Origin of the sequence: Azotobacter bryophylli, assembly GCF_042643485.1 — a bacterium.
GTDB lineage: Bacteria > Pseudomonadota > Gammaproteobacteria > Pseudomonadales > Pseudomonadaceae > Azotobacter > Azotobacter bryophylli.
On sequence record NZ_JBHRSJ010000016.1, the window covers coordinates 159,665 to 273,467 of the forward strand.

The following is a 113,803-nucleotide window of genomic DNA, read 5'->3' on the forward strand; positions in this document are numbered from 1 at the left end:
AGGGCACGTTCGATGGCTTGCGCATCGATAGGGCGAACCAGTCGTGCGACCTCCTTGCCCTGATCGAGAAACACCAAGGTGGGCCACAGGGTGACCCGGAAAGAGCGTCCGAGCGGTCGTCCCTTGCCATCCTCGATCTTGATGTGGCGTACATGCGCATATCCGGCGAGCGCTTTGCCGATCAGGGGCTGGGCTGCCTGGCAATGACCGCACCAGATCGCGCCGAACTCGAGGACGGTCGGTCCGGCCAATGCATCGATCTCGGCCCGGGTGGGCTCATGGTGAAGGTTTGCCTCGTTCATGTTGTGCTCGCGTGATCTGACTGCGCCTGTTCGTTAGAGGCTGGAAGGCGCTGGGTGTTCCATCCCGGAATGGCAACGTCAGTTCCAATTGATCCCAGGAATCTTTCCATATTCCTGGGTATTAAGAAATAAATTATCTGTAATCGGAAGTCCACTGGCTGGCAATTGTCACCGCCAACCATCGATGCCGATAAAGTAAACAAGGAGAGGCCCATTCTGACCGAAGAGGGCGCCGCGATAGGGGGCGTTTAGCGGAGATACGCCAGCCTGGATGAACCTGTCCCTCAGTCCTTCGGTACCGTGCCCGTCGATGGGCTTTCGAACCCGGTGCCTGGCGTTCCTCGGCCGGCTTGCCTATGTTATCCGCACCTCCCGACGGAGCCCGGAACAGGTGAATCAGCGCGCCGTGCCAGTGCACAAGGACAGCATCTCCATTCGTCTGGTCGAAGAAGCCCTCAGGGCCTTCGCGCTGCGGGGGGAGTCGACCGACGAGTTGCTGCGCGAGGTCGGTCTGGAGCCAGCCATCCTGGCAATGCCCGGAGCGCGGGTGGAGGTGAGGGTATACAGCCGCCTGTGGCTGCTGCTCGCGCGGCGTTTCGACGACGAGTTCTTCGGCATGGACCCGCGGCGCATGCGCGCGGGCAGCTTCGCCTTCCTCTGTCGCGTCTGCCGGACCCAGGCCACCCTGGAGGAGGCGCTGCGCATCGCGCTGGATTTCTTCGGTCTGACCTTCGAGAGCTTTCGCGGCAGCCTGAGCCGCAGCCAGAGTCTGGCCGAGGTGGTGCTGCATGAGCGCAGCGCCGAACCGGCGAGGTCCTTCGCCTATTTCACCTTCTGGCTGCTGCTGCACGGACTGGCCTGCTGGCTGGTCGGCCGGCGTTTCCCCCTGCTGGCGGTCGAGTCGCGCTGCGCCGTGCCGGATTACATCGACGACTACCGGGTGATGTTCTCCAACAACCTGCGTTTCGACCGGCCTCGCTCGCGAATCATTTTCGCCGCGGACGTGCTGGCTCTGCCGGTGCGGCGCAGCGAAGCCGAGCTGGCGGATTTCCTCGCCAGGGCGCCGTCCAACATCCTGGTCAAGTACCGCGATACCGGCAGCATGGCTCACCGCATCAAGGCCCATTTGCGCACCTTGCCGGCCGAGCGCTGGCCGACCGGGGAGGAACTGGCCCAAGCGCTGTGCGTTTCGCCTTCGACCCTGCGCCGGCGCCTGGCCGAGGTCGGTCAGTCCTACCAGGCGATCAAGGACGCGGTGCGCCAGGAAATGGCGACGGCCTGGCTGGCCGACCCCGAGGTGACTTTCGGCGAGATCGCCGCGCGCCTGGGCTTCGCCGAAGTCAGCGCTTTCTACAGGGCCTTCCGCAAGTGGACCGGGAGCAATCCCGGTCATTACCGCGCCCTGATTCTGCAGTCGCCGATTGGCCAAAACGGTCACGCAGATTGAAAGGAACGGCCATTGTCCAGCCGCCTGCGGATGACCAAGATGAAGCCACCCACGCTTGTCGTGATTTCCAATTAGAACAAGAAAGGAAACCGCCATGCCGTACTTCTCCCTTCTGCTGCATCCCCCGGCAGCCCCGTCCGATTAGCCGTCCGCACCCGGAAAATCCAGCCAGGCGTTACGTCGCCTGACTGCACCCGCACGTCTCACTTCGCCAGCCGGGCTGGCGTTCGTTCGAGAGAGATTCGCCATGCACATCCAGAACAAGGTTTTTCTCGTCACCGGCGCCGCCTCCGGGCTGGGCGAGGCCACCGCCCGGGCGCTGATTGCAGCCGGCGGCAAGGTACTGCTGGTCGATCTGGCCTCCACGGTGGAAGAGCGCGCCGCCGAACTGGGCGGCAACGCCCGCGGCCTGGTAGCCGACATCACCGACGAAGGCGCTGCCCGCCGCGCGGTGGCCGGCGCCGTCGAAACCTTCGGCGCCCTGCACGGGCTGGTCAACTGCGCCGGGGTGGTCGGCGGCGAGAAGCTGCTCGGCCGCAACGGCCCGCACGCACTGGAGAGCTTCGCGCGCATCGTCGCTGTCAACCTGATCGGCACCTTCAACATGCTGCGCCTGGCCGCCGAAGCGATGGTAGAGGGCGCGGCGGGCGAGGGCGGCGAGCGCGGGGTGATCGTCAACACCGCGTCCATCGCCGCCTTCGACGGGCAGATCGGCCAGGCCGCCTACGCCGCCTCCAAGGGCGGGGTGGCGTCGCTGACCCTGCCGGCGGCGCGCGAGCTGGCCCGTCACGGCATCCGGGTGATGACCGTCGCCCCCGGCGTGTTCGAGACGCCGATGATGGCCGGGATGAGCGCCGAGGTGCGCGAGGCGCTGGCCGCCGGCGTGCCGTTCCCGCCACGCCTGGGCAAGCCCGAGGAATTCGCCGCGCTGGTGCGGCACATCGTCGAGAACCCCATGCTCAACGGCGAGGTGATCCGTCTCGACGGTGCCCTGCGCATGGCCGCCAAGTGACAGGAGATGAATCCATGAACCAGCAAGATCCGATCGTCATCGTCGGCAGCGCGCGCACGCCGATGGGCGGCTTCCAAGGCGACCTCCAGGGGCTGACCACCCCCGAACTGGGCGCCGCTGCGATCCGCGCCGCGGTGACGCGCAGCGGCATCGCCCCCGAGGCGGTGCAGGAGGCGCTGATGGGCTGCGTGCTGCCCGCCGGCCTCGGTCAGGCGCCGGCGCGCCAGGCGGCGCTGAGCGCCGGGCTGAGCAAATCCACCGTATGCACCACCCTGAACAAGATGTGCGGCTCGGGCATGCAGGCGGTGATTCTCGGCCACGATCTGCTGCGCGCCGGCAGTGCCGAGGTGGTGGTGGCCGGCGGCATGGAGAGCATGTCCAACGCCCCCTACCTGCTCGACCGCGCGCGCGGCGGCTACCGCATGGGCCATGGGCGGGTGCTCGACCACATGTTCCTCGACGGCCTGGAGGACGCCTACGACAAGGGCCGCCTGATGGGCACCTTCGCCGAGGACTGCGCGCAGGCCTACGGCTTCGGCCGCGAGGCGCAGGACGCCTACGCGCTGGCCTCGCTGCAGCGCGCCCGCGAGGCGATGGCCGAGGGCCGCTTCGCCGAAGAGATCGTGCCCCTTGACGTGCCGCACGGCCGCGCGCAGCGGCGCGTCGAGCACGACGAGCAGCCGCCCAAGGCCAGCCCGGAGAAGATCCCGACCCTGCGCCCGGCGTTCCGCGAGGGCGGCACGGTGACTGCGGCCAACTCCAGCTCGATCTCCGACGGCGCCGCCGCGCTGCTTTTGATGCGCCGCTCCGAGGCCGAGCGCCGCGGCCTGCGCCCGCTGGCGGCGATCCGCGGCCACGCCGCCTTCGCCGATGCGCCCAACCTGTTCCCCACCGCGCCGATCGGCGCGATCCGCAACCTCATGCAGCGCACCGGCTGGCGGCTGGACGAGGTCGAGCTGTTCGAGATCAACGAGGCGTTCGCCGTAGTGGCCATGGTCGCCATGCGCGAGCTGGGCCTCGACCGCGCGCGGGTCAACGTGCACGGCGGCGCCTGCGCCCTCGGCCACCCGATCGGCGCTTCCGGCGCGCGCATCCTGGTCACCCTGCTGGCGGCGCTGCGCAGCCACGGCCTGCGCCGCGGCCTGGCGGCCATCTGCATCGGCGGCGGCGAGGCCACCGCCGTGGCCGTCGAGCGCCTGGACTGAGGAGGCCGCCATGCTGCCGAACGACGAACAACTCGGCATCGGCGAGATGGCGCGGCGCTTCGCCCAAGAGCGCCTGCGCCCGTTCGCCGCCGAATGGGACCGCGAGCACCGTTTCCCCGCCGAGGCGATCCGGGAAATGGCCGAACTCGGCTTCCTCGGCATGCTGGTGCCGGAGGAGTGGGACGGCTGCGCCACCGGCTACCTGGCCTACGCCATGGCGCTGGAGGAGATTGCCGCCGGCGACGGCGCCTGTTCGACCATCATGAGCGTGCACAACTCGGTGGGCTGCGTGCCGATCCTGCACTTCGGCGACGAGGCGCAGAAGCGCCGCTTCCTCGTCCCACTGGCGCGCGGCGAGCAGCTCGGCGCCTTCGCCTTCACCGAGCCGCAGGCCGGCTCGGACGCCAGCAACCTGCGCACCCGTGCGCGGCGCGACGGCGCCGACTACGTGCTCGACGGCAGCAAGCAGTTCATCACCTCCGGGCAGCACGCCGGCACGGTGATCGTCTTCGCCGTCACCGACCCGCAGGCCGGCAAGCGCGGCATCAGCGCTTTCCTGGTACCCACCGACAGCCCCGGCTACCGCGTGCTGCGCGTCGAGGACAAGCTCGGCCAGCACGCCTCCGACACCTGCCAGATCGCCTTCGAGGGCCTGCGCGTGCCGGCCAGCCAGCGCCTCGGCGAGGAAGGCGACGGCTACCGCATCGCCCTGGCCAACCTGGAGGGCGGGCGCATCGGCATCGCCGCCCAGGCGGTGGGCATGGCGCGCGCCGCCTTCGAGGTGGCCCGCGACTACGCCCGCGAGCGCAAGGCGTTCGGCAAGCCGCTGCTGGAGCACCAGGCGGTGGCCTTCCGCCTGGCCGACATGGCCACGCGCATCGCCGTGGCGCGGCAGATGGTCCACCACGCCGCCGCGCTGCGCGACGCCGGCCGCCCGGCGCTGGTGGAGGCCTCGATGGCCAAGCTGTTCGCCTCGGAGATGGCCGAACAGGTCTGCTCCGCGGCGATCCAGACCCTCGGCGGCTACGGCTACCTCGATGACTTCCCGGTGGCGCGCATCTACCGCGACGTGCGCGTCTGCCAGATCTACGAAGGCACCAGCGACATCCAGCGCCTGGTGATCGCCCGCCACCTGGGAGGATGAGCTTCTTCGAACAAGAGTTGGATTGATCGAGCATTCAACGGCAAACAGCCGGCATATCCGTCGAAAACAAGAATAAGAAGAGGGAATAGAAATGCTAGAAGGTCTGATGCAGAAAACTCCGCTGCTGATCAGCGGCATCCTCAAGCATGCCGCCAGTGCCCATAGCGATCGGGAGGTGGTGTCGCGATTGGTCGACGAGCCGCTCTGGCGTTACGACTACCTGGGCCTGGCGAGGCGCGCCGCCCAGGCTGCGGCGATGCTGCGGCGGCTCGGGGTCGGCCCGGGCGATCGGGTGTCCTCGCTGGCCTGGAACACCCACCGGCACTACGAGCTGTTCTTCGCCGTGCCGGGGATCGGCGCGGTGCTGCACACCGCCAATCCGCGCCTGTCCGACGAGCAGATCGCCTACACCCTCAACCACGCCGCCAGCGGCGTCCTGCTGTTCGACGTCAGTTTCGCGCCGCTCGTGGCGCGGCTACGTCCGATGCTGCGCAGCATCCGCTATTTCATCGTGCTCGCCGACCGGGATTGTTACGACGCGGGCGAGCAGCCGGTGCCCGACTACGAGCGGCTGATCGCCGCCGAGCAGCCGCTGGACTGGCCGACCTTCGACGAGAATGCCGGCGCCATTCTCTGCTACACCTCCGGTACCACCGGCGACCCCAAGGGCGTGCTCTACAGCCACCGTTCGGTGGTGCTGCACGCTCTGGCGGCGGGCTTGAGCGGGGCGTTCGACCTGTCGGCCTTCGACTGCGTGATGCCGTGCTCCTCGCTCTACCACGCCACGGCCTGGGGCCTGCCGTTCGCCGTGGCGGTCAACGGCTGCAAGTTCGTCCTGCCTTGCGACAGGATGGACGGCTGCAGCCTGCAGGAGCTGATCCGGAGCGAGGGCGTGACCCTCTCCGGCGGCGTGCCGACCATCTGGACTCTGTACCTCGACCATCTCGAACGCAGCGGCGAGGCCGCCGGCACCCTGGAGCGCCTGGTGATCGGCGGTTCCGCGGTGCCGCGGGCGATGGCGGAGAAGTTCCAGAACCGCTACGGGGTGACCATCCGCCAGTTGTGGGGCATGACCGAGATGAGCCCGCTGGGCGTGGTCGCGACGCCGACGCCCAGGCTGGCCGCGCGTGGCCAGGCGGCGACCGACGAGGTGATCTGGACGCGCCAGGGACGGCTGCAGTTCGGCGTCGAGCTGAAGATCGTCGACGAGGACGGCAAGGAGCTGCCGCGCGACGGCGAGAGCCCCGGCAGGCTGCTGGTGCGCGGACCCTGGACCATCGAGCGCTACTTCCGCAGCGAGCGCAGCGCCCTCGATGCCGAGGGCTGGTTCGATACCGGCGACATCGCCACCCTGGATGGCGACGGCTTCATGCGCATCACCGACCGCAGCAAGGACGTGATCAAGTCCGGCGGGGAGTGGGTCAGCTCCATCGACATCGAGAACGTCGCCGCGGCCTGCCCGGGGGTGAAGTTCGCGGCGGTGGTCGGCGTGTTCCATCCCAAGTGGGAGGAGCGGCCGGTGCTGGTGATCGAGCCGCACGAGGATGCCGAGGTCTGTCCGAAGCGGGTGCTGGCCCATATCGAGCCGCACATCGTCAAATGGTGGATGCCGGACGCGGTGATTTTCGACCAGGTGCCGCTGACCGCCACCGGCAAGGTCAACAAGAAGCTGCTGCGCGAGCGCTATCGCGACCATCTGGTGCGCACCGCCGAGGCGGAGGGGCTCTGAATGGCGACCAACGACGAGGCCCGTCAGGGGCCGCTGGTCGGGCTGCGCGTGCTGGAGTTCGCCGGCATCGGCCCCGGCCCGCACTGCGCCATGCTGCTCGCCGACATGGGCGCCGAGGTGCTGCGCATCGAGCGCGAAGGCGGCAACGGCTGGCCCAATCCGGTGGCCGACCGCGGACGCTCGGTGCTGGCGCTGGACATCCGCAGCGAGGCGGGGCGCCAGCGCTGCCTCGAGCTGGCCGACCGGGCGGACGTATTGATCGAGGGCTTTCGCCCCGGCGTGATGGAGCGCCTGGGTCTCGGGCCGGAGGTGCTGTGCGCGCGCAACCCGCGGCTGGTCTACGGGCGCATGACCGGCTGGGGCCAGACCGGCCCGCTGGCCCGCGCCGCCGGTCACGACATCAACTACATCGCCCTCACCGGCGCGCTCGCCGCCATCGGCGGCCGGGAAGGCACGGCGATCCCGCCGCTGAACCTGGTCGGTGACTTCGGCGGGGGCTCGATGTTTCTCGCCTTCGGCCTCCTGGCGGCGTTGTGGGAGCGCGAGCGCTCCGGCCTGGGCCAGGTAGTCGATGCGGCCATCGTCGACGGCGTGTCCTCGCTGATGAGCTTTTTCGCCGGCGGCAGCCTGTCGCTGGAGCGACAGCACAGCCTGCTCGGCGGCGCCGCGCCGTACTACCGCTGCTATACCTGCGCCGATGGCCGGGAGATTGCCGTCGGCCCCCTGGAACCGCAGTTCTACCGCGAGCTGCTGGAACGCATCGAGGCGCCGGAGAGCCTGCTCCAAGGCCGCGAGGAGCCGGCCAACTGGGAAGTCCACGGCCACTGCCTGGCCGAGCTGTTCGCCACCCGCACCAGGGAAGAATGGTGTGCGCTGCTGGAGGGCAGCGATGCCTGCTTCGCACCAGTGCTGTCGCTCTCCGAAGCGCCGGAGCATCCCCATATGCGGGCGCGCGGGGTCTATCGGGAGGTCGGGGGCACGCTGCAGGCAGCCCCCGCGCCGTGCCTGTCGCGTACCCCGGGCAAGGCCAGGCCTTCGGTCAGGCTCGACGGGGAGGCATGGGGTTGGGAGGAGGCGACGGCTAGACCTCCCGGCTAGAGGACGCCTCTTCGACCAGGGCAGCCAAGGCCAGGGCCCGGTCGTTGCCCTGGTTCTCGAGTCCGGCGACGACGCCAGCGCGATTCTGCTCCGGCTGGTTCTGACTGTTCTTGAACTTGCCGGTGAGTTTGTCGATCACCAGCTCGATGCCGACGATCGCCTCCAGGCGACGGTCGATGAAATCGGCGGGCGCATCGCCAACCTCCCATGGAGCGGCGAAGGTGGCCTCCTGCTGGGTGGTGAGGGCTTCTACCTGGGTGCGTAGCCAGGCCGGATCGTCGATTGCTCGGAGCGAGCCGTGGGCGTGCACCACGGCATAGTTCCAAGTCGGCACGACCCGGCCGTGCTCCCGCTTGGTCGGATACCAGGACGGCGAAATATAGCCATCCGGGCCATGGAAGATCGCCAGTGCCTTGGCGCCCTCGAGCAGATCGCGCCAGAGAGGGTTGGCGCGGGCGACATGGCCGCGCAGCGAGCCGAGACCGCCAGTCTCTTCGGAGAAGAACAGGGGGATGTGGTTGGCATCGATGTCCCCGGACGCCGACAGGATCACGAGGGTGGCGAGCGGGTGGGTACGCATCAGGGCGTGCAGGGCTTCGGGGCGGGTTTCTTCGAAGTGGCGGGGAAGGTACATGGATCACCTGCGGACCGAGACCGTTGTCGGCGTCCAGTCTACAGGGGCAGTCCCCCCGACCACAGTCCCCGAAGCACCCGTGCGGCATTTCCCGCTCGGGCATGGCCGAGGCGCAGGCGGTGGTTTTCCAGTCTATGCCGGCATCTCGTCGAGAATCAGGATCTGCTGCTCCGCCAGCAGGCCCTCGACGCCCGCGATCAGGGCCTGGAAGTGGGCGGTGGCCTGGTGCTCCTCCAGCGCTTTCCGGTCGGCCCAGCGCTCGATGAACACGAAGCGTCCTTCCTGGCCCTGTTCCGTGTGCAGGGTGTAGAAACGGCAACCCTGCTCGGCCCGAGAAGGTGCCAAGCAGGCCTGCAGCACTTCGCGGACCGCCTCGGCTTTGCCGGGCTTGGCCTGCAGGATGGCGACGACGCGGATTTCCTTGGTCATATCGGTTCACTCCTATCAGATGGTCAATGTGAAAGGCTCACTGCCGTGGTCGGATTTCATCACAGCATGGCCGCGAGAAGCCTGGCTTCGTGCTATGTTCCGCCGCCTTGTGACGTGCGCTGGAATCACCGATGAAATTCATTCACCAACGCGAGCAGCTGGACGAGGGCGACCTGGTCATCATCGAAAGCTCGCAACCCTGCAATATCCGCCTGATGAACGATGCGAACTTCCGCAGTTTCCGCAACGGTGGTCGCCACTCTTATCATGGTGGCGCCTTCGACCGCTTCCCGGCGAAGATTCGGGTGCCCGTCAGTGGCTTCTGGAACATTACCCTCGACACGGTTACCCGCCGCGCGATCAGCGTGACGCGCAAGCCGAAGCTGGAGTATTCCATCAGGATTCGGCGTGTTAAGAGCGAGCATTGATTAGTTAAGGGTTATTCGCCCGTAGCGATATGGCGACGAGGCTCAGCGCGCATTGATGCCGTTGGCCTTGGCCAACACCATGACGGCGGATTTCAGTCAGTGCGGCGATCAGGCTCGCTTCACCTCGCGCAACTTGGCTTGGTGGCATTGGCTAAAACGAGAGAGGCCCACTGCAGTGGGCCTTTCTCGTGTGATGCGTGGTGTCAGGACTCGTAGCCCAGATTCGGCGCCAGCCAGCGTTCGCTCACGCTCACGTCCTGGCCCTTGCGGGCCGAGTAGCTCTCGATCTGGTCCTTCTCCACCTTGCCCACGGCGAAGTATTTCGCCTCGGGGTGGGCGAAGTACCAGCCGCTGACGGCAGCGGTGGGGAACATGGCGTAATGCTCGGTGAGGGTCACGCCGCTGACCCCGTCGGCGTCCAGCAGCCGGAACAGGGTGCCTTTCTCGGTGTGGTCCGGGCAGGCCGGGTAGCCGGGAGCGGGGCGGATGCCCTTGTACTGCTCCTTGATCAGGGCTTCGTTGTCCAGCGCCTCGTCCTTGGCGTAGCCCCAGTATTCCTTGCGCACGCGCTCGTGCAGCCATTCGGCGCAGGCCTCGGCGAGGCGGTCGGCCAGTGCCTTGACCATGATCGAGTTGTAGTCGTCGCCCTTGTCCTGATAGGCCTTGGCCAGCTCCTCGGCGCCGATGCCGGCGGTGGTGATGAAGCCGCCCACATAGTCGGTCACGCCGGACTCCTTCGGCGCGACGAAGTCGGCCAGGGACAGGTTCGGCTTGGCGTCGGGCTTGGCGGCCTGCTGGCGCAGGTGGTGCAGGGTGGCCAGTTTCTCGCCCTGCTCGCCGTAGACTTCGATGTCGTCGTCCGCCACCTGGTTGGCCGGCCAGAAGCCGAACACGGCGCGGGCCTTGATCAGCTTTTCGTCGATCAACTTCTTCAGCATGGCCCGGGCGTCGTTGTACAGGTTGGTCGCCGCCTCGCCGACCACCTCGTCTTCCAGGATGCGCGGGAACTTGCCGGCCAGGTCCCAGGAGATGAAGAACGGCGTCCAGTCGATGTACTCGGCCAGGGTGGCGAGGTCGATGTCCTCCAGAATGTGGCGGCCGAGGACGCTCGGCTTGGAGGACTGGTAGTCCGCCCAGTCGAACTTCAGCTTGTTGGCCACGGCATCGGCATAGGACAGTACCTCCTTGCGCGAGCCGCGCTTGGCGGTGCGCTCGCGCACCTCGGCGTATTCCTCGCGCAGCTTGGCGACGTAGGCGGTCTTCAGCTCCTTGGACAGCAGGGTGGTGGCCACGCCCACGGCGCGCGAGGCGTCGGTGACGTAGACCACGGCGTCGTTGCTGTACTGCGGCTCGATCTTCACCGCGGTGTGCGCTTTGGAAGTAGTGGCGCCGCCGATCATCAGCGGCAGGGTGAAGCCCTGGCGCTGCATTTCCTTGGCGACATGGACCATCTCGTCCAGCGACGGGGTGATCAGGCCGGACAGGCCGATGATGTCGCACTTCTCTTCGCGGGCGACCTGCAGAATCTTCTCCGCCGGCACCATCACGCCCAGGTCCACCACGTCGTAGCCGTTGCAGCCGAGCACCACGCCGACGATGTTCTTGCCGATGTCGTGCACGTCGCCCTTCACCGTGGCCATCAAAATCTTGCCCTTGGCTTCCGGCTTGTCACCTTTTTCCGCTTCGATGAACGGGATCAGGTGGGCCACCGCCTGTTTCATCACGCGGGCGGACTTCACCACCTGGGGCAGGAACATCTTGCCGGCGCCGAACAGGTCGCCGACCACGTTCATGCCGGCCATCAGCGGGCCTTCGATGACCTCGATGGGCCGCGCGCACTGCTGGCGGGCTTCTTCGGTGTCCTCGACGATGAAGGTGGTGATGCCCTTGACCAGCGCGTGTTCGAGGCGCTTGTTGACGTCGTAGCTGCGCCACTCCTCGGTCTCGGCTTCCTTGACGCTGCCGTCGCCCTTGTACTGGTCGGCGATGGCCAGCAGCGCTTCGGTGGCGCCGGGATGGCGGTTGAGCACCACGTCCTCGACCTTGTCGCGCAGCTCCTTGGGAATCTCGTCGTAGATCTCCAGCTGGCCGGCGTTGACGATGCCCATGGTCAGGCCGTTCTTGATCGCGTGGTAGAGGAATACCGAGTGGATCGCCTCGCGTACCGGGTTGTTGCCGCGGAACGAGAAGGAGACGTTGGACACGCCGCCGCTCGACAGGGCGTAGGGCAGCTGGTCGCGGATGTAGGCGCAGGCCTCGATGAAGTCGACCGCGTAGTTGTTGTGCTCCTCGATACCGGTGGCCACGGCGAAGATGTTCGGGTCGAAGATGATGTCTTCCGGCTGGAAGCCCACTTCGTTGACCAGGATGTCGTAGGAGCGCTGGCAGATCTCGCGCTTGCGCGCGGCGGTGTCGGCCTGGCCGGCCTCGTCGAAAGCCATCACCACCACGGCGGCGCCGTAGCGCTTGCACAGGTGGGCGTGGTGCTTGAACGCCTCGACGCCTTCCTTCATGGAGATCGAGTTGACGATGCCCTTGCCCTGGATGCACTTGAGGCCGGCTTCGATCACCTCCCACTTGGAGGAGTCGATCATGATCGGCACGCGGGAGATGTCCGGCTCGGAGGCGATCAAGTTGAGGAAGGTGACCATCGCCGCCTTGGAGTCGAGCATGCCCTCGTCCATGTTGATGTCGATCACCTGGGCGCCGGCTTCCACCTGCTGGCGGGCCACGTCCAGCGCCTCGGCGTAGTTTTCCTCGCGGATCAGGCGGGCGAACTTGGCGCTGCCGGTGATGTTGGTGCGCTCGCCGACGTTCACGAAGAGGCTGTTGCGGTCGATGGTGAACGGCTCGAGGCCCGACAGGCGGCAGGCGCGCGGGATGTCGGGAATGGTGCGCGGCGGATACTTGGCCACCGCCTCGGCGATGGCCTGGATGTGCGGCGGGGTGGTGCCGCAGCAGCCGCCGATGATGTTGAGGAAGCCCGAAGCGGCGAATTCCTCGATCACCTTGGCCATCTGCGCCGGGGTCTCGTCGTACTCGCCGAAGGCGTTGGGCAGGCCGGCATTGGGGTGGGCGGACACATGGGTGTCGGCCTTGTTGGCCAGCTCTTCCAGGTACGGACGCAGGTCCTTGGCGCCGAGGGCGCAGTTGAGGCCCACGGAGATCGGCTGGGCGTGGCGCACCGAGTTCCAGAACGCCTCGGTGGTCTGCCCGGACAGGGTACGGCCGGAGGCGTCGGTGATGGTGCCGGAGATCATGATCGGCAACTCGACGCCGTCTTCCTCGAACACCTGCTGCACGGCGAAGATCGCCGCCTTGGCGTTGAGGGTGTCGAAGATGGTCTCGATGAGGATCAAGTCGGCGCCGCCCTCGATCAGGCCGCGGGTGGCTTCGGTGTAGTTTTCCACCAACTCGTCGAAGGTGACGTTGCGGTAGCCGGGGTTGTTGACGTCCGGGGAGATCGAGCAGGTGCGGCTGGTCGGGCCGATCACGCCGGCGACGAAGCGTGGCTTGGCCGGGTTCTCGGCAGTCTTGGCTTCGGCCACCTGGCGGGCCAGGCGTGCGCCGGCCACGTTCAGCTCGTAGGCCAGCTCTTCCATGCCGTAGTCGGCCTGGGAGACGCGGGTGGCGTTAAAGGTGTTGGTCTCGAGGATGTCGGCGCCGGCGTCCAGGTAGGCGCGCTCGATGGCCTGGATCACGTCCGGACGGGTGAGCAGCAGCAGGTCGTTGTTGCCTTTCACGTCCTGCGGCCAGTCGGCGAAGCGCTCGCCGCGGTAATCGGACTCCTCCAGCTTGTAGCTCTGGATCATGGTGCCCATGCCGCCGTCGAGGATCAGGATGCGTTCCTTGAGGGCTTGCTGGAGGGCCTGGAGGCGGGCGGCGCGGTCGGACATGAGGGCTACCTGATGAAGCGTGATCGAAAGTCGGGAATGATAACAAAGCTGCACGGCATTCGTGTCGAGAGGAGATTTGCATGAAATAGATTCATGTAGGGCCTCCTCCTTGCCACTGTGCCCATAGACCAGAAGCCAGTCGCCATCGTCCGAAGCGGAGCGTAAGATCGCGCCGCCTGCAAAGGATCCGTGACGACAATGCATTTCCGTGTCCTGCTCTTTCTGCTCCTGACTTGTGCGGCCTTCGCGCGAGCGGAAAGCATCTCCTATCAACGCGACATCCAGCCCATCTTCACGGCCAAGTGCGTGGCCTGCCACGCCTGCTACGATGCCCCCTGCCAGCTCAAGCTGGGCAGCGCTCCGGGAACCCAGCGCGGCGCCAGCAAGGCGCCGGTGTACAACGGCGCGCGTACCGAGCCCATCCAGCCCAGCCGCCTGTTCCTGGACGCCCAGGACGAGCAGGGCTGGCGCAGCAAGGGCTTCTATTCCGTGCTCGATGCCAGGGGCGGCCAGGCGGCATTGCTGGAGAGCATGCTGGAGCTCGGTCGCAGCCACCCGCTGGAGCCCAATGCGAAACTGCCCAAGGACGTGACCCTGGGCATCGAGCGCAGGAACGTCTGCCCCATGCCCGGCGAGTTCGCCGAGTACGCCAAGGACAATCCGCACGGCGGGATGCCCTACGCCGTCACCGGACTGAGCGACAAGGAATTCGCTTTCTTGCGGCAGTGGCTCGACCAGGGGGCGCCGGTGGACTGGCAGCCGGTGCGGCCTTCGTCGGTCGAGGCTGGGCAGATCGCGGACTGGGAGCGCCTGCTCAATGCCCCCGGGGCCCGCGAGAATCTGGTCGCGCGCTGGTTGTACGAGCACCTGTACTTGGCCCATCTGCATTTCGAGGGCGGCGAGCCGGGGCACTTCTTCGAGCTGGTGCGTTCGCGCACGCCCAGCGGCGAGCCGATCGAGCCGATCGCCACGCGCCGGCCCAACGACGATCCGGGCCTGCGCTTCTTCTATCGCCTGCGGCCGATCCAGGAAGTCATCGTGCGCAAGAGCCATACGGCCTATGCGCTCAGCGCGAAAAAAATGGCGCGGGTCCGTGAGTTGTTCTTCGCCGGCGACTGGCAGGTCACCGCCGTACCCAGCTATGGCGCTCTGGACAAGGCCAACCCGTTCAAGACCTTCCAGGCCATTCCGGTGCGGGCGCGCTACCAGTTCATGCTGGATAACGCCGAGTTCTTCGTGAAGACCTTCATCCGCGGGCCAGTCTGTCGTGGTCAGATCGCAACCGACGTGCTTCGCGACCGTTTCTGGACGCTCTTCCAGGCTCCGGACCGGGACCTCTACATCACCGATGTGGCCTACCGCGAGAAGGTGACCCCGCTGCTGGAGCTGCCCGGCCAGTTCGACAATCTCACCGATCTCTGGGAGCGCTGGGCGGCCCACCGGGACATGCGCAACCAGTACAGCCGCATCCGGACGGCGGCTTATGCCGGTCGTCCGGCGCAGTGGGCGGACATCTGGAGCGGCAACGACAACGCGCTGCTGACGGTCTTTCGCCAGCACGACAGCGCTTCGGTGCACAAGGGGCTGATCGGTACCACCCCGATCTCACTGTGGATGCTGGACTACCCGCTGCTCGAGAGCACCTACTACGAGCTGGTGGTGAACTTCGACGTGTTCGGCAACATTTCCCACCAGGCGCAGACGCGCCTGTATTTCGACCTGATCCGCAACGCCGCCGAGCGGAACTTCCTGCGCCTGCTGCCCTCCGCTTCGCGCCAGGCGATTCTCGACAACTGGTATCAGGATAGTGGCAAGCTGAAGCTGTGGCTCACCTATACCGATATCGACACCGTCACCCCGTCCGGGCTGGGCCTGCCGCGGCAGGAGGCCAAGGAACGCTTCGGCGAGCAGTTGCTGCGCCGTCACGCGGCGATCGACGCCGCGCCCGACCCGATCAATCGCTGTACCGATGCGCATTGCTACCGGCCGGGCGTCGCGCAGGAACTGAGGTATGCGGAACTGGCGTTTTCCCGTCTGAGCGGGCGCCCGGAAGCCGGCTTGCCGGCCATCCATTTCCTGCCCGAGGCTAGCCTGCTGCGCGTCGAGTATGGGAAAGGCAAGCGCGAGGTCTATAGCCTGATGCGCGATCGGGCTCTGAGCAACGTGGCCTTCATGCTCGGGGAGGAGATGCGCTATATCCCCGGGCTGGACAAGCTCACGCTCTATCCCGGTGTGCTGAGCAGCTACCCGAACTTCCTCTTCAACATCGAAGAGGGCGAGGTGCCCGCTTTCGTCGAGGCGATCGAGCGGGTGCATACGCAGAAGGACTTCGACCGTCTGGTCGAGCGCTGGGGAGTTCGCCGTACCCACCCGAAGTTCTGGCGCTATTTCAACGATGTTTCCGCCTATCTGTACGAGACCGAGCCGCTGGATGCCGGCGTGCTCGACCTGAACCGCTACGAGAATCTCTAGGCCGAGCGACCGTCGACGCCCTAGCAGTTTATTCCTACTATGCTGCTAGGGCTTTCCCCTCGAAAGTGCTTGGCGTAGACTGCCGGCAGATCTGAAAGGAGTTTCCATGAGCGCCATCACCATTACCGACGCCGCACACGATTACCTGGCCGAGCTGCTCGCCAAGCAGAACACCAAGGACATCGGGATCCGCATCTTCATCACCCAGCCCGGTACCCCCTACGCCGAGACCTGCATCTCCTACTGCAAGCCGGGCGAGCAGAAGCCGGACGACATCGCGCTGGCGCTGAAGAGCTTCACCGCCTGGATCGATGCGATCAGCGAGCCGTTCCTCGTCGATGCTGTTGTCGACTACGCCTCCGACCGCATGGGCGGTCAGCTGACCATCAAGGCGCCGAACGCCAAGGTGCCGATGATCGGCGAGGACAGCCCGCTGAACGAGCGGATCAACTACTACCTGCAGACCGAAGTGAATCCGGGCCTGGCCAGTCATGGTGGCCAGGTGACCCTGGTCGACATCGTCGAGGAAGGCATCGCCGTGCTGCAGTTCGGCGGTGGTTGCCAGGGCTGCGGCATGGTCGACGTGACCCTGAAGGAAGGCGTGGAAAAGACGCTGATGGAGCGTATCCCGGATCTCAAGGGCGTGCGCGACGTGACCGACCACAGCAACCGGGAAAATGCCTACTACTGACCGATCGTCCGGCGAAACAAAAGGCGGCCTAGGCCGCCTTTATTGTTTCAGCTGCAGTCTTCGCCTAACCAGACCGATGACTGGGGAAACATGAAGATGAGGGAATCAGGGGGCGGAGCTTCTTCCCTGTGACTCCGCCCCTCGGCTTCAATCCGGCATGCGCCAGGGAGCGAGATCGATGCCGACTTCGCTGAGCTCCTGGCGCGTCTGTTGGATGAAGGCAGCCAATTGCAGCGGATCCGAATAGGCGGCGGTGGAAATTCGTTTTCGACCGAGAGTGCGGGTGCTGGTGCGGTCGATGACCGTCAGGCTCAGCTCGCCATCGCCCTCATGAGCCCAGGCGATGCACTGGAGCGGATGGAAGGCGCGGTCTGTGATCAGAAGTGCTTCGTTGAAGCGGAGTGGTGCGTTCATGGGTGGTTCCCTCTCTATTACCATGAAAAGCCGCCTTTATGGTTTTGTGTTCGGGCGGCAGGCGAAACGCGACTGTCAGTCAAAGACGGATACTGGACCGGAAATTTGAGCTGACAATGGCAAGCGAGTTCCTTCGGCTTGCTGATCCTGGAATGATGCGGATCAAGGTATCTTCGGTTCTTCGTAACTCCTCAATAGGACAGGTCGTCCGCCTGTCTGTAAAGCATCAGCAGCTTGCGGGTGATGGTGTTCTGTATGTCTTCCCGCTCGAACGTCGACAGGTGCGACAGCTTGCTCACCTGCAGCCGGTGAAGGTGCAGGGAGGGCATCTGCTGGCCGAATTCGCGCAGATCCCCCTTGATGAGAATGGGCAGAAATACATCGCCGAGTTTTTTCTGGTTGCTGATGATCTGGGCGAGCGCCTTCTTGAAGGGCATTGTCTTCAGCGTCGACTGGTTCTTGTCCTCGACCCTTTTCGTCAGGAGCAGGCCGGGCTTCCCCAGGAGCTTGCCGGGCAGGATGTAGAGCCCGGTACGACGTACCGCGAGCGCGTCGATGTCGTGCAGCGTGTCGTGGAAGGCGTAGGGATTGGGCAGGATCACCATCTTGCGGCCGATATCGCTGGGGAAATGCAGGTTGTAGTTGGTGTACAACTGCCTCACCGACTCGGAGTAGACGCAAAGGCGGTTTTCGAAGACCTTGACGAAACGCTCGGCCAGTTCGCGTCGGGCGATGTGGTCGAGATCCCAGACGAGGTCGGGGTTCGCCTGTCGGCTCAGATCGATTTCCTGATGCTTCATATTGATCATGGGGCACTCGAGATCAATGGCTAATCGCAGCGAATCGCAAGCGAAGGTCTCGTACTGTCGGCGGTCGATCAGGCATCCGTGATGCCTGGGGAAGGGACACGCCTAATAGGCAGGCATCGGCAGGCCAAATCGAAGCATGGAAATTTTCTAATACGTCCGAACCATCCCGACAAGCTGTAGCAGCGCATATTCTTCCTTGTGTCTCATTCGAGCCCTATCCATGGGCTGGCGCGCATTCGCGTTCCAGCATTCGCTGCTGTCGGAATCTACGGCCAGGGAGATGCGCGATTATTGATAAGCGTTCGTCGTTGTGCAAGGGATTGACAAACAGCTTCCCGTATCTGCCTGCAGCACTGTCACATCGGGTCTGTTAGCATTCCCTCCTGTTAAAACGGTTGCACCTGACTCGTTGGTTTTCGATTTTTCTGCATATTCCGTTCCTGTATCCCCTGCCGTTCAAGGCGCCGGGGAGGGATGTCTATGCGTTTGATTTTTTGGGGGTTTGATGGATCTTTGGCTCGCTCTGCAGGCGCTGATTCTGGGTATCGTCGAGGGATTGACCGAATTTCTGCCGATATCCAGTACGGGGCATCAGATCATCATTGCCGATTTGCTCGGTTTCGTCGGTGATCGGGCCAAGGCGTTCAACATCATCATCCAGCTCGGGGCGATTCTCGCCGTGGTGTGGGAATTCCGTCAGCGGATCTTCGGCGTGGTGGTCGGGCTGCCCACGCAGCGCCAGGCGCAGCGCTTCACGATCAACCTGCTGATCGCCTTCCTGCCGGCTGTGGTGCTCGGTCTGACCTTCGCCGGGCTGATTGAGCACTGGCTGTTCAATCCGGTGACCGTCGCCAGCGCCCTGGTCGTGGGCGGCGTGGTGATGCTCTGGGCGGAGAAGCGCGAGCACCGCATCGAGGTCCGGACGGTGGACGAGATGAGCTGGAAGCACGCCCTCAAGGTCGGCTGCGCCCAATGCCTGGCGCTGATTCCCGGCACCTCGCGTTCGGCCTCCACCATCATTGGCGGTCTGCTGTTCGGCCTGTCGCGCAAGGCCGCCACCGAGTTCTCCTTCTTCCTCGCCATGCCGACCATGGTCGGCGCCGCCGCGTACTCCGGCTACAAGCACCGGGCGCTGTTCGCCAATGGCGGCGACCTGCCGATCTTCGCCCTCGGCTTCATGGCCTCGTTCGTCTTCGCCATGCTGTCGGTGCGGGCCTTGCTGCGCTTCATCGCCAGCCACAGTTACGCGGTTTTCGCCTGGTATCGCATCGGTTTCGGTCTGCTGATTCTCGCCACCTGGCGGCTGGGCGTGATCGATTGGAGTACGGCGCAGGGCTGAGGTGAGGAGAACATCGGCCATGGAACAGCGGGGCGTATTGAAAAACTGGAACGACGACAAGGGCTTCGGCTTCATCCAGCCCGAAAAGGGCGGTGAGCCCTTGTTCGTGCATATCTCGGCGATGCGTGGCGAGCGACGTCCCCAGACCGGCGAGACGGTGCTTTATCTGGCTGAGCGAGATCCGCAGGGGCGTATGCGGGCCAGACACATGCGCTTCGACGAGCTGAGCCTCGACCGCCCGGCTATTCGGCGCAAGCCGCGGCCAGCGGCCGCCCAGACCGAGAGTGCGCCGCACAAGGAGCGGCCAGGGCGAGGCGGAATTCAGAACCTGCCGTTCAAGCTGGTGTTGTTCCTTGGGCTCTGCACATTGCCGCTCGGTGGCGCGCTGCAGATGCTGTGGGTTTCGGGCTTCGTATGGCCGTTATATGCCTACGGACTGATCAGTCTGATCAGTTTCTTCCAGTACTGGAGCGACAAGAGCCGCGCCGAAAAGGGCCGCTGGCGTACACCGGAGAACAGCTTGCATGTCGCCGAACTGCTTGGCGGCTGGCCCGGTGCGTTGGTGGCACAGCAGCTCTTTCGCCACAAGACACGCAAGGTCTCGTATCAGTGGGTGTTCTGGGGGATCGTTGGGCTACACCAGCTCTTCTGGGGCGACTGGCTGTTGCTTGGCGGGAAGTTCAGCCGGCAAATTCTGCCGCAATGGGCGGGGCTCATGTAGGAGCGGACGCATCTGTGATCGGCAACTCGCAATGCATCCGCTCTCGCACACAAAAGCAGCCGGCCTGTGCAGGCCGGCTGGGTTCCTCAAATGACGACGCCCTGGCTGCGTAGGTAGTCGTCGTAGCTGCCGCTGAAGTCGGTGACGCCGTTCTCCGACAGCTCGATGATGCGGCTCGCCAGCGAGCTGACGAACTCGCGGTCGTGGCTGACGAAGATCAGCGTGCCCGGGTAGTTCTCCAGCGCCAGGTTGAGCGCCTCGATGGATTCCATGTCGAGGTGGTTGGTCGGTTCGTCCATCACCAGCACGTTGGGCTTGGCCAGGATCAGCTTGCCGAACAGCATGCGGCCCTGCTCGCCGCCGGAAATCACCTTCACCGATTTGCGGATGTCGTCGTTGGAGAACAGCATGCGCCCGAGGGTGCCGCGGATCAGCTGCTCGCCGCCCTGGGTCCACTGGCCCATCCAGTCGAACAGAGTCATGTCGTCGGCGAAGTCGTCGGCATGGTCCTGGGCGAAGTAGCCGACTTCGGCGCTTTCGGCCCATTTCACCTCGCCGCGCATGGGCGGCATTTCGCCGACCAGGGTGCGCAGCAGGGTGGTCTTGCCGATGCCGTTCGGGCCGATGATGGCGACTCGCTCGCCGGCCTCGATCTGCAGGGAGAGATCGCGGAACAGCGGCGTGCCGTCGAAGCCCTGGCTGACCTTCTCCAGCGTCACCGCCTGGCGGTGCAGCTTCTTGGTCTGCTCGAAGCGGATGAACGGGCTGACCCGGCTGGACGGCTTGACCTCTTCCAGCTGGATCTTGTCGATCTGTTTGGCGCGGCTAGTGGCCTGCTTGGCCTTGGAGGCGTTGGCCGAGAAGCGGCTGACGAAGGTCTGCAGTTCGGCGATCTGCGCTTTCTTCTTGGCGTTGTCGGCCAGCAGGCGTTCGCGGGCCTGGGTCGCCGCGGTCATGTACTCGTCGTAGTTGCCGGGGAACAGGCGCAGCTCGCCGTAGTCCAGGTCGGCCATGTGGGTGCAGACGCTGTTCAGGAAGTGGCGGTCGTGGGAGATGATGATCATGGTGGAGTTGCGCGCCGTGAGCACGCCTTCCAGCCAGCGGATGGTGTTGATGTCCAGGTGGTTGGTCGGTTCGTCCAGCAGCAGCACGTCCGGATCGGAGAACAGCGCCTGGGCCAGCAGCACGCGCAGCTTCCAGCCGGGCGCCACGGCGCTCATCGGGCCGAAGTGCTGCTCCAGCGGAATGCCCACGCCGAGCAGCAGCTCGCCGGCGCGGGATTCGGCAGTGTAGCCGTCGAACTCGGCGAACTGCACCTCCAGCTCGGCGACCTTCATGCCATCCTCTTCGCTCATCTCCGGCAGGGCGTAGATGCGGTCGCGCTCGGCCTTCACCGCCCAGAGCTCGGCATGGCCCATGATCACGGTGTCGATCACCGTGCAGTCCTCATAGGCGAACTGGTCCTGGCGCAGCTTGCCCAGCCGTACGTTGGGCTCCAGCATCACTTGGCCGGCCGACGGCTCCAGCTCGCCGCCGAGGATCTTCATGAACGTCGACTTGCCGCAGCCGTTGGCGCCGATGAGGCCGTAGCGGTTGCCGTTGCCGAACTTGACGGAAACGTTCTCGAACAGGGGCTTGGCCCCGAACTGCATGGTGATGTTGGCGGTAGAAATCACGATCTGGTCCCGGTAGCCACGTCTTGGCGCAAAAGGTGCCGATTGTAGCGAGTCGAGGGCGCCAAGGGCAGCGGAACCGACGAAGTCCGTCGGGTATCAGGGCTTGCCCTCGAGCGTGGCCAGCCCGGCAGCGGGACCGCTGCGTCGGTGCAGGGTCAGCGTCAGGGCCAGTGCGCCGAAGGCGGCGACGGTGCAGAGGAGGAAGACCGAACGGAAGCCCTGGTTCGCGATGATCAGCCCCATCAGCGGTCCGCAGATGCCCAGTGCCAGGTCCAGGAACAGCGAATAGGCACCGATGGTCGATCCGCGGCTGGCGGCCGGGGCCAGCTTCACCGCCTCGACGCCTAGGGCCGGGAAGACCAGGGAGAAGCCGAAGCCGGTCAGGGACGCCCCGGCCATGGTCGCCAGGCGGTCCGGCGCGGCCCAGAGCAAAGCCAGGCCGATAGCCTCCACCAGCAGGCTGACCATCGCCACCGGGGAGCCGCCGAAACGGTCGATCGCCCTGGCGAACAGCAGGCGGGCGGCGATGAAGCTGAAGCCGAAGGCGGTCAGGCAGTATTCCGCATGCGCCCAGCCATGGCTGCCGTAATAGAGCGTGATGAAGGCGGCGATGGTGCCATAGCCGAGCGTGCCCAGGGCAAGCGCCAGGCCATGGGGGGTGACCCGGCCGAGCACCTTCATGAACCCCAGGCGCTCGCCGATCTGTGGCGGCACCCCGGTCTTCGCTCCGGCGAGGGCGAGCCCGGCCAGGGCCGCCAGCAGCACGCTGAGGCCCATGCTGGAAAGGCCGTATCGACCGGTCAGCCAGGTCCCCAGGGGGGCGCCGAAGGCGATGCCGGCATAGCAGGCGATCCCGTTCCAGGAAATCACCCGGCCGGTACCGCTGCCGCCCAGTTGGCCGATTCCCCAGGTGATGGAGGCCGAGGCGATCAGACTGAGGGCGCCGCCCAGCGCCACCCGGCTGAGCAGCAACAGGCCCAGGCTGAGGGGCGGCCGGTCCAGCCACAGGGCGGCGAGCGCCATCAGCAGGCCGCTGCAGGCGCAGCCGGCCAGACCATGGATGATCGCCCGCTTCGGCCCGGCACTGTCGATCAGACGGCCGGCCAGGGGACGCACGCCCAACGTCACCAGATACTGCAGGCTGATGACCAGACCGGCGAGCAGCGCGCTGTAGCCCAGCCGCTCGTGGACCAGCCCCGGTATCACCGCGAGGGTGATACCGACGCCGAGATAGCCGATGAAGGAAAAGCAGACGATCGAGACGATCTGGAGCGTGGCGCTGCGGGAGGAGAGGGCACTGGTCATTATTGTTGTTCCAGTTCGGGTGGGCGTTCCGTGCACCACCCCATGATGCGCAGCCGGCCGTCCCGATGGAAGTCCCGCCATGCGGACGGGGCGCCCCTCTGTGCGCTGATCGCACAGGTCAGGCGTCGCTCAGTCGCGGTAGAATGTCTGTACCAGGTGATAGCCGAACTGGGTCTTGACCGGGCCGTGGATGTCGCGCAGGGGTTTGCGGAAGATCACCTGGTCGATCGCTCGCACCATCTGCCCGGGGCGGACCTCGCCCAGGTCGCCGCCGCGCTTGGCCGAAGGGCAGATCGAATGCTTGCGCGCCAGGCTGGCGAAGTCCTCGCCCTTGGCCAGGCGCTGCTTCAATTGCGCCGCCTCGGCTTCGGTTCTGACCAGAATGTGCCGCGCCATCGCTTTGGCCATGAAGGAGTCCTCATCTTGGAAATCTCCTCATTGTGCCAGAGGAGGGCCGCTCTTAGAGTCGCCAGGGTCCCGGCCCGCCATCCGGCGTGGCCTCATCACCCCCGCTTTCGCCCCGCAGACTGAGCACATGGATATCCAATCGATGCTGAAAATCCTGGCCACCCAGGATGGTTCGGACCTTTACCTCTCCACCGGCGCACCGCCCTGCGCCAAGTTCAACGGGGTGCTCAAGGCGCTCAGTCAGGAGCCGCTGAAGCCCGGCGAGGTCGCCACGATCGCCGAGGGACTGATGGACGCCGAGCAGCGTGCCGAGTTCGACCGCGAGCTGGAGATGAACCTGGCCATCTCCCTGCAGAACATCGGCCGCTTCCGCGTCAACATCTTCAAGCAGCGCAACGAGGTGTCCATCGTCGCCCGCAACATCAAGCTGGACATCCCCCGCTTCGAGGACCTCAAGCTGCCCAAGGTGCTGCTCGACGTGGTGATGGAGAAACGCGGGCTGGTGCTCTTCGTCGGCGGCACCGGCTCCGGCAAGTCCACCTCCCTGGCGGCGCTGATCGACTACCGCAACCGCAACAGCGGCGGACACATCATCACCATCGAGGATCCGGTGGAATACGTGCACCGGCACAAGAAGTCGATCATCAACCAGCGCGAGGTCGGCGTGGACACCCGCAGCTTCCACGCGGCGCTGAAGAACACCCTGCGCCAGGCGCCGGACGTGATCCTGATCGGCGAGATCCGCGACCGGGCGACCATGGAGCACGCCCTGGCCTTCGCCGACACCGGCCATCTGGCGATCTCCACGCTGCACGCCAACAACGCCAACCAGGCGCTGGACCGCATCATCAACTTCTTCCCGGAGGAGCGCCGCCCGCAGCTACTCAACGACCTGGGCAACAACCTCAAGGCCTTCATCTCCCAGCGGCTGGTCAAGACCCAGGACGGCAAGCGTCGGGCCGCGGTCGAGGTGCTGCTGGGCACGCCGACGGTGCGCGACCTGATCAAGCGCAGCGAGCTGGGCGAGATCAAGGAGATCATGGAGAAGTCGCGCAACCTCGGTATGCAGACCTTCGACCAGGCGTTGATTGAGCTGGTGAAGGAGGGCGCCATCGGCGAGGAGGAGGCGCTGCGCAATGCCGACTCGGCGAACAACGTACGGCTGCAACTGAAGCTGCACCGCGATGGCGGAGTGACGGGTAGCGCGCCGGCCCGGCCAGAGGCAGCGGACGGAGAGGGCGGCGCTTCCTGGCTGGACCTGAAACTGGAGGCCCTGGAAGAGCCGGAGGAAGCCGACAAGGCCTGACGCCCGTCGCCACACACCGAAAGAGAGGCCCGCAGCTCGCGGGCCTCTTCGTCTGCATCAGTAGACCCAGACCTCGACCCGGCGGTTCTTGTGCCGTCCTTCGTCTGCGCTGTTGGCCGCCACCGGCAGGGCATCGCCGAGACCGATGACCTCGCGGAAGGTCACGCCGGACTTGACCAATTCGCGGCGGACCGCCATCGCGCGCATCTTCGACAGCAGGACGCCGCGCTCTGCATCCTGCTTGTGATCGCCGAAGCCGACCAGCACCACCGAGTTCTCCAGCTTGCGGTTGTCGCGCAGATAGGCGACCAGCCGGTTCAGATCGCGCATGGCCTTGTTGTCCAGCGTGGAGCTGCCTTCCTGAAAGCGGAAATTCACCGATAGGCGCTGCGCCTCGCGCGCCAGTTGCTGATAGTTCTCCGGCATGTCGACGCGGGGCTTGACCGGTACCGCCTGCACCCGCTGCGCGATGAAGCCGTTTTCCGCGACGATGGCCTGGCCGCGCGGGCTGTGGGCGAACTCCACCAGCGCCTTGGTCCAGGAGCGGGTCAGTGCCGGCTGGTTGTAGAGGAACAGGCGGCGGGACAGCGGGTAGTCCTCGGTGGCGATCAGACCGGCGTCGGGCAGCATCGGCAGGGAATCGCCGGCGGAAACCGCCACCGGCTTGGCCTCGCGGACATAGGGCAGGCCGATGAAGCCGATCCCGGCCGGGTCCCCGCTGACCGCGGTGGACAGCTCGACGCTGGACTCGAAGCGCCTGGCACTGGCGGCCAGGCTCTTGCCGTGGGCCTTGAGCACCAGCTCCCTGAAGGTGTCGTAGGTGCCGGACTGCTCGTCGCGGGCATACAGGTGGATGGGCCCGCCACGCCCGCCGAGCTGTTCCCAGGTGGTCAGTTCGCCGGCGAACACCTGGGCCAGTTGCGCCAGGCTCAGGGATTGCAGCGGGTTGTCGGGATGGAGGATGACCGCCAGACCGTCGATGGCGATCACCTGTTCGGCATCCGGACTGCGCAGGTCGCCGAGCGCCGCAAGGCTGGCGATCTCCTCGTCCCTGATCGGCCGCGAGGAGGCAGCCAGGTCGGCCTGGCCCGCCAGCAGGGCGGTGAAGCCGGTGCTCGAACCGTGCGCGCCGATCTCCGCCACGACGGGACGCCCGGCGCTGTCGGTAGCCAGCACCCGCTGTTCGTTGGCACCGTCGCCGTTCTCGATGCGGATGTCGCGCATCCCCTGGGCTTCGAACAGTCCCTTGACCAGCGCCGGGGCCAGCGCGGCGCCGATGGTATTGGAACCCTGGATGCGCAGCGCGGCCGGCTCGGCCGTCGCCATCTGACCAGCGACGGATCCGGTCCAGGGCAGGGTTGCGCAGAGAAGTCCGATCAGGAGGGAACCGGCACGTTTCCTTGTTGCGTTGGCACTAGTGCGCGACATCGGTTGAAGCACCTTTTCTTGGTATTGGTTGGAAGGTGCCGGGAGAATAAGTCAGTCCGGTTACTGATATGTTTCAGTATAAGTACGGCCAGGACATGCCCGGCCGGAAGTGTGATTGCCGTCACCCGCCGCCGATCAGTCCAGCTCCAGCCAGACCGGGGCGTGATCGGACGGCTTGTCCATGCCGCGCAGATCGTAGTCGATGCCCGCCGCCTTGAGGCGTCCCTTGAGGGCCTCGGAAACCAGGATCAGGTCGATGCGCAGCCCGCGCTTGGGTTCGTCCTCGAAGCCGCGGCTGCGGTAGTCGAACCAGCTGAAGCGATCGTTCGCCTCTGGGTGCAGGGTGCGGAAGCTGTCCTGCAGGCCCCAACCCTTGAGCCGGGCCATCCATTCGCGCTCCTCCGGCAGGAAGCTGCACTTGCCGGTGCGCAGCCAGCGCTTGGCGTTGTCCGCGCCGATGCCGATATCGCAGTCCTCCGGGGAAATGTTGAAGTCGCCCATCAGCGCCAGCTCCTGGTCGGGGGCGAAGCGGGTCTCCAGCAGGGCCTGCAGGTCGGCGTAGAAGCGGGTCTTGGCCGGGAACTTCACCGGGTGGACGCGGCTCTCGCCCTGCGGGAAGTAGCCGTTCATCACGGTGATCTGCCGACCGTCCGCGTCGGCGAAGGTGCCCCAGATGAAGCGCTTCTGCGATTCCTCGCCATCGTCGGGAAAGCCTTTTTCCAAGGCCAGGGGCGGCTGGCGGGAGAGCAGGGCGACGCCGTAATGGCCTTTCTGCCCGTGGTAGTGCACGTGATAGCCGAGCGCCTCGATTTCCGCCCGGGGAAACTGCTCGTCGGCGACCTTGGTTTCCTGCAGGCCGATCACGTCCGGTCGATGCTTTTCGATCAGCGCCGCCAGTTGGTGCGGGCGGGCGCGCAGGCCGTTGATATTGAAGGAGACGATCTTCATGGGCAGCCGGTCCGAAGAAAAGCGGCCATGCTAGCCGATTGCCGGGAGGGGCGGCCAGTCAACTGGCTAGGGACCGGGGGCGGTGCTAAGTTCCTTAAGATGCGAACCGGGACGTTCAACGGCGCACGCGCTGCTTTCCGGCCATCTGGAATGGAAAATCGAGAGGTCACGACTATGCCTGCACCTGCTGAAATCCGGGTTCTCGACGACAGTTACATCCGCGAGGCACGCTCGCTGCTGTACCACGCCTATCGCAACGTGCCCACCTTCGCCTATCTGTTCGAAGCCGAGCGCCCCGGCTACGAGCAGCGCATCCGGGCGACCGTGCGCGAACTGCTCCAGCAGCATTTCGCCGACGAGCTGCCGGCGCTGGGCCTCATGCTGGGGGAGCGGCTGATCGGCCTGGCGCTGATCTCGCCGCCGCAACGCCGCCTGGAAATCACCGAAAGCTGGGGCTGGCGCATGCGCATGCTGCTGACCGCCGGCTTCCGCTGCACCCGCCGTTATCTCGACTACCACGAAGCGGTGATGGGCTGCCTGCCGCCGGGGGCCTACCACGTGCTGCCCCTGATCGGTGTGCACCCGGAGTTCCAGAGGCAGCGCTACGGCGATCAGCTGCTCGAGGCGCTGCACAACTGGTGTGCCGACGACCCCAATTCCAAGGGCGTGGTGGTGAATACCGGCAACCCCCAGTATCTGGATTTCTTCCGCCGTCACGGCTACGAGGACGTGGGGCAGATCCAGGTCGGTCCGGTGACCGAGCACGTGTTCTTCCATCCCCAACCCCTGCGGGCGGTCAAGAAGGCGAGCGCCTGAGCCGAGCGGAGCGGACCGCTTGGCTGTCCCCGCCGATCGTCCGATGCTAGGCTCTAGGGCCAGCAGGAACACGGCCAAGCACGCCTTTACATGAAGTTTTCGCCACGCCCCTGGCTGTTGTCGCTTCTTCTCCTGCCTGGCGCCGCCCTGGCCGAAGCCGGACTGGACGTACAGGTGGAACCGGGCAATGGCGCCCTGAAAAGCAACATCGAAAGCCACATCGGATCGCTGGAAGATCGCGACGAGCAAGCCCTGCGCCGCTTCCGTACGGCCGCCGAGGCCCAGGCGCGCAGCGCCGCCGAAGCCCTCGGTTATTACCAGGCCCAGATCGGCAGCGAAGTCCGGCGCGACCCGCTGCGCCTGATCCTCCGAGTGGTGCCCGGGGAGCCGGTGCGCCTGCGCCATGTGGTCATCCGCATCGAGGGGCCGGGGGCCGGGGACAAGGCCTTCCGCCTGCCGCAGAGCCCCGAGCTTAAGCCGGGCGTCAGGCTCGATCACGGCCACTACGAGGACGCCAAGAAGCTGATCGAGAGTCGGGCCTCGCGCTACGGCTTCTTCGCCGGGCGCTTCACCCGCCACAGCCTGCAGATCGACCCGGCGGCGGGGATCGCCGACATCGAGCTGGTCTACGACACCGGCCCGCGCTATCTCCTGGGGCCGGTGACCTTCAGCGGCGATACGACTCTGGAAGACAAACTGCTGCGGCGGATGGTGCCTTTCGGCCTGGACACCCCCTACGATTCCGATCTCATCGCCAAGCTGCAGAAGAACCTGCAGGAAAGCGGCTATTTCGAGAGCGTGCGCGTCGATTCCAGCCCGGGCAACGCGCGCGGCGAGCGGCTGCCGGTCAACGTCCGGCTGGCGATGCGCAAGCCGCGCAGCTTCGGCGTCGGAGTCGGCTTCTCCACCGACTACGGTCCGCGCGGGCGGGCCAACTGGACCCGGCACTGGTTCAACCCGAAGGGGCACAGCTACGGGGCCGAGGCGGAGGTTTCGGCGCCCCAGACCAACGCCGGCCTGTGGTACGACATCCCCCTCAACCCGCCGACCACTGACAAGCTGCGCATCGTCGGTGGCTACCAGTACCAGCAGTTGGCCAATACCGACAGCCTGAGCAACCTGGTCACGTTCGGGCCGGAGTGGCACAGCAAGCTGCCCAGCGGCTGGCAGCGGGTGGTCTCGCTGAAATGGCAGCGCGAGGAGTATCGCCTGGGCGACGACAGCGGCCTGAGCAGCTTCCTGCTGCCGGGGGTGACCTATTCCTACCTGCGCAGCGATCACCCGCTCGATCCGAGCCGGGGATACCGCCTGCAGTTCGAAGTGTCCGCGGCCAAGGGCGGCCTGCTCTCGGACGCCGACCTGGTGCACGGCTTCGCCCTGCTCAAGGGGCTCACCACCGTCGCCGACAAGCACCGCCTGCTCGGCCGGATGCAGTTCGGCGGCAACTTCACCGACCAGTACACCCAGGTGCCGCCCTCGCTGCGCTTCTTCGCCGGCGGCGACCAGAGCGTGCGCGGCTACGACTACCAGACGCTGTCGCCGACCAATTCCAGGGGCGACCACATCGGCGGGCGCTACATGGCGGCGGGCAGCCTGGAGTACCAGTACGCGGTGCGGGAGAAATGGCGCGTGGCCACCTTCGTCGACGAGGGCAACTCCTTCAACTCCCTGAGCTCTCCGACCTTCAAGACCGGCGTGGGCGTCGGCGTGCGCTGGATCTCGCCGGTCGGCCCGCTGCGCCTCGACCTGGCCCATGCGGTGCAGGACGGCGGCTTCCGCGTGCACTTCTCCATGGGGCCGGATCTATGACTTATCTGCGTCGTACCCTGGCCGTCCTGTTCGCGCTCCTGCTGGCGCTGTTTCTCGCCGTGGCGGGCCTGCTGGGCACCGAGGCCGGCAGCCGCTGGCTGCTGGGCCGGATTGCGGGGCTGCAGGTGGAAGGCTTCGCCGGCCGGCTCGGCGGTTCCTGGCAAGCCGAGCGGCTGCTCTGGGAGCAGGGCGAGCGGCGCGCCGAGCTGTCCGCCGTGCAGTTCGCCTGGCGGCCGTCGTGCCTGCTGGGGATGACCCTCTGCGTGGACCGGCTGGCCAGCGGCCAGATCGTTCTACAGTTCCCGCCGGGCGGACAGCCGGCGACCACCGGCCCGCTGCGCCTGCCGCAGCTGAAGCTGCCGCTGCGGTTGCGTCTGGGCGAGGTGCAGGTCGGGCGTCTGCTGCTCAACGGCACGGAACAGTTGCAGAGCCTGCAGGCGGCGGCGAACTGGACCGGCGAGGGTATCGCCATCGAATCCCTGGAGCTGCGCCGCCAGGGGCTGGCGCTGAGCCTTACGGGCAGCCTGCAACCGGCCGCCGACTGGCCGCTGGCGGCCCGCGGCGAGCTCGCCCTGGCGGCGCCGGGCGGTCAGCCGTGGCGGATCGCCCTGCAGGTCGACGGCGCCCTGCAGGGCACCCTGAACCTGCAGGCCGACAGCAGCGGCTTCTTCCCGGGACGGCTGGAGGGCAGCGTCGAGCCCCTGGCCGAGCGTCTGCCGGCGCGCTTTCGCCTGACCGCCGATGGCTTCAAGCCGATAGCCGGCCTGCCCGACACCCTGCGCCTAGACCGGCTGGAGCTGGTCGCCGCCGGCGATCTGCAGGACGGCTACGAGGTGCAGGGCACGGCCAGCCTGCCGGCCGAGGGCGGGGCCATGCCGCTGGCGCTGCTGGGCCGGCTGACCAAGCAGGACGCCGAGCTGTCCCGACTGGAGCTGGACGCCGGTAACGGCCAGCGCGTCGCCCTCGACGCCAAGCTCGACTGGCGCGAAGGACTGGCCGCCGAGGCCCGCCTCGACTGGCAGGACTTCCCCTGGCTGCGCCTGTATCCGGGCCTCGCCGAGCCGCCGGTGGCCCTGCGCCGGCTCGGCGCCGAGCTGTCCTACCGGGACGGCAATTACCTGGGCAACTTCGCCGCCGACCTGCACGGCCCGGCCGGGCCCTTCAGCCTGAGCAGCCCCCTGAGCGGCGATTTGCGCCAGGTGCATCTGCCGCAGCTGCAGCTGGTCGCCGGGCAGGGCAAGGCCGAAGGCCAGCTCAGCCTGAACTTCGCCGAGGGCCTCGCCTGGAACGCCAGCCTGCAGCTGAGCGACCTGAACCCCGCCTACTGGCGCTCCGAGCTGGTCGGCAACCTCGACGGCCCCTTGCGCAGCCGGGGAGAATTCCGCGCCGGCAGGCTCGAACTGGAGGCCACCGTCGAACTGGCCGGGCGGCTGCGCGGGCAACCGGCGCGCTTGCAGACCGAGGCAAAGGGAGCGGGGCAGGTCTGGGATCTTTCCCGGCTCGACCTGCGCCTGGGCGACAACCGCATCCAGGGCAGCGGCCGGCTGGATCGCGGACTCAAGGGCCAGCTGGTGCTCGCCATGCCGCGCCTGGGACAACTCTGGCCGGGTCTGCGCGGGCGGATCGACGGCGCCCTGGATCTGGCCGGTTCCCTGCAGGCCCCCGAGGGCGGCCTGGCGCTGGAGGCCCGCCAACTGGCCATGGGCGAGCGCAGCCTGGACGGCCTGACCCTCGCCGCCACGCTGGACGGCGCCCAGCGCGGTCGCCTGGAGCTGAACGGCAGCGGCATCCGCCTCGGCGCGACCCAGCTGGGCAACCTCAAGGCCGTGGGGCAGGGCGATCGCCGCGAGCAGCGCCTCGACCTCGGTCTGAGCGGCCCCGATCTGCAGTTGGCCCTCGGCCTCGACGGCCGGCTGGAGCAGGGAGCCAGCGGCTGGAGCTGGCGCGGGCGGCTCGGTAGCGGTTCGGTGCAGAGCGGCGGCCAGGACTGGCGCCTGCAGCAACCGGCGAGCCTGGAGCGGCTGGCCGACGGCAGCCTGAACCTCGGTGCGCACTGCTGGCGCTCCGCAGCCGCCAGCCTCTGCGCCGAGGATCGGCAGCGGCTGCTGCCGGAGCCGCACCTGAACATCCGTCTGCGCGACTTCCCGCTGGACAATCTGGCCGCCTTCTGGCCGCAGGACTTCGCCTGGCAGGGCCGGCTGAACGGCGATCTGCAGCTGGAACTGCCGAAGGCCGGCCCGCGCGGACGGATCTTCCTGGACGCCGGCAATGGCGTGCTGCGCATCCGCGACCAGGGCCAGTGGCGGGACTTTCCCTACCGCCAGCTGCACCTGGAAAGCCTGCTGCAACCGGAGCGGGTCGACAGCCGCCTGGCGTTCGCCGGCGAGCGCCTGGGCGAGCTGAACCTGCGCGCGCAGATCGACCCGCGCCCGCAGGACCCGCCGCTGAGCGGCGAGTTCTCCCTGCGCGGCTTCGACCTGGCGGTGATCCGACCCTTCGCCGGGCCGGTGGAGGAGCTGCAGGGCCAGGTGAACGGCAACGGCACGCTGCGCGGCAGCCTACGCAAGCCGCAGATTAACGGCCGGATCGAGCTGCGCGACGGGCTGATCGCCGGAACCCGCCTGCCCATGCGCTTCGAGGCCCTCCAGCTGCAGGCGCTGATCGCCGGAGAGAGTCTGCAGCTGGACGGCGACTGGCGCAGCGGTGAGAAGGGGCGCGGCGAGCTGGACGGCACCCTCGACTGGCGCCAGGCCCCGGACCTGAACCTGGGCATCCGCGGCAACCGTCTGCCGGTCAGCGTCGAGCCCTATGCCGCGCTGGAGGTCGATCCCGACCTGCGCCTGCGGCTGGTCGGCAAGCAACTGGCCCTGAGCGGCAAGCTGCAGGTGCCGCGCGGGCGGATCCGCATCCGCGAACTGCCGCCGTCTTCGGTGAAGGTCTCCGAGGATGCCGTGGTGGCGGGGCGCGAGCCGGAGGCCGCGCAGCCCCTGACCATGCTGATGGACGTCAACGTCGAGGTCGGCCGCGACAAGCTGAGCTTCGAGGGCTTCGGCCTGAACGCCGAGCTGGCCGGGCAGCTGCACGTCGGCAACAACATGGACACCCGCGGCGAGCTGGATCTGAAGAACGGGCGTTACCGCGCCTATGGCCAGCGCCTGGACATCCGCCGGGCGCGCCTGCTGTTCGTCGGCGCGATCGACCAGCCCTATCTGGACGTCGAGGCGATCCGCAAGGTCGAGGACGTGACCGCCGGGCTGCGGGTCGGCGGCAGCGCCCTGCAGCCCCAGGTGGAGATCTTCTCCGAACCGGCCATGAGCCAGGAGCAGGCGCTGTCCTACCTGATCCTGGGACGGGCGCCGGGGGCCAACAACGCCGACAGCAACACGCTCGCCCAGGCCGCCCTGAGCCTGGGCCTGGCCGGCAGCTCGCCGCTGACTGGCAGCCTGGCCGAGCGGCTCGGCATCAAGGAGTTCGAACTGGGCACCAAGGGCAGCGGCACCCAGACCAGCGTGGTGGCCAGCGGCAAGATCTCCGAGCGGCTGAGCCTGGTCTACGGGATGGGGGTGTTCGATTCGCTGAGCTCCGTCGCCCTGCGCTACCAGTTGAGCCGGCGGCTGTACATCGAAGCGGCCAGCGGCGTGGCCAGCTCGCTGGATGTCTTCTACAAGCGGGATTTCTGATCGGGGCGGCGTCCGGCGAAAGTCCCACTGCCCAAGTGGGACTTTTTGTGCCAGTCTTGGCGCCGCCAATTCCCAACCAGAAGGAAAATCCCATGGCTCAAGTGACTCTGCGCGGCAACCCGATCCGGATCGAGGGCGAACTGCCCGCGGTCGGCCAGCAGGCTCCGGCCTTCAGCCTGGTCAACGCCCAGCTGGCCGACGTCGACCTCGCCAGCTTCGCCGGCAAGCGCAAGGTGCTGAACATCTTCCCGAGCATCGACACCCCGACCTGCGCCACCTCCGTGCGCAAGTTCAACGCCGAGGCGAGCAAGCTGGCCAATACCGTGGTGTTGTGCATCTCCGCCGACCTGCCGTTCGCCCAGAAGCGTTTCTGCGGCGCCGAAGGCCTGGAGAACGTGGTCACCCTGTCGACCCTGCGCGGCCGCGAGTTTCTTAAGGACTACGGCGTGGCCATCGCCGAGGGTCCGATGACCGGCCTGGCCGCCCGCGCCGTGGTGGTGCTGGACGAGAACGACAAGGTGCTGCACGCCGAGCTGGTCTCCGAGATCGCCCAGGAGCCGGACTACGCCGCGGCCTTGGCGGTGCTCTGAGGCCATCTCTCCCCAGGGGCGGCTCGCTCGCCCCTGCGGTCCATCGATCTCCGGGCCCGGCCAGGGCCACGGCGCAAGCTCCTCCAGCGAAAGGTAAAAGACCGGTAAAGGGGCTTTGCTTCGCGGACGCGAGTACTTATCGTTCTGCCTCCCTTCATCGCGATTTGCCGTTATGTCCGAGCCGAGTCTGAATTTCTCCCCCCGCACAGCGCGCCGCTGGCTGTTCCTTGGGCTGGCGCTGGTCGCCGTGGCGCTCCTGGCCTGGTGGCTGTGGCCGGCAGCCGGCGCCAAGGCCCCGGGCGGCCCGCATGGCCCCGGCGGCCAGGGCGGAGGCGGTCCCCGCGGGCCCTTCGGCGACTTCGGCGGGCCGGTGCCCGTGCGCGTGGCCGAGGTGCGTCAGGGCGACTTTCCCGTCGAGCTGAAGGCCATCGGCACGGTCATCGCCTACAACACGGTCAACGTCAGGGCACGGGTCAGCGGTCAACTGGTCAAGGTGCTGTTCGACGAGGGCCAGCAGGTCAAGGCCGGCGACGTGCTGGCGGTGATCGATCCGCGCCCCTACGAGATCGCCCTGCAGCAGGCCGAGGGCACGCTGCTGCAGAACCGCGCCCAGCTGAAGAACGCCGAACTCGATCTGACGCGCTACGAGCGGCTGTTCGCCGAGGATTCCGTGGCCAAGCAGACCCTCGACACCCAGCGCGCCCTGGTGGCGCAGCTCGAGGGCACGGTCAAGTCCGACCAGGCGGCGGTCGGCGACGCCCGCCTGAACCTCGAATTCACCCAGGTCCGCGCGCCCATCGCCGGGCGTCTCGGCCTGCGCCAGGTGGACATCGGCAACCTGGTGACCAGCTCGGACACCACGCCGCTGGTGACCATCACCCAGACCCTGCCCATCGCGGTCAGCTTCACCCTGCCCGAGGGCGAACTGCCGCCGGTGCTGGAGCGCCTGCGCACCGGCCAGAGGCTCGCCGTCGAGGCCTGGGACCGCAGCGAGCGCGGCAAGCTGGCCGAGGGCATGCTGCAGAGCACCGACAACCAGATCGACCTGACCACCGGCACCCTGCGCCTCAAGGCGCGCTTCGAGAACGCCGCGCAGACGCTGTTCCCCAACCAGTTCGTCAACGTGCGCCTGCGCGTCGACACCCGCCAGCAGGCCACCCTGATTCCCTCGGCGGCGCTGCAGTACGGCGCCAGGGGCACCTTCGTCTACGTGGTCGGCAATGACAGCAAGGTGCAGCAGCGCACCGTGGTGGTCGGCCCCAGCGACGGCCCGACCACCCTGATCGAGGACGGTCTCGCCCTCGGCGAGCGCCTGGTGCTGGAGGGCATCGACCGCCTGCGCGAAGGCTCCCAGGTGGAAGTCATCGACGGCAAGGCGGCCAGCGCCGAACCGGTCAAGCCGGCCCAGGCCCCGGCGAAGCCCAACGCATGAACATCTCGCGCCCGTTCATTCTCCGCCCGGTCGCCACCACCCTGATCATGCTGGCGATCTTCCTCTGCGGGGTGATCGCCTATCGTCTGCTGCCGGTGTCCGCGCTGCCCGAGGTGGACTATCCGACCATCCGCGTGATGACCCTCTATCCGGGCGCCAGTCCGGAAGTGATGACCAGCGCCGTGACCGCGCCGCTGGAGCGCCAGTTCGGCCAGATGCCGGGCCTGCAGCAGATGTCCTCGACCAGTTCCGGCGGCGCCTCGGTGATCACCCTGCGTTTCACCCTGGACGTGAACCTGGACGTCGCCGAGCAGGAGGTGCAGGCGGCGATCAACGCGGCCACCAACCTGCTGCCCGACGACCTGCCGGCGCCGCCGGTGTACAACAAGGTCAACCCGGCCGACACGCCGGTGATGACCCTGGCGATCACCTCCGACACCCTGCCGTTGCCCGAGGTCCACGACCTGGTGGACACCCGCATGGCGCAGAAACTGGCGCAGATCAGCGGCGTCGGCCTGGTCAGCCTGGCCGGCGGCCAGCGCCCGGCGGTGCGCATCCAGGTCGATCCCGAGACGCTGGCGGCCAAGGGCCTCAACCTGTCCGACGTGCGCGCGCTGATCACCGCCTCCAACGTCAACCAGCCGAAGGGCAACTTCGACGGTCCGACCCGGGTGTCCCAGCTCGACGCCAACGATCAGCTGAAGTCCGCCGCCGAATACCGCGACCTGGTGCTCGCCTACCAGAACGGCGCGGCGCTGCGCCTGCGCGACGTGGCGACCGTCGCCGACGGCGCCGAGAACGAGCGGCTGGCCGCCTGGGCCAACCGCAACGCGGCGGTGCTGGTGAACATCCAGCGCCAGCCGGGCGCCAACGTGATCGAGGTGGTCGAGCGGGTGCAGAAGCTGCTGCCGCAGATCACCGCCGGCCTGCCGGCCAGCCTGCAGGTGACCCAGCTCACCGACCGCACCCAGACCATCCGCGCCGCGGTGCACGACGTGCAGTTCGAGCTGGCGCTGTCGGTCGGCCTGGTGGTGCTGGTCACCTTCCTGTTCCTGCGCAAGCTGTCGGCCACGGTGATCCCCTCGGTGACGGTGCCGCTGTCTTTGATCGGCACCTTCGCCGTCATGTACCTGGCCGGCTTCTCCGTCAACAACCTGACCCTGATGGCCCTGACCGTGGCCGCCGGTTTCGTGGTGGACGACGCCATCGTCATGCTGGAGAACATCGCCCGCCACCTGGAGGAGGGCGAGACGCCGCTCAACGCGGCGCTCAAGGGGGCGAAGCAGATCGGCTTCACCCTGGTCTCGCTGACTTTCTCGCTGATCGCCGTGCTGATTCCGCTGCTGTTCATGGCCGACGTGGTCGGCCGGCTGTTCCGCGAGTTCGCCATCACCCTGGCGGTGGCGATCCTGATCTCCCTGGTGGTGTCTCTGACCCTGACGCCGATGATGTGCGCGCTGTTCCTCCGGCACGAGCCGAAGGAGCGGGAGAGCCGCTTCTACCGCGCCAGCGGCGCCTGGATCGACGGCCTGATCGCCGGCTACGACCGCGCCCTGCAGTGGGTGCTGCGCCACCAGGCGCTGACCCTGCTGATCGCCGTGGCCACTCTCGGCCTCACCGTGGTGCTCTACCTGGCGGTGCCCAAGGGCTTCTTCCCGGTGCAGGACACCGGGGTGATCCAGGGCATTTCCGAGGCGCCGCAGAGCATCTCCTTCCGCGCCATGAGCGAGCGCCAGCAGGCGCTGGCCGAGGTGATCCTCGCCGACCCGGCGGTGACCAGCCTGTCGTCCTACATCGGCGTGGACGGCGACAACGTCACCCTCAACAGCGGCCGCATGCTGATCAACCTCAAGCCCCACGCCGAGCGCGACGTCACCGCCAGCGAGGTGATCGAGCGCCTGCGCCCGCGGCTGGCCGAGGTGCCGGGCATCGAGCTGTTCCTCCAGCCGGTGCAGGACCTGACCATCGAGGACCGGGTCAGCCGCACCCAGTTCCAGCTCAGTCTGGAGACGCCGGACGGCGCGCTGCTGGAGGAGTGGACGCCGAAGCTGGTCGAGGCCCTGCGCCGGCGGCCGGAGCTCACCGACGTCACCAGCGACCTGCAGAGCCGCGGCCTGCAGGTGTACCTGGAGATCGACCGCGACGCCGCCGCGCGCCTCGGGGTGACGGTGTCGGCCATCGACGACGCCCTCTACGACGCCCTCGGCCAACGGCAGATCTCCACCATCTACACCCAGGCCAGCCAGTACCGCGTGGTGCTGGAGAGCCAGGCCGCCGACCGCCTCGGGCCGGAGTCGCTGGGCCAGCTCTACGTGGCCAGCTCGGATGCCGCCGGCAACACCGGGCAGGTCCGCCTCTCGGCCCTGGCGCGCATCGACGAGCGCCCGGCTGCACTCCTGGTTAACCACATCGGTCAGTTCCCGGCGGCGACCCTGTCCTTCAACCTGCGACCGGGCGTGGCCCTGGGCGAGGCGGTGGCGGCCATCGAGCAGGTGCAGCAGGAGATCGGCCTGCCGCTGGCGATCCAGAGCGAATTCCAGGGCGCCGCCGAGGCCTTCCGCGCCTCCCTGGCCAGCACCCTGCTGCTGATCCTGGCGGCCGTGGTGACCATGTACATCGTGCTCGGCGTGCTCTACGAGAGCTACATCCACCCGGTCACCATCCTCTCCACCCTGCCGTCCGCCGCGGTCGGCGCGTTGCTGGCGCTGCTGCTGTCGGGCAACGATCTCGGGCTGATCGCCATCATCGGCATCATCCTGCTGATCGGCATCGTCAAGAAGAACGCGATCATGATGATCGACTTCGCCCTGGAGGCCGAGCGCCATCAGGGCATGGAGCCGCAGGCGGCGATCCACCGGGCGGCGCTGCTGCGCTTCCGGCCGATCCTGATGACCACCCTGGCGGCGCTGTTCGGCGCCATCCCGCTGATGCTGGCCTCCGGCTCGGGCGCCGAGCTGCGCCAGCCGCTGGGCCTGGTGCTGGTCGGCGGCCTGCTGGTCAGCCAGCTCCTGACCCTGTTCACCACGCCGGTGATCTACCTGGCCTTCGACCGCCTGAGCCGGCGCTTCGCGGGACGCAGTGCGGCGGGAGCGGCGGTATGAGCGCGCGCTTGCCCGGGGTGGGAGCGCATTCAGGGACGAGGGGGACGCTGCGGATCGCGGATGAATCCGCTCCTACTCCGGCGTACGGGGCGATTCGGCTTGTCGAAGCGATGGCGGCGGCGGAGGGCGGGCGGTGAACCTCTCGGCACCCTTCATCCACCGCCCTGTCGCCACTTTGCTGCTGAGTCTGGCGATCCTCCTGCTCGGCGGCCTGAGCTTCGGTCTGCTGCCGGTGTCGCCGCTGCCGAACATGGACTTTCCGGCGATCACCGTGCAGGCGACGCTGCCGGGCGCCAGCCCGCAGGTCATGGCCGCCACCGTGGCCACCCCGCTGGAGCGGGCGCTCGGCGGCATCGCCGGGATCAGCGAGATGACCAGCCGCAGCAGCCAGGGCAACACCCGGATCATCATCCTCTTCGACATCGACCGCGACATCGACGCCGCCGCCCGCGAGGTGCAGGCGGCGATCAACGAGGCGCGCAACCTGCTGCCCAGCGGCATGCGCAGCATGCCCACTTACCGCAAGGTCAATCCGTCCCAGGCGCCGATCATGGTCCTCTCGCTGACCTCGGACGTGCTTGAGAAGGGCCAGCTCTACGACGTCGCCTCGTCCATCGTCGCCCAGAAGCTGTCGCAGGTCCCCGGCGTCGGCGAGGTGCAGGTGGGCGGCAGCTCGCTGCCGGCGGTGCGGGTGGAGCTGCAGCCGCGTCTGCTCGACCAGTACGGCATCGCCCTCGACGAGGTGCGCCAGGCCATCGCCGCCGCCAACGTCAAGCGGCCCAAGGGCTCGGTGGCCGACGCGGACCGCCACTGGCAGGTGCAGGCCAACGACCAGCTGGAGCGCGCCGACGACTACCGGCCGCTGGTGATCCGCTACCGCAACAACGCGCCGGTGCGCCTGGGCGACGTGGCCGAGGTCCGCGACGGGGTGGAGGACCGCTACAACAGCGGCTTCTACAACGACAAGGACGCGGTGCTGCTGATCGTCAACCGCCAGGCCGGCGCCAACATCATCGAGACCATCGCCGATATCCGCGCCCAACTGCCGGCGCTGCGCGCGGCGATTCCGGCGACGGTCGATCTGGAGGTGGCGATGGACCGCTCGCCGGTGATCCGCGCCACCCTGCACGAGGCCGAGCGCACCCTGCTGATCGCCGTGGGCCTGGTGATCCTGGTGGTGCTGGCGTTCCTCGGCCACTGGCGGGCGGCGCTGATCCCGGCGCTGGCGGTGCCGGTGTCGCTGGTCGGCAGTTTCGCCGCCATGTACCTGATGGGCTTCTCGCTGAACAACCTGTCGCTGATGGCGCTGATCATCGCCACCGGCCTGGTGGTGGACGACGCCATCGTGGTGCTGGAGAACATCGCCCGGCACATCGAGAACGGCGAGAAACCCCTGGCCGCGGCGCTGAAGGGCTCGCGGGAGGTGGGCTTCACCCTGCTGTCGATGAACGTCTCGCTGGTGGTGGTGTTCCTCTCCATCCTGTTCATGGGCGGCATCGTCGAGCGGCTGTTCCGCGAATTCTCGGCGACCCTGGCGGTGGCCATCGTGATTTCCCTGCTGGTCTCGCTGACCCTGACGCCGATGCTCTGCGCCCGCTGGCTCCGCGCCCGCCGCGAGGAGCAGACCCCCGGCCGGCTGCAGCGCCTGGCCGGGCGCCTGCAGGAACGGGTGCTGGCCGGCTACGGGCGCAGTCTGGACTGGGCGCTGGCCCACGCCCGGCTGATGCTGTTCATCCTGCTCTCGACCATTGCCCTCAACGTCTACCTCTACGTGGCGGTGCCCAAGACCTTCCTGCCTCAGCAGGACACCGGCCAGCTGATGGGCTTCATCCGCGGCGACGACGGACTGTCCTTCCAGGTGATGCAGCCGAAGATGGCGGCCTTCCGCCGCGCGCTGCTGGCCGACCCGGCGGTGCAGAGCGTGGCCGGTTTCATCGGCGGTGCCGGCGGGATCAACAACGCCATGCTCATCGTCCGCCTGAAGCCCATCGCCGAGCGGCGGATCTCGGCGCAGCAGGTGATCAACCGGATTCGCAAGAACCTGCCCAAGCAGCCCGGCAGCCAGCTGTTCCTGATGCCCGACCAGGACCTGCAGTTCGGCGGCCGCCAGGGGCGCAGCTCGGAGAACGAGTACGTGCTGCTGTCCAGCGATCTGGAACTGCTGCGCACCTGGCTACCGCGGGTGCACGCCGCGCTGGCCAAGCTGCCGCAGCTCACCGATCTGGACAGCAAGCTGGGCGAGGGTGCCCAGCAGATCCGCCTGGTGATCGACCGCGATACCGCCAAGCGCCTGGGTCTGGACATGCAGCTGATCACCACGGTGCTGAATAACGCCTTCAGCCAGCGGCAGATCTCCACCATCTACGACAGCCTCAACCAGTACAAGGTGGTGCTGGAGATCGATCCGCGGTACGCCCAGTACCCGGAAACCCTGGAGCGCATCTACCTGATCGGCACCGACGGCCAGCGCGTGCCGCTGTCCGCCGTTGCCCGCTGGGAGCGCAGCCTGGAGGAGGACCGGGTGCAGCACCAGGGCCAGTTCGCCGCGGAGAACATCGGCTACTCCATCGCCCCCGGCCATTCGGCGGCGGAGGCCAACCAGGCGATCCAGCAGGCGGTGGCGCGGCTCGGCCTGCCCACCGAGGTGCAGGGCACGCTCGGCGGCACCGGCGGCGCCATGCTGCAGGCGCAGAAGGCCCAGCCGCTGATGATCCTCGGCGCGCTGGTGGTGGTGTACATCGTCCTCGGTGTGCTCTACGAGAGCTACATCCATCCGCTGACCATTCTCTCCACGCTGCCCTCGGCCGGCGTCGGCGCGCTGCTGGCCATCGAGCTGGTGGGCGACCAGTTCAGCCTGATCTCGCTGCTCGGCCTGTTCCTGCTGATCGGCGTGGTGAAGAAGAACGCCATCCTGATGATCGACCTGGCCCTGCAGCTGGAGCGCCAGGGCGGGCTCAGCCCGCGGGAATCGATCCGCCAAGCCTGCCTGCTGCGCTTCCGGCCGATCATCATGACCACCCTGGCGGCCATCCTCGGCGCGCTGCCGTTGCTCTTGGGGCTCGCCGAGGGCGGGGAGATGCGCCGGCCGCTGGGCATCGCCATCGTCGGCGGGCTGCTGCTCAGCCAACTGCTCACCCTCTACACCACCCCGGTGGTCTATCTGTTCCTCGACCGCCTGCGTCACCGTTTCAACCGCTGGCGCGGCGTGCGCAGCGATACCGCGATGGAAAACCCGCTATGACCGCATCTTCCTCTTTCGGGCCGGGCCGGCCGTACCGGCTCGCCCCGGCGCTCCTGCTCTGCCTGGCCGTTTCCGGCTGCGCCGTGGGGCCGGACTACCAGCGCCCGCACATCAACACGCCGCAGGCGTTCAAGCAGGCCGAGGGCTGGAAGGCCGCCGAGCCGTCCGACGTGCTGACCCGCGGCCCCTGGTGGCAGCTCTACGGCGACGCCACCCTGAACGATCTGCAGCGGCGCCTGGAAGACTCCAACCAGACCCTCGCCCAGGCCATGGCCCAGTATCGTCAGGCCCGGGCGACGGTGATCGGCGCGCGTGCCGCCTTCTTCCCGACGCTCGACGCCACCGCCAGCAAGACCCGCTCCGGGCAGGGCGGCTCCAGCAGCACCGTGCGCCTGCCGGACGGCTCCACCGTGTCCACCGGCGGCGGCGGGGGGATCTCCAAGAGCTACAACCTGACCATGCGCTCCAGCTGGGAGCTGGATCTGTGGGGCAAGCTGCGCCGCCAGCTGGAGTCGGACAAGGAGAGCCTGTGGGCCAGCGCCGCGGACTTCGCCGCCACGCGCCTGAGCCTGCAGTCGGAACTGGCGCAGGACTACCTGCAGCTGCGGGTCATCGACGCCCAGCGGCGCCTGCTCGACGCCACCGTGGCGGCCTACGCCCGCACCCTGCGGCTGACCGAGAACCAGTACCAGGCCGGCATCGTCACCAAGGCCGACGTGACCCAGGCGCGCACCCAGCTCAAGAGCACCCAGGCCCAGGCCATCGACCTCGAGTACCAGCGCGAGCAGCTGGAGAACGCCATCGCCGTGCTGATCGGCCTGCCGCCGGCGCAGTTCGATCTGGCCGAGGTGGACTTCGTGCCGCAACTGCCGCCGGTGCCGAACCTGGTGCCGTCGCAGCTGCTGGAGCGCCGCCCGGACGTGGCTTCCGCCGAACGCCAGGTGATGAGCGCCAACGCGCAGGTCGGCGTGGCGCGGGCGGCCTGGTTTCCCAGCCTGACCCTGAGCGCCTCGGGCGGCTACCGCAGCAGCAGCTGGAGCAACTGGCTGACGCTGCCCAACCGCTTCTGGTCCATCGGCCCGCAATTCAGTCTGCCGATCTTCGACGGCGGCCAGATATTCTCCCAGGTGCGCCAGGCCGAGGCCAGCTACGACCAGACCGTGGCCAATTACCGCCAGGTGGTGCTGGACAGCTTCCGCGAGGTGGAGGACTACCTGGTCCAGCTGCGCGTGCTGGAGCAGGAGAGCGGGGTGCAGCAGGAGGCGGTGGACGCCGCCCGCGAATCGGTGCGCCTGCTGGAGAACCAGTACAAGGCCGGCACCGTCGACTACAGCGCCGTGGTCACCGTGCAGACCGCCGCCCTCAACAACGAACGCACTAGCCTGAGCATCCTCGGCAACCGCCTCATCGCCAGTGTCCAGCTGATCGCTGCCCTCGGCGGCGGCTGGGACAGCGCGGAAATGAAGACGCTCTCTCCGGACTGACGCCAGCTGTCCCTGCGAAGGCCCGCAGTTCGCGCCGGCATCGGGCTTTGGCGCAGGCTGTGGGCCTTTGCGTTTTCAGCATTCCTGCCTGGGCGATAGTTGTCTGATTTGTCACTTTGCAGTCTATCGGCCAGCCAATGGATACTATCGATCCTGTAATCGGAAGTCATGGCAGGGGACCGCCGGTTCAAGCCACCCCCTGCACACCCAAGTCGATCAGGCGGAGAAGGGCGCCTGATGCTCGGCGTCGGCGATGAACCGCTGCATCCGCGAGCGCAGCCAGCGCTCGGCCGGATCGTTGTCCTGGGCGCCGCGCCAGGACATGCACAGCTCGAAGGGGGTGGTCATCGCGAAGGGCATGGGTTCGGCCCGCAGCCGGCCGCCGGCGGCGAGGACGTCGGCGGCATAGTCGGGCGCCACGGCGAGCAGGTCGGTGCCCTCGATCAGCGTGCCGAGGCCGTTGAACTGGGGGATGGCCAGCACCACCCGGCGCCTGAGCCCGATCCGCGCCAGTTCGGCGTCGACGAAGGTATTGAGATTGCCGGTGACGGAGACCATGGCGTGGGGGCGGGTGCAGAACTCTTCCAGATCGAGCGGGCCGGGGGCGTCGTCGGCACGCAGGAGCTTCAGCCGGCTGAGGCGCAGGGTCTTGCGCTTGGCGTTGGCCGGCAGCTCGTCGGTGTTGGTGATGCCGATGGATATCTCTCCCGAGGCCAGCAGCGCCGGCAGCATCAGGTAGTTGACCCTCCGCACCACCAGCACCACGCCCGGCGCTTCCTGGCGGATGTGCCGCAGCAGCCCCGGTAGCAGGGCGAACTCCACCTCGTCGGAGAGGCCGACGCGGAATACCGCGGTGCTGGTGGAGGGATCGAAATCGCTGGCCCGGCTGATGGCGGTGGAAATCGAATCCAGGGCCGGGGAGAGCAGTTCGAAGATTTCCTGGGCCCGGGCGGTCGGCTCCATGGTGCGTCCGGTGCGGACGAACAGCGGATCGTCGAACAGGGTGCGCAGGCGCGCCAGGGAGGCGCTGATGGCCGGCTGGCCGAGGAACAGCTTCTCCGCGGCGCGGGTGACGCTGCGCTCGTGCATCAGGGTTTCGAAAACGATCAGCAGGTTGAGGTCGACACGGCGTAGCTCGTTGCGATTCATGGCTAATGCACAAACTCCATATGGGCGCCAGGACGGCAAGGCTGCCGGCCGGCCGGCGCCGGGTCAAGGGGAGGGCGCACGGCCTGTCGCCCCCTCGGCCCGCGGGCGGACTTTACTTCCCCTGTTTCTGAACTAGCTTTTCCTACTGATTCCGCCCCGGGCGTTGCCCTGCATGCGGTGCCGTGCTCCACCGTCGCTCGGACCGGGCGACGGCGTTCCATACCATCCGAGCAATCCGCCAATCGATGGCCATCGGCCCGGGAGTCGTCCGGCCGGCACTGACTGACCATGAAAGAGAAAGAGCTCCGTCTCGCGCTGGTCTTCTTCGGCGGCGTTTCCCTGGCGGTCTACCAGCACGGCATCAATCGGGAAATCCTCAACTTGGTGCGGGCCTCCAAGATCTACCACGGCGCCCGGGCCGAGGAGGGCGGCGGCAGCCCCGGGCGCAGCTTCCACCAGCACTATCCGGACGAGCCGGAGCACTCCACCGGCGACCTCTACCATGAGTTTCTCCGGGTGCTGGGCAAGGACATGGCCCTGAAGGTGATCGTCGACATCATCGCCGGCTCGTCGGCGGGCGGCATCAACGGCATCACCCTGGCCACCGCCCTGGCCCACGACCGCAGCCTGATGCCGATCACCGACCTTTGGCTGGAACAGGCCGACATGATGAATCTGCTGGCCCCGGAGGCGAAGGCCAAGCTCTGGAGCAAGTGGTACTTCTGGCCGCTGATGCGGCCACTGCTGAGCCGGCTCGATCGCGAAGGGCTGCTCCCGGGCAAGGTCGATGCCGAGATCGCCAAGCGCATCTCGGTGTTCCTGCGCTCCCGCTGGTTCAAGCCGCCGCTGGACGGCCGCGAGCTGTGCCGCCTGATCCTCGACGGGCTGATGGCGATGGACCGGGCGGCCTCGGCCTGGGAGTCGCTGGTCCCCGAGGGCGAGAAGCTCGATCTGATGGTGACGGTCACGGACTTCCGCGGCCTCGAGCGGCCGATCTTCATCCACGATCCGGCGGTGGCCTACGAGCGTGAACACCGCCATCTGCTGCGCTTCCACCTGGAGCACCGCAAGACCGGCCACCTGTTCAGCGACTTCGAAGCCGACGACTTTCCCTCCCTGGCCTTCGCCGGACGGGCTTCGGCGTCCTATCCCGGGGCCTTCCCGCCGGCGCAGATCCGCGAGATCGACGATCTCCTGGCTGCGCGCCACCTGCCGTGGCCGGCGCGCTCGCGCTTTCTCGAGCGCAATTTCCGGCATTACCGGGAGCGCGGCGAGAATCCGGAAGAGGCGGTGCTGGTGGACGGCAGCATCCTCGACAACAAGCCGATCATGGCCTGCGTCGAGGCGATCCGCACCCATGGCGCCTTCCGCGAGGTGGATCGCCGCCTGGTCTACATCGACCCGCACCCGAAGAGCGGCAGGCCACTGCCCGGCATCGGCGTGCCGGGCTTCTTCGCTACCCTGCGCGGCGCGCTGTCCGACCTGCCGCGGCATGACCCGGTCTACAACGAACTGGCGGTGCTCAGCCGTTTCAACATCCAGGCGCGCCGGCTGAAGGCCGCGATCCTCAGCGCCCGGCCGCAGATCGCGGCGCTGATCGAAAAGGAAACCGAGGGACGGCTCAAGGGCGAGTTCGGCATCGACGACCTGCGGCACTGGCGCCTGCTGTCCATCAGCATCCTCTCCAGCACCTCCATCGTCTGGGATGCCTGGATGCGCTCGCTGGTGTTCGAGGCCCTGGATTTCATCGTGCATCTCGTCGCCGCGGCCTGCCAGTACACCGACGACTCGCCGCAGGCGCGTGGGGTCCAGGAGATCCTCGAGACCTGGGCGAGGGCGCAGGGGCTGATCGCCGAATCCTACTCGATGCCGGAACGGCTCTACCGCAACGCCGATCTGCCGGCCTTCGCCAGGCTGATCCTGGATTTCGGCCTGATCTACAAGCGACGCCGGCTGAACTTCGTGCTCCACGAAATCAACGATCTGTACGGCGGCGAGGCCGACGAGGTCTTCGCCGCCGAGTCGGACCAGCTCGACCTGCTGAAGATCAAGATCCACAAGTGCATCGACGAGCTGTCGCAGTACGACGGCAGCGACTTCCTCAGCCGGCAGGCGGTGTCGGCCTGCCGGGAAATCTTCCTGGAGCAGGGCGCGGATGCGGCCGCGGGCTTCGTGAAGATATCGAAGCTGGTCGAGCGCCTGGCCCAGGAATGCGACCTGGCCAGAACCGCCGACAACGTCGACGCGGTGCTGGCCTCGCCGCTGGTCCAGGGGCTTAGCGAGAAGAGCCGCAGCGCGATCCTCACCGGCTATCTGGGCTATTTCTTCTGGGACATCATCCTGCGGCCGACCGCCAGCGCGCTGTCCCTGGAGGCTGGCCCGATCGAGGAGATCCTGGTGGACCGGATCAGCCCGGAGGATGCGCACAGCATCGTCCTCGACGAATCCAAGCCGGTTCTCCTGGGTAGCACCCTGGCCAGTTTCGGCGGTTTCCTGGGCCGTTCTATTCGCGAGAACGACTACCTGTGGGGACGCCTGCACGCCGTCGACCGCCTGTTCGACATCCTGCTGAGCACCGTGCCGGCCAACCTGCGCACTGGGCTGGCGATCGACGTCCTGAAGAAGCGGGCCTTCGAGCGGGTGCTGGAGGAGGAGGGGCAGCGGCTGACCCTGGTTCCGGCGCTGATCGAAAGGATCGGTGAGGCCGTCGGTCGGCTCTAGTCGGGTTCGCTTGTGCCAGGAACTTTCCCTAGTCGAATGACCTTCGGAAATAGCGGCAATTATTTACAAAGTTTGCAACTGAACTGCATGTGTAATATCGAGCGCTTGTCCAGATTGAGGTCTCGCGAATTCCGGATATTTCAAATCAGAAATGTGTGTCGCGCGATAGCGCCGTTGCCCATTGGAACTTTGCCAACAGCACGAGCGGAACTGTGCGAGCAATTATTTCCGGGAATGGGAAGTTGCCGTTCCCGATGCGAAACGACGGGCAGCGAGAGTGCGAAGTCGGCTCGGCGAAAGGCGACTCGGTAGGAGCAGCTTGCGCTCTGGAATCGCCGCTAGGAGCCAGCGGCAGGATCGAAAGCCGCCGTTTCGACCGACCCACGGCGAAGCAGAGCTGCGCCCGGTGGGCTGCTTGTAAAAGCAGCGGATGCCCGGTTTTCGGGGCGCGCAAGGTGCTGGCGGGAGCCGGTCGATGCCATCGCAGAGGCAGAAGGCGGTGCTGGCCGAAGGGCATGCGGGACCATGCGCAGGCGTATGCGTAATTTAACATAATATACATTATGCGAAGAAACGATATCAGGCACCAGGACAGCCGCCAGGTTCCGTCAAGGGTACGCAAAACATTCTTACATTACTGTCACATTGACAAAATGCCGCACTTTTTTATTCTCGAAGCCCCAGAAAATCAGACGCTTGCATGTTGGTAACCAATTCGTGAACCACTTGAACGTAGTTTCTGAGTGAAGTCGTTCCCATGCCTCTCGCATGTATTCCCGCCTTCGTTGATCTGATTGTCCTTCGCGTAGCCGCGCAGCAATAACAGGAAAATCGCTGTGGAATCTGAGTCGAATCTTTTGCAGGCCAGTGTCGTCTGTCTTCTTACCATGGTGCTTCTCGTACCCCTGGCCAAACGCCTGCAGCTGGGGTCCGTCCTCGGCTATCTGATAGGCGGTGTGCTGATCGGCCCTGGAGTGCTCGGGCTGATCCACCAGCCGGCGAGCGTCATGCGGATTTCCGAATTCGGCGTGGTGATGCTGATGTTCATTATCGGCCTCGAGCTGTCTCCCAAGCGCCTGTGGCTGATGCGCCGGGCGGTGTTCGGCGTGGGGCTGGCCCAGGTGCTGGTCTGCGGTGCCGGCATAGGCGCCGTCGCGGTCATGCTGTTCCACCAGAAATGGAACAGCGCGGTGATCCTGGGGCTCGGCCTGTCGCTGTCGTCGACCGCCTTCGCCCTCCAGCTCCTCTCCGAACGCAACGAGGTACACACTCCCCATGGCCGGCTGGCGTTCTCCATCCTGCTGTTCCAGGACATCGCGGCTATCCCGCTGCTGGCCTTGGTCCCGCTGCTCAGCGGGGCCAGCCAGCCGGAAATCGGGCAGATGGACAGCCTTCTGGAGCTGCTCAAGGTCGTCGGTTGCCTCGCCGGCCTGGTGATCGGCGGACGCTACCTGCTGCGCTACGTGTTCCACTTCGTGGCCAAGTCCGGCCTGCAGGACATCTTCACCGCGACCGCACTGTTGGTGGTGATGGGCAGCGCCTATCTCATGGAATGGGTCGGCGTCTCCATGGCGCTGGGCGCTTTCCTCGCCGGCGTGCTGCTGGCCGATTCGGAATATCGCCACGCACTGGAGGCCAAGATCGAGCCGTTCAAGGGCATGCTCCTCGGCCTGTTCTTCCTCGGCGTCGGCATGAGCGTGAACATCGGCCTGCTGTTCAATTCCTTTTGGACGGTGCTGGGCCTCACCTTCCTGCTGATCCTGGTCAAGGTTCCGCTGGTCGCGCTGCTCGGCGTGATCCCGGGCGGACTCAAGCCTGCGGCGGCGCTGCGCATGGGGACCATCCTGGCCTCCGGCGGCGAATTCGCCTTCGTGATCTTCTCGCTGGCCCGTGCCAACAAGCTGTTCGATCGCCAGGTGCACGATCTGCTCGTGCTGACCATCACCCTGTCGATGGCGCTGACGCCGCTGGTCATCATGCTGATGTCCCGGCTGATCAAGCCGACCAAGCCGGCCCCCATCCCGGTGGAGGAAAAGCCGCAGGTCGCCGACGACGACCATCCGCGGGTGATCATCATGGGCATGGGCCGGGTCGGCCGGGTCGTCGCCCGTCTCCTGCATGCCCAACACGTGCCTTTCGTGGCGTTCGACACCTCGGTCGAGACGGTGGAACTGACCCGCAACATCAGCCACTTGCCGATCTATTACGGAAATCCGCTGCATCTTGATATCCTGCGCGCCGCACATGCCGAAGAGGCCCAGTTCTTCGTCATCGCCACGGACGATGGCCAGGCCAACGTCGAGACGGCGCGCCTGGTGCGCGCGCGCTATCCGCACATGAAGGTAATCACCCGGTCCCGCGACTGGGAGCAGCTGGACATCCTGCTCGATCTGGATGCCGGACCGGTGCGCGAAACCTTCCATTCCAGTCTGGAGATGGGACGTCAGGTATTGGTCGGCCTCGGTGTCTCCGAACAGGAAGCGGCGGCCCACATCCAGCGCTTCCGCCAGCACGACGAGAACATGCTGCGGGCGATGCACAAGGTTGCCAACGACAAGAGCGAGCGGCTGAAGACGGCCCACGCCTTCTACGACGATCTGGAAACGCTGTTCAGCAGCCCTCCCAAGGTCGAGCCCCCCATCACAGCGAAAGAAGTCTGAAACGAGGTTCCCGCGGATGAAATTGTTGCTGTTGAGCCGGTATGCGACGTTCGCCGGCTGCGTATTGCTCACCCTCATCACTCTGTGCCTGCTGCCGGAGCATCCGTGGCTCTGGCCGCTGACCCTGGTCGGCTTCCTGCTGACCCTGCTGGGCATCTACGACATGCGCCAGACCCGGCACGCCATCCGGCGCAACTACCCGGTGATCGGCAACCTGCGCTACCTGCTGGAATACATCCGGCCGGAGATCCGCCAGTACCTGCTGGAGTCGGAAGACGACCATCTGCCGTTCTCCCGCGCCCAGCGCACCCTGGTCTACCAGCGCGCCAAGAACCTGAGCGCGGAGAAGCCCTTCGGTACCCTGGAGGACGTCTACCGTCCCGGTTTCGAGTTCATCAGCCATTCGCTGCTGCCGGTCCGGCAGGTCGATCCCACCGACTTCCGCATCACCATCGGCGGCCCGCAATGCCAGCAGCCGTATTCGGCGTCTATCTTCAACATTTCTGCCATGAGCTTCGGTGCCCTCAGCGCCAACGCCATCCGCGCCCTGAACAAGGGCGCGAAGATCGGCGGCTTCGCCCATGACACCGGCGAAGGCAGCATCAGCCCCTATCACCGCGAGCACGGCGGCGACCTGATTTGGGAGCTGGGCAGCGGCTACTTCGGCTGCCGTACCGGCGACGGCCACTTCGACCCCGAGCGCTTCGCCGTCCAGGCGCAGAACTGGCAAGTTAAGATGGTCGAGATCAAGCTGAGCCAGGGCGCCAAACCCGGGCACGGTGGCATCCTGCCCAAGCACAAGGTCACCCCGGAAATCGCCGCCACCCGCGGCGTGTCGATGGATGAGGACTGCATCTCGCCGGCGCGCCACAGCGCCTTCTCCATGCCCATCGAACTGATGCAGTTCATCGCCCAACTGCGCGAGCTGTCCGGCGGCAAGCCGGTGGGCTTCAAGCTTTGCCTCGGCCACCCCTGGGAGTTCATGGCCATCGCCAAGGCCATGCTGGAAACCGGCATCCTGCCCGACTTCATCGTCGTGGACGGCAAGGAAGGCGGCACCGGTGCGGCCCCCGAGGAATTCACCGACCACATCGGCGTGCCGATGCGCGAGGGTTTGCTGTTCGTGCACAACACGTTGGTGGGGATCAACCTGCGCGACAAGATCAAGATCGGCGCCAGCGGCAAGATCATCAGCGCCTTCGACATCGCCAGCGTGCTGGCCATCGGCGCCGACTGGGTCAACTCGGCGCGCGGTTTCATGTTCGCCATCGGCTGCATCCAGTCCCAGTCCTGCCACACCAACAAGTGCCCGACCGGCGTGGCCACCCAAGACCCGGCCCGCCAGCGCGCCCTGGTGGTACCGGACAAGGCCGAGCGGGTCTACAACTTCCACCGCAACACCCTCAAGGCCCTGGCCGAGATGCTCGCCGCCGCCGGTCTGGAGCATCCGTCGCAGCTGGAAGCCAAGCACCTGGTACGTCGCCAGTCGAGCACCGAGATCAAGCTGTTCTCCCAGCTGCACGTGTTCCTCAAGCCGGGCGAGCTGCTGAGTGGCAAGATCTCCGGCGAGTTCTACGAGCGCATGTGGAAGATGGCCCGGGCCGACAGCTTCGCCCCTGCCGAGGTCTGAGAACGCCTCACTCCTTGAGCCGCCGCGACCTGCCGGAAGCGGCGCGCTCCTGTTCGATGTTGTTGTAGTAGATGTCCTGCGTGGTGCTGGCCTTGGCGTGACCGAGGTCGTCCTGCAGGTGCTTGAGCGGCCGGTGCGGCGCGTCGTAGGTGGCGCTGGTATGGCGCAGCCAGTGCGCGCTGGCGGCCCGCAGGCTGGAAATCTCGTCCTCGCTGCGGCCTTCGGCCTGCATCCGCTTGAGGGTGGTGTCGAAGCACTTCTGCACGATGTTGCGGATCTGCCGGTCGGTCAGGCCGCCGCGGCCGTCCAGCTTCAGCAGCAGCGGCGTGGACTCCCCGGGATGCGGCAATGGGCTCAGGTTGCGCGACATCCGGTAACGCTTCAGATAGCTCAGCATCTCGTCGCTGACCGAGACGCGCCGCTCCTTGTTGCCCTTGCCGACGGTCACGTACCACCAGGCGCCGCTGGGGTCCTTCTGGAAGGCCTGCATGGTCGGGTTCCAGCCGGGGCGGCCGGCCAGCTCCGAGATGCGCAGGTAGAGGGAGAACAGCGCGGCGATGACGAACAGGGTGCGTTCGTGCTTCTCCGGGTCCTGATGGGCCATCCATTCCGCCGTTTCCATCACGAACGCCCACTGCAGACGATCCAGCACCTTGCCGCCCAGCGCGGGGGCCTTCTTCTGGAAGAAGCGGCTTTTCTGCTTGATGGCGCGGAACGGGTTGCCGGCCAGGACGTCCTGGTCGTTGAGGAAGTCGTAGAAGGAGCTGCAGATGGCGAACACCTGTTTCAGCGAGCCCTGGGTGATCTCGTAGCGCTCGGGAGTCAGCCGCGGCAGGCCGGTCTCCTGGGCCAGCTTGCGCGAAGCCTTGTTGCCGAGGGTGTCGTAGGGGCGCCATTCGGGATTGGGGATGAGCTCGCCCTGGTCCTGGATGAAGCGGCGCTGGACCGTCTTGCCGACCCAGGCGGGGTCGGGAGCGAGGGCGAACTCAAGGAAGGCTTCGGCGTCCTGGCGTTTCAGGCTCAGGACCGAGCTCCCCTTTCGCAGCCAGCTCCAGAGGAGGAGGCGTTCCACCTGGATGCGATAGGCCTTGAAGGTGGTTTCCCAGCCGGAATAGGAACGCAGGAAATCCCGTGCCTGTCGGTAGTCCTCTCGAGCGGGAACGGTCGGCTCCAGCTTGTTCAAAAAACGCACAACGAAGCGGTTTTCCGAAACCAGGTTGTTCGCTGATAAACCGAGGAAGCGCGAGTAGGTATCGAAGAGCGGTTGCGGGAGGAGATCGGTCATGGGAAGGAGGGGCTTGGGATGGACTTCGTTTCATAATAGCTTATTTCCGATTATGGACGTAATCGGATTTCATGATCATATTTATAGGATAACCTACTGATTATCCGTGGTTTTCAATTTTTCTCCGACGCTTGTCGACTCAATATGCGTTCGTCGGATTCTCTGCACGATCGATCGTCGATTCGGTGTTCATACGGACAACGATTGATCTTCGGGAGTGTCGAGCGGCAGTCCCAGCTGTACCCGGCGGCGCAACCAGGGGCTGGTCCGGTAGCGTGGCTCCTGATACTGGCGGTAAAGCCCCTGCAGAATCCGGGCGATCCGAGCCGCACCGTAGCGCTCGCCGAACTCCAGCGGTCCGTGGGGATAACCGAGGGCCAGCTGCACCGCACGATCGAGCACGGCCGGACTGGCGATACGCCGCTGGGCGATCTCGCAGCCCAGATTGACGACGCAGGCCAGCACACGCTGGGCGACGAAGCCGACGGAGTCGTTGATCACTTCGACCGGCACTCCGTCGGCTGCGAGAGCTTGTCTGGCCTGGGCCAGTGCCTCCGGGGCCAGCCCCGGATGGCGCATGAGCACCCGGCGCCGGTCGAGCCCGGTCAGGGTTTCCAGCGCCAGGCTGCGCGCGACCGGCAGTCTCCGGCGGGCGATGAGGCTGCTGGCGTCCTCGCCCAGCGGCGTGACCAGGCAGATGGCCGACTCCGAGGGTTCGGCGCCCTCCTCCAGTTCGGCCCCGGCTACGGCCAGCACGGCCGCCACCTGCCGGCGGATGCCCGGTTCCCGGCTGTCGAGCCAGAATGGCCGCACGATGGGCACCGGCACAGCGCTCGGCTCCGGGTCCGGCTGCAGGTCGCCGTTCGCATAGCGGTAGAAGCCCTCGCCGCTCTTGCGCCCTAGCAGCCCCGCGGCCAGGCGCGGCGCCAGCAGATGGGACGGCGTGTAGCGCGGGTCCTGGTAGAACTGCTGGTAGACCGACTCCATCACCGTCTGGGTGACGTCCAGGCCGATCAGGTCGAACAGCTCGAACGGCCCCATGCGAAAGCCCAGGCCGTCGCGCAGGATGCGGTCGATCTGTGCCGGCGCCGCGACGCCCTCGGCGAGGATGCGCAACGCCTCGGTGCCGTAGGCCCGCCCGGCATGGTTGACCAGGAAGCCGGGGCTGTCCGGAGTGCGCGCCGGGAAATGCCCGGTCCGTTCGGCCAGCGCCGCCAGACGCTCGATCAACTGCGGATCCGTGCGTTCGCCACGGATCACCTCGACGATCTTCATCAGCGGCACCGGGTTGAAGAAGTGGAATCCGGCGACCCGCTCGGGATGCCGGCAAGCGCTGGCAATGCGCGTCACCGACAGCGACGAGGTATTGGTCGCCAGCACTGCATCCACGGCCACTACCGCTTCCAGTTCGCGAAACAGCGCCTGCTTGGCCTCGAGGTTTTCCACGATGGCCTCGATCAGCAGATCGCAGTCGGCCAGCTCCGGCAGACGGCGGGCCGCGGACATGCACGCCAGGCTTCTACTCGCCTCCTCCGCCGTCATCCGTCCCCTGGCCGCAGCCCGCTCCAGGGTTTCGCGGATGTGGGCAAGCGCCTGCTCGACCGCTTCCGGCCGGCTGTCGTACAGCCGCACCGCAATCCCTGCCGTCGCGAACAGCTGGGCGATTCCCCGCCCCATCGCCCCGCTGCCGATCACGCCTATGCGTTCGAACATGCTTGCCTCCTTTCGCTCAGCCCTATCCGCTCCTACAGCTCGCCGCTCAGGCGCAGCGCAGAAGCCCGGCATAGACCCGCAGATGGTGATCGTCGTCGCCCAGCTGGTGGCCGAGCATTACCAGGCGCTTGGCGTGGTGGGCCAGGACGTATTCCCAGGTCATGCCGATCCCGCCATGCAGCTGGATCGCCTGCTCGGCGATGAAACGCCCGGCGCGCACGACGATGAACTTGGCGGCCGCCAGACGACGGCTGCGCTCCTCGCCGTCGGGCTCGTCGGCCACGCAGGCGGCGAGAATGGCCATGGAAGTGGCCAGCTCCAGCTCGGTGCGCATGTCCACCATGCGGTGCTGCAGAGCCTGGAACTTGCCGATAGGCGTGCCGAATTGCCTGCGCGTCTTCAGGTAGTCGAGGGTCAGTCGGCAGGCCTCCTCCATGCTGCCCACGGCTTCCGCGCACTGGGCGGCGATGGCCCGGCCCTGCTGGTAGCGCAGCGCCGCCAGCGCCTGGCCCGGTTCGCCGAGCAGATCGCACTCGGGCACGAAGGTGCGCTCGAGGTACAGCTCGCAGCCTTTCGGGCCGTCGACGGTCGGATAGGCCCGACGGCGCAGACCGTCTGCCTGCGCGTCGACCAGGAACAGCGAGACGCCATCCTCGTCCCCGGCCTCGCCGCCGGTTCGCGCGGAAACCAGCAGCATCCCGGCGCTGTGCCCGCCGATCACCACCGCCTTGCGCCCACTGAGCACCCAGCCGCCCTCGGCCGGGACGGCGCGGGTGCGCACCTCGTGCAGGCGGTAGCGGCTCTGCGGCTCCTCGAAGGCCGTCGCCAGCTGCAGTTCTCCGCCGATCAGCGGCGGCAGCAGACGCTCGTGCTGCTCGGCGCTACCCAACTGCTGCAGCAGTCCGCCGGCGAAGATCTGTGACGACAGATAGGGCTCCAGACAGAGGCCACGGCCCAGTTCGGTCATCACCAGCAGGTTGTCCACGCCGCTGCCGCCGAAGCCGCCATGGACTTCGGCGAAAGGCACGCCGAGCAGCCCCAGTTCGCCCATCCGTCGCCAGAATTCGCCGCTGAAGCCCGACTCGCTGCGGTAGTGGCGTTGGCGTTGCTCGAAGCCGTAGTGATCGCGCACCAGGCGAGCCACGGTGTCCTGCAGCATCTGCTGTTCTTCGCTGTGATTGAAGTCCATGGGGCTCTCCTACAGATCGAGAATCTGCTTCGCGACGATGTTCTTCTGGATTTCGTTGGAGCCGCCGTAGATCGACAGCTTGCGCAGGTTGAAGTACTGGCAGGCGGGCGCCGCGCTGTAGTCGGCGTGCAGCGGCTCGCCGGAGAAGTCCGGGCTCAGCTCGTCCTCCAGATACGGCAGCGCGTAGGGGCCGATCACCTTGCGCAGCAGGTGGCTGATGGCCTGGCGGATCTCCGAGCCCTTGATCTTGAGGATCGAGCTTTCCGCACCTGGCACGCCGCCGGCCCGCGCCGCGGCGAGGATGCGCAGGGTGCTCATCTCGATGGCCATCAGCTGCATCTCCAGCTCGGCGATCTGCGCGCGCAGCAGCGGGTCGTCGAGCACGCCCTCGCGAGTCGCGACCCGCTTGAGATGGGCCAGCGCCGCCTTGGACTGGCCGATGCCGGCCTGGCCGGTGCGCTCGTGGGTAAGCAGGTACTTGGCGCAGGTCCAGCCCTGGTTCTCCGCGCCGATCCGGTTGGCCACCGGTACCCGCACGTTGTCGAAGAACACCTCGTTGACTTCGTGCTCGCCGTCGAGGGTCACGATCGGCCGCACGTCGATGCCGGGCGTGGCCATGTCGATCAGCAGGAAGGAGATGCCCTGTTGCTGGCGGGCTTCCGGATCGGTGCGCACCAGGCAGAAGATCATGTTGGCGTGCTGGCCGAGGGTGGTCCAGGTCTTCTGGCCGTTGACGATGTAGTGATCGCCGTCGCGCTCCGCGCGGGTCTTCAGCGAAGCCAGGTCGGAGCCGGCGCCCGGCTCGGAGTAGCCCTGGCACCACCAGTCGCGGCCGTCGAGGATGCGCGGCAGGTAACGGGCCTTCTGCTCCGGCGTGCCGAACTCGATGATCACCGGCGCGACCATGTTGACGCCGAAGGAGATCGGCCGTGGCGCGCCGTAGGCAGCGCACTCCTCCTCGAAGATGTGCTTCTGCACCAGACTCCAGCCGGTGCCGCCGTGCTCCACCGGCCAGTTGGCGGCGTACCAGCCGCGGCCGTTGAGGATGCGCTGCCAGCGCTGGTGGTCCTCCTTGCCCAGGCGCTTGCCGAGCCGGACCTTGGCAGCGATGTCCGCCGGCAGTTCGGTGCGCAGGAAGGCGCGCACCTGGTCGCGGAAATCCAGCTCTTCCCTGCTGTAATCGATGTCCATGAAGCCTCCTCGGGTCGTTTCGCCGGAGCCGGCCCCGGCGGTGGGCGTTAGCGCTGATCGGCCTGGCGGGCCTTGCGCACGGCGAAGAAGGCGGCGACCAGAGCGGCTCGCTGCGGGGATTGCAGGCACTCCAGGAAGAGTTCGCGCTCGCGCCGCAGTCCCTCGGCCAGGGGTAGGTCGACCGCTGCTTGGAGCGCCGCGATGGCCCGCAACGGGGCGAACAGCTCGGGCCCGCCCTGCTTCGCTTCGCGCCGGCGGGTGGCGAAGAGCCCGACAAAATCGCCGAACATCCGGTCGTTGCGCTCGCCGGTGCGGCGCGGCCCGTGGCCTTCGGCCAGCAGGCGCTCGGTGAAGGCCAGCCCGGCGGTCTCCGGTTCGGCTTCGAACAGCGCATCGACCAGGCCGCTGTGCGCCGCCTCCTCCGCTGCGATGGGATGTGCACCGAGGATCATCTCCAGCGCCAGGGCGACGCCGACCAGGCGCGGCAGACGCTGGGTACCGCCGGCGCCGGGAATCAGCCCCAGCCTGACCTCGGGCAGGCCCAGCGAGGCGTCGTGCCGGGCGATGCGGTAATGGCAGGCCAGGGCGATTTCCAGCCCGCCGCCCAGGGCCGAGCCGTGGATCGCGGCGACGCTGGGCTTGCTGCAGCGCTCGATGGTCTCGACCACCTCGGGAAGGATCGGCGCCTTCGGCGGCAGGCCGAACTCCCTGATGTCGGCGCCGGCCATGAAGGTCCTGCCGGCGCAGTACAAAACCACGGCCTGTACGTCCCGGTCGGCCTCCGCCGCCCGGAAGGCGTCCTGCAGTGCAACGCGTAGCCCGTGGCCGAGAGCGTTGACGGGCGGGTTGTCGACCCGGATCAGGGCGATGGCGCCCTGCCGGGCCAGATGCACGAGGGATGACATCGGTCGAGCTCCTGCAGGCGTCGCTCGCCTGCTTTCTTGTTCTTGTCGAGTCGGCAACCTGGCGGCTAGCCAGCCGACGATACCGTGGCGTTCCTTGCAACCTGTTGTCGAGCATAGAGTCAGCGATCATTAAAGACAACATGTTGACATAAAATTATCGTAAACCTATCTTCACCCCCATCAGGGAAGTCGATGCAGTACCCGCTATAACAATAAAACCCGCAAGGGAGGGTAGGCATGAAAACAACAACGAACCTGTATCGGGTGCGGCGTGCGGCAATGTATGCCTGCGGCGCCTGGAATGACAGGATCATTACGGATTACCTGGACGAGGCCGTCGCCAGAGCGCCGGCGCGCAACGCCCTAGTTGGCTACCGGGTCCAGGCCGGCGACCGCACCGCACTGAGCTATGCCGAGCTGGATCGGCGCGTCGCCCGCATCGCCGCAGGGCTCGCGGCGCTGGGGGTAGAGCCCGGGGACGTGGTCTCCTGCCAGCTGCCCAACTGGTGGCAGATGAGCGCCCTGTTCCTCGCCTGTGTCCGCATCGGCGCCGTGACCAACCCGCTGATGCCGATCTTCCGCGAGCACGAGCTGCGCTTCATGCTCGCCCATGCCCGTAGCCGGGTGCTGGTCATCCCGCAGACCTTCCGTCATTTCGACCACCAGGCGATGATCCGCGGACTACGCGGTGAGCTGCCGGACCTGGCGCGGGTGCTGGTGATCGGCGGCGAGGGAGAGGAATCCTTCGAGCAGGCGCTGCTGGAGCCGGGCTGGGAGCGTGAAGTCGACAGCGCCCGCCTGTTCGCCGAACGCCGCCCCTCGGCCGACGACGTGATCCAGGTGATCTACACCTCGGGCACCACCGGCAAGCCCAAGGGCGTCATGCACACCTGCAACACCTTGCTCAGCCATATCCGCCCGTTCTGCGAGCGGCACCGCCTGAGCGAGGCACACACCGTCCTGATGCCCTCCCCGCTGGCCCATCAGCTCGGCTTCCTCTACGGTCTGATGGCGCCGATCTACCTGGGCGCCACCAGCGTCCTGCAGGACATCTGGGATCCGCTGTTCTCGGTCCGCGTCATCGCCGAGGAACGCCCCTCCCTCACCCTGGGCTCCACCCCCTTCCTCTCCGATCTGCTGGACATCGCCGACCGGCACCGCGAGCAACTGGCCTCGCTACGAACCTTCATCTCCGCCGGCGCGCCGATTCCCGGCGCCCTGGTGGAAAGGACCGCCGGCCTGCTGGACACCCGGATCGTCTCGGCCTGGGGCATGACCGAGAACGGTGCCGTCACCACCACCCGGCCGGACGATCCCCCGCACATGGCCGCCATCAGCGACGGCCTCGCCCTGCCGCACATGGAGGTCCGGGTGATCGGCGAGGACGGCACGCCGCTGCCGCCGAACCAGGAAGGCGATCTCTTCGTCCGCGGAGCCAGCATGTTCGTCGGCTATCTCCACCAGCCGGAGCTGTACGGCGTGGACGACGACGGATGGTTCCCTACCGGCGACATCGCCCGTATGGACGAGAACGGCTACATCCGCATCACCGGGCGCAGCAAGGACGTGGTCATCCGTGGCGGCGAGAACATCCCGGTAGTCGATATCGAGAACACCCTCTACAAGCACCCGGCGATCCAGAGCGTCGCCCTGGTCGGCGCTCCCGACCCGCGTCTGGGCGAGCGCCTGTGCGCCTACGTCACCCAGAAGGACGGCCGGGAGCGGCCGCTCACCTTGCAGGAGGTGGTCGATTACCTGCTGGAGCAGCAGTTCACCCGCCAGTACCTGCCGGAATACCTCGAAGTGCTGGACGAGCTGCCGCGCACGGCCTCCGGAAAGATCCAGAAATTCAAGCTGCGCGAGCGGGCCCGACACCTGTTCGGCGATCGCCAGATACCCGCCTGAGCCAGGCATTCACCAGTCCCAGGACAAGTTCGACAAGAAGGGAGCGAGACATGAAAGGTCTGATAGGAAAAATCGTGATAGTCACCGGCGGCGGCGGCGGCATCGGCCGTGCGGTCTGCCAGCGGTTCGCCGAGGAAGGCAGCCTGGTGGCGGTGCTCGACCGCGACGCCGGAGCCGCGCAAGCCACCGTGGAGCTGATCCGCGAGGCAGGCGGCAAGGCCCGCGCCTACGCGGCGGACATCAGCGATTACGCGGCCATCGTCGACACCGTGACGGCCATCGAGCGGGATCTGGGCGTGCCCACGGTGCTGGTCAACAACGCCGGCTTCGACGTCTTCATGCCATTCCTCAAGACCGAGCCGGCGCTCTGGCAGCAACTGATCGCCATCAACCTCACCGGCGCCCTCAACATGCACCACGTGGTCCTGCCGAAGATGGTCGAGGCCGGCGGCGGCAAGGTCATCAACATCGCCTCCGACGCCGCCCGCGTCGGCTCCTCAGGCGAGGCCGTGTACGCCGCCTGCAAGGCCGGCCTGGTCGGCCTGTCGAAGACCCTGGCACGCGAGCTGGCGGCCAGGAACGTCACCCTCAACGTGGTCTGCCCCGGCCCGACCGACACCGCCCTGCTGAAGAGCGTGACGGACAGCGCGAGCAACCCGGAAAAGCTGCTGGAAGCCTTCCGCAACGCCGTGCCCATGCGCCGCATCGGCCAGCCGCAGGATTACCCGGGAATCATCGCCCTGCTCGCCAGCGACGATGCCGACTTCATCACCGGCCAGGTCATCAGCGTGTCCGGCGGCCTGACCATGGCCGGCTGACCAGGAGATCGAATCCATGAACTACGAAGACATCCTTTACGCAGAGACTGACGGCGTCGCCACCATCACCATCAACCGTCCCGAGCGCTACAACGCCTTCCGCGGCCAGACCTGCCTGGAGCTGATCGACGCCTTCAACCGCGCCGGCTGGAACAAGGCGATCGGCGTGATCGTCCTCACCGGTGCCGGCGACAAGGCCTTCTGCACCGGCGGCGACCAGGGCGCCCACGAGGGGCAGTACGACGGCCGCGGCCTGATCGGCCTGCCAGTCGAGGAACTGCAGGGACTGATCCGCGAGGTGCCCAAGCCGGTGATCGCCCGGGTCAACGGCTTCGCCATCGGCGGCGGCCATGTGCTGCATGTGCTCTGCGACCTGTCCATCGCCTCGGAAAAAGCCGTTTTCGGCCAGGTCGGGCCGAAGGTCGGCTCGGTCGACCCGGGCTTCGGCACCGCCTACCTGGCCCGGGTGATCGGCGAGAAGCGCGCCCGCGAGATCTGGTACCTGTGCCGCAAGTACAACGCCCAGCAAGCGCTGGAATGGGGGCTGGTCAACGCCATGGTGCCCCACGAGCAGCTGGATGCGGAAGTGCAGAAGTGGTGCGAGGAAATCCTCGAGAAGAGTCCGACCGCCCTGTCCATCGCCAAGCGCTCGTTCAACGCCGACAGCGAGAACATCGCCGGCATTGGCGGCCTCGGCATGCAGGCCCTGAGCCTGTACTACGACACCGAGGAGTCCCGGGAAGGCGTCGCCGCCTTCAAGGAAAAGCGCAGGCCGGACTTCCGCAAGTTCTACAAGTGATCCCCTGGTCGGTAGGAGCGGACTCATCCGCGATCGGAGGTGGCGCCTCCCTCCTGCCGGCAGGTTCGAGATTTCTCCACCGGAGGCAACCATGAATTTCGCATTCACCGAACAACAACAGGCGATCCGGGAAAGCGTGGCGCGCCTGGCCGCCGACGTCCTGGCCCCCCGCTATCGCCAGCGCGAGCAGGAAGGCCGCATCGAGCGCTCCGTGATCCGGCAATTGGGCGACATGGGCTGCCTGGGCGGCGAGCTGCCGGAAAAACTCGGCGGCAGCGGGCTGGGCTGCGTCACCAGCGGCGTGATCATCGAGGAAATCGCCAAGGGCGACTTCAACGTCGGCTACCTGCCGCTGCTGGCCTCGCTGAACGGGCAGATCATCGCCAACTACGCCGAGCCGGAGCTGGCGCGGAAATGGCTGAGCGAGATCACCGCCGGGCGCAAGACCGTCTGCATCGCCCTGACCGAACCCCATGGTGGCTCGGATGCCGCCAACCTGCGCCTGAAGGCCGAGCGTCGGGGCGATCACTACCTGCTCAACGGCGAGAAGACCTCGATCTCCATGGCCGACCAGGCCGACGTCGCCGTGGTCTTCGCCCGCACCGGCACCGTCGAGCAGCGCGCCGGCGGGATCAGCGCCTTCCTCGTACCGATGGATCTGCCGGGCATCGCCACCACCCGCTTCGAGGACTCCGGCCAGCGCGCCATCGGCCGCGGCTCGATCTTCTTCGACAACGTCGCGGTGCCGCTGAGCCACCGCCTCGGCGAGGAAGGCAAGGGCTTCCGGCAGGTGATGCAGGGCTTCGACTACAGCCGCGCGCTGATCGGCCTGCAGTGTCTGGCCGTGGCCCAGCAGTCGCTGGACGAGACCTGGCACTGGCTGACCGAGCGCCAGGCCTTCGGTCAACCGCTGTCGGCCTTCCAGGGGCTCACCCATCCCCTCGCCGAGTACCAGACCTACGTCTCCGCCGCCCGCCTGCAGTGCTACTACTCGTTGTGGCTCAAGGACAGCGGGCTGCCGCACAACGCCGAGGCCGCCATGAACAAGTGGTGGGCGCCGAAGCTCGCCTTCGACGTGGTAAAACAGTGCTTGTTGGCTCACGGCCATACCGGCTACGGCGAGGACCTGCCCCTGGCCCAGCGCCTGCGCGACGTGCTCGGCCTGCAAATCGGTGACGGCACGGCGCAGATCATGAAAAATATCATCGCACGCGAGACCGTCCCGAAATGACCGCTTGTCTGTCCCGGCAGCAAGGAGGCTTGACGGCCGTCGAGCCTTCCACCGGGAAAACAGGAGTCCAAATGAGCGAAAGCCCGTCCAGAGGCGTAGCCAACCGGTTGTTCTTCCGACTGTTCCAGACCGGGAACATCCTCCAGCGGCAGATCCAGCACGAGATGGGCGTCAGCACCGTGCAGTGGGCGGTGCTGGGCGCCCTTTCCCGCGAAGGCTACGAGCAGGGAATCTCGTTCAATCAGCTGACCGAGTATCTGTTCGTCAGTCGGCAGAGCCTGGATGGCGTACTCAAGCGCATGGAGCGGGACAAGCACATCGTGCGCATTCCGCACCCGGAGGACGGACGTGCCCGTCTGGTGCAGATGACCGGGCAAGGACGGGAGTTCTGGGACAGCCTGCAACCGAAGATCACCGAATTCTACCGGCAGGCACTGGGCAGTTTCGGTTTCGACGACAGCATCAGCTTGCTGCATTATCTCAACAACTTGCAGGGCGATTTGACCAAAGTCGAATTGTCCACTCTGAAAAGCTTGACGAAAGATTCAAGATAAGCAGGAATAGCAACGGAAGCTGACCCGCTATGCGGCTCTGCCGCACTGTTTCATCCCACGCTCTCGCGTGGTGCCGTTTGAATAAAAACAAAAACACTTGGCAGGAATAACCGATGAGCAACAAGACCCTCGTAATGCGAGGGTCGGCCAGGGAGTTCAATGGCTTCAGCGCCGTTGACGTGGTCGATCTTCATGCTGGATGCGATACCCGTTCCACCCCCGTCTTTTCTCTCAGCCATAAAGCTCGCTTGCTTTCGCTCTGCGGTTGCCTCCTTCCGCTTTCGGCCCAGGCCGGATTCTTCCAGGATAGTCATCTCACCATGGAGGCGCGAAATTTCTACCTGAATCGCGACTTCCGGGACTCGGACAAGAGCGACGTGCCCCGCTTCAAGGGCCAGCCCAAGAACAAGCTCGAAGACTGGGGGCAGGGATTCATCATGCGCTACGAATCCGGCTTCACGCCGGGGCCGATCGGTTTCGGCGTGGATGGCATGGGCCTGCTGGGCATCAAGCTGGATTCCGGCGCCGGAACCAGCGGTAGCGGCGCCCTGCCGCGCAACCCCATCACCGGCGAGGTGCCGGACGAGTTCAGTTTCTTCGGCTGGACCGGCAAGGCGAAGGTTTCCCAGAGCACGCTGACGGTGGGCACCCACCTCCCGACGCTGCCGGTGGTGTACTACAACGACACGCGGATGTTGCCGCAGACCTTCTTCGGCGCCCAGTTGCTGTCCAAGGACATCAGGAACATGACCGTGCTGGGCGGCCAGTTCCGCAAGACCCGCCTGCGCGACTCGACGAACTACGAGGACATGACCATGTTCTCCGATCGCTCCACCGGCGGTATGCCCAGCGATCACTTCAACTACGGCGGACTCACCTACACCTGGTCGCCCAAGCTGAGCGCGAGCTACTTCTACGGCGAACTGGAGAACAACTACAAGCAGCATTACATCGGTCTGCTCAGCACCCTGCCCCTGACCGAGAGCCTGAAATTCAAGTCGGACCTGCGCTATTTCATCAGCGACGACGACGGCCGCAGCACGGTGGACAACCGGACCGCGCAGGCGATGCTCACCCTGCTCTATCGGGGGCATGCCCTCGGCGGGGGCTACGTCTGGCAGACGGGGGACACCGGCATGCCCTTCATCGCCGGCGGAACCAACGCCTATACCATCAACCTCGCCACCTACCACCACTTCCTGCGCGCCCACGAGGACTCCTGGCAGGTTCGCTACGACTACGACTTCGCTCCCCTCGGCCTGCCCGGCCTGACCTTCATGGCCCGTTACATGCGGGGCAGCGATTTCCAGATCGGCAACCAGAATGCCAACGAATGGGAGCGTGACGTCGATATCAGCTATGTCGTGCAGAGCGGGCTGCTGAAGGATCTCAACCTGCGCTGGCGCAACCTCTCCTATCGCAGCAGCAACACCACCGATCTGGACGAGAATCGGCTGATTGTCAGTTACACCTTCAAGTTCTGGTGAAAACCCTGAACGGCGTTTGCCTGCGGGCAAACGCCTCCTTTCTTCGAGGAGTCAGACATGCACGTCGACGAGGCCATGCAGTCCCGCCGCTCGATGCGCCGCTTCCTGCCCACTGCGGTTCCGCAGTCGGTGGTGCGGCATATCCTGCAGGTGGCGGCGCGCTCTCCGAGCGGCAACAACATCCAGCCCTGGCGGGTCCACGTGGTGGCTGGCACAGCCCGCGACAAGCTCTGTCGGGACCTGCTGCAGGCGGCGACCGACAGCCCCGAGCGCTATCGGGCCGAGTACGACTACTACCCCACCCAGTGGTTCGAGCCCTACTTGGAGCGCCGGCGCCGGTGCGGTTTCGCCCTCTACGAAACCCTCGGCATCGGCCGGGGCGACCGGGAACGGCGGGAGGAGCAGATGCTGCGCAACTACCTGTTCTTCGACGCCCCGGTCGGTCTGCTCGTGACCCTCGACCGGCGGCTGAGCGCCGGCAGCTACATGGACATCGGCATGTTCATCCAGAGCATCCTGCTCGCCGCCCGTGGCCAGGGACTGCACACCTGCCCGCAGGCCGCCTTCGCCATCTTCCACGAAGTCGTGCGCAAGCACCTCCCCTTGACCGACGAGGAGCTGCTGGTATGCGGCATCGCGCTCGGACATGCGGATCCCGACGCGCCGGAGAATGGCCTGGTGACCGAGCGCGAGCCGGTGGAGTCGTTTGCCAGCTTCCACGGTTTCGCCGAGAAACCGTAATCCCGTCCCGACCAACCGATACTCAGGACGCATCCTCGAGGGCCGGCTCCCTGTTCTGCTCCGCCGTGAATGTAGCCTGGCGCAGCAGATTCAGCTCCGTGTTCGCCGCACTGAGGCTGACCTGAAGATCCTGCGTCTGTTGCCGTTCCTTCGCCAGAGCGGCCTTCAGCTCGCTCATCTCCCCCTGCAGCATGCTGAAGCGTTCGAGCAGAACATCCCGCGCTGTGTGCGACTGGGCCAGTTGAGTGCCCAGGGTCACCAGCTCCCCGGCCTGCCGGGTGAGCCGGTCGCGCTGCTCGCCCTGCTCCCTGGCCATGTGCCCGATCTCGGTGGAAAGGCGCTCGTTGGCGCGGTTCAGCTGGGTGAGCTCGTCCTGCTTGACGATCAGCGTCTGCTGCAACTGGCGGATTTCCATCTGCAACTGCTGGACCTGGCTCTCATGGCGGCGCTGCTCCTGCTCGCGCTGTTCCTTGCTCGCCTGCCGGTAATGCTCCAGCGCATCGCGGCTGTGCCGGTGCTTCTCTTCCAGCGACAGGATCTGCTGGTCGCGATCCTCCAGGCGCGCCGCCTGATCCTGATTGGCCTGCGCCAGTCGTGCCTGCTCCAGCTGCGACTCCTGCAGCCGCTGCCGGGTCTGCAGATGCCCGTCCGACTCGCTCTGCAGTTGCCCCGCCAGAGTTTCAACCTGCACCTGTAGCTGCTGGATCTGCTGCTGCGCCTGGGCCAGACGCCCTTCCAGCTCGCCGCGCTCCTGGTCGAAGCGCCGGCGCATGCTTTCCACGGTCTGTTCGGCCTCCTCCTGCAGGCGTTCTGCCAGACGGGCCACCAGCGCGGTGAGCTCGTCGCTGAGGCTGGCGGTGCCGCCTTGGCGCCCGGCCTCACTCTCTTCGATCTCTTTCAGATAGCGATGAATGGTGGTTTTCGAACCGGTATTGCCCAGTTCGATACGTACCGCATCGATGCTCGGGTGTTCGCCCCGGGCCAGCAGCGCCTGCCGGGCCTTGTTCACCAGTGCTTTGTTAATGCCTCCGCGAGCCATGCTTTACCTACTATTTCGTACTGTTTTACGTACCATGTATTTACATACTATAAATGCGAAAAGTAAAGCTTGATTACAGGTCATTGCCAGCATTAAATAATCGAGCATTAACCGATATCAGTGGCACGAACACCCGCTAACGGGTGTTCTTTCGGTACGGAATCCGGGGTATTCAGTGACGAGCAAGGTCGACCGCTATCTGCAGGCGGGAACGCGGGAGAACACGCGGCGGAGCTATCGAGCCGCTATCGAACATTTCGAGGTGTCCTGGGGAGGGCTGCTGCCGGCGACCAGCGACAGCGTCGTCCGCTATCTGGTCGACCATGCCGACAGCCTGTCGCTCAACACGCTCAGGCTGCGTCTCGCCGGGCTGGCCCAATGGCATGTCAGCCAGGGCTTCCCCGATCCGACCAAGACGCCCATGGTCCGCCAGGTGCTCAAGGGCATCCGCGCCCTGCACCCGGCACGGGAAAAACAGGCCGCGCCGCTACAGTTGCAGCATTTGCAACGGGCTGTCGACTGGCTCGAACGGGAAGCGACGCAGGCCGCGCAACGGGGAGATCCACGCACCCAGCTGCGTTGTCGCCGCGATGTCGCACTGCTGCTGATCGGTTTCTGGCGGGGCTTTCGCAGTGACGAGCTGTGCCGCCTACAGGTCGAGCAGATCCAGGCGGTGCCCGGCGTGGGCATGGAACTCTACCTGCCGCACAGCAAGGCCGATCGCGACAATCTCGGTACTACCTACCGGGCACCGGCGCTGAAACAGCTGTGTCCGGTGCGGGCCTACCTGGACTGGATCACCGTCGCCGGCCTGGCGCGCGGGCCGGTGTTCCGACGCATCGACCGCTGGGGCAATCTGGCCGAGGACGGACTGAACCCCGGCAGCCTGATCGCCCTGCTGCGGCAGATCCTGCAACGCGCCGGCGTTCCGGCCGAGTCCTACACCAGTCACTCGCTGCGTCGGGGCTTCGCCACCTGGGCCAGCGCCAACGGCTGGGATCTGAAGGCGCTGATGAGCTACGTGGGCTGGAAGGACATGAAATCGGCGATGCGCTACATCGATCCGGCGATCTCCTTCGGCGGGCTGGCAGCAAGCCCGGCCACTCCGCTGTCGGATGCCCTGCGCCCGCGGCTGACCGACAGCTCCGAATAGCACTAGTACATCGGCTTTGACTGTCGAACAGGCAGCCCTCCCGAAGAACACGCCTCAATTTCCCATTCCCGCTCGAGTGACCTGCGCCGTCCCCGGCATTTCCCCAATTTGGCTGATTGCCAGGGTTTGCAGCGAGGTTTCGGAAACCTGTTACCAGTCAGTCGACTTCCGATTACAGAAAATAAATCACCAAGTAGCTCACAAAAGCGCAGTAATGATGTTTTCAAGGAAACAATTAGCCGTATATGGCTCCGGACAGGAGCCGGTACGGCTGTGATTTCAGGAATCAGACGAGTCTGTATCCGGGACTTTCGATACGCCGCAAAGCGGCATCCAGACCGACTCCAGGAAGCCTGGAGTCGGCCTGATCGCTGAGGCCCTCGACTGAGCCCGGCCCTTGCCAGGCCATTCGGCCAGCAGGATCAGGGCTTGACTGCGGAGCCCTGGTGGGCGAGATGCAGGCGGAACCAGTCCCCCGCCAGACGGGCTACCTCGTCCATCTTGCCGGACTCCTCGAACAAGTGGGTGGCGCCCGGGACCACGAACAGCTCATGGGGGCACTTCAGGTGGACGATGGTCTGGCGGTTCAGCTCCAGCACCTCGAGATCCGCCCCGCCGACGATGAACAGCGCCGGCGCCTTCACCCGCTCCAGCGAATCGCCGGCCAGATCGACGCGCCCGCCGCGGGAGACCACGGCGCCGATGTCGGCCGGCCGCGAAGCCGCGGTAATCAGGGCGGCAGCGGCACCGGTGCTGGCTCCGAACAGACCGAGGCGGAAGCCGCGCAGGCTCGGATCGCCGCGAAGCTGATCGACCACACCGTTCAACCGCTCGCTGAGCAAGGGAATATCGAAGCGGAATTGCCGGGTGGCCTCATCCACGGGCTGCTCTTCCTCGGTGAGCAGATCGAACAGCAGCGTGGCGAGTCCGAGCCCGTTGAAAAAACGCGCCACGCTCATGTTGCGCGGACTGTGCCGGCTGCTGCCGCTGCCATGGACGAACACCACCATGCCATCGGCGTTGTCCGGAACGGTCAGGTCGCCATGCAACCTGGCCTTGCCCAGGGTGAAGCGCATCGGACGTGCCGACGAATTACTCATGCTCCTTTCCTCCGTGTGTCCATGAATCTCGCAGTAGATCCTGTACTTCCTGATCGGAAGTCTGATCGAAGTTCAGATACCAATTGCCGATGGCATAGAGATGCAAGGGCGTGTGCAGGCAGACGACCCTGTCTGCCATCTTCTCCAGTTGCATGACGGTTTCCGGCGCCGCGACGGGAGCCGCGACGGTGATGCTACCGGCCCCCTGCATGCGTACGGCCTTGACTGCGGCGCGCATGGTCGCCCCCGTCGCCAGGCCATCGTCGATGAGAATGACCGGCCGCCCCTGCACCGCGGGCCGAGGTCGCTGCCCGCGATAGGCTAGCTCGCGACGCTGCAGCTCCTGGGTTTCGCGCGCGATGGCCGCCTCTATCGCAGTCGGCGAGACGTGGGCGTAGTTGACGATGTCCTCGTTCATCACCCGTATGCCGCCGCTGGCGATGGCACCCATGGCCAGCTCGTGATTGCCCGGCGTGCCCAGCTTGCGCACCACCAGAATGTCCAGCTCCAGCCCCAGCCGGGTGGACACCTGATAGGCGACTGGGACTCCGCCCCGCGGCAATGCCAGCACCAGAGCGCCGTTCCAGTCGCCCTCGGCGGCCAGCCGCTCGGCGAGGGCTCGACCGGCTTCGACCCGATCGGGAAAGGGAATGCTCACGATCATGTCGACCTCCGCTGCCAGTAACCACTCTTTTCAGTCTGGCCCAGAAATCGGCATCCGCCGGGACAGGCGGCGAGTGGTTGCTTCCGGCCATCCCCCGAGGGATGAACTAATCTTCTTTGGCAGCACGGAGATAGCCGATTTCATCCAAGCGAGGTCCTGTCATGGACAAGAACCGTCAGAGTCTGAGCGACAAGCTGATCCAGCCCGAATTTCACGACCCCTACCTGAAGCCCTGGCACGAGCGTGGCGACACCTTCTGCCCGCAGTGCGGGGTCACCTATCAGGCGGGGCGCTGGACCTGGCAGCATCTGGCGCACAAGGACAAGGCCGAAGAGGAGACCTGCCCGGCCTGCCGGCGCATCGCCGAGCGGGTTCCGGCCGGCCAGGTGACCATGAGCGGCAGCTTCGTCAAACCGCACAGCGAGGAAATCTGCCACATCGTTCGCCATGCGGAGGAACTGGAAAAGCCGGAGCATCCGCTGGAGCGGCTGATGTCCATCAGCGACACCGCCGACGGCCTGCTGGTGACCACCACCGGCATGCACCTGGCCAAACGCCTGGCCCATGCCCTGGACGAGGCCTTCAAGGGCGGGGAGCTGCACACCCACTACAAGGAGGAGGACTGCTTCGTCGACATCCACTGGAAGCGCGACTGACGAAGCAGCGAGCCATAACCCTCAGGCGATCTGGGCGGCGATGGCCGGAGCCGGCTTGGCAATCTTTGCTGCAGATCGAGACGCAGCCTGGGGCTTTTCGGCGAGACGGAAGATCGAGATCGCCCGCTGGACCTCGCTGACCTGAGTCTCCAGCCGGTGCGTGACCTGGGCCAGGCTCACCACCAGCTGGGTGTTGCGGTGGGTCGCCTGATCCAGCTGGGAAACCGCCTGACTGACGTGGCCGACAGCGCGGCCCTGCTCGTCGGATGCGCAGACGACGCTCTGCATGATGCCGTCGACCTGGGTCACCGAAGCGATCACGCCCCCGGTCGCCTCTTCGGCTTGCCGTACCAGCCGCGCGCCCTCCTCGATCTGCGCCTTGGAGCTCTCGATCAGCTGGCCGATCTCCTTCGCCGCCTCGGCCGAGCGGCCGGCCAGCGTGCGTACCTCGCTCGCCACCACGGCGAAGCCGCGCCCCTGCTCGCCGGCCCTGGCCGCCTCGACCGAAGCGTTCAGAGCCAGGATATTGGTCTGGAAGGCGATGGAGTCGATGGTCTTGATGATGCTGGTCATCTGCTCCGAACCGGCCAGTATCGCCTCCATGGTGGCCACCACCTGGCTCATCACCACGCCACTGCGCTGGACGCCATGGGCGGCATCGTCGGTCAGCCGATTGGCCTCGCGGGCATGATTGGCGTTCTGGCTCAGGGTGGAGGCCAGCTCCTCCATGCTGGCGGCCATTTCCTGCTGGGATGCGGCCTGTTGCTCGGTGCGCACGGCCAGATCGTCGCTGCCGTTGGCGACTTCGGTGGCCGAACGGGCGAAAGCGTCGAGACTGCCCCGGACATCCGTGTTGATGCTGATCAGACTCTTGCGCAGGGTATCCAGACGGCATCCCAGCCGGCCAAGCTCGTTGTCGCCCGCATGCGGCATCTGCACGCCGAGGTTGCCTGCCGCCAGCTGAGCGGCGAACGCCTGGGCATTGCGCAGCGACTTGAGGATCACCCCCATGGTCCGCCCGCCCAGCAGCACCAGGGCGGGGACGGCGACACCGGCCAGGGCGATCTGCACCAACAGAGACCCCTTGCCGGCTTCCGAAGCCGCCTGCAGGGCGTAGAGGTCGAGTCCGCCGTTGACCGTGAGGAGCCCGGCCGCGGCGAAAGTGAGCAACGACAGGCGGGTACGCAGCGAGTTGCGCGCCAGCAGCCCGGGCAGGCCGCGCAGCCCGCGATGGACCAGCCGCCCGCGATCCAGGGTCATCCCGATGCTCCCGCCCTCGCGCAACACCCGGTAGACGCGCTCGGCCTCCTCGATATCCCGGCGCCGGGCCTTGGTCCGCACCGACGCGTAGCCGACCAGGCGCTCGTCCTCGTAATAGGGCGCGACAGTGGCACGCACCCAGTAATAGTCGCCCGTCTTGCGCCGGTTCTTCACCACGCCCTCCCAGGTCTCGCCACTCTGGATGGTCTGCCAGAGATTGGCGAAAGCCTCGGGCGGCATATCCGGATGGCGCACGAGGTTATGGTGGGCCCCCATCAACTCCTCGTGGGCGAAACCGCTCACTTCGATGAAGGCAGGATTGGCATAGGTGATTCGTCCCTGGAGGTCGGTCCTGGAAATCAGGAAATTATCGTCGTTGAGTTCATATTCCCGATTGGTAACCGGCTGGTTGATACGCATTGGCTGTCCCTAGTTGGGCCTAATTAGAAAGCACTTTTTTATTGTGGATATATATGCTCGAGGCAGTCATTGAAGTTCGTCCGCACATTTAAAAACTTTAATAATTGTTTAGCTTATTTGAAGTGCGTCTTAAATACGAAAAGTTCTGTACTCCTTATGGAGTATTTCCAAAAGTTCGTTATCGGGCGGTCCGAGGCATCCTGACAAATCGCGCACTCGCGCCGTCCAGGCCTCCCAACCGGCGCCGAAACAACCGGAGAGACGGCAGCCGGCAGTTCGTCGCCGCAGGCTGCGCCGAGGCGGCACGCCGTACTGCTTGTGCTTCACTGTGAGGCGACCCACATCACTTTCCGTAACCGGTCGGGAGGGGCCTGTCATGGCACAGCCAGAACAACAGCAGCAATCGGTAGAAACGCAGCAGCCATCCGCCGAGCAGCAGTCGCAGCAGAACGTGCCGATCGGCCGCGAACAGCAGAACCGCCCGGCGCGCACCAGCGCCAACGATCCCTGGCGACCGCTGACCAACCTGCGCAGACAGATCGATCACCTGTTCGAAGACTTCGACCGCATGACCCCGTTCTGGCCCTTCGGTCGCAGCGCCTTCGAGATAGCGCCATTCGGGCGAGCCATCTCGACCGCGGCCAGCACGCCGGCGGTGGACATCGTCGAGCAGGATCAGGCCATCGTCATCACCGCCGAGCTGCCGGGCATGGACGAGAACAACATCGAGCTGAAGCTGGCCAACGGCGCCCTGCTGCTCAAGGGCGAGAAGCAGGACGAGCGCGAGGAGCAGAACCAGGGTTACTACGTCTCGGAACGTACCTACGGCTCCTTCCAGCGCAGCTTCGGTCTGCCGGAGAACATCGATGTCGACAACATCGAGGCACACTTCGACAAGGGCGTCCTGACCATCACGCTGCCCAAGCGCCCCGAAGCGCTGCCGCAGGAGAAGGTCATCGGCATCAAGAGCAAGCGCGGGGAACAGCAGGCCCAGAGAGGGAAGATGGAACAGGGCGAGCAGGCGGAGCAGCAACAGCCGGAGGAATGACTGCCCACCGCCCTGCTCCACCCATCCACATCCGGCATGCCTGACCGCCTCGGCCAGGCATGCGCCCCATGAACGACCGGAATCGCTCGCGATCGCTCTGCCCATGGCCAACCAAACGCTCGGTCTGTTTCTCGCCGGCGACCTGATGAGCGCGCGAGGGGTCGACCAGATCCTGCCCCACCCCGGCGATCCGCGGCTCTACGAGGGCTTCGTGAAGGACGCCCGCGACTACGTGCTGCTCGCCGAAGAGCAGAACGGCCCCATTCCCCATCCGGTGGACTTCGACTACCCCTGGGGCGTGGCCATGGAGGAATTCGCCCAGCGCCAGCCGGATCTGCGGCTGGTCAATCTGGAAACCGCGGTCACCATCCGTGGCCGGCCGGAACCCAAAGGCATCAACTACCGGATGCCGCCCACCAACCTGCAACTGCTGACCGTGGCCGGCATCGATGCCTGCTCGCTGGCCAACAACCATGTGCTGGACTGGGGCGAGGACGGCCTGATCGACACCCTAGACTCCCTCTCCGCCCAGGCCATCGCCTGCGCTGGCGCTGGGCGGGATCGCGAGGCGGCCGAAGCCCCGGCGGCATTGCCCCTGGCCGACGGCGGACGGCTGCTGATGTTCGCCGTCGGCCTGCCGGACAGCGGCATTCCTTCGTACTGGGCGGCGGGGCCGACGAATCCGGGCGTGGCCTTCCTCCCCGACCTCAGCCGCGCCAGCCTCAAGGCCATGGCCCAGCGCATCCATGCCGCCAGCCGGCCCGGCGACCGCGTGCTGGTCTCGATTCACTGGGGCGGCAACTGGGGGTTCGAGATCCCGCCCGAGCAGGTCGCCTTCGCCCACGGACTGATCGACGCCGGCGTGGATGTGGTGCACGGGCACTCCTCGCATCACATCAAGGGACTGGAGATCTACCGCGAGCGCCTGATCCTTTACGGCTGCGGCGACCTGCTGAACGACTACGAGGGCATCGGCGGCCACCGCCACTACCGCAGCGAACTGGGCCTGCTGTATTTCCCCACCCTGGACGGCGAAGGCCGGCTGCTGGACCTGGACCTGGTGCCGACCCGGATGCGCAAGCTGCGCCTGGAGTACGCCGAGGACGAGGATGCGCGGCACTGGCTGCTGGGCACCCTGAACCGCGAATGCCGGGGGAACGCCTGCCGGTTCCGGACCGGTGCGGAACGGGCCTTCCACCTCGACCGCTGAGGCGGAACTGGCCCGTCCCGCTGGCGCCCCGACTCACTCCGGCAGGGACGGCATGTTCGACTCCGGGCTCTGCTTCTCGGGCAGCTCGGTCATGGTCGCCTCGGTCAGCAGCAGGATGCTGGCCACCGACACCGCATTCTCCAGCGCCACCCGCACCACCTTGGTCGGATCGATGATGCCGGCCTCGAACATGTCGACGTAGCGGTTCTGCGCCGCATCGAACCCGATATTGCCCTTCTCGGCCAGCAACCGGGCGACCACCACGCCGTCGTCCACCGCGGAGTTGTCGGCGATGGTCCGCACCGGGGTCTCCAGGGCGCGACGGAGGATCTGCAGGCCGGTGCGTTCGTCGCCCTCCGCCTTCGCCTCCTCGGCCTGGATCGCCGGAACCGCGCGCAGCAGCGCCAGTCCGCCGCCGGGCACCATGCCCTCGGCGATTGCCGCCTTGGTCGCGGCAATCGCATCGTCCAGGGCGTCCTTGCGCGCCTTCATCTCGGCCTCGGTCGGTGCCCCGGCGCGGATCACCGCCACGCCGCCGGAGAGCTTGGCCAGGCGCTCCTGCAGCTTCTCGCGATCGTAGTCGCCGGTGGCCTGGTCGATCTGCGCGCGGATCTGCCTGATCCGCGCCTCCACGGCGGCCGGGTCGCCATTGCCGCCGATCAGGGTCGTGCTTTCCTTGTCGATCACCACCCGGCGGGCACGGCCGAGCTGGGCCAGGGTGGTGTCCGCCAGGCTGCGGCCGAGGTCGCGGCTGATGACCTCGGCGCCGGTCAGCACGGCGATGTCCTGGAGCATGTCCTTGCGCCGTTCGCCGAAGCCCGGCGCCTTGACCGCCACCGCGTGGAGCACTCCGCGGATATGGTTGAGGATCAGCGTGGCGAGCGCCTCGCCCTCGATGTCCTCGACGATGAACAGTAGCGGCCGGCCGGCCTTGGCCACTTCCTCCAGCAGCGGGATGAGGTCCTGCAGCAGGCTGACCTTCTGGTCGCAGAGCAGGACGAAGGCCTCCTCCAGCACCGCCTGCATCTTGTCGCTGTCGGTGACGAAGTACGGCGAGACGAAGCCGCGGTCGAACTGCATGCCTTCGACCACCTCGAGCACGGTCTCGGTGGTCTTGGATTCCTCCACCGTGATCACCCCGTCGCCGCCGACCTTCTCCATGGCCTCGGCCACCAGCTCGCCGATCTGCTCGTCGTTGTGCGCGGAGATGCTGGCCACCTGGGCCTTCTCCTTGCGCGCCCGGACCGGCCGCGACTGCGCCCGTAGCGAGGCGACGGCGACCTGCAGGCCGCGGTCGAGGCCGCGCTTGAGGTCGATGCCGCTGGCCCCGGCCACCACGTTGCGCACCCCGTCGGCGAAGATCGCCTGGGCCAGCACGGTGGAAGTGCTGGTACCGTCGCCGACGCTATCGCCGGTGCGCTCGGCGGCCTGTCTCAGCATGGCGGCGCCTAGGTTCTCCTCGGCGTCCTCCAGATCCACCTGCTTGGCGATGGTCACGCCGTCGTTGCATACCGTGGGCGTGCCCCACTGGCGCTGGATCAGCACCGACTTGGACTTGGGCCCGAGGGTCACGCGCACGGCATCGGCCAGTTGCGTCGCCCCGCGCAGGATCTTTTCCCGGGCCGCGTTACGAAACAGGATCTTGGTCTTGGCCATGCTTCATTTCTCCTTCGACACGATCCCCTCGGGGTGGATCACCAGCGCACTGCACGGCAGCCGGTAGAGCAGCGACTCGCAGGTGCTGCCCATCATCTCCCGCTGCAGGCCCCGATGCAGGGTGGTGCCCATGACCACCACGTCCGCCTCGCTGCGGGTGGCGTAGTCGGCGATGGTCGGCACCACCGGCCCGAGCAGGAAGTGGCGCTGCTTCTCGGCGATGCCATGGCGCTCGGCCAGTATCCGGAACGCGTCCTGGCTGGCCGTCTTCATCTTCTTCTGCAGATCGCCGAACCACGGCAGATTGAGGGTGGCGGTGGGGAACGGCTGGTCGGCCATGGCGTTGCAGGCATATAGCAAGTGCAGCTCGGCCGCGCATTGCCTGGCCAACTCCGTGGCGGTGCGGATGATCTGGTCGTTGAAGTCGGTCGCCTCCTTGGCGTCCACCAGCGGATCGACCGCCGCCACCACCTTCTGCGGCAAGGCGTGATGGGAGTCGGCCACCAGATGCACCGGCACCGGGCAACGGCGCAGCAGCTGCCAGTCCAGCGGCGTGATGAAGGCCCGCTTGATCGCCGTTTCGGGATTGATGTCCTTGATCAGCAGATCGGCCGGCAGCGTCTGCACATGGGTGAGGATCTCCTCCAGCGGATGCTTGCACCAGACCACCTCAGCGCTCGCCTGCAGGCCCTGGCTGCGCAGGATCACCACCTCTTCCTGGAGCCACTCGTGCTGCACGGCCACATAGGCGCTGCGCGCCTGCTCCATCCCTTCTCGGTCGATCCGGCTCATCGCCGCGATGGTTTCGGTGTAGACGAACAGGGCGATGTGCAGGTTGGCGCCGCTGGTCTTGGCCAGGGCGACGGCACGCTCGAAGGCGGGACTGCGGCTCGTGTCGGGCTTGGCGATCAGGAGCAGGCGTTGAAACTGACTCATGGGTCGATCTCCGAGAGAATCCGAATCAGTTTTCATATTAGTCGGCCGCGGCGCAGCGAGCCGGCGCGCATGGAAGGCCCCGGAGAGGGGGCTACAGATCGATGCTCAGGCCGTCCCGGGCGACGGAAACGCCGGCCGGTAACTCGGGATGGTCCAGCCAGTACTCGTCCAGATCGTGGTCGACGTGGGTGAGCAGGCAGAGCGGCGCGGCGATGGCTGCCGCGAGATACAGCGCCTGATTCAGGTCGTTGTGGTTGCGCGGCGCTTCCGCAGAGGGCGGCTTGCTGCAGTCCAGCACCACCAGGTCCGGACGCTGGCGCTGCAGGTAATCCAGGGTGTCGACGGGCAGGCCGACGGTGTCGGTAAGATAAGCCAGACTGCGATGGGCCGCAGCGATCAGATAGCCGTGGCTGAGCCTGGAGTGGATCAGCGGCAGCGACGTGACGGTGAAGGGACCGAGAGTCAGACTGACGAAGGGTTGCAGCGGGCGGAAGTCGAGAATGCCCGGATGCTTGTAGAGGTCGTCGCACCCCTGGGGATCGGCCGGTGCGTAGACCGGGATGCTCTGCCCCTCGCCCCAGCGCAGGTGAAACAGCCCCATCACATGATCCATGTGGAAGTGGGTGAGCAGGATGGCGCCCAGGCTGCCCGGCGCGAAGCGTTCGCACAGATCGGTGCGCCCGGCATCCAGCAGTAGCCGCCAGCCCTTGCAACTGAGCAGCGCGCTGCAGGCCTGACGCCCCCGCTCGGGCTGCTCCCGGGCGAGCCGACAGGCCCGGCAGAAGCAACCGTAGACGGGAACGCGCCGGGCGTCGCCGGTGCCGAGAAAATCGAGCCGCAGTGTCAGGAAACCACCTCCTCACGGTGCAGGATGGCGCTCAGCAGTTGTCCGAGAGCCTGTTCCAGTTCCTGATTATTGTCGATCACCTGCGCGTCCGCCGGGGAATCGGCGGCCAGTCGCCGCGCGCGCTCGACCCGCGCCGCGATCTGCGCGGCGCTTTCGCGCCCGCGGGCGAGCAGGCGCTGGCGCAGCGTCTCCGGCTTCACCTGCAGCAGCAGCGGCACCAGACGCTCGCCATACCGCGCCCGGGCCTGCTGCAGATGACCGCGGGAGCCGTTGACCAGGACGTCCAGGCCCATGGCCAGCCACTGGTCGATCTCCACGCCGATTCCGTAGCGATGCCCGTTGGCGCTCCAGTACAAGGCGAAGGTGCCCAGCCTGACGCGCTGGTCGAATTCTGCCTCGCTCAGGCACAGGTGGTTCTCGCCGAGCAGGTCGGGCTCGCGGGTGATGTAGCGAGGGGCGATCAGGCAGGGTTCGTCGATCAGCCGCTCGCGGCAGCGACGCAGCAAGGTGTCCTTGCCCGAGCCGGAAGGCCCCATCAGATAGAACAGTCGACCACTCATTTCGAAACACCCACCCACGCCACTCGGCCTCAATCGAATCGGATTTTGCCATTTTCCTGGATACTACCGCGCCGGTGCCGGCAGCAGCCAGCAGGCCGCCCGCGTGGAGACAAGTGTCGTCCGCCGCCGCACGACGCTCATGCTGCCGACCACAGATTCCCGCACATGGACCAATGACGCCGTGCCCGGCCTCGGCGCAACGCCCCATCCCTGAGCCCTTTTCCCGGGTTCGCGGATGTTCCCGTCCATTCGTCGGAACTGTTGCCACATGGCGGCGTTTTCGCCTCATTGCCTGTCATGACGATCCGGTCAGGACTGCCTAAATCGCCAGTTGTGCTCAGCGAAGCGGTTGAATAGCATGCTGTGACCAAGAGATGCCGGTGCCTCGTCGGACCGGATCCCGCGCATGGAGGCGTGAAAGGTGAAAGAGCAGAAACGAACCCGGAGCCGGGCCGATCTAACCGGTACACTGTCCGCACTATTGCTCATGGCGGCAGGCGCCCAGGCGTCTGGCAAGGAGATCAGCGGAAAGGTGGTCGACATCGTCGACGGCGATACCCTGACGCTGCTGACCACGGACAACTGGCTCATCCAGGTGCAGCTCGCCAATATCGAAGCCCCCGAGGATTCGAACCCCTACGGCGCCCAGGCGCGACAGGCCCTCAGCGACCTGACTCTCGGCAAGACCGCTACCCTGCAGGTGTATGGACGCGACCCCATCGGCCGCAGCGTGGCCGAAGTGTACGTCGGCAAGCGCAACATCAACCTCGAAATGGTCCGCCAGGGAGCGGCCCGGCTCGATCAGCAGGACCCGGAACCGGCCCCGCTGCATACCCAGGCGGGGGCGAAGCGCGCTCTTCACGGCGTCGGCGCGCCCGGCAATGGCTTCATCCGTCTGGAACACCGGTTCTGAGAATGTTGCGGGCTCTCGTCCGCACCGTGGCGCTGCGAGTGATTCGATTTCAGGAAACTATCGGCCGTGCCTGCCGCTTCGCTTCGCATGCACTAGCCTTTGTTCCATCAGCCCCCAAGGAAAGTGGCTGAATTCCTATAGGACAACAGGGAAGAGCTCTACGGTGCAGACCATCCTCCGCCATAGCGGCGAATCACTCCGAATCAACGACGACGTGCTCATCACCGTCGTCGGCATATCCGGCTCCCAGGTCAAGCTGGGGCTCGAGGCCCCGGCGCACGTTGCACTCTACCGTCAGGAGGTCTATCCGTTCAGAGACTCCAGGAGAAAACCGGGCAGCGGGCCGCGCCGGCCCATCGGCTCGGCCAAGGCTCATTAGGTTGGTGATGCCCCGCCGGATGGCCATGCAACCGCGTTAGCGCGACTACCCCTAGATTCGCAGATCGAATTCCCCAGGATCAAAGCGCGCGGTTGTTCGAGTAATCCGGAAGCCATGGGTGGTCTTCATGCCTGGCCATCCACCATTGCTGGTTCCGGCGCCAGTGGCGAAAAAGCCGGTCGATTTCTCCCTCGACCGAGTACGTACCGTGCGATCGGCACGCCCTGTTTCGGCCCGATGGAAACGGCCGAAGGAAGCACCTGTCAGAAAAGGAGTCCCCCATGCAGCAGCGAGTCTCTCAGTTTTCCCCGGAACACGAGGTGTCCAGCATATCCGGTCGCGCCCGCCTCGCCCTGGCGACCCTGGAGCGTTCCGGCCCGCACTACCGTTTCCGGGTCGAGCCCGTCAGCAAGGGGCTGTTCAGAATCGTCGACAGTCGTACGGAGACGGTGAAGGGCTGGCGGCTCAGCCATATGGAAGCCTGCATGCTGGCCGACCAGCTGGAGCTGAGCAGCCGATGCGGCTGACGGGGCGGCTGGCGACTATCCGGCAACTGTCCTCATGTCCGGGGGCCGGACAGCGCCTCGGGACTGTCGATGTCCCAGAGGATGGCCGGATCATCCACCGCCAGTTCGAGTAGCCGCCCGTCGCGAAACAGCCGCTTCGCCCCCGCATCGCCGCTCAGTCCCGCCAGCCCCTCGCCATAGGCGCGACCGAAGCCGACCGGGTGTCCCCGACGCCCCTGCCAGGTCGGCACCACGATCAGTTCCTCCCGCAGGGCTGCGGCGACCCGAGCGACGGTCGCGGGCCGAATGAACGGCATGTCGCCCAGAGCGATCAGCCAGCCCGCGTAGTCCGGCACCCGAGCCACCGCTGCGGCGATGCTGTCGCCCATCCCGGCGGACGCGAGCGTCACCAGCTCGCAGCCGTGAGCCAGGCCGAGGGCGATCGCCCCGCGGTTCTCCGGACGGGTCACCAGCAGGACCCGCTCCACCTGCCCATGCAGGGCCAGCAGCGCATGCTCCAGCACTGCCCGCTCGCGACCGTCGTGTCCAGAACAGCAGGCCAGGAGCTTGTCACTATCGCTTCCGGCGACCTGACGAAAGCGCGTCCCCAGGCCGGCGGCGAGCAGGATGGCGCAGACTCCGCCGCTCAAGCCGTCTGCACCTGCTGCGGGGACCGCGAGGGCGCGACCTGACCGTTCTTCAGCGCGACGATCTGGGCCATCAGCGATAGGGCGATTTCCGGCGGGGTGTGGCTGCCGATGGGCAGGCCGATCGGGCCGTGCAGACGGTCGATGGCCTCCTGGGGCAGCCCCAGCTCGGCCAGCCGCTCGCGGCGCTTGGCGCTGTTGACCCGCGATCCCAGGGCGCCGACGTAGAAGGCACGGGACTCCAGGGCGGTGAGCAGCGCCATGTCGTCCAGCCGCGGGTCGTGGGTCAGCGCGACGATGGCCGTGCGCTCGTCCGGCTCGATGGCCAACACGGCGTCGTCCGGCATGCCGGGCACGAAGCGGGCGTTGCGGTCCTCCCAGCCGAAGGCGAACTCCTCCCGCGGGTCGCAGATCAGCACCTCGAAGTCCAGCATTCGCGCCATCTCGCCGACGTAGCGGGACAGCTGCCCGGCACCGATCAGCAGCAGCCGCCAGCGCGGCCCGTAGACCGCCCGTAGGTGCCCTTCGTCGAAGCTCAGCGTATCCTCGCGGCTGGCCGGGGCGAGGCTCACCGCCCCGCTGGCCAGATCCAGCTCGCGGGCGACCAGCTCGTGATGCTCGCAGCGCCGCAGCAGCTCGCGCACCCAGTCCGCCTCGCCGACCTCCTCCTCGGTCAGACGCAGGGTGCCGCCGCAGGGCAGACCGAAGCGCGCCGCCTCCTCGCGGGTCACGCCGTAGGTCACCAGGGCCACGACCGGGCGCGGGGAGTCGAGCCGGCCGTCGCGCAGGCGGGCGACCAGATCGTCCTCGATGCAACCGCCGGAGACCGAGCCGATCAGCATGCCGTCGCCGCGCAGCGCGAGCATGGCGCCCGGCGGCCGAGGGGCGCTGCCCCAGGTCTGCACCACGGTGTAGAGCAGGACGCGCTGGCCGGCTTCGCGCCAGGCCAGCACGCTGCGCAGGACGTTCAGATCCGCGCTGTCCATCAGGCCTGGTTCCACCCCTTCAGCTGATCGCGGACCGGCAGATCGCGGATGCGCTTGCCGGTCGCGGCGAAGATGGCGTTGCACAGCGCCGGGGCGATCGGCGGCACGCCGGGTTCGCCGACGCCGCCCAGCGGCACCTCGCCCTCGGGCCGGACCAAGTGCACGACGATCTCCCTGGGCGCCAGGGGCATCCGTGCCACTTCGTAGTCGTGCAGGTTGCTCTGCTGGACGCGGCCGTTGGCGAAGCTGATTTCGCTCAGCGCGGCGTTGCTCAGGCCCATGATGCAGGAGCCCTCCATCTGCGAGCGAATGCGGTCGGGGTTGATCTGCGGACCGCAGTCGACCGCCATGGTGGCCTTGTGCAGCAGCAGCGAGCCGTCGTCCTTCACTTCCACGTCGAGCACCACCGCCACGTAGGTAACGAAGCTGTAATGCACGGCGAGGCCGAGTCCGCGGCCTTTCGGCAGCTTCCTGCCCCAGCCGGCCTGGTGGGTGGCCACCTCGACCACCGAGCGCAGACGGCCGGTGTCGATCGGGTACAGCGCCGGCGATTCGCCGTGGTTCCACTCGTCGCCCAGCTTGCGCGGGTCGATCTTGCGCGCCGGGCCGATCAGTTCGAGCAGGAAGTCGCGATGATCGCGGCCGGCGGCGGCGGCCAGCTCGCCGATGAAGCTCTGCACGGCGAAGGCATGGGGAATGTTGGACACCGAGCGATACCAGCCGACCCGGGTATGGGCGGCCGCCTCGGGGTTCTCCAGCCGCACGTTCGGCAGGGTGTACGGCAGGTTGATGAAGCCCAGGCCGAGCTCCAGCGGCATCTCGTGCTTGGGATCGGGGCCGAACAGCGCGGCGATGCTCGGCGCCGTGCTGCGGTGCAGCCAGGCGCTGACCTTGCCGCTCGGGGTGAGCGCGCCGCGCAGGTATTCCACCGACACGGTATGGAAATAGGAGAAGCGCAGGTCGTCGTCCCGGGTCCACTGCACGCGCAGGGGACGGCCGGGAAATTCCTTGGCCAGCAGCGCGGCCTCCACCGCGAAGTCCGGCTTGGACTTGCGGCCGAAACCACCGCCGAGCAGGGTCACGTTGACCGTGACCTTGTCGACGGGAATGCCCAGGCGCTCGGCGACGCTCTCGCGGGTCGCCTGCGGCGCCTGCACCGGCGCCCAGACCTCACAGGCGCCGTCGGCGAAGCGCGCGGTGGCCACCATCGGCTCCATCGGCGCCTGGGCCAGGTGCGGGATGTAGTACTCGGCCTCGAGCAGGCGCTCGGCCTTGGCGAACACGGCCTGCACGTCGCCGGCATCGCGCACCAGCTGGCCGGGCGCGCGGGCGGCCTGACTGAGTTCGGCGCGGTAGGCCTTGGAGTCGTAGCCGGCGTTGGGGCCGTCGTCCCATTCGAGCTTGAGGGCTTCGCGGCCCTTGATCGCCGCCCAGGTGTTGCCGGCGATCACCGCCAGGCCGCCCAGCGGCTGGAAGCCGGAAGGCAGCGGCGAGCCGGCGATTTCCACCACCTTGACCACGCCGGGGACCTTCAGGGTCTCGGCGGCGTCCTGGTTCTTCAGCTTGCCGCCGTATACCGGCGGACGGGCCACCACGGCGTAGAGCATGTCGTCGAAGCGCACGTCCGCCCCGTAGACGGCACGGCCGCCGACGATATCGGCGCCGTCGATGGCGCGGGTCGAATCCTTGCCGATGTAGCGGAACTGCCCGGCCGGCTTCAGGCGCAGGCTTTCCCGCGGCGGGACCTCCAGGGCCGCGGCGGCTTCCGCCAGTTGGCCGTAGCCGAGACTGCGACCGCTGGGCTGGTGCACCACCTTGTGGCCCTGCGCCCGGCACTCGGCGACCGGCACCTGCCACTGCTGGGCAGCGGCCTGCTCCAGCATGCTGCGCGCGGCAGCGGCGCAGCGGCGGATGGGGTCGAACCAGTGGCGCATACTGCGCGAGCCATCGGTGTCCTGGTTACCGTAGCGCTCCTCGTCGCCCTGGGCCTGGACCACCCGCATCATCTCCCAGTCGGCTTCCAGCTCGTCGGCGACCACCATGGCCAGGCTGGTGCGGATGCCCTGCCCCATCTCCTGGCGGTTGCAGACGAAAGTGACCAGCCCGTCGCTGCCGATGCTGAGGAACACCTTGGGATTGTCCACCCAGCCGTGGGGCATGCCGGCGGCGCCGTACTGCTGCTCTTCGGCGAAGGCATCGCGCCAGCCCCAGTTGGCGGCCACCACCAGCACGCCGCTGGCGGCCAGGCCCTTGAGGAAGCCGCGCCGGCTCAGGTTGGCGACGACCAGTTCGTCCTTGCGCTGACTCATGCCTTGGCCTCCTGCAGCTTGGCGGCGGCGTTGCGGATGGCCGTCCTGATCCGGGTGTAGGTGCCGCAACGGCAGATGTTGCCGGCCATCGCCGCCTCGATCTGCGCGTCGTCGGGATTGCGGTTGTCCTTCAGCAGCGCGGTGGCGGACATGATCTGCCCGCCCTGGCAGTAGCCGCACTGGGCGACGCCGGCCTCCAGCCAGGCCTGCTGCACCACCTGCCCGACCGGATCGGCCTGCAGCGCCTCGACGGTGGTCACCCGCTTGCCGACCGCCTGCTCGACGGTGGTGAGGCAGGCCCGCACCGGCAGCCCGTCGACATGGATGGTGCAGGCGCCGCACAGGCCCAGGCCGCAGCCGAACTTGGTGCCGGTGTAGCCGGCCACGTCGCGGATGGCCCAGAGCAGGGGCATCTCCGGGGGAACGTCGAGTTGCTGGTCTTTGCCGTTCAGATTCAGGGTAATCATGGTGTTGGGGTCCGTATCCTCTTCCTGGAGGGGCGATTCCGCGCTGGCGGAATACCCGAGCGATTTCCTCATTCTAAGCGCTATCGCCGGACGGCGGAAACGAAACGGCCGCGCTAGAGCGCGGCCGTACCAACCCGTGGGACTTACCCTGCCTTCAGGCTTCCTGCAGGGCGCGGGGACGCCTGCTGCGCTGCTCCGCCTCCGGAGTCGGGGCCGCCTGCAGCCGGAAGTCGAAGTCCACCTCGGCGAAGCGACCCTCGACGCCGCGGGCCGCTGCCGCGGCGGCATCCTCGACGAAGCGGATTTCGCCGACCAGTCCGTCGCGGGTGGCGTAGGCGTAGTCGTCCCACAGGTACGGGTCGTGGGACAGGTTGATCTGGGTGGTGAGATGGCTATGCCCCGGCGCCGAGAGGAAGAAGTGCACGTGGGCCGGACGGTGGCCATGGCGCCCCAGCAGATTCAGCGCTTCCTGGGTCGGACCGTCGACCGAGCAGGCGTAGCCGGACGGCACGATGGTGCGGGCGCTGTAGCGGCCTTCGGCGTCGGTGACGATGCGCCGGCGCAGGTGGTACTCGGACTGGCTCTTGTCGAAGAAGGAGTAGTTGCCCTTGGTGTTGGCGTGCCAGAGATCGACGGTAGCGCCGGCCAGCGGCTTGCCGTCGGCGCCGAACACGCGCCCCTTGAGGAACATCACGGTGCCGTTCTCGCTGCCGTCGTCCATGCGCGCCTCGCCCTGGCAGATCGGTGCGCCCGCCACGTACAGCGGCCCCTCGATGGTGCGCGGGGTGCCGCCGCCGAGGCCGGCCCTGGCCTCCTTGGCATCCTCCAGCAGGTCGAGGAAATGTTCGAGCCCCAGCCCGGCCACCAGCAATCCGGCCTCGTAGCTCTTGCCCAAGCGGTTGAGGTAGTCGACGGCGAACCAGAACTCGTCCTGGGTCACCTCGAGATCCTCGATGATCTTCGCCGCGTCGTTGACGATGCGCTTCATCAGCGCCTTGACCCGCGGGCTGCCCTGGTCGGCGCTCAGGCCGCAGGCGTCGTCGAACAGCTTCTGGACTTCCGGGGTGTGGGAGATCTTAACGGTCATGATGCATACCTCATTATTTATATTTATTGGGGGTAACGCAGATCGGCTGGTCAGCGATCGTCCTGGCGGATCGACGAGGGATGGCGGCAGATTGCCTTGACCTCGATGTCCATGTAGGGGAACAGCGGCAGCTGGGTCAGGGTGTCGTGCAGCTCCTGCACGCTGCCCACGTCGAACACGCTGAAGTTGGCGTACTCGCCGGCGATGCGCCAAAGGTGGCGCCACTTGCCCTCCTCCATCAGGCGCTGGGCGAGGGCCTTCTCGTCGGCCTTGAGCTTGTCGGCCCGGGCCGGGTCCATGTCCGGCGGCAGCCTCACGATCATCTTGACGTGGAACAGCATCGGTACGTCTCCTCTGTCGAACGGTTCATTGGCGGGCGAAGAAGGCCAGGCGGTCTTCGTCGAGGGTCAGTCCCAGCCCCGGCTTGCGCGGCACCTCCAGCTGGAAGTCGCGATAGACCGGCGCCTCGGTGACGATCTCCTCGGTCAGCAGCAGCGGCCCGAACAGCTCGGTGGACCAGCTCAGTCGGTCGAGGGTGAGGAAGGCGTGCGCCGCCGCCAGGGTGCCGACGCTGCCCTCGAGCATGGTGCCGCCGTACAGGCCGATCCCGGCCGCTTCGGCGATGTGGGCGGTGCGCAGCACGGCGCGCGGGCCGCCGTTCTTGGCGATCTTCAGGGCGAACACCGGCGCGGCGCCCTCGGCGGCCAGGGCGAAGGCGTCCTCGACGCTCTCGATCGCCTCGTCGGCCATGATCGCCGCCGGACTGATCCGCGACAGACGGGCGAGACCGGCGCGGTTGAAGCGGGCGATGGGCTGCTCGATCAGGTCGATGCCGGCGTCGGCCAGCTGCCGGCAGCCGCGGATGGCCACGCCCTCGTCCCAGGCCTGGTTGACGTCGACCCGCACGCTGGCGCGCTCGCCGAGGGCCCGCTTGATGGCGGCGGCGTGGGCGATGTCCCGGGCCGGCTCGCCGGCGCCGATCTTCAGCTTGAAGATGCGGTGCCGGCGCAGGTCCAGCATCCGCTCGGCCTCCTCGATGTCCCGGGCGGTATCGCCGCTGGCCAGGGTCCAGGCCACTTCCAGGGCATCGCGCACGCGGCCGCCGAGCAGTTCGCTCACCGGCAGGCCAAGACGCTTGCCCTGGGCATCCAGCAGGGCGCTTTCCAGGCCGGACTTGGCGAAGGTGTTGGCCTTCACCGCCCGCTCGATGCGCTGCATGGCGGCGTTGACGTTGCTCGCGTCCTGGCCGACCAGCAGCGGTGCCATGTGGCTGTCGATGTTGCGCTTGATGCTCTCCGGGCTCTCCCCGGCATAGGAAAGGCCACCGATGGTGGTGGACTCGCCGACGCCCTCGATGCCGTCGGCGCAACGCACGCGGACGATCACCAGGGTCTGCTGCTGCAGGGTGTGCATCGCCAGCTTGTGCGGGCGGATGGTCGGCAGGTCGACGATGACCGTCTCGACCCGTTCGATCAGGGAGTGGCTCATTTCCATATCCGTAAGGTTCTGTTCTTGTGGAACAGGATCTTGATATGGCGATTATTCCGGGTCCAATATGGTTTTGGTTTGCATCCATACCCGGAAGGTATTCATGGAACTACGTCATCTGCGCTATTTCCAGGCCGTCGCGGAAACCCTGAACTTCACCCGCGCGGCCGAGCGGCTGCACATCGCCCAGCCGCCCCTGAGCCGGCAGATCCAGCAGTTGGAAGACATGCTCGGCGTGCGCCTGCTGGAACGCGGCCGGCCGATGCAGCTGACCGAGGCCGGGCGCTTCTTCTACGAGCAGTCGGGCAAGCTGCTGGAGCAGCTGCAGCAGACCTGCGAGAACACCCGGCGCATCGCCCGCGGCGAGAAGCAGTGGCTGGGCATCGGCTTCGCCCCCTCGACCCTCTACGGCGCCTTTCCCGAGCTGATCCGCCGCCTGCGCGCCAACGGCGACCTGGAGCTGGGGCTCTCGGAAATGATCACCCTGCAGCAGGTGGAGGCCCTGAAGAGCGGCCGCATCGACATCGGCTTCGGCCGAATCCGCATCGAGGACCCGGCCATCGAGCAGCGCGTGCTGTTCGAGGACCCGCTGGTGGCCGCCCTGCCCGCCGGCCATCCGTTGCTCGGCGCGCCGGTCGGCCTGGAGGCGCTGGCCGCCGAACCCTTCATCCTCTATCCGGGCAATCCGCGCCCGAGCTACGCGGACCAGGTGCTGGCGCTGTTCGCCGGCCACGGGCTGAACATCCGGGTGGTGCAGCTGGCCAACGAGCTGCAGACGGCGATCGGCCTGGTCGCCGCCGGGATCGGCGTGACCCTGGTGCCGGCCTCGGTGCAGCGCCTGCACCGGGACGACATCGGCTATACGCCGCTGACGGACGAGAAGGCGACCTCGCCGATCATCGCCAGTTGGCGGGCGGGAGACGAATCCCTTCTGCTCCGGCACTGCCGCGCGCTGCTGCAGGAGATTTCCGCGCAGCGCCCGGCCCTGCTCGGGCTAGCCGCGCAGCGGAGTCCGGCCTGAGACCGAAGCGGGCCCGAGTTGCCGCGGCAGCCCCAGGGAAATCAGCGCGGCCAGGGCGACGAACAGGCTGGAGAGCCACAGGCAGGTCTCCAGCCCCCAGCGCTGGTACACCCAGCCCGACAGCAGGGTGCCGAGCAGCCGGCCGAGGGCGTTGGACATGTAGTAGAAGCCCACGTCCAGCGACACCCCGTCCGCCTTGGCGTGGGAGACGATCAGGTAGCTGTGCAGCGAGGAGTTGACCGCGAACAGCGCGCCGAACAGCAGCAGGCCGCCGATCAGCACCCATTGCGCCGGCAGCCCGCCGCCCAGGCCCGCGGCGATGGCCGCCGGCAGTCCGGCCAGGCTCAGGGCCCAGCCGAAGGCGGCGCGGCCGTCCGGCACCCGCCCGCGCCGCTTGCCGGTGAGCAGCGGCGCGAAGGACTGGACGCAGCCGTAGCCGATCACCCAGGCGGCGAGGAAGCCGCCGACCTGCCAGAAGTCCCAGCCGAAGGCATCGGCCAGGTACACCGGCAGGGCCACCACGAACCACACGTCCCGCGCACCGAAGAGGAACAGCCGGGCGGCCGAGAGAATGTTGATCGCCCGGCTCTTGGACAGCAGGTCGCGGAATTTCGGCTTGGCCTTCGCCTTGCCCAGGTCCCGCCGCAGCGTCGCCAGGCTGGCCAGCCAGATCAGCGCGAGCACCGCGGCCATCGCCAGCACCGCGCCGCGGAAGCCGACCAGCGCCAGCAGCGCGCCGCCGAGGAAGAAGCCGACGCCCTTGAGCGCGTTCTTCGAACCGGTCAGCAGCGCCACCCACTTGTACAGCGTGCCCTGCTCGCCCTCCGCCACCAGCAGCTTGATCGAGCTCTTGGCGCTCATTTTGTTGAGGTCCTTGGCGATGCCGGACAGCGCCTGCGCTGCCATCACCCAGGGCACCGCGAGCATGGCCGACGGCACGGCGAGCATCAGCAACGCGCCGACCTGCAGGCCGAGCCCCAGGTTCATGGTGCGGTTCAGGCCCAGGTGCGCGCCGAGCCAGCCGCCGATCAGGTTGGTGACCACGCCGAAGAGTTCGTAGAACAGGAACAGCGCGGCGATCTGCAGCGGGCTGTAGCCGAGCCCGTGGAAGTGCAGCACCACCAGCATGCGCAAGGCGCCGTCGGTCAGGGTGAAGGCCCAGTAGTTGCCGGTGACCAGCAGGTACTGGCGGATCTCGGGAGACAGGCGGGAAAGCGCGGGCATGGTGGTCGGTTGCGGGCTCGAGGATCGGTGAGGAGGAAAGCCGGCGGCCAGAGGGGCACGACCGCCGGCGAAGGGGAACGGGCGGCCGGAGCCGCCCTGCGGATCAGCCGACCAGCCGCGCCAGTTCCACGGTGCGGTTGGCGTAGCCCCACTCGTTGTCGTACCAGGCGTAGATCTTCACCTGGGTGCCGTCGACCACCATGGTCGACAGGGCATCGACGATGGAGGAGCGCGGGTCGGTGCGGTAGTCGATGGACACCAGCGGTCGCTCTTCGTAGCCGAGAATGCCCTTGAGCTCGCCCTCGGCGGCGCCCTTGAGCAGCCGGTTGACCTCTTCCACCGTGGTCGCCCGCTCCACCTCGAACACGCAGTCGGTGAGCGAGGCGTTGGTCAGCGGCACGCGGATGGCGTGACCGTTCAGCCGGCCGCGCAGCTCGGGGAAGATCTCGGCGATGGCGGTGGCCGAGCCGGTGGTGGTGGGGATCAGGCTCGAACCGCAGGAACGGGCGCGGCGCAGGTCCTTCTGCGGCTGGTCGAGGATGCTCTGGCTGTTGGTCAGGCTGTGGATGGTGGTGATCGCGCCGTGGCGGATGCCGAGATGCTCGTGGATCACCTTGACCACCGGGGCCAGGCAGTTGGTGGTGCAGGAGGCGGCGGTGACGATCTTGTGATTGACCAGATCGAACTGCCCGTCGTTGACCCCCATCACCACGTTGAGCACGCCCGGCTCCTTAACCGGCGCGCTGACCACCACGCGCTTCACGCCCTGCTCCAGGTAGCCCTGCAGCGCCGCCACGGTCTTGATCTTGCCGCTGGACTCGATCACCAGGTCGCAGCCGGACCAGTCGGTGTCGGCGGTGGCCTTGTTGGCGGTGACGCGGATGCGCTTGCCGTCGATGACGAGGCAATCGCCGTCGGCGCTCGCCTCGTGCTGCCAGCGGCCGTGCACCGAGTCGAAGTTGAGCAGGTGCGCGTGGGTCGCCGGATCGCCGGCCGGATCGTTGATCTGCACGAACTCGAGTTTCGGGCCGCCCCAGGCGGCGCGCAGCACGAGACGTCCGATGCGGCCGAAGCCGTTGATGCCTACTTTGATGGTCATGGGGGCTTACCTCCGCAAATCGAATGAAATCACTGGCTTCTCGGGGCGAACACGATGATCGCCATGCCGGTCAGCGCGACCAGACAGCCGACCAGGTCCCAGGCGCTCGGGCGAATGCCGTCGACCCACCACAGCCAGAGGATGGCGACACCGATATAGACCCCGCCATAGGCCGCATATACCCGCCCGGCCGCCGCCGGGTGCAGCGACAGCAGCCAGGCGAACAGCGCCAGCGATGCGGCCGCCGGCACCAGCAGCCAGGGGCTCCGGCCCTGCTTGAGCCAGAGATAGGGAAGATAGCAACCGACGATTTCGGCCACCGCGGTGATCGCGTACAGGATCAGGGTCTTGAACATCGGAATCTCAGATGGAGCCTTGGTTGACGCGCCGGGACAGCTCTTCGGCCGATTCCTTGCGCTCGGAATAGCGGTCGACCAGATAGGCGCTCCGCCCGCGCAGCAGCAGGGTGAACTTCATCAGCTCCTCCATGACGTCCACCAGCCGGTCATAGAAGGACGAGGGCTTCATCCGCCCGGCTTCGTCGAACTCGAGGAAGGCCTTGGGCACCGACGACTGGTTGGGGATGGTGAACATGCGCATCCAGCGACCGAGCACGCGCATCTGGTTGACCGCATTGAACGACTGCGAGCCGCCACAGACCTGCAGCAGCGCCAGGGTCTTGCCCTGGGTCGGGCGGATCGCCCCGAGACTCAGCGGAATCCAGCCGATCTGCGCCTTGAACACCGCCGACATAGCACCGTGCCGCTCGGGCGAGCACCATACCTGACCTTCCGACCAGAGCACCAGCTCGCGCAGCTCACGCACCTTCGGGTGATCCTCCGGCGCGTCGTCCGGCAACGGCAGACCGGACGGGTCGAAGATCCGCGTCTCGGCGCCGAAGTGGTCGAGCAGGCGCGCTGCCTCCCGTGTCAGCAAACGGCTGTAGGAACGCTCGCGGTTGGAGCCGTAGAGCAGCAGGATGCGCGGCTTGTGCTCGGGTTGCGCCGACGGCTCCAGCCTATCGGGGCTGGGCAGGTCCAGCAGGTCGTGGTCGATGTTGGGCAGATCGGCTTCCATGGGATTTCTCGCGGGGGACGGTGACGACGGCGGCGCGTCGGCTCAGGCGCAGGCGCCGGCCCGCTCCGGGCGCGCGCGCATGCCTTGCAGACGTTCGGAGTCCGCCGCCAGCCAGTCGCGGTTGGCGGCGAGGACGGTGCGCAGCATGTCGTGCACCCAGTCCGGCAGTTGCGGATGCAGGCGGTAATAGACCCACTGGCCCTGCCGGCGGTCCGCCAGCAGCCCGCTGCTGCGCAGCTGGGCCAGGTGGCGGGAGATCTTCGGCTGGCTCTGTTCCAGGGCCGCGGTCAGCTCGCAGACGCACAGCTCGCCCTCGGCGGCGACCAGCAGGGTCATGCGCGCCCGGGTCTCGTCGGCGAGACACTTGAAAACCTCGAGGGGAGTCAGTTTGGGGTCCATGGGTATTCTCGCTGTCGTCGTTCGTGCCGCTGCGGGAGCACGCCTGTCCTCTGGTTAAATATACGGAATAGCGAATATATTTATTGCCGCATATCAAGTAAAGCGGATCGACCGGCGGCTAACCTGAATGAACGGATGGCAAACCGCCCACCGGCCGACGATCCAGTCCATACCCCGACACGAGGATGCGATCCCCCCATGTCCAGTCAATGCGAAGTCATCGGCAAACAGGCCGCCGGCGCCCCGCTCGGGTTCTTCGAGCGCTACCTGACGCTCTGGGTGTTCCTCTGCATCGTCGCCGGCACCCTGCTCGGCCTCTACGCCCCGGCGGTCGCCCAGGGCATCGGCGCGCTGGAAGTCGCCCAGGTCAATCTCCCGGTCGGGCTGCTGATCTGGGTGATGATCATCCCGATGCTGATGAAGATCGACTTCGGCGCCCTGCACGAGGTCTACCAGCAGAAGGCCGGCATGGGCATCACCCTGTTCATCAACTGGGCGGTCAAGCCGTTCTCCATGGCGCTGATCGGCTGGGTCTTCCTCAAGCACCTGTTCGCCGCCTGGCTGCCGGCCGGCGAGATCGACAGCTACATGGCCGGGCTGATCCTGCTCGGCGCCGCGCCGTGCACGGCGATGGTGTTCGTCTGGAGCAACCTGTGCAACGGCAACGCCAACTTCACCCTGACCCAGGTGGCGCTCAACGATCTGGTGATGGTGTTCGCCTTCGCGCCCATCGTCGCCCTGCTGCTCGGCGTGTCGTCGATCCCGGTGCCCTGGGACACCCTGCTGCTGTCGGTGGTGATGTACATCGTCATTCCGCTGGCCATCGCCCAGTTCGTCCGCGCCCGTCTGCTCCGGCGCGGCGAGGCGGCGTTCCGGGCGGCGCTGGCGCGGATCTCGCCGTTCTCCATCCTCGCCCTGCTGGCGACGTTGGTCCTGCTGTTCTCCTTCCAGGGCCAGGCCATCGTCGAGCAGCCGCTGGTGATCGCCCTGCTCGCCGTGCCGCTGCTGCTGCAGACCCTGTTCATCGCCGCTCTCGGCTACTGGCTGAATCGCTCCTTCAGGGTGCGCCACGACGTCGCCGGTCCCTCGACCATGATCGGCGCGTCCAACTTCTTCGAACTGGCGGTAGCGGTGGCTATCGTCCTTTACGGTTTCGACTCCGGCGCCGCGCTGGCCACCGTGGTCGGCGTGCTGATCGAGGTGCCGGTGATGCTCGTCCTGGTACGCACGGTCAACGCCAGCCGCGCCTGGTACGAGCGCGGCCTGCCGCACAACTGAGGGAATACGCAGATGGAATTTCTCAAGCAACCGCCCCGCTTCCTGTTCTTCACCGGCAAGGGCGGCGTGGGCAAGACCTCGATCGCCTGCGCCACCGCCATCCGCCTGGCCGACAGCGGCAAGCGGGTGCTGCTGGTGAGCACCGACCCGGCGTCCAACGTCGGCCAGGTGCTCGGCATCACCATCGGCAACCATATCGTCCCGGTGCCGGCGGTGCCCAACCTCGCGGCCCTGGAGATCGACCCGCAGGCCGCCGCCCAGCTCTACCGCGAGCGCATCGTCGGCCCGGCCCGCGGCGTGCTGCCGGAGGACGAGGTCCGCGGCATGGAGGAACAGCTCTCCGGCGCCTGCACCACCGAGATCGCCGCCTTCGACGAGTTCACCGCCCTGCTGGTGGATTCCGAACTGACCGCCGGCTACGACCATATCGTCTTCGACACCGCGCCGACCGGCCACACCATCCGCCTGCTGCAACTGCCGGGCGCCTGGAGCGGCTTTCTCGAAGCCGGCAAGGGCGACGCCTCCTGCCTCGGCCCGCTGGCCGGGCTGGACAAGCAGCGCAGCCAGTACCGCGAGGCGGTGGAAGCGCTGTCCGACCCACGGCGCACCCGCCTGGTGCTGGTGGCCCGCGCCCAGCAGAGCACGCTGAAGGAGGTGGCGCGCACCCACGAGGAACTGGCCGCCATCGGCCTGACCCAGCAGTACCTGGTGATCAACGGCGTGCTGCCGGCCGCGGAAGCCGAACAGGACAGCCTGGCCGGCGCCGTCCATGCCCGCGAGGAGGCGGCGCTGGCGGCGGTCCCCGAAACGCTCGCCCGGCTGCCCTGCGACCGCATCCCCCTCAAGCCGTTCGACCTGGTCGGCCTCGACGCCCTGCGCCAGTTGCTCGACGGGGTAGCCGTTCCCGCCGCGCCCGGCACGGCGCCCGAGCCGGCGCTGGAAGCACCCGATCTGGCCCGACTGGTCGACGAGATCGCCGCCGAAGGCCACGGCCTGGTGATGCTGATGGGCAAGGGCGGGGTCGGCAAGACCACCCTAGCCGCCGCCGTCGCCGTGGAGCTGGCCCACCGCGGACTGCCGGTGCACCTCACCACTTCCGACCCGGCCGGGCACCTGGCCGACACCCTCAACGGCTCGCTGGAGAACCTCAGCGTGAGCCGCATCGATCCGCGCACGGTCACCGAGCAGTACCGCGAGCGCGTGATGCAGAGCAAGGGCGCCAACCTGGATGCGGAGGGCCGCGCCCTGCTGGCCGAGGACCTGCGCTCGCCCTGCACCGAGGAGATCGCCGTGTTCCAGGCCTTCTCCCGGGTCATCCGCGAGGCCGGTAGGAAGTTCGTGGTCATGGACACCGCCCCCACCGGCCACACCCTGCTGCTGCTCGACGCCACCGGCGCCTACCACCGGGAAATCGCCCGGCAGATGGGCGACAAGCACTTCACCACGCCGATGATGCAGCTACAGGACCCGAAGCAGACCAAGGTGCTGATCGTCACCCTGGCGGAAACCACCCCGGTGCTGGAAGCCGCCAACCTGCAGGCCGACCTGCGCCGCGCCGGCATCGAGCCCTGGGCCTGGGTGATCAACAACAGCGTGGCCGCGGCCCGGCCCCGCTCGCCCCTGCTACGCCAGCGGGCGAACAACGAGCTGGCGGAAATCCAGGCGGTGGCGACCCGGCACGCCAGCCGCTATGCGGTGGTACCGCTGCTGGAACAGGAGCCGGTGGGCGTCGAGCGGCTCCTCGCGCTGAGCCGTCCAGCGCACCGCTGAGCCCCGCTGGGCGCAGCCGACCGCGCTGCGCCCGCCTCCGGCATGGCAGGCCGGAGTGTCCGCACCACGAGCGGGCACCCCGGCAAATGCCTCAGCCCTAAATGATGCAGCGGCTCCGCCCGTTTCCTCCCGATTCGCCAGCCGGCTTTCGCCAACCCGCTCGCAAAATCTGACTCTACCGACAACCCGCGGCAGGCTCTGGCACGGGCTTCGCATTGGCCGGCCGTGCAGGAGCACCCGCCCGTGCGGGATAGCAGCGTAAGAAGAAATGGATGACCAGGGTTCCACTGGCCGACCTCCGGACGAGGTTGCCGATGGGACGAAAGCCCGGGAGATCACGCCAAAACAAGCTGCGCGCTCCTGAGCTGTCCCTTTGACCAACTGGAGGAATCCCATGCGCAAGCACCTGCTCGCGATCCTGACTGCCGCCCTCGCCTTCGCCCTCAGCTCCGGCCTGGCGGCCGCCCCCAAACAGCACTTCAGCGTCTGCTGGAGCATCTACGCCGGCTGGATGCCCTGGGAATACGGCGCCAGCCGCGGCATCGTCGACAAGTGGGCGAAGAAGTACGGGATCGATATCGACGTGGTGCAGGTGCACGACTACGTCGAGTCGATCAACCAGTACACCGCCGGCCAGTTTGACGGCTGCAGCATGACCAACATGGATGCCCTGACCATCCCGGCGGCAGGCGGCGTCGACTCCACCGCGCTGATCGTCGGCGACTTCTCCAACGGCAACGACGGCATCGTCATCAAGGGCGACAACCTGTTCCTCAACGACATCAAGGGCCAGCCGGTGAACCTGGTCAAGCAGTCGGTCTCCCACTACCTGCTGGCCCGCGGCCTGCAACGGGTCGGCCTGAGCGAGCGGGACGTGCAGCTGGTGAACGCCTCCGACGCCACCCTGGTCGCCGACTTCGCCGCCCCCGACGTCCGCGCCGCGACCACCTGGAATCCGCTGCTGGCCGAACTGGTGGCCAAGCCCGGGGTGACCAAGGTGTTCGACTCCCGGCAGATTCCCGGCGAGATCATCGACCTGATGGTGGTCAACAGCCAGACCCTCGCGGACAACCCCAACTTCGGCAAGGCGCTGACCGGCGCCTGGTACGAGATCATGGCCACCATGAGCGCCGACAGCCACGAAGGCAAGGCCGCCCGCGCGCACATGGCCAAGGCCTCGGGCACCGACCTGCGCGGCTACGAGGCGCAGCTGGAAACCACCCGCATGTTCTATTCGGCCAGGGAGGCCGCCGACTTCACCCGCAGCCCGAAACTGCCGGTGACCATGCTCAAGGTGGCGAAATTCTCCTTCGAACAGGGCCTGCTCGGCCGGCAGGCGACCGACGCCGACGCCATCGGCATGAGCTTCGCCAACGGCGACGTCACCGGCGACCGCAGCAACGTCAAGCTGCGCTTCGACGCCAGCTACATGCAGCTGGCCGCGGACGGCAAGCTGTAACGCGAGGGTCGCGCACCAACATGAGGCGTGCTAGTCTCGGCCTCGCACATTTCAGGTGCACCAGACCGGCACTCCTCGAGTACCGCCGTCCGGGAGGGCGAGCCAGCCTGCCCGGACAGGATTACCGATAGGTTGGCACGCCTCTTGAATCGGCAATGCCGCACAGGAAACCCGAGCATCGGGTCGCAGGTCTGACAATTTGCTAATAGCCGTCTAGGGTTCCGGCTCGCGCAGCGAGCGCCTGGTCCGAGAGTCGGCGACCTCAGCGAGGAACGGCACCGCCGCTCCGGGGGTTACACGGCGGGACAAAAGCCCGGGAGAACGCGCCCAGCGATGGGTCGCTGCGACTCCCGATGCCTTCTCAGCCCGGAGACAACCCCATGCGCAAACCCCGTCTACACACCGTTCTCGCCGCCGGCCTGGCCGCTCTCTTCAGCTTCGACGCAGCGGCCGAGCGCAAGGACCACTTCGACGTCTGCTGGACCATCTACGCCGGCTGGATGCCCTGGGAATACGGCGCCAGCCGCGGCATCGTCGACAAGTGGGCGAAGAAGTACGGCATCGAGATCAACGTCGTCCAGCTCAACGACTACGTCGAGTCGATCAACCAGTACACCGCCGGCCAGTTCGACGGCTGCAGCATGACCAACATGGACGCCCTGACCATCCCGGCGGCTGGCGGGGTCGATTCCACCGCGCTGATCGTCGGCGACTTCTCCAACGGCAACGACGGCATCGTCATCAAGGGCAAGGACAAGACCCTCGCCGACCTCAAGGGCCTGCCGGTCAACCTGGTCGAGCTGTCGGTCTCCCACTACCTGCTGGCCCGTGGCCTGGAGACGGTCGGCCTGTCCGAGAAGGACGTCAAGGTGGTCAACACCTCCGACGCCGACCTGGTGGGCGCCTTCGCCAGCCAGGACGTGAAGGCGGTGACCACCTGGAACCCGCTGCTGGCCGAAGTGGCCGCCACGCCCGGGGTCTCCAAGGTGTTCGACTCCAGCCAGATTCCCGGCGAGATCATCGACCTGATGGTGGTCAACAGCCAGACCCTCAAGGACAACCCCGACTTCGGCAAGGCCCTGACCGGCGCCTGGTACGAGATCATGACCACCATGAGCGCCGACACCGCCGAGGGCAAGGCCGCCCGCGAGCACATGGCCAAGGCCTCCGGCACCGACCTGAAGAGCTTCGAGGCGCAACTGGCCGCCACCCGCATGTTCTACACCGCCAAGGACGCCGTCGCCTTCGCCATCGGCGCCCAGTTGCCGGAAACCATGGCCAAGGTGGCGAAGTTCTCCTTCGATCACGGCCTGCTCGGCGAGGGCGCGCCCAGCACCGATGCCGTCGGTATGAGCTTCGCCAACGGGGTGACCCAGGGCGACAAGAGCAACCTCAAGCTGCGCTTCGAGCCGAAGTACATGCAGATGGCTGCGGACGGCCAGCTCTGAGAGCTGAGCCCATGCACCGACGCCCTACTTCCGACGAGAATCGCCCATGCGCCTGATCAATCGACACCCCGACCGCGCCGGTCGCCTGATGCTGGTGCTGCTGCCCTTCGCCCTGCTGCTGTTCGCCTACTTCAGCGGCTCGGCGCAGCGCCTGGCGGAAAACCCCAACGACAAGCTGCTGCCGAGCGCACAGCAGATGGTCGAGGCGGTGGACCGGCTGGCCTTCACCCCGGACAAGCGCAGCGGCGAATACCTGTTCTGGCAGGACACCGGCTCCAGCCTCCGGCGTCTCGGCCTCGGCATCGGCATCGCCGCGGCCGCCGGCCTGTGCCTGGGCATCGCCGCCGGCACCCTGCCGCTGTTCGGCGCCCCGCTGTCGCCTTTGCTGACGGTGCTGTCCATGGTGCCGCCGCTGGCGATACTGCCGATCCTGTTCATCGTCTTCGGCCTCGGCGAGCTGTCCAAGGTGATGCTGATCGTCATCGGCATCACCCCGGTGCTGGCCCGCGACCTGGAGCAGCGAGCCCGGGAAATTCCCCAGGAGCTGCTGATCAAGGCGCAGACCCTCGGCGCCAGCACCTGGACGCTGATCCTGCGCGTGGTGCTGCCGCAGCTGCTGCCGCGCCTGCTGATCAGCCTGCGCCTGGTGATCGGCTCCGCCTGGCTGTTCCTGATCGCCGCCGAGGCCATCGCCTCCACCGACGGTCTCGGCTACCGCATCTTCCTGGTCCGCCGCTACATGGCGATGGACGTGATCCTGCCCTACGTGGTCTGGATCACCCTGCTCGCCTGGGCGATGGATCTCGGCCTGCGCCGGCTCACCCGGCTGGCCTTCCCCTGGTATGAAGGAGCCAAGGCATGAGTTTCATCCAGGTCAAGAACCTCTGGCAGGAGTACGGCGACCAGGTGGTGCTGGAACGCCTCAACCTCAGGGTCGAGGAAGGCGAGTTCTGCACCCTCGTCGGCGCCTCCGGCTGCGGCAAGTCCACCTTCCTGCGCATGCTGCTCGGCCAGGAACGCCCCAGCCGCGGCCAGATCCTGCTCGACGGCGCGCCGCTGCCCGGCGAGCCGGACGCCAGCCGCGGCGTGGTGTTCCAGCGCTACTCGGTGTTCCCGCACCTGTCCGTGCGCGACAACGTCGCCCTCGGCCTGGAGCTGCCGCGCTCGCCCCTGCTCGGCCGGCTGTTCGGCGGCGCCAAGCGCGAGGCCCGCGAGCGGGCCGCGGAGATCCTCGCCAAAGTCGGCCTCGGCCACGCCCTGGACAAGTACCCGGCGCAGCTCTCCGGCGGCATGCAGCAACGCCTGGCGATCGCCCAGGCGCTGATCATGAAGCCGCGCGTGCTGCTGCTCGACGAGCCGTTCGGCGCCCTCGACCCGGGCATCCGCAAGGACATGCACGCGCTGCTGCTGGAGCTGTGGCGGGAAACCCGGCTGACCGTGTTCATGGTCACCCACGACCTTTCCGAAGGCTTCACCCTCGGCACCCGCCTGCTGGTGTTCGATAAGGTGCGCCACGACCCGCAGTCGCCCAACACCTACGGCGCCCGCGTCACCTACGACATTCCCCTGAACGACGACCGCCGCGCCGCGCGCGCCGCCGTCGCCGCCCTGCCGCCGGCCGTGACCGGCGGCCTGCAATCCGATTCCCTTGGAGCCAGAGCATGAGCACCTCACTGACCCTGCGTCCGACCCTCTACGAAGAAACCGTTCCCGGCGGCGGACACGCCTCCTTCGTCCTCAAGCGCGGCCAGTTGCTGCGCCTCACCGATGTCGAAGGCGGCGCCAACGTCAGCCTGCTGCTGCTCTCTGCCTCCGAGAAGAGCGAGCGCCTGAACCTGCCGGACACCCTGAAGTGCCAGCACACCGCCAAGCTCACCGCTGGCCACTGCCTGTATTCGGACATGGGCCGGGTACTGGCGGCCATCACCGCCGACACCTGCGGCTGGCACGACAGCTTCGGCGGCGTGCTGAACGCACAGGAGACCCGCGAGAAGTATGGCGAGGGCCGCTACCAGGAGCTGCGCAACGGCTTCTTCCGCAACGGCATGGACAACCTGCTGGTGGAAATGGGCAAGTGGAACCTGAACCTGCAGGACCTCTTGATGATCCTCAACCTGTTCAGCAAGGTCACGGTGGACGCGGACGGCTGCTTCCGCTTCGAGCCCGGCAACTCCCGACCCGGCGACTACGTCGAGCTGTACGCGCCAATGGATACGCTGGTGGTGCTCACCGCCCTGCAGCACCCGATGGACCCGAACCCGCAGTACGCGCCCAAGCCGGTCAAGCTGAGCTGGCACAAGGTCGAGAGCGACGGCATCAGCGTGCTCTGCCGCACCTCGCGTCCGGAGAACGGCCGCGGCTTCCACAACACCGAACGTCTGTATGTCTGAGGGCCCGGCCATGACCCTGATCGAAAGCACCCTGCAACCCGAAGCCGCCGTGTTCCGCCACGTCATTCCGGCCGGCGAGCCCTACCTGTTCGAGGTCAAGGCCGGGCAGACCGTCCGCCTGCTCGACCTGGAGGGCAACCAGGCGGTCGACACCCTGTTCTACAGCGCGCAGAACCCGCGCGAGCGCTTCGATCCGCAGCGCACCCTGCGCCGGCAGAACAAGGTCTACCTGACCACCGGCACGGTGCTCTACTCCAACCTGGGCAATCCGCTCCTGACCATCGTCGCCGACACCTGTGGCCGCCACGACACCCTCGGCGGCGCCTGCGCCCAGGAGAGTAACACCGTGCGCTACGCCCTGGACAAGCGCTACATGCACAGTTGCCGCGACAACTTCCTGCGCGCCAGCCTGCACGACGGCCGCCTGGAGAAGCGCGACATAGGCGCCAACATCAACTTCTTCATGAACGTGCCGGTCACCCCCGAGGGCGGCCTGACCTTCGAGGACGGCATCTCCGCGCCGGGCAAGTACGTGGAGCTGAAGGCGCACATGGACGTGATCGTGCTGATCTCCAACTGCCCGCAGCTGAACAACCCGTGCAACGGCTGGAACCCCACTCCGGCGGAAGTGCTGATCTGGGACTGATGGTGGTGGATGACGCTGCGCGGTCATCCACCCTACGCCGCACCCGGCAGCCGTAGGGCGGGAAACGGAGCAGCCTTTCCCACTGAAGGATTTCGACCACGGACGACCGTGGTGCTGACCGAATGACGGCGGGACGACCCGCCACCCTTCGAGGACTCCTCGAATGTTCGCCAAACTGTTGATCGCCAACCGCGGCGCCATCGCCTGCCGCATCCTGCGTACCCTACGCGCCCTGAACGTGGCGGGCGTGGCCGTCTACTCCGAGGCCGACGCCGCCAGCCTGCACATCCAGCAGGCCGACGAAGCCTTCAGCCTCGGCGAAGGTCCCGCCGCCAATACCTACCTGGTGGTGGACAAGATTCTCGACATCGCCCGGCAGAGCGGCGCCCAGGCCATCCACCCGGGCTACGGCTTCCTCTCCGAGAACGCCGCCTTCGCCGAAGCCTGCGAGGCCGCCGGCATCGCCTTCGTCGGCCCGACGCCCGAGCAGCTGCGGGTCTTCGGCCTCAAGCACACCGCCCGCGCCCTGGCCAAGCGGCACGGCGTGCCGATGCTGGAAGGCACCGAACTGCTGGAAAGCCTCGACGCGGCACTGACCGCCGGCGAAGCGGTCGGCTACCCGGTGATGCTGAAGAGCACCGCCGGCGGCGGCGGCATAGGCATGCGCGTGTGCCGCTCGGCCGCCGAGCTTGCCGAGGCCTTCGAGGCGGTCAAGCGCCTCGGGCAGAACAACTTCAGCGACTCGGGCGTGTTCATCGAGAAGTACATCCAGCGTGCCCGCCACCTGGAAGTGCAGGTGTTCGGCGACGGCAAGGGCGAGGTGATCGCCCTCGGCGTGCGCGACTGCTCGGTGCAGCGGCGCAACCAGAAGGTGCTGGAGGAAACCCCGGCGCCGAACCTGCCGGAAGGCATGGCCGAAGAGCTCTGCGCGGCGGCGATCAAGCTGGCCAAGGCGGTGAACTACCGCAGCGCCGGCACCGTCGAGTTCGTCTACGACAGCGAGGCCCGGCGCTTCTACTTCCTCGAAGTGAACACCCGCCTGCAGGTCGAGCACGGCGTCACCGAACAGGTGTGGGGTGTCGACCTGGTGCGCTGGATGATCGAACTGGCCGCCGGCACGCTGGCCCCGCTTGCCGAGCTGGCCAAGACCCTCCAGCCCAGCGGCCACTCGATCCAGGCGCGCCTGTACGCCGAGGACCCGGGCCGCGACTTCCAGCCCAGCCCCGGCCTGCTCACCGCTGTCGACTTCCCCGAGGCCGACGGCAAGCGCCTGCGCATCGACACCTGGGTCGAGGCCGGCTGTGAGATCCCACCCTACTTCGACCCGATGATCGCCAAGCTCATCGCCTGGGCGCCAAGCCGCGACGAGGCCCGCGCCGCGCTGGACAGCGCGCTGGCCGGGACGCTGCTCTACGGCGTGGAATCCAACCGCGACTACCTGCGGCAGATCCTCGCGGATACGCCCTTCGCCTCCGGCAATCCCTGGACCCGCTGCCTGGAGGGCCTCGCCTACCGGGCCGAGACCTTCGAGGTACTCTCCGCCGGCACCCAGACCACGGTGCAGGACTACCCCGGCCGCCTCGGCTACTGGGCGGTCGGCGTGCCGCCGTCGGGGCCGATGGACGACCGCGCCCTGCGGCTGGGCAACCGCCTGCTCGGCAACCCGGAAGGCGCCGCCGGCCTGGAAATCACCATGAGCGGGCCGATCCTGCGCTTCAACGCCGATGCCGTGGTGGCGGTGACCGGCGCCGACATCCCGGTCGCCCTGGACGGCGCCGCGCAGCCGATGAACACCGCGCTGTTCGTCCCGGCCGGCGCCACCCTCAGCCTCGGCACCATCGCCGGAGCCGGTGCACGCAGCTATCTCGCCGTGCGCGGCGGCCTGCTGGTGCCGGACTATCTGGGCAGCAAGAGCACCTTCACCCTAGGCCAGTTCGGCGGCCACGGCGGCCGCGCCCTGCGCGCCGGCGACGTGCTGCACCTCGCCTCGCTGGCCGACGCCTCCGCCGGCGCCGCGCTGGACGCCGAACTGTGCGCGCCGCTGCCGGCCGTGCGCACCCTGCGGGTGATCTACGGCCCGCACGGCGCGCCGGAGTATTTCACCCCGGCCTACATCGACCGCTTCCTCGCCACCGACTGGGAAGTGCACTTCAACTCCAGCCGCACCGGCGTGCGTCTCATAGGACCGAAACCGGAGTGGGTGCGCGACAGCGGCGGCGAGGCCGGCCTGCACCCGTCGAACATCCACGACAACCCCTACGCCATCGGCGCGGTGGACTTCACCGGCGACATGCCGGTGATCCTCGGCCCGGACGGCCCGAGCCTGGGCGGCTTCGTCTGCCCGGTGACGGTGATCGAGGCCGACCTCTGGCAGCTCGGCCAGCTCAAGGCCGGCGACAAGGTGCGCTTCGTGCCGGTCGACGTCGACACCGCCCGCACCCTGGCCAAGGCCCGCCAGGCGGAAAGCGCGACCCTCACCCCGGTCGCCGTCGACTGGCGGCCGATCCCGCTGGAGCCGCCGGTGGTGCTGGACATCGGCAGCCAGGACAAGCGCCTGGTGGCCCGCCTCTCCGGCGACACCCACCTGCTGCTGGAGATCGGCCAGCCCGAGCTGGACCTGGTGCTGCGCTTCCGCGGCCACGCGCTGATGCAGGCGCTGGAAGCGAAGCAGCTGAACGGCGTGATCGACCTCACCCCCGGCATCCGCTCGCTGCAGGTGCATTACCAGCCGGGAACCCTGTCGCTGGCGCGCCTGCTGGCCGAGGTGATCGGCGAGTGGGACGCGGTGTGCAACGCCACCGACCTCGCCGTGCCGTCGCGCATCGTTTACCTGCCGCTGTCCTGGGACGACCCGGCCTGCCGTCTGGCCATCGAGAAGTACATGACCACGGTGCGCAAGGACGCCCCCTGGTGCCCGAGCAACCTGGAGTTCATCCGCCGGATCAACGACCTGGAAAACCTCGACGAGGTCTACCGCACGGTGTTCGAGGCCAGCTACCTGGTGATGGGCCTGGGCGACGTCTACCTCGGCGCGCCGGTGGCCACCCCGCTCGACCCGCGTCACCGCCTGGTCACCACCAAGTACAACCCGGCACGCACCTGGACCGCGGAGAACTCGGTGGGCATCGGCGGCGCCTACATGTGCGTGTACGGCATGGAAGGCCCCGGCGGCTACCAGTTCGTCGGTCGCACCCTGCAGATGTGGAACCGCTACCGCGAGGTGGAAGCCTTCCAAGGCAAGCCCTGGCTGCTGCGCTTCTTCGACCAGGTCCGCTTCTACCCGGTGTCCGCCGAGGAACTGCTGCGCATCCGCCGCGACTTCCCGCTCGGCCGCTATGAGCTGCGCATCGAGGAGAGCACGCTGGCCCTGGCCGACTACCAGGCCTTCCTCGCCGAGGAAGCCGAGGGCATCGCCACCTTCCGCAGTCAGCAGCGCGCCGCCTTCGATGCCGAGCGCCAGCGCTGGATCGAGTCCGGCCAGGCGCACTTCGAGAGCGAGGAGGTCGGCCCGGACCTGGGCGAGGACGCCCCGCTCGGCGCCGGCGAGCATGGCATCGAGAGCCACATCGCCGGCAACCTCTGGCAGGTGCAGGTGGAGCCGGGCGCGCGGGTCAAGGCCGGCGACGTGCTGGTGATCCTCGAGTCGATGAAGATGGAAATCCCGCTCACCGCCCCGCGCGACGGGGTGGTCAGGGAAGTCCGGGTGCAACCCGGCTCGCCGGTGCGCGCCGGCCAGCGGGTCGTCGTCCTGGAAGAAGCATGACGCTCTCGTAGGGTGGACCGCGCTTCAGCGGTCCACCAACCGGCCGTCAGGCCGGCCCCATTCGCGATGCCTGCGGTATCGGTGGTGGGTTACGCCGCGTAGCGGCCGACCCACCTGACGCCCTGGCCAAGTAAGGAAACCGACCATGCCCCACGAATTCGATCTGCGTCTCGACACCCTGCGCGCCGCCTACACCGAAGGCCGCACCAGCCCGCGCCGGCTGATCGCCGAACTGCGCGAGAAGGCGGCCGCGCTGAACCCGGAATTCAAGCTGTTCATCCACCTGCTCAGCGCCGAGGAACTGGAGCCCTACCTGGCCGCCCTCGACGACAAGACTCCAGCGGAGCTGCCGCTCTACGGCATTCCCTTCGCCATCAAGGACAACATCGACCTCGCCGGCGTGCCCACCACGGCCGCCTGCCCGGCCTTCGCCTACGTGCCGCAGCGCAGCGCGACCATCGTCGAGCAGTTGATCGCCCTCGGCGCCGTGCCGCTGGGCAAGACCAATCTCGACCAGTTCGCCACCGGCCTCAACGGCACCCGCTCGCCCTACGGCGCATGCCGCAACAGCGTGCACCCGGACTACCCCTCCGGCGGCTCCAGCTCCGGCTCGTCCCTGGCGGTGGCCCTCGGCGTGGCGAGCTTCGCCCTGGGCACCGACACCGCGGGCAGCGGCCGGGTGCCGGCGGCGCTGAACAACCTGATCGGCCTCAAGGCCAGCAAGGGGCTGATCTCCACCGCCGGGGTGGTGCCGGCCTGCCGCACCCTGGACTGCGTGACCTTCTTCACCGCCAGCGCCGTCGAGGCCAGCCAGCTGCTGGCCCTGACCGCGAAACCGGACCCGCGCGACGAATACAGCCGCGCCAATCCGCTGTGGAACGACGCCTCGGCCTTCGGCGCGCCGCGCCCGTTCCGCTTCGGCGTGCCGAAGCAGCTGGAATTCCTCGGCTGCCCGGAAAGCCCGGCGCTGTTCGCCGCCACCGTCGAACAGCTGAAGGCCATCGGCGGCACGCCGGTGGAGATCGACTTCGCGCCCTTCCTCGAAGCCGCCCGCCTGCTCTACGAAGGCCCCTGGGTCGCCGAGCGCTACAGCGTCGCCGGCGAGCTGATCGAGCGCGAGCCGGAGGCCGTGCTGCCGGTGATCCGCGCCGTGCTGGAGAAGGCGCCGGGCGCCGGCGCGGTGGATGCCTTCCGCGCCCAGTACCGCCTGCAGCAGCTCAAGGCGATCTGCGACCGCACCCTGGCCGACCTGGACTGCGTGCTGACCCCGGCCTATCCGCGTCCGGTGACCCTCGCCGAGCTGCACGCCGAGCCGGTGGCGCGCAATTCCGACCTGGGCTGGTACACCAACTTCATGAACATGCTCGACTACAGCGCCATCGCGGTGCCGGCCGGCTTCATGGGTAACGGGCTGCCCTGGGGCGTGACCCTGTTCGGCCGCGTCTTCACCGACCAGTACCTGCTGAGCCTGGCCGCCGCCCTGCAACGCAGCACCGGCCTGCCCCTGGTCGGCGGCAGCGTGCCGGCCGCCGCAGCGCCGCAGAACCCGGCGCGCAACGACCGCACCCGGCTGGTGGTGTGCGGCGCGCACCTGGAGGGCCTGCCGCTGAACTGGCAGCTGCTCCAGCGCGGCGGCGCGCTGCTGGAGAAGACCCGTAGCGCGCCGGCCTACAAGCTCTACGCCCTGGCCGGCGGACCGCCGCTGCGCCCGGGCATGTTGCGGGTCAGCGAGGGCGGCGCGGCCATCGAAGTGGAGGTCTGGGAGCTGCCGAGCGCCGAGCTGGGCTCCTTCCTCACCGGCATTCCCGCGCCGCTCGGCCTGGGCAAGGTGGAGCTGGAAGGCGGCCGCTGGGAGACCGGCTTCATCTGCGACGCCTACGGCCTGGAGGGCGCCGAGGACATCACCGCCCACGGCGGCTGGCGCGCCTGGCTACGTAGCCGCAACTGATCCGCGGGTCCTCCCGACGCGGCCGGCCCCAGCGCCGGCCGCGTCGTTTGCGGAAGCACCAAAACGGACCGGCTGCGCCCCTTCGCGCACCGCCTTCGCGCCGAGCTGCCGCCAACGGCCTCAATGGCAATGCAACACCTTGATTCTTGGTGCTTTTCTGGAACCGCGTTACTGGCACGCATCCTGCTAATTCCCTGATGAACGGGATGGGTCGCCTCGGCACTCATACGTGGCACACAGGAGCAACACCAAGGCGAACTAGGGTTCCGGCTCATCCGATGAGCGCTGGTCCGAGAGTTTTCCGGTCCCACGGACGGGACTACACGGCGGGATAAAAGCCCGGGAGATGCGACGTCATCCCGTGCCCGAAATTCCAACGTGAAGGACCCAACGCCATGTCGACGCTGTTCCGTTCGCTGCACAAGACCCTGCTGGGCGCCACCCTGGCCGCCGCCTCGATCTTCGCTCCCCTGACCGGCCACGCGGCCGAGAAGATGAAAATCGGCACCGTCGTCTGGGCCGGCTACGGCCCCTTCTACGTGGCCGACAAGCTCGATCTGTTCAAGCCCCACGGCCTCGACGTGGACCTGCAGTTCTTCAGCGACCCCTCGCTGATCACCACCGCCATCGCCGGCCGCGCCCTGGACGGCGGCATGCTCACCTACGACCAGGTGGTCAGCTCGGTGGCCAAGGGCCTCAAGCAGCGCGTGGTGATGCCCATCGATTTCTCCAACGGCGGCGACGCCATCGTCGCCGAGTCCTCCATCGGCTCGGTGAAGGACTTCAAGGGCCGCAAGGTCGGCTACAACCCGCTGTCGCCCTCCGACTTCCTGCTGTCCTACGCCCTCAAGCAGAACGGCATGAGCGAGAAGGACATCGAGCCGGTCAACATGACCCCCGAGGGCGTTCCCGGCGCCATGGCCTCCGGCGCCCTGCCCATCGGCGTGACCTACGAGCCGAACGTCTCCCAGGTCCTCGGCATGGGCGGCGGCAACAAGTACAAGGTGGTGTTCTCCTCCAAGGACGCCCCCGGCCTGATCACCGACGTGCTGGCCTTCGACGAGTCGATGATCGCCAAGCGCCCCGAGGCGATCAAGGCGCTGATCCAGGGCTACCTGGACGGCATGGCCTACATGCAGGCCCACCCCGAGGAGTCGGCCAAGATCGTCGGCGAGGTGCTGGGCGTCAGCGCCGAAGAGGCCAAGGCGCAGATGAGCGGCGCCTACAACCCCACGCTGGCGGAAATGGGCCAGAGCTTCGCCCCCTCCGACGACACCCATTCTTTCCACGGCAGCGGCGCCATCATCGCCCAATTGCTGAAGAACAACGGGCAGATCGCGGCGATCCCGGATTTCAGCCAGACCTACGACGCCCGGTTCGTCGAAGCCCTAGCCAAGTAAGACGAAGAAACGAAGGTGGCGGGTCGCCGACCCGCCCCGCAGGAGACCAGCATGGCCACCCCAGCCAAGAAGAAACCCCTGTTCCGCTACGCCGACGGCCTGCTGCCCAACAGCCTGGCCATGGCCTATACCCTGCTCGGCTATCTCGGCGGGCTGGCGCTGCTGTTCGCCGCCAGCCCCTGGCTCAACGCCCTGGGCACCCTGCTGCTGGCCCACGCGATGATCGTCGCCGCCTACTTCATCCACGAGTTCGCCCACGGCAGCATCTTCAGCGTGCCGAAGCACAACGAGTGGGCCGGCAACCTGTGCAGCTGGATGGCCGGCAGCTGCTACGCCGACTTCAAGGACCTGCGCCGCAAGCACATGCGCCACCACGTGGACCGCGCCGACGTGATCACCTTCGACACCAAGGTCTTCCTCCACGGCCTGCCGGCCTGGGCGCGCCGCCTGGTGGTGGCCCTGGAGTGGGCCTACGTGCCGGCGGTGGAGCTGATCATGCACTTCTACGTGATCGTCCTGCCGTTCATCACCGACAACGAAAAGCACCGCAGCCGGCGCGGCCAGGTCGCCCTGGTGCTGGCGCTGCGCGCAGTGGCCTTCGCCGTGCTCGGCTGGCTGTCGCTCAAGGCGCTGCTGCTGTACGTCCTGGCCTGGCTGGTCATGGTCACGGTGCTGCGCTTCGCCGACGCCTACCAGCACACCTACGACGCCTACGCCCTGCTCGAGGACGCCAAGGTGCCGGAGGACAAGCTGCGCGACCGCGCCTACGAGCAGCTCAACACCTACAGCAACCTGGTCTCGCTGCGCTGGCCGGCGCTGAACCTGCTGCTGCTGAACTTCGCCTACCACAACGCCCATCACGAGAAGCCCGCCGAGCCCTGGTACCGCCTGCCCCGGCTGCACCGCGAGCTGTACGGCGACGCCTACGCCCAGGTGATCCCGATGCGCGCGCTGCTCGCCGGCTTCCACCGCCACCGGCTGCGCCGGGTGCTGGACGACGACTACGGCGTGGTCACCGAGGGCCCGCACAAGGCGGACGACTTCTACGGCGCCGTGGGCGTCTCCTTCCTGACGGCGGTGTGAACATGAGCCCGGTCACGGATAGACGTCGCGAGGTGCGTCCATGAATCTCCTGCCGCAACTGTTGCTGGTGGCCGGCTCGGCCCTCTGGGGCCTGGGCTGGATTCCCCTGCAGCTGCTCGCCGAGCGCGGGCTGATCGGCATGCCCCTGGTGCTGCTGACCTACAGCCTGCTCGGTGTGCTGGCCCTGCCGGTGATCTGGGCGCAGCGCCGCCAGTGGGCACCGCAGTCCCGGCAGCTGCTGGCGATCGCCCTGTTCGGCGGCTGGGCCACCGCCGCGCTGGTCAGCGCCCTGGCCGGCGGCCAGGTGGTGCGGGTGATGCTGCTGTTCTACCTGGCGCCGGTGTGGAGCATGCTCGGCAGCTGGCTGCTGCTGGGCGAGCGGCTGACCGCACTGCGCCTGGCCGCCCTGGCCCTGGCCGTCGTCGGCATCGCCCTGACCCTGGGCCTCACCGACGAGGTGCTGCGACCGCTGGAAGCCGACGACTGGATGGCCCTCAGCGCCGGCCTCGCCTTCAGCCTGAACAACCTCGCCACCCGCGCCGCCGAGCGCGTGCCGCTGGCCTCCAAGTCGCTGGCCGCCTTCGTCGGCAGCGCCCTGGTCGGAGCGGTGCTCTGCGTGCTGCTGGAGCAGGCACCGCCGCCGGTCGACTTCGCCCTCGGCTGGCGCATCGCCCTGCTCGCGGTCGGCTGGTTCGCCAGCATGGCCCTGGTGCAGTACGGCCTGACCCATATCGAGGCCGGCCGCGCCGCGCTGCTGGTGATCGTGGAGCTGGTGGTCGCCGTGCTCTCGTCGGCCTGGCTCGGCGAGCGCGAGATCCTGCCCCGGGAGTGGCTGGGCGCCGCGCTGGTCACATCCGCCGCGCTGATCGCCGCCTGGCCGCAGCGCAGCGCCCCGGTCCGGGTCCAGGTATGGAGCAGCGCGAAATGAGCGCCGCCCCGTCCCCGCGTCCGCCGCTTTCCCTCGATCCGGCCCGTTGCGCCCTGCTGGTGATCGACATGCAGCGCGACTTCTGCGCCCCCGGCGGCTATGCCGCCAGCGCCGGGCTGGACGTCGAGCGCCTGCGCGCGCCCATCGGCCCGATCCGCGCCCTGCTCGAACGGGCCCGGGCGCTGGGCATGCTCGTGGCGCACACCCGCGAGGGCCACCGCCCGGACCTGTCCGACCTGCCCGAAACCAAGCGCCGGCGCGCCGAGGCCGCCGGAGCACCGATCGGCAGCCGCGGTCCGCTCGGCCGCCTGCTGGTGCGCGGCGAGCACGGCCACGGGCTGATCGACGAACTGCAGCCCCTGCCCGGCGAGCCGGTGATCGACAAGCCGGGCTACAGCGCCTTCGCCCATACCGATCTGGAGACGATCCTGCGCACCCGCGGGATCGCCCAGCTGATCCTCACCGGGGTGACCACCGAGGTCTGCGTCTCCTCGACCCTGCGCCACGCGGTGGACCTGGGCTTCGCCTGCGTCACCGTGAGCGACGCCTGCGCCTCGCCCGACCCGACGCTGCACGCGGCGGCGCTGGCGATGATCGGCGTCGAGGGCGGCATCTTCGGCACGGTCTGCGACAGCCGGGCGCTGATCGACCATCTAGCGAATCACGAGAAGTCCGCATGACCCAAGTACTCAAACTCTGGCCACTGCTCACCGCCACCCACCGTTACGACAAGTCCCTGTCCACCCGCGGCCGCGGCCAGGGCACCCAGATCGATGCGCCGATCCTCGCCTACCTGATCGAGACCCGGCAGGGCCGGGTGCTGTTCGACGTCGGCTGCGACTACCGCAAGATCGTCGACCCGCTCGCCCGCGAGCGCTGGTACGGCAGCGGCGACAGCGGTTTCCCGCCGCCGAGGATGACCGAGGAACAGCGCCTGCCGGCGCACTTCGCCCGGCTGGGCCTGACGCCGGCCGACATCGACCTGGTGTTCCTCAGCCACCTGCACTTCGACCATGCCGGCGGGCTCTGCGAGGTCTGCGGCGCCGAGGTGCACGTCCACGCCGACGAGATGGCCGCAGCCCGCGAGCCGGCCGACGACGTCTATTTCGCCGACGACTTCGCCGGCGACTATCGCTGGAAGCTGCAGCGCGAGGACTACGACCTGCTGCCGGGGCTGCGGGCGATCAACACCCCCGGCCACACCGCCGGGCACATGTCGCTGCTGATCGAGCTGCCCCAGGGCGCGCCGGTGATCCTCGCCGGCGACGCCGCCGACCTGCGCGAGAACCTCGACGACGAGGTCGCCCCGGGCCTGTGCTGGCGCGACCGCGAGGATCTGGCGCTGGACAGCATCCGCCGGCTCAAGGCGCTGGCCGGCGAAACCGGCGCCGAGCTCTGGCCGAACCACGACATCGCCTTCTGGCGGACCCTCAAGCGTTTCCCGGAGTACCACGCATGACCGCTGTTCCCGACCGCTACCTGGGCGTCTGGCGCCGCAGCCTGCTCGCCACCCGCGACGGGCTGCGCGACGAGAGCAGCGCGGTGTACTGGCTGCAGACCCCGCACCTGCATGCCGACCTGCGCCTGCCCCTGCCACGTCCGGTGCCGGAGACCGTGCTGGAGCACTGCTCGGTCGAGCAGGCCCGTGCCCTCGCCAGCCAGCAGGGCTTCGCCGGGCTGACCCGGGTGGACGGCGACATCTGCCAGTGGCACCGGGTGATCGACTACCAGCCCCCGAGCGAGCGCCCGGACATCGGCCGCATGCGCTTCGAGAATGCCAACCGCCTGCTGGAGGACGGCCTCGACGACAGCTACCACGAGGTCTGGGAACGCCTGCCGGATTCGCGCGGGAGCACCTGGGGGATCTGGCTGCAGGCGGCGGACGGCTCGCCGCGCCAGGGCTGCCTGCTGCTCGCCGGCGACTATTTCCTGTTCGCCGCCGAGCGACTGGTGCCGCTGCGCCCCGGCGAGCCGCTGGGCGACCAGCTGGCCGCGGCCAATCCGCTGCAACGCCTCGGCCTGCTGGCTTTCGAGCTGTCCTTCGGCCGTCACCTGCACGGCAGCACGCCCTGGCTGATCACCCACTCCAGCCTGCCGGGACGGGCCGGCCAGCAGTTGCTCAAGGCCAGCTACGATCTCGCTGGCCCCGACGAACTGCCGGCGAAAGCCCTGTCCCGCCTCGGCCTCTATGCGCCGAACGGCGGCTGGGCCCGCGCCGACGACCCGCTCATCCCCGCCCAGGAGACCTCGCCATGACCGCGCCGCTCCCCCGCTCCGTCACCGCCCCGCCCGTCTCGGTCCGTCGGCCGCGCTGGTGGACCATCCGCGGCGAGCTGCCGCGCCGCAGCGTCTGGCTGCTCGGCGCCGGCGGGCTGCTCGCGCCCTTCGTCCTCTGGTGGGCCTGGACCGCCCTGGGGCTGGCCGATCCGCTGTTCCTGCCGAGCCCCCTGGCGATGCTCGAGCGCATCGGCCGCTGGTGGAGCGCCGAAGGCCTGCTGCAGGACATCGGCATCAGCGTCTACCGGGTGATGGCCGGCTTCGCCCTCTCCGCCCTGCTGGCGGTGCCGCTGGGCCTCTACATGGGCACCTACCGGCCGCTGCAGGCGGCCCTCGAGCCCCTGACCGACTTCATCCGCTACATGCCGGCGGTGGCCTTCATCCCGCTGGTGATGCTCTGGGTCGGCATCGACGAGGGCGCGAAGATAGTCATCATCTTCATCGGCACCTTCTTCCAGATGGTCCTGATGGTGGCCGAGGACGTACGCCGGGTGCCCATGGCGCAGATCGAGGCGGCCCAGACCATGGGCGCCAGCCGCTCGGAGATCGTCCGTCTGGTGATCCTGCCGGCGGCGCGCCCGGCGCTGCTCGACACCCTGCGCATCACCTGCGGCTGGGCCTGGACCTACCTGGTGGTGGCCGAACTGGTGGCGGCCAACTCCGGCCTCGGCTACGCCATCCTCAAGGCCCAACGCTACATGCACACCGACAAGATCTTCGCCGGCATCCTGCTGATCGGACTGATCGGCCTGCTCACCGACCAGGCCTTCCGCCTGGTTTCCCGCCGCGCCTTTCCCTGGCTGAGGAAGTGACCATGAACGCCCCGAAAATCCAGATCCGTCAGGTCGGCAAGACCTTCCGCAGCAACGGCCGCGAGGTCGAGGCGCTGCGCCAGGTCAGCCTGGACGTGCAGCCCAACGAGTTCATCACCTTCGTCGGCGCCTCCGGCTGCGGCAAGTCGACCCTGCTGCGCAGCGTCGCCGGGCTGGAGGGCCTGTCCCGCGGCGAGATCCTCCTCGATGGCCGCCCCATCGACGGCCCGGGCGTGGATCGCGCCATGGTCTTCCAGCACTACAGCCTCTACCCCTGGCTGACGGTGATGAAGAACATCAAGTTCTGCCGCCAGCTCAAGGTGATCGCCGACGGCGTGCGCGGCGACGCGGACGTCGAGGCGGCCAGCGGGCGGGCCGATGCGCTGCTCAACCTGATGGGCCTGACGCCCTTCGCCGAGGCCTATCCCAACCAGCTCTCCGGCGGCATGCAGCAGCGCGTGGCGATCGCCCGGGCGCTGATGCCGCGGCCGGCCACGCTGCTGATGGACGAGCCCTTCGGCGCCCTCGACGCACAGACCCGCGAGGTGATGCACGATCTGATCCGCCACGTGCACGCCCTGGAGAAGACCACCATCCTGTTCGTCACCCACGACGTGGAGGAAGCCATCTACCTGGGTACCCGCATCGTGCTGATGGCGCCCAGGCCGGGACGCATCGACTCGATCTACGAAGTGCCTCTGCCCGCCAAACGCCATCAGGACATGAAGCTCGCCCCGGAATTCACCGAACTCAAGCGCGAGATCCTCGCGCGCATCCGCGAAACCTCGGGCATGCAGACCGACCTGGATCAGTTGGCCCGGCTCAACGCGTAGGCGGAATGAGCCGAGGGCGCCCGTGCGCCTCGCCCCACTCCAGCATGGCCTCCAGCACTGCGCGCAGGACCGGGCGGATCGGCGCGGCCAAATCCTCGCGATAGCGGAACGGCTCGTCCTCCTCCATGTAGGTGGCCTGCACCAGTTCCAGCTGCAGCGCATGGATGCGCTCGGCCGGCCGCCCGTAGTGGCGGGTGATGTAGCCGCCCTTGAAGCGCCCGTCGAGCACCCGGCTATAGCCCTGCGCCTGCTCCAGGACCTTCAGCAGGCTGCCGGCCAGACTCGGGTCGCAACTGGCTCCGGAGTGGGTGCCCAGGTTGAGGTCCGGCAGCCGCCCCTCGAACAGGTAGGGCACCCGCGAGCGGATCGAGTGGGCGTCGAACAGCAGCGCGTAGCCGAATTCTCGCTTCAGGCGCACCAGTTCGGCGGCGAGGGCCCGGTGATAGGGCCGCCAGATCAGCTCCAGGTAACGCTCGCGCAGGACCGCATCGGGCGCCTGCCCCGGCCGGAACAGCGCTCCGCCGTCGAGCACGATCTCGGGAAACAGGCCGGTGGTCGGCGTGGCGTACAGCGGATGATCGTCCGACGGGCGGTTGAGGTCGATCACATAGCGCGAGTACAGGCCGACCAGCAGACTCGCGCCCA

Annotated in this window: 93 protein-coding genes, 1 pseudogene and 2 riboswitches (2 of these 96 cut by a window edge); of the genes and pseudogenes, 56 read left to right on the plus strand and 38 right to left on the minus strand. The window is 67.3% G+C overall.

Annotated features, from left to right (window positions below; genetic code table 11):
- Window positions 1-302, minus strand: the 5' portion of a protein-coding gene (locus ACFOJE_RS09280; RefSeq protein WP_377814033.1) for a thioredoxin family protein. The gene continues 25 nt to the left of window position 1, outside the view; only the first 302 of its 327 coding nucleotides appear in the window; its start codon is at window positions 300-302; the stop codon falls past the left edge of the window.
- A 391-nt stretch (window positions 303-693) separates the two neighbouring features.
- Here ACFOJE_RS09280 and ACFOJE_RS09285 point away from each other — a divergent pair, with 391 nt between their 5' ends.
- The 6 genes from ACFOJE_RS09285 (at window position 694) to ACFOJE_RS09310 (ending at window position 7,937) form a co-directional block, all read left to right on the plus strand.
- Window positions 694-1,749 carry an AraC family transcriptional regulator gene (locus ACFOJE_RS09285; RefSeq protein WP_377814034.1) on the plus strand — a complete coding sequence of 352 codons (1,056 nt, stop codon included), beginning with the start codon at window positions 694-696 and terminating at the stop codon, window positions 1,747-1,749.
- A gap of 247 nt (window positions 1,750-1,996) precedes the next feature.
- Window positions 1,997-2,761, plus strand: a complete 765-nt coding sequence (locus ACFOJE_RS09290) for an SDR family NAD(P)-dependent oxidoreductase (protein ID WP_377814036.1) — start codon at window positions 1,997-1,999, stop codon at window positions 2,759-2,761.
- Between the two features lie 14 nt (window positions 2,762-2,775).
- Complete coding sequence (locus ACFOJE_RS09295) at window positions 2,776-3,966, plus strand: acetyl-CoA C-acyltransferase (protein ID WP_377814037.1); 1,191 nt, start codon at window positions 2,776-2,778, stop codon at window positions 3,964-3,966.
- 10 nt (window positions 3,967-3,976) lie between these two features.
- Window positions 3,977-5,110, plus strand: a complete 1,134-nt coding sequence (locus ACFOJE_RS09300; RefSeq protein ID WP_377814038.1) for an acyl-CoA dehydrogenase — start codon at window positions 3,977-3,979, stop codon at window positions 5,108-5,110.
- Window positions 5,111-5,216: 106 nt separating this feature from the next.
- Complete coding sequence (locus ACFOJE_RS09305) at window positions 5,217-6,839, plus strand: long-chain fatty acid--CoA ligase (protein ID WP_377814039.1); 1,623 nt, start codon at window positions 5,217-5,219, stop codon at window positions 6,837-6,839.
- A complete protein-coding gene (locus ACFOJE_RS09310; protein WP_377814040.1) occupies window positions 6,840-7,937 on the plus strand; it encodes a CaiB/BaiF CoA transferase family protein in 1,098 nt (365 codons plus the stop codon).
- Here the strand turns inward: ACFOJE_RS09310 and ACFOJE_RS09315 are convergent.
- Together ACFOJE_RS09315 and ACFOJE_RS09320 are read right to left on the minus strand one after the other, a co-directional pair.
- Window positions 7,921-8,571, minus strand: coding sequence for an FMN-binding negative transcriptional regulator (locus tag ACFOJE_RS09315; protein ID WP_377814041.1), 651 nt, complete (start codon window positions 8,569-8,571; stop codon window positions 7,921-7,923). The genes ACFOJE_RS09310 and ACFOJE_RS09315 overlap by 17 nt on opposite strands.
- 132 nt (window positions 8,572-8,703) lie before the next feature.
- Window positions 8,704-9,000, minus strand: coding sequence for a putative quinol monooxygenase (locus ACFOJE_RS09320; RefSeq protein WP_377814042.1), 297 nt, complete (start codon window positions 8,998-9,000; stop codon window positions 8,704-8,706).
- A 131-nt stretch (window positions 9,001-9,131) separates the two neighbouring features.
- On the opposite strand from ACFOJE_RS09320, the gene ACFOJE_RS09325 reads away from it, so the two are divergent.
- Window positions 9,132-9,428 (plus strand): DUF1883 domain-containing protein, encoded by a 297-nt coding sequence (locus tag ACFOJE_RS09325; RefSeq protein WP_377814043.1) that lies wholly within the window; start codon window positions 9,132-9,134, stop codon window positions 9,426-9,428.
- Window positions 9,429-9,631: 203 nt separating this feature from the next.
- On the opposite strand, the gene metH is transcribed toward ACFOJE_RS09325, so the two are convergent.
- On the minus strand, window positions 9,632-13,324 hold the full coding sequence (metH, locus tag ACFOJE_RS09330; protein WP_377814044.1) for a methionine synthase: 3,693 nt from the start codon (window positions 13,322-13,324) through the stop codon (window positions 9,632-9,634).
- 198 nt (window positions 13,325-13,522) lie between these two features.
- Between metH and ACFOJE_RS09335 the strand changes: the two genes are divergently transcribed.
- Together ACFOJE_RS09335 and nfuA are read left to right on the plus strand one after the other, a co-directional pair.
- Window positions 13,523-15,796, plus strand: a complete 2,274-nt coding sequence (locus ACFOJE_RS09335) for a fatty acid cis/trans isomerase (protein WP_377814045.1) — start codon at window positions 13,523-13,525, stop codon at window positions 15,794-15,796.
- Window positions 15,797-15,902: 106 nt separating this feature from the next.
- Window positions 15,903-16,487 carry a Fe-S biogenesis protein NfuA gene (nfuA, locus tag ACFOJE_RS09340; RefSeq protein WP_377814046.1) on the plus strand — a complete coding sequence of 195 codons (585 nt, stop codon included), beginning with the start codon at window positions 15,903-15,905 and terminating at the stop codon, window positions 16,485-16,487.
- Between the two features lie 147 nt (window positions 16,488-16,634).
- Here the strand turns inward: nfuA and ACFOJE_RS09345 are convergent, their stop codons facing one another.
- Together ACFOJE_RS09345 and ACFOJE_RS09350 are read right to left on the minus strand one after the other, a co-directional pair.
- Window positions 16,635-16,901 carry a hypothetical protein gene (locus ACFOJE_RS09345; protein WP_377814047.1) on the minus strand — a complete coding sequence of 89 codons (267 nt, stop codon included), beginning with the start codon at window positions 16,899-16,901 and terminating at the stop codon, window positions 16,635-16,637.
- Between the two features lie 191 nt (window positions 16,902-17,092).
- Window positions 17,093-17,710, minus strand: a complete 618-nt coding sequence (locus ACFOJE_RS09350; protein ID WP_377814048.1) for a hypothetical protein — start codon at window positions 17,708-17,710, stop codon at window positions 17,093-17,095.
- A gap of 505 nt (window positions 17,711-18,215) precedes the next feature.
- Between ACFOJE_RS09350 and ACFOJE_RS09355 the strand changes: the two genes are divergently transcribed.
- Window positions 18,216-19,049: an undecaprenyl-diphosphate phosphatase gene (locus ACFOJE_RS09355; protein WP_377814049.1), complete on the plus strand. Its 834-nt coding sequence runs from the start codon at window positions 18,216-18,218 to the stop codon at window positions 19,047-19,049.
- Window positions 19,050-19,068: 19 nt separating this feature from the next.
- Window positions 19,069-19,770, plus strand: coding sequence for a DUF1294 domain-containing protein (locus ACFOJE_RS09360; RefSeq protein WP_377814050.1), 702 nt, complete (start codon window positions 19,069-19,071; stop codon window positions 19,768-19,770).
- An 86-nt stretch (window positions 19,771-19,856) separates the two neighbouring features.
- Here ACFOJE_RS09360 and ACFOJE_RS09365 read toward each other — a convergent pair whose 3' ends face one another.
- The 3 genes from ACFOJE_RS09365 to ACFOJE_RS09375 all read right to left on the minus strand — a co-directional run bounded on the left by ACFOJE_RS09365 (window position 19,857) and on the right by ACFOJE_RS09375 (window position 23,159).
- Window positions 19,857-21,446, minus strand: a complete 1,590-nt coding sequence (locus ACFOJE_RS09365; RefSeq protein WP_377814051.1) for an ABC-F family ATPase — start codon at window positions 21,444-21,446, stop codon at window positions 19,857-19,859.
- 96 nt (window positions 21,447-21,542) lie between these two features.
- Entirely contained in the window at window positions 21,543-22,751 is a 1,209-nt protein-coding gene (locus tag ACFOJE_RS09370) for an MFS transporter (RefSeq protein WP_377814052.1), read from the minus strand.
- Window positions 22,752-22,880: 129 nt separating this feature from the next.
- Window positions 22,881-23,159, minus strand: coding sequence for a peptidylprolyl isomerase (locus ACFOJE_RS09375; protein ID WP_377814053.1), 279 nt, complete (start codon window positions 23,157-23,159; stop codon window positions 22,881-22,883).
- Between the two features lie 127 nt (window positions 23,160-23,286).
- Here ACFOJE_RS09375 and ACFOJE_RS09380 point away from each other — a divergent pair, with 127 nt between their 5' ends.
- Window positions 23,287-24,465: a PilT/PilU family type 4a pilus ATPase gene (locus ACFOJE_RS09380; RefSeq protein ID WP_377814054.1), complete on the plus strand. Its 1,179-nt coding sequence runs from the start codon at window positions 23,287-23,289 to the stop codon at window positions 24,463-24,465.
- A gap of 57 nt (window positions 24,466-24,522) precedes the next feature.
- Here the strand turns inward: ACFOJE_RS09380 and ACFOJE_RS09385 are convergent, their stop codons facing one another.
- Window positions 24,523-25,791: a substrate-binding domain-containing protein gene (locus ACFOJE_RS09385; protein WP_377814055.1), complete on the minus strand. Its 1,269-nt coding sequence runs from the start codon at window positions 25,789-25,791 to the stop codon at window positions 24,523-24,525.
- Between the two features lie 237 nt (window positions 25,792-26,028).
- Window positions 26,029-26,841: an exodeoxyribonuclease III gene (gene xthA, locus ACFOJE_RS09390; protein ID WP_377814056.1), complete on the minus strand. Its 813-nt coding sequence runs from the start codon at window positions 26,839-26,841 to the stop codon at window positions 26,029-26,031.
- Window positions 26,842-27,015: 174 nt separating this feature from the next.
- Here xthA and ACFOJE_RS09395 point away from each other — a divergent pair, with 174 nt between their 5' ends.
- The 8 genes from ACFOJE_RS09395 (at window position 27,016) to ACFOJE_RS09430 (ending at window position 42,994) form a co-directional block, all read left to right on the plus strand.
- Window positions 27,016-27,657, plus strand: a complete 642-nt coding sequence (locus ACFOJE_RS09395) for a GNAT family N-acetyltransferase (protein WP_377814057.1) — start codon at window positions 27,016-27,018, stop codon at window positions 27,655-27,657.
- A 90-nt stretch (window positions 27,658-27,747) separates the two neighbouring features.
- Window positions 27,748-29,466, plus strand: a complete 1,719-nt coding sequence (locus tag ACFOJE_RS09400) for an autotransporter assembly complex protein TamA (protein ID WP_377814058.1) — start codon at window positions 27,748-27,750, stop codon at window positions 29,464-29,466.
- Window positions 29,463-33,146 carry a translocation/assembly module TamB domain-containing protein gene (locus ACFOJE_RS09405; RefSeq protein ID WP_377814059.1) on the plus strand — a complete coding sequence of 1,228 codons (3,684 nt, stop codon included), beginning with the start codon at window positions 29,463-29,465 and terminating at the stop codon, window positions 33,144-33,146. Before ACFOJE_RS09400 ends, ACFOJE_RS09405 begins: the two co-directional genes overlap by 4 nt.
- A gap of 92 nt (window positions 33,147-33,238) precedes the next feature.
- Complete coding sequence (gene tpx / locus ACFOJE_RS09410; protein ID WP_377814060.1) at window positions 33,239-33,736, plus strand: thiol peroxidase; 498 nt, start codon at window positions 33,239-33,241, stop codon at window positions 33,734-33,736.
- Between the two features lie 172 nt (window positions 33,737-33,908).
- Entirely contained in the window at window positions 33,909-35,168 is a 1,260-nt protein-coding gene (locus ACFOJE_RS09415; RefSeq protein WP_377814061.1) for an MdtA/MuxA family multidrug efflux RND transporter periplasmic adaptor subunit, read from the plus strand.
- Window positions 35,165-38,269 (plus strand): MdtB/MuxB family multidrug efflux RND transporter permease subunit, encoded by a 3,105-nt coding sequence (locus tag ACFOJE_RS09420; RefSeq protein ID WP_377814062.1) that lies wholly within the window; start codon window positions 35,165-35,167, stop codon window positions 38,267-38,269. The genes ACFOJE_RS09415 and ACFOJE_RS09420 overlap by 4 nt, the downstream gene beginning before the upstream one ends.
- Window positions 38,270-38,402: 133 nt before the next feature.
- Window positions 38,403-41,510 (plus strand): multidrug efflux RND transporter permease subunit, encoded by a 3,108-nt coding sequence (locus tag ACFOJE_RS09425; RefSeq protein WP_377814063.1) that lies wholly within the window; start codon window positions 38,403-38,405, stop codon window positions 41,508-41,510.
- Entirely contained in the window at window positions 41,507-42,994 is a 1,488-nt protein-coding gene (locus ACFOJE_RS09430; protein WP_377814064.1) for an efflux transporter outer membrane subunit, read from the plus strand. The genes ACFOJE_RS09425 and ACFOJE_RS09430 overlap by 4 nt, the downstream gene beginning before the upstream one ends.
- 216 nt (window positions 42,995-43,210) lie before the next feature.
- Here the strand turns inward: ACFOJE_RS09430 and ACFOJE_RS09435 are convergent, their stop codons facing one another.
- Complete coding sequence (locus ACFOJE_RS09435; protein WP_377814065.1) at window positions 43,211-44,143, minus strand: LysR family transcriptional regulator; 933 nt, start codon at window positions 44,141-44,143, stop codon at window positions 43,211-43,213.
- A gap of 288 nt (window positions 44,144-44,431) precedes the next feature.
- Between ACFOJE_RS09435 and ACFOJE_RS09440 the strand changes: the two genes are divergently transcribed.
- The 3 genes from ACFOJE_RS09440 (at window position 44,432) to ACFOJE_RS09450 (ending at window position 51,154) form a co-directional block, all read left to right on the plus strand.
- On the plus strand, window positions 44,432-46,864 hold the full coding sequence (locus tag ACFOJE_RS09440; protein WP_377814066.1) for a patatin-like protein: 2,433 nt from the start codon (window positions 44,432-44,434) through the stop codon (window positions 46,862-46,864).
- Between the two features lie 836 nt (window positions 46,865-47,700).
- Entirely contained in the window at window positions 47,701-49,524 is a 1,824-nt protein-coding gene (locus ACFOJE_RS09445) for a monovalent cation:proton antiporter-2 (CPA2) family protein (RefSeq protein ID WP_377814067.1), read from the plus strand.
- A gap of 16 nt (window positions 49,525-49,540) precedes the next feature.
- Window positions 49,541-51,154, plus strand: coding sequence for an FMN-binding glutamate synthase family protein (locus ACFOJE_RS09450; RefSeq protein WP_377814068.1), 1,614 nt, complete (start codon window positions 49,541-49,543; stop codon window positions 51,152-51,154).
- A 7-nt stretch (window positions 51,155-51,161) separates the two neighbouring features.
- Here the strand turns inward: ACFOJE_RS09450 and ACFOJE_RS09455 are convergent, their stop codons facing one another.
- The 5 genes and pseudogenes from ACFOJE_RS09455 to ACFOJE_RS09475 form a co-directional block, all read right to left on the minus strand.
- Window positions 51,162-52,439, minus strand: a complete 1,278-nt coding sequence (locus tag ACFOJE_RS09455) for a tyrosine-type recombinase/integrase (protein WP_377814069.1) — start codon at window positions 52,437-52,439, stop codon at window positions 51,162-51,164.
- Between the two features lie 189 nt (window positions 52,440-52,628).
- Complete coding sequence (locus ACFOJE_RS09460) at window positions 52,629-54,152, minus strand: 3-hydroxyacyl-CoA dehydrogenase (RefSeq protein ID WP_377814070.1); 1,524 nt, start codon at window positions 54,150-54,152, stop codon at window positions 52,629-52,631.
- A 46-nt stretch (window positions 54,153-54,198) separates the two neighbouring features.
- The gene (locus tag ACFOJE_RS09465; protein ID WP_377814071.1) at window positions 54,199-55,341 is read right to left on the minus strand and encodes an acyl-CoA dehydrogenase family protein; all 1,143 of its coding nucleotides are present in this window, start codon (window positions 55,339-55,341) and stop codon (window positions 54,199-54,201) included.
- Between the two features lie 9 nt (window positions 55,342-55,350).
- Window positions 55,351-56,532, minus strand: coding sequence for an acyl-CoA dehydrogenase family protein (locus tag ACFOJE_RS09470; RefSeq protein WP_377814072.1), 1,182 nt, complete (start codon window positions 56,530-56,532; stop codon window positions 55,351-55,353).
- Window positions 56,533-56,588: 56 nt separating this feature from the next.
- Window positions 56,589-57,437 (minus strand): annotated as a pseudogene (locus tag ACFOJE_RS09475) (enoyl-CoA hydratase-related protein); the annotation flags it as partial.
- Window positions 57,438-57,674: 237 nt separating this feature from the next.
- Between ACFOJE_RS09475 and ACFOJE_RS09480 the strand changes: the two are divergent.
- The 7 genes from ACFOJE_RS09480 to ACFOJE_RS09510 all read left to right on the plus strand — a co-directional run bounded on the left by ACFOJE_RS09480 (window position 57,675) and on the right by ACFOJE_RS09510 (window position 64,972).
- Window positions 57,675-59,342 (plus strand): AMP-binding protein, encoded by a 1,668-nt coding sequence (locus ACFOJE_RS09480; RefSeq protein WP_377814073.1) that lies wholly within the window; start codon window positions 57,675-57,677, stop codon window positions 59,340-59,342.
- A 50-nt stretch (window positions 59,343-59,392) separates the two neighbouring features.
- Entirely contained in the window at window positions 59,393-60,160 is a 768-nt protein-coding gene (locus tag ACFOJE_RS09485) for an SDR family NAD(P)-dependent oxidoreductase (RefSeq protein WP_377814074.1), read from the plus strand.
- 16 nt (window positions 60,161-60,176) lie between these two features.
- Window positions 60,177-60,959, plus strand: coding sequence for a 2-ketocyclohexanecarboxyl-CoA hydrolase (gene badI, locus ACFOJE_RS09490; protein ID WP_377814075.1), 783 nt, complete (start codon window positions 60,177-60,179; stop codon window positions 60,957-60,959).
- 91 nt (window positions 60,960-61,050) lie between these two features.
- On the plus strand, window positions 61,051-62,190 hold the full coding sequence (gene aliB / locus ACFOJE_RS09495) for a cyclohexanecarboxyl-CoA dehydrogenase (RefSeq protein WP_377814077.1): 1,140 nt from the start codon (window positions 61,051-61,053) through the stop codon (window positions 62,188-62,190).
- A 71-nt stretch (window positions 62,191-62,261) separates the two neighbouring features.
- The gene (locus ACFOJE_RS09500) at window positions 62,262-62,744 is read left to right on the plus strand and encodes a MarR family winged helix-turn-helix transcriptional regulator (protein ID WP_377814078.1); all 483 of its coding nucleotides are present in this window, start codon (window positions 62,262-62,264) and stop codon (window positions 62,742-62,744) included.
- Window positions 62,745-63,064: 320 nt separating this feature from the next.
- Complete coding sequence (locus ACFOJE_RS09505; protein ID WP_377814079.1) at window positions 63,065-64,231, plus strand: OprD family porin; 1,167 nt, start codon at window positions 63,065-63,067, stop codon at window positions 64,229-64,231.
- 57 nt (window positions 64,232-64,288) lie between these two features.
- Window positions 64,289-64,972: a nitroreductase gene (locus ACFOJE_RS09510; RefSeq protein WP_377814080.1), complete on the plus strand. Its 684-nt coding sequence runs from the start codon at window positions 64,289-64,291 to the stop codon at window positions 64,970-64,972.
- Between the two features lie 22 nt (window positions 64,973-64,994).
- Here ACFOJE_RS09510 and ACFOJE_RS09515 read toward each other — a convergent pair whose 3' ends face one another.
- On the minus strand, window positions 64,995-66,011 hold the full coding sequence (locus tag ACFOJE_RS09515; RefSeq protein WP_377814082.1) for a DNA-binding protein: 1,017 nt from the start codon (window positions 66,009-66,011) through the stop codon (window positions 64,995-64,997).
- Window positions 66,012-66,186: 175 nt separating this feature from the next.
- Between ACFOJE_RS09515 and ACFOJE_RS09520 the strand changes: the two genes are divergently transcribed.
- Complete coding sequence (locus tag ACFOJE_RS09520) at window positions 66,187-67,164, plus strand: site-specific integrase (RefSeq protein ID WP_377814083.1); 978 nt, start codon at window positions 66,187-66,189, stop codon at window positions 67,162-67,164.
- Window positions 67,165-67,586: 422 nt separating this feature from the next.
- On the opposite strand, the gene ACFOJE_RS09525 is transcribed toward ACFOJE_RS09520, so the two are convergent.
- Window positions 67,587-68,264 carry a dienelactone hydrolase family protein gene (locus ACFOJE_RS09525; protein WP_377814085.1) on the minus strand — a complete coding sequence of 226 codons (678 nt, stop codon included), beginning with the start codon at window positions 68,262-68,264 and terminating at the stop codon, window positions 67,587-67,589.
- Window positions 68,257-68,928, minus strand: a complete 672-nt coding sequence (locus ACFOJE_RS09530) for a phosphoribosyltransferase (protein ID WP_377814086.1) — start codon at window positions 68,926-68,928, stop codon at window positions 68,257-68,259. Before ACFOJE_RS09530 ends, ACFOJE_RS09525 begins: the two co-directional genes overlap by 8 nt.
- Before the next feature lie 161 nt (window positions 68,929-69,089).
- On the opposite strand from ACFOJE_RS09530, the gene ACFOJE_RS09535 reads away from it, so the two are divergent.
- Window positions 69,090-69,584 (plus strand): BCAM0308 family protein, encoded by a 495-nt coding sequence (locus tag ACFOJE_RS09535; RefSeq protein WP_377814087.1) that lies wholly within the window; start codon window positions 69,090-69,092, stop codon window positions 69,582-69,584.
- 21 nt (window positions 69,585-69,605) lie between these two features.
- On the opposite strand, the gene ACFOJE_RS09540 is transcribed toward ACFOJE_RS09535, so the two are convergent.
- The gene (locus tag ACFOJE_RS09540) at window positions 69,606-71,264 is read right to left on the minus strand and encodes a methyl-accepting chemotaxis protein (protein ID WP_377814088.1); all 1,659 of its coding nucleotides are present in this window, start codon (window positions 71,262-71,264) and stop codon (window positions 69,606-69,608) included.
- 376 nt (window positions 71,265-71,640) lie between these two features.
- On the opposite strand from ACFOJE_RS09540, the gene ACFOJE_RS09545 reads away from it, so the two are divergent.
- Entirely contained in the window at window positions 71,641-72,312 is a 672-nt protein-coding gene (locus tag ACFOJE_RS09545) for an Hsp20/alpha crystallin family protein (protein ID WP_377814089.1), read from the plus strand.
- 97 nt (window positions 72,313-72,409) lie between these two features.
- Window positions 72,410-73,522 (plus strand): CapA family protein, encoded by a 1,113-nt coding sequence (locus ACFOJE_RS09550; protein WP_377814137.1) that lies wholly within the window; start codon window positions 72,410-72,412, stop codon window positions 73,520-73,522.
- 33 nt (window positions 73,523-73,555) lie between these two features.
- Here the strand turns inward: ACFOJE_RS09550 and groL are convergent, their stop codons facing one another.
- From groL to phnN, 4 genes are all read right to left on the minus strand, one after another.
- Window positions 73,556-75,178 carry a chaperonin GroEL gene (gene groL / locus ACFOJE_RS09555; protein WP_377814090.1) on the minus strand — a complete coding sequence of 541 codons (1,623 nt, stop codon included), beginning with the start codon at window positions 75,176-75,178 and terminating at the stop codon, window positions 73,556-73,558.
- Between the two features lie 3 nt (window positions 75,179-75,181).
- On the minus strand, window positions 75,182-76,114 hold the full coding sequence (locus ACFOJE_RS09560; RefSeq protein ID WP_377814091.1) for a universal stress protein: 933 nt from the start codon (window positions 76,112-76,114) through the stop codon (window positions 75,182-75,184).
- 91 nt (window positions 76,115-76,205) lie between these two features.
- Entirely contained in the window at window positions 76,206-76,955 is a 750-nt protein-coding gene (phnP, locus tag ACFOJE_RS09565) for a phosphonate metabolism protein PhnP (RefSeq protein WP_377814138.1), read from the minus strand.
- A gap of 2 nt (window positions 76,956-76,957) precedes the next feature.
- On the minus strand, window positions 76,958-77,521 hold the full coding sequence (gene phnN, locus ACFOJE_RS09570) for a ribose 1,5-bisphosphokinase (protein WP_377814092.1): 564 nt from the start codon (window positions 77,519-77,521) through the stop codon (window positions 76,958-76,960).
- 532 nt (window positions 77,522-78,053) lie between these two features.
- Between phnN and ACFOJE_RS09575 the strand changes: the two genes are divergently transcribed.
- From ACFOJE_RS09575 to ACFOJE_RS09585, 3 genes are all read left to right on the plus strand, one after another.
- Complete coding sequence (locus ACFOJE_RS09575; protein ID WP_377814093.1) at window positions 78,054-78,434, plus strand: thermonuclease family protein; 381 nt, start codon at window positions 78,054-78,056, stop codon at window positions 78,432-78,434.
- Window positions 78,435-78,597: 163 nt separating this feature from the next.
- Window positions 78,598-78,813: a carbon storage regulator gene (locus tag ACFOJE_RS09580; protein ID WP_377814094.1), complete on the plus strand. Its 216-nt coding sequence runs from the start codon at window positions 78,598-78,600 to the stop codon at window positions 78,811-78,813.
- A 281-nt stretch (window positions 78,814-79,094) separates the two neighbouring features.
- On the plus strand, window positions 79,095-79,340 hold the full coding sequence (locus ACFOJE_RS09585; RefSeq protein WP_377814095.1) for a hypothetical protein: 246 nt from the start codon (window positions 79,095-79,097) through the stop codon (window positions 79,338-79,340).
- Window positions 79,341-79,372: 32 nt separating this feature from the next.
- Here ACFOJE_RS09585 and ACFOJE_RS09590 read toward each other — a convergent pair whose 3' ends face one another.
- The 7 genes from ACFOJE_RS09590 to ACFOJE_RS09620 all read right to left on the minus strand — a co-directional run bounded on the left by ACFOJE_RS09590 (window position 79,373) and on the right by ACFOJE_RS09620 (window position 86,303).
- Window positions 79,373-79,969: a nucleotidyltransferase family protein gene (locus ACFOJE_RS09590; protein WP_377814096.1), complete on the minus strand. Its 597-nt coding sequence runs from the start codon at window positions 79,967-79,969 to the stop codon at window positions 79,373-79,375.
- Complete coding sequence (locus ACFOJE_RS09595) at window positions 79,966-80,952, minus strand: XdhC family protein (RefSeq protein ID WP_377814097.1); 987 nt, start codon at window positions 80,950-80,952, stop codon at window positions 79,966-79,968. Before ACFOJE_RS09595 ends, ACFOJE_RS09590 begins: the two co-directional genes overlap by 4 nt.
- Entirely contained in the window at window positions 80,952-83,261 is a 2,310-nt protein-coding gene (locus tag ACFOJE_RS09600; RefSeq protein ID WP_377814098.1) for a xanthine dehydrogenase family protein molybdopterin-binding subunit, read from the minus strand. The genes ACFOJE_RS09595 and ACFOJE_RS09600 overlap by 1 nt, the downstream gene beginning before the upstream one ends.
- Window positions 83,258-83,728, minus strand: coding sequence for a (2Fe-2S)-binding protein (locus ACFOJE_RS09605; RefSeq protein ID WP_377814099.1), 471 nt, complete (start codon window positions 83,726-83,728; stop codon window positions 83,258-83,260). The genes ACFOJE_RS09600 and ACFOJE_RS09605 overlap by 4 nt, the downstream gene beginning before the upstream one ends.
- 154 nt (window positions 83,729-83,882) lie before the next feature.
- Window positions 83,883-84,815, minus strand: coding sequence for a catechol 1,2-dioxygenase (catA, locus tag ACFOJE_RS09610; protein ID WP_377814100.1), 933 nt, complete (start codon window positions 84,813-84,815; stop codon window positions 83,883-83,885).
- Between the two features lie 50 nt (window positions 84,816-84,865).
- Window positions 84,866-85,156 carry a muconolactone Delta-isomerase gene (gene catC, locus ACFOJE_RS09615; protein WP_377814101.1) on the minus strand — a complete coding sequence of 97 codons (291 nt, stop codon included), beginning with the start codon at window positions 85,154-85,156 and terminating at the stop codon, window positions 84,866-84,868.
- A gap of 25 nt (window positions 85,157-85,181) precedes the next feature.
- A complete protein-coding gene (locus ACFOJE_RS09620) occupies window positions 85,182-86,303 on the minus strand; it encodes a muconate cycloisomerase family protein (RefSeq protein WP_377814102.1) in 1,122 nt (373 codons plus the stop codon).
- A gap of 103 nt (window positions 86,304-86,406) precedes the next feature.
- Between ACFOJE_RS09620 and ACFOJE_RS09625 the strand changes: the two genes are divergently transcribed.
- On the plus strand, window positions 86,407-87,324 hold the full coding sequence (locus tag ACFOJE_RS09625; protein ID WP_377814103.1) for a LysR family transcriptional regulator: 918 nt from the start codon (window positions 86,407-86,409) through the stop codon (window positions 87,322-87,324).
- Here the strand turns inward: ACFOJE_RS09625 and arsJ are convergent.
- The 5 genes from arsJ to ACFOJE_RS09650 form a co-directional block, all read right to left on the minus strand.
- The gene (gene arsJ, locus ACFOJE_RS09630) at window positions 87,298-88,548 is read right to left on the minus strand and encodes an organoarsenical effux MFS transporter ArsJ (protein ID WP_377814104.1); all 1,251 of its coding nucleotides are present in this window, start codon (window positions 88,546-88,548) and stop codon (window positions 87,298-87,300) included. The two genes, ACFOJE_RS09625 and arsJ, sit on opposite strands and share 27 nt — an antisense overlap.
- A 103-nt stretch (window positions 88,549-88,651) precedes the next feature.
- The gene (locus ACFOJE_RS09635) at window positions 88,652-89,647 is read right to left on the minus strand and encodes an ArsJ-associated glyceraldehyde-3-phosphate dehydrogenase (RefSeq protein ID WP_377814105.1); all 996 of its coding nucleotides are present in this window, start codon (window positions 89,645-89,647) and stop codon (window positions 88,652-88,654) included.
- 29 nt (window positions 89,648-89,676) lie between these two features.
- Entirely contained in the window at window positions 89,677-90,003 is a 327-nt protein-coding gene (locus ACFOJE_RS09640) for a YnfA family protein (RefSeq protein ID WP_377814106.1), read from the minus strand.
- Window positions 90,004-90,010: 7 nt separating this feature from the next.
- Window positions 90,011-90,724, minus strand: a complete 714-nt coding sequence (gene arsH / locus ACFOJE_RS09645) for an arsenical resistance protein ArsH (RefSeq protein ID WP_377814107.1) — start codon at window positions 90,722-90,724, stop codon at window positions 90,011-90,013.
- 42 nt (window positions 90,725-90,766) lie between these two features.
- Window positions 90,767-91,123 carry a metalloregulator ArsR/SmtB family transcription factor gene (locus tag ACFOJE_RS09650; protein ID WP_377814108.1) on the minus strand — a complete coding sequence of 119 codons (357 nt, stop codon included), beginning with the start codon at window positions 91,121-91,123 and terminating at the stop codon, window positions 90,767-90,769.
- A gap of 198 nt (window positions 91,124-91,321) precedes the next feature.
- Between ACFOJE_RS09650 and arsB the strand changes: the two genes are divergently transcribed.
- The 18 genes from arsB (at window position 91,322) to ACFOJE_RS09740 (ending at window position 113,158) form a co-directional block, all read left to right on the plus strand.
- Entirely contained in the window at window positions 91,322-92,401 is a 1,080-nt protein-coding gene (gene arsB, locus ACFOJE_RS09655; RefSeq protein ID WP_377814109.1) for an ACR3 family arsenite efflux transporter, read from the plus strand.
- 12 nt (window positions 92,402-92,413) lie between these two features.
- Window positions 92,414-94,171 (plus strand): arsenical pump-driving ATPase, encoded by a 1,758-nt coding sequence (gene arsA, locus ACFOJE_RS09660; RefSeq protein ID WP_377814110.1) that lies wholly within the window; start codon window positions 92,414-92,416, stop codon window positions 94,169-94,171.
- 394 nt (window positions 94,172-94,565) lie between these two features.
- Window positions 94,566-95,630, plus strand: coding sequence for a putative urea ABC transporter substrate-binding protein (locus tag ACFOJE_RS09665; RefSeq protein WP_377814111.1), 1,065 nt, complete (start codon window positions 94,566-94,568; stop codon window positions 95,628-95,630).
- A gap of 202 nt (window positions 95,631-95,832) precedes the next feature.
- Window positions 95,833-95,952, plus strand: a riboswitch (guanidine-I (ykkC/yxkD leader).
- 58 nt (window positions 95,953-96,010) lie between these two features.
- On the plus strand, window positions 96,011-97,078 hold the full coding sequence (locus ACFOJE_RS09670) for a putative urea ABC transporter substrate-binding protein (RefSeq protein WP_377814112.1): 1,068 nt from the start codon (window positions 96,011-96,013) through the stop codon (window positions 97,076-97,078).
- Window positions 97,079-97,124: 46 nt separating this feature from the next.
- Window positions 97,125-97,940, plus strand: coding sequence for an ABC transporter permease (locus tag ACFOJE_RS09675; RefSeq protein WP_377814113.1), 816 nt, complete (start codon window positions 97,125-97,127; stop codon window positions 97,938-97,940).
- The gene (locus tag ACFOJE_RS09680) at window positions 97,937-98,743 is read left to right on the plus strand and encodes an ABC transporter ATP-binding protein (RefSeq protein ID WP_377814114.1); all 807 of its coding nucleotides are present in this window, start codon (window positions 97,937-97,939) and stop codon (window positions 98,741-98,743) included. Before ACFOJE_RS09675 ends, ACFOJE_RS09680 begins: the two co-directional genes overlap by 4 nt.
- Window positions 98,740-99,468 (plus strand): urea amidolyase associated protein UAAP1, encoded by a 729-nt coding sequence (locus ACFOJE_RS09685; RefSeq protein WP_377814115.1) that lies wholly within the window; start codon window positions 98,740-98,742, stop codon window positions 99,466-99,468. The genes ACFOJE_RS09680 and ACFOJE_RS09685 overlap by 4 nt, the downstream gene beginning before the upstream one ends.
- Before the next feature lie 10 nt (window positions 99,469-99,478).
- The gene (locus ACFOJE_RS09690) at window positions 99,479-100,114 is read left to right on the plus strand and encodes an urea amidolyase associated protein UAAP2 (protein WP_377814116.1); all 636 of its coding nucleotides are present in this window, start codon (window positions 99,479-99,481) and stop codon (window positions 100,112-100,114) included.
- A gap of 163 nt (window positions 100,115-100,277) precedes the next feature.
- Complete coding sequence (uca, locus tag ACFOJE_RS09695) at window positions 100,278-103,877, plus strand: urea carboxylase (RefSeq protein WP_377814117.1); 3,600 nt, start codon at window positions 100,278-100,280, stop codon at window positions 103,875-103,877.
- A 145-nt stretch (window positions 103,878-104,022) separates the two neighbouring features.
- Window positions 104,023-105,825, plus strand: coding sequence for an allophanate hydrolase (gene atzF / locus ACFOJE_RS09700; RefSeq protein WP_377814118.1), 1,803 nt, complete (start codon window positions 104,023-104,025; stop codon window positions 105,823-105,825).
- A gap of 247 nt (window positions 105,826-106,072) precedes the next feature.
- Window positions 106,073-106,173, plus strand: a riboswitch (guanidine-I (ykkC/yxkD leader).
- 47 nt (window positions 106,174-106,220) lie between these two features.
- Window positions 106,221-107,225: an ABC transporter substrate-binding protein gene (locus ACFOJE_RS09705; protein ID WP_377814119.1), complete on the plus strand. Its 1,005-nt coding sequence runs from the start codon at window positions 106,221-106,223 to the stop codon at window positions 107,223-107,225.
- Between the two features lie 51 nt (window positions 107,226-107,276).
- Window positions 107,277-108,308 (plus strand): fatty acid desaturase family protein, encoded by a 1,032-nt coding sequence (locus tag ACFOJE_RS09710; protein ID WP_377814120.1) that lies wholly within the window; start codon window positions 107,277-107,279, stop codon window positions 108,306-108,308.
- 40 nt (window positions 108,309-108,348) lie between these two features.
- Entirely contained in the window at window positions 108,349-109,236 is an 888-nt protein-coding gene (locus ACFOJE_RS09715; protein WP_377814121.1) for a DMT family transporter, read from the plus strand.
- Entirely contained in the window at window positions 109,233-109,916 is a 684-nt protein-coding gene (locus ACFOJE_RS09720) for a cysteine hydrolase family protein (RefSeq protein ID WP_377814122.1), read from the plus strand. Before ACFOJE_RS09715 ends, ACFOJE_RS09720 begins: the two co-directional genes overlap by 4 nt.
- Complete coding sequence (locus ACFOJE_RS09725) at window positions 109,913-110,695, plus strand: N-acyl homoserine lactonase family protein (protein WP_377814123.1); 783 nt, start codon at window positions 109,913-109,915, stop codon at window positions 110,693-110,695. The genes ACFOJE_RS09720 and ACFOJE_RS09725 overlap by 4 nt, the downstream gene beginning before the upstream one ends.
- Window positions 110,692-111,492, plus strand: coding sequence for a hypothetical protein (locus ACFOJE_RS09730; RefSeq protein ID WP_377814124.1), 801 nt, complete (start codon window positions 110,692-110,694; stop codon window positions 111,490-111,492). Before ACFOJE_RS09725 ends, ACFOJE_RS09730 begins: the two co-directional genes overlap by 4 nt.
- Window positions 111,489-112,325 carry an ABC transporter permease gene (locus ACFOJE_RS09735; RefSeq protein ID WP_377814125.1) on the plus strand — a complete coding sequence of 279 codons (837 nt, stop codon included), beginning with the start codon at window positions 111,489-111,491 and terminating at the stop codon, window positions 112,323-112,325. The genes ACFOJE_RS09730 and ACFOJE_RS09735 overlap by 4 nt, the downstream gene beginning before the upstream one ends.
- Before the next feature lie 2 nt (window positions 112,326-112,327).
- A complete protein-coding gene (locus tag ACFOJE_RS09740) occupies window positions 112,328-113,158 on the plus strand; it encodes an ABC transporter ATP-binding protein (RefSeq protein ID WP_377814126.1) in 831 nt (276 codons plus the stop codon).
- Here ACFOJE_RS09740 and hutG read toward each other — a convergent pair.
- On the minus strand, window positions 113,148-113,803 hold the 3' portion of the coding sequence (gene hutG / locus ACFOJE_RS09745) for an N-formylglutamate deformylase (RefSeq protein WP_377814127.1). It continues 169 nt past the right edge of the window; only the last 656 of its 825 coding nucleotides appear in the window; its start codon lies beyond the right edge, outside the window; it ends in the stop codon at window positions 113,148-113,150. The genes ACFOJE_RS09740 and hutG overlap by 11 nt on opposite strands.

What these genes read in the sequence shown, in the direction of transcription:
- ACFOJE_RS09440 (WP_377814066.1), top strand. Translation starts at nt 44,432, where the DNA reads ATGAAAGAGAAAGAGCTCCGTCTCGCGCTGGTCTTCTTCGGCGGCGTT.
- ACFOJE_RS09720 (WP_377814122.1), top strand. Translation starts at nt 109,233, where the DNA reads ATGAGCGCCGCCCCGTCCCCGCGTCCGCCGCTTTCCCTCGATCCGGCC.
- atzF (WP_377814118.1), top strand. Translation starts at nt 104,023, where the DNA reads ATGCCCCACGAATTCGATCTGCGTCTCGACACCCTGCGCGCCGCCTAC.
- ACFOJE_RS09535 (WP_377814087.1), top strand. Translation starts at nt 69,090, where the DNA reads ATGGACAAGAACCGTCAGAGTCTGAGCGACAAGCTGATCCAGCCCGAA.
- ACFOJE_RS09290 (WP_377814036.1), top strand. Translation starts at nt 1,997, where the DNA reads ATGCACATCCAGAACAAGGTTTTTCTCGTCACCGGCGCCGCCTCCGGG.
- groL (WP_377814090.1), bottom strand. Translation starts at nt 75,178, where the DNA reads ATGGCCAAGACCAAGATCCTGTTTCGTAACGCGGCCCGGGAAAAGATC.
- ACFOJE_RS09665 (WP_377814111.1), top strand. Translation starts at nt 94,566, where the DNA reads ATGCGCAAGCACCTGCTCGCGATCCTGACTGCCGCCCTCGCCTTCGCC.
- ACFOJE_RS09485 (WP_377814074.1), top strand. Translation starts at nt 59,393, where the DNA reads ATGAAAGGTCTGATAGGAAAAATCGTGATAGTCACCGGCGGCGGCGGC.
- ACFOJE_RS09430 (WP_377814064.1), top strand. Translation starts at nt 41,507, where the DNA reads ATGACCGCATCTTCCTCTTTCGGGCCGGGCCGGCCGTACCGGCTCGCC.
- ACFOJE_RS09595 (WP_377814097.1), bottom strand. Translation starts at nt 80,952, where the DNA reads ATGGACAGCGCGGATCTGAACGTCCTGCGCAGCGTGCTGGCCTGGCGC.
- ACFOJE_RS09710 (WP_377814120.1), top strand. Translation starts at nt 107,277, where the DNA reads ATGGCCACCCCAGCCAAGAAGAAACCCCTGTTCCGCTACGCCGACGGC.
- ACFOJE_RS09675 (WP_377814113.1), top strand. Translation starts at nt 97,125, where the DNA reads ATGCGCCTGATCAATCGACACCCCGACCGCGCCGGTCGCCTGATGCTG.
- ACFOJE_RS09540 (WP_377814088.1), bottom strand. Translation starts at nt 71,264, where the DNA reads ATGCGTATCAACCAGCCGGTTACCAATCGGGAATATGAACTCAACGAC.
- ACFOJE_RS09480 (WP_377814073.1), top strand. Translation starts at nt 57,675, where the DNA reads ATGAAAACAACAACGAACCTGTATCGGGTGCGGCGTGCGGCAATGTAT.
- ACFOJE_RS09335 (WP_377814045.1), top strand. Translation starts at nt 13,523, where the DNA reads ATGCATTTCCGTGTCCTGCTCTTTCTGCTCCTGACTTGTGCGGCCTTC.
- badI (WP_377814075.1), top strand. Translation starts at nt 60,177, where the DNA reads ATGAACTACGAAGACATCCTTTACGCAGAGACTGACGGCGTCGCCACC.
- ACFOJE_RS09435 (WP_377814065.1), bottom strand. Translation starts at nt 44,143, where the DNA reads ATGAATCGCAACGAGCTACGCCGTGTCGACCTCAACCTGCTGATCGTT.
- ACFOJE_RS09315 (WP_377814041.1), bottom strand. Translation starts at nt 8,571, where the DNA reads ATGTACCTTCCCCGCCACTTCGAAGAAACCCGCCCCGAAGCCCTGCAC.
- arsJ (WP_377814104.1), bottom strand. Translation starts at nt 88,548, where the DNA reads ATGCCCGCGCTTTCCCGCCTGTCTCCCGAGATCCGCCAGTACCTGCTG.
- catC (WP_377814101.1), bottom strand. Translation starts at nt 85,156, where the DNA reads ATGCTGTTCCACGTCAAGATGATCGTGAGGCTGCCGCCGGACATGGAC.
- ACFOJE_RS09370 (WP_377814052.1), bottom strand. Translation starts at nt 22,751, where the DNA reads ATGACCAGTGCCCTCTCCTCCCGCAGCGCCACGCTCCAGATCGTCTCG.
- catA (WP_377814100.1), bottom strand. Translation starts at nt 84,815, where the DNA reads ATGACCGTTAAGATCTCCCACACCCCGGAAGTCCAGAAGCTGTTCGAC.
- nfuA (WP_377814046.1), top strand. Translation starts at nt 15,903, where the DNA reads ATGAGCGCCATCACCATTACCGACGCCGCACACGATTACCTGGCCGAG.
- ACFOJE_RS09620 (WP_377814102.1), bottom strand. Translation starts at nt 86,303, where the DNA reads ATGAGCCACTCCCTGATCGAACGGGTCGAGACGGTCATCGTCGACCTG.
- ACFOJE_RS09510 (WP_377814080.1), top strand. Translation starts at nt 64,289, where the DNA reads ATGCACGTCGACGAGGCCATGCAGTCCCGCCGCTCGATGCGCCGCTTC.
- ACFOJE_RS09640 (WP_377814106.1), bottom strand. Translation starts at nt 90,003, where the DNA reads ATGTTCAAGACCCTGATCCTGTACGCGATCACCGCGGTGGCCGAAATC.
- ACFOJE_RS09625 (WP_377814103.1), top strand. Translation starts at nt 86,407, where the DNA reads ATGGAACTACGTCATCTGCGCTATTTCCAGGCCGTCGCGGAAACCCTG.
- ACFOJE_RS09295 (WP_377814037.1), top strand. Translation starts at nt 2,776, where the DNA reads ATGAACCAGCAAGATCCGATCGTCATCGTCGGCAGCGCGCGCACGCCG.
- ACFOJE_RS09325 (WP_377814043.1), top strand. Translation starts at nt 9,132, where the DNA reads ATGAAATTCATTCACCAACGCGAGCAGCTGGACGAGGGCGACCTGGTC.
- ACFOJE_RS09515 (WP_377814082.1), bottom strand. Translation starts at nt 66,011, where the DNA reads ATGGCTCGCGGAGGCATTAACAAAGCACTGGTGAACAAGGCCCGGCAG.
- ACFOJE_RS09320 (WP_377814042.1), bottom strand. Translation starts at nt 9,000, where the DNA reads ATGACCAAGGAAATCCGCGTCGTCGCCATCCTGCAGGCCAAGCCCGGC.
- ACFOJE_RS09690 (WP_377814116.1), top strand. Translation starts at nt 99,479, where the DNA reads ATGACCCTGATCGAAAGCACCCTGCAACCCGAAGCCGCCGTGTTCCGC.
- ACFOJE_RS09605 (WP_377814099.1), bottom strand. Translation starts at nt 83,728, where the DNA reads ATGATTACCCTGAATCTGAACGGCAAAGACCAGCAACTCGACGTTCCC.
- ACFOJE_RS09360 (WP_377814050.1), top strand. Translation starts at nt 19,069, where the DNA reads ATGGAACAGCGGGGCGTATTGAAAAACTGGAACGACGACAAGGGCTTC.
- ACFOJE_RS09715 (WP_377814121.1), top strand. Translation starts at nt 108,349, where the DNA reads ATGAATCTCCTGCCGCAACTGTTGCTGGTGGCCGGCTCGGCCCTCTGG.
- ACFOJE_RS09545 (WP_377814089.1), top strand. Translation starts at nt 71,641, where the DNA reads ATGGCACAGCCAGAACAACAGCAGCAATCGGTAGAAACGCAGCAGCCA.
- ACFOJE_RS09525 (WP_377814085.1), bottom strand. Translation starts at nt 68,264, where the DNA reads ATGAGTAATTCGTCGGCACGTCCGATGCGCTTCACCCTGGGCAAGGCC.
- arsH (WP_377814107.1), bottom strand. Translation starts at nt 90,724, where the DNA reads ATGGAAGCCGATCTGCCCAACATCGACCACGACCTGCTGGACCTGCCC.
- ACFOJE_RS09500 (WP_377814078.1), top strand. Translation starts at nt 62,262, where the DNA reads ATGAGCGAAAGCCCGTCCAGAGGCGTAGCCAACCGGTTGTTCTTCCGA.
- ACFOJE_RS09375 (WP_377814053.1), bottom strand. Translation starts at nt 23,159, where the DNA reads ATGGCCAAAGCGATGGCGCGGCACATTCTGGTCAGAACCGAAGCCGAG.
- ACFOJE_RS09530 (WP_377814086.1), bottom strand. Translation starts at nt 68,928, where the DNA reads ATGATCGTGAGCATTCCCTTTCCCGATCGGGTCGAAGCCGGTCGAGCC.
- ACFOJE_RS09385 (WP_377814055.1), bottom strand. Translation starts at nt 25,791, where the DNA reads ATGGCGACGGCCGAGCCGGCCGCGCTGCGCATCCAGGGTTCCAATACC.
- xthA (WP_377814056.1), bottom strand. Translation starts at nt 26,841, where the DNA reads ATGAAGATCGTCTCCTTCAATATCAACGGCCTGCGCGCCCGCCCGCAC.
- ACFOJE_RS09450 (WP_377814068.1), top strand. Translation starts at nt 49,541, where the DNA reads ATGAAATTGTTGCTGTTGAGCCGGTATGCGACGTTCGCCGGCTGCGTA.
- arsA (WP_377814110.1), top strand. Translation starts at nt 92,414, where the DNA reads ATGGAATTTCTCAAGCAACCGCCCCGCTTCCTGTTCTTCACCGGCAAG.
- ACFOJE_RS09395 (WP_377814057.1), top strand. Translation starts at nt 27,016, where the DNA reads ATGCCTGCACCTGCTGAAATCCGGGTTCTCGACGACAGTTACATCCGC.
- arsB (WP_377814109.1), top strand. Translation starts at nt 91,322, where the DNA reads ATGTCCAGTCAATGCGAAGTCATCGGCAAACAGGCCGCCGGCGCCCCG.
- ACFOJE_RS09355 (WP_377814049.1), top strand. Translation starts at nt 18,216, where the DNA reads ATGGATCTTTGGCTCGCTCTGCAGGCGCTGATTCTGGGTATCGTCGAG.
- phnN (WP_377814092.1), bottom strand. Translation starts at nt 77,521, where the DNA reads ATGAGTGGTCGACTGTTCTATCTGATGGGGCCTTCCGGCTCGGGCAAG.
- ACFOJE_RS09600 (WP_377814098.1), bottom strand. Translation starts at nt 83,261, where the DNA reads ATGAGTCAGCGCAAGGACGAACTGGTCGTCGCCAACCTGAGCCGGCGC.
- ACFOJE_RS09465 (WP_377814071.1), bottom strand. Translation starts at nt 55,341, where the DNA reads ATGGACTTCAATCACAGCGAAGAACAGCAGATGCTGCAGGACACCGTG.
- ACFOJE_RS09310 (WP_377814040.1), top strand. Translation starts at nt 6,840, where the DNA reads ATGGCGACCAACGACGAGGCCCGTCAGGGGCCGCTGGTCGGGCTGCGC.
- ACFOJE_RS09505 (WP_377814079.1), top strand. Translation starts at nt 63,065, where the DNA reads ATGGAGGCGCGAAATTTCTACCTGAATCGCGACTTCCGGGACTCGGAC.
- ACFOJE_RS09560 (WP_377814091.1), bottom strand. Translation starts at nt 76,114, where the DNA reads ATGAGTCAGTTTCAACGCCTGCTCCTGATCGCCAAGCCCGACACGAGC.
- ACFOJE_RS09455 (WP_377814069.1), bottom strand. Translation starts at nt 52,439, where the DNA reads ATGACCGATCTCCTCCCGCAACCGCTCTTCGATACCTACTCGCGCTTC.
- metH (WP_377814044.1), bottom strand. Translation starts at nt 13,324, where the DNA reads ATGTCCGACCGCGCCGCCCGCCTCCAGGCCCTCCAGCAAGCCCTCAAG.
- ACFOJE_RS09705 (WP_377814119.1), top strand. Translation starts at nt 106,221, where the DNA reads ATGTCGACGCTGTTCCGTTCGCTGCACAAGACCCTGCTGGGCGCCACC.
- ACFOJE_RS09305 (WP_377814039.1), top strand. Translation starts at nt 5,217, where the DNA reads ATGCAGAAAACTCCGCTGCTGATCAGCGGCATCCTCAAGCATGCCGCC.
- aliB (WP_377814077.1), top strand. Translation starts at nt 61,051, where the DNA reads ATGAATTTCGCATTCACCGAACAACAACAGGCGATCCGGGAAAGCGTG.
- tpx (WP_377814060.1), top strand. Translation starts at nt 33,239, where the DNA reads ATGGCTCAAGTGACTCTGCGCGGCAACCCGATCCGGATCGAGGGCGAA.
- ACFOJE_RS09405 (WP_377814059.1), top strand. Translation starts at nt 29,463, where the DNA reads ATGACTTATCTGCGTCGTACCCTGGCCGTCCTGTTCGCGCTCCTGCTG.
- ACFOJE_RS09670 (WP_377814112.1), top strand. Translation starts at nt 96,011, where the DNA reads ATGCGCAAACCCCGTCTACACACCGTTCTCGCCGCCGGCCTGGCCGCT.
- ACFOJE_RS09740 (WP_377814126.1), top strand. Translation starts at nt 112,328, where the DNA reads ATGAACGCCCCGAAAATCCAGATCCGTCAGGTCGGCAAGACCTTCCGC.
- ACFOJE_RS09635 (WP_377814105.1), bottom strand. Translation starts at nt 89,647, where the DNA reads ATGACCATCAAAGTAGGCATCAACGGCTTCGGCCGCATCGGACGTCTC.
- ACFOJE_RS09735 (WP_377814125.1), top strand. Translation starts at nt 111,489, where the DNA reads ATGACCGCGCCGCTCCCCCGCTCCGTCACCGCCCCGCCCGTCTCGGTC.
- ACFOJE_RS09300 (WP_377814038.1), top strand. Translation starts at nt 3,977, where the DNA reads ATGCTGCCGAACGACGAACAACTCGGCATCGGCGAGATGGCGCGGCGC.
- ACFOJE_RS09415 (WP_377814061.1), top strand. Translation starts at nt 33,909, where the DNA reads ATGTCCGAGCCGAGTCTGAATTTCTCCCCCCGCACAGCGCGCCGCTGG.
- ACFOJE_RS09470 (WP_377814072.1), bottom strand. Translation starts at nt 56,532, where the DNA reads ATGGACATCGATTACAGCAGGGAAGAGCTGGATTTCCGCGACCAGGTG.
- ACFOJE_RS09650 (WP_377814108.1), bottom strand. Translation starts at nt 91,123, where the DNA reads ATGGACCCCAAACTGACTCCCCTCGAGGTTTTCAAGTGTCTCGCCGAC.
- ACFOJE_RS09400 (WP_377814058.1), top strand. Translation starts at nt 27,748, where the DNA reads ATGAAGTTTTCGCCACGCCCCTGGCTGTTGTCGCTTCTTCTCCTGCCT.
- ACFOJE_RS09585 (WP_377814095.1), top strand. Translation starts at nt 79,095, where the DNA reads ATGCAGCAGCGAGTCTCTCAGTTTTCCCCGGAACACGAGGTGTCCAGC.
- ACFOJE_RS09345 (WP_377814047.1), bottom strand. Translation starts at nt 16,901, where the DNA reads ATGAACGCACCACTCCGCTTCAACGAAGCACTTCTGATCACAGACCGC.
- uca (WP_377814117.1), top strand. Translation starts at nt 100,278, where the DNA reads ATGTTCGCCAAACTGTTGATCGCCAACCGCGGCGCCATCGCCTGCCGC.
- ACFOJE_RS09725 (WP_377814123.1), top strand. Translation starts at nt 109,913, where the DNA reads ATGACCCAAGTACTCAAACTCTGGCCACTGCTCACCGCCACCCACCGT.
- ACFOJE_RS09680 (WP_377814114.1), top strand. Translation starts at nt 97,937, where the DNA reads ATGAGTTTCATCCAGGTCAAGAACCTCTGGCAGGAGTACGGCGACCAG.
- ACFOJE_RS09730 (WP_377814124.1), top strand. Translation starts at nt 110,692, where the DNA reads ATGACCGCTGTTCCCGACCGCTACCTGGGCGTCTGGCGCCGCAGCCTG.
- ACFOJE_RS09380 (WP_377814054.1), top strand. Translation starts at nt 23,287, where the DNA reads ATGGATATCCAATCGATGCTGAAAATCCTGGCCACCCAGGATGGTTCG.
- ACFOJE_RS09460 (WP_377814070.1), bottom strand. Translation starts at nt 54,152, where the DNA reads ATGTTCGAACGCATAGGCGTGATCGGCAGCGGGGCGATGGGGCGGGGA.
- ACFOJE_RS09350 (WP_377814048.1), bottom strand. Translation starts at nt 17,710, where the DNA reads ATGATCAATATGAAGCATCAGGAAATCGATCTGAGCCGACAGGCGAAC.
- ACFOJE_RS09420 (WP_377814062.1), top strand. Translation starts at nt 35,165, where the DNA reads ATGAACATCTCGCGCCCGTTCATTCTCCGCCCGGTCGCCACCACCCTG.
- ACFOJE_RS09685 (WP_377814115.1), top strand. Translation starts at nt 98,740, where the DNA reads ATGAGCACCTCACTGACCCTGCGTCCGACCCTCTACGAAGAAACCGTT.